The 114307-nt window shown below is 68.5% G+C and carries 102 protein-coding genes, 1 tRNA gene and 1 pseudogene (1 of these 104 running past the window's edge); 52 read left to right on the plus strand and 52 right to left on the minus strand.

The window, feature by feature from the left end; all coding sequences use genetic code 11:
* Positions 1-211: 211 nt before the first annotated feature.
* Positions 212-1534 carry a dicarboxylate/amino acid:cation symporter gene (locus ACIPR8_RS11365; protein ID WP_192286237.1) on the minus strand — a complete coding sequence of 441 codons (1323 nt, stop codon included), beginning with the start codon at positions 1532-1534 and terminating at the stop codon, positions 212-214.
* A gap of 151 nt (positions 1535-1685) precedes the next feature.
* On the opposite strand from ACIPR8_RS11365, the gene ACIPR8_RS11370 reads away from it, so the two are divergent.
* The 5 genes from ACIPR8_RS11370 to ACIPR8_RS11390 all read left to right on the plus strand — a co-directional run bounded on the left by ACIPR8_RS11370 (position 1686) and on the right by ACIPR8_RS11390 (position 6438).
* Positions 1686-3386: an alkaline phosphatase gene (locus ACIPR8_RS11370; RefSeq protein ID WP_313256194.1), complete on the plus strand. Its 1701-nt coding sequence runs from the start codon at positions 1686-1688 to the stop codon at positions 3384-3386.
* On the plus strand, positions 3383-3919 hold the full coding sequence (locus ACIPR8_RS11375; protein ID WP_446541115.1) for a WG repeat-containing protein: 537 nt from the start codon (positions 3383-3385) through the stop codon (positions 3917-3919). The genes ACIPR8_RS11370 and ACIPR8_RS11375 overlap by 4 nt, the downstream gene beginning before the upstream one ends.
* 61 nt (positions 3920-3980) lie before the next feature.
* On the plus strand, positions 3981-5279 hold the full coding sequence (gene tilS, locus ACIPR8_RS11380; protein WP_446541116.1) for a tRNA lysidine(34) synthetase TilS: 1299 nt from the start codon (positions 3981-3983) through the stop codon (positions 5277-5279).
* A gap of 30 nt (positions 5280-5309) precedes the next feature.
* Positions 5310-5570 (plus strand): exodeoxyribonuclease VII small subunit, encoded by a 261-nt coding sequence (locus tag ACIPR8_RS11385; RefSeq protein WP_132864408.1) that lies wholly within the window; start codon positions 5310-5312, stop codon positions 5568-5570.
* Complete coding sequence (locus ACIPR8_RS11390) at positions 5560-6438, plus strand: polyprenyl synthetase family protein (RefSeq protein WP_446541117.1); 879 nt, start codon at positions 5560-5562, stop codon at positions 6436-6438. The genes ACIPR8_RS11385 and ACIPR8_RS11390 overlap by 11 nt, the downstream gene beginning before the upstream one ends.
* A gap of 177 nt (positions 6439-6615) precedes the next feature.
* Here the strand turns inward: ACIPR8_RS11390 and ACIPR8_RS11395 are convergent, their stop codons facing one another.
* Together ACIPR8_RS11395 and pmbA are read right to left on the minus strand one after the other, a co-directional pair.
* Positions 6616-6990 (minus strand): DUF4870 domain-containing protein, encoded by a 375-nt coding sequence (locus ACIPR8_RS11395; protein ID WP_132864410.1) that lies wholly within the window; start codon positions 6988-6990, stop codon positions 6616-6618.
* 107 nt (positions 6991-7097) lie between these two features.
* Entirely contained in the window at positions 7098-8465 is a 1368-nt protein-coding gene (gene pmbA, locus ACIPR8_RS11400; protein WP_446541118.1) for a metalloprotease PmbA, read from the minus strand.
* A gap of 188 nt (positions 8466-8653) precedes the next feature.
* Between pmbA and yjgA the strand changes: the two genes are divergently transcribed.
* Complete coding sequence (gene yjgA, locus ACIPR8_RS11405; protein WP_192286242.1) at positions 8654-9241, plus strand: ribosome biogenesis factor YjgA; 588 nt, start codon at positions 8654-8656, stop codon at positions 9239-9241.
* 220 nt (positions 9242-9461) lie between these two features.
* On the opposite strand, the gene tldD is transcribed toward yjgA, so the two are convergent.
* From tldD to ACIPR8_RS11425, 4 genes are read right to left on the minus strand one after another with little or no spacing between them, the layout of a single operon-like run.
* The gene (tldD, locus tag ACIPR8_RS11410) at positions 9462-10907 is read right to left on the minus strand and encodes a metalloprotease TldD (protein WP_446541119.1); all 1446 of its coding nucleotides are present in this window, start codon (positions 10905-10907) and stop codon (positions 9462-9464) included.
* Positions 10908-10954: 47 nt separating this feature from the next.
* On the minus strand, positions 10955-14782 hold the full coding sequence (locus ACIPR8_RS11415) for a YhdP family protein (RefSeq protein WP_446541120.1): 3828 nt from the start codon (positions 14780-14782) through the stop codon (positions 10955-10957).
* A 39-nt stretch (positions 14783-14821) separates the two neighbouring features.
* Positions 14822-16312, minus strand: coding sequence for a ribonuclease G (gene rng / locus ACIPR8_RS11420; protein ID WP_132864416.1), 1491 nt, complete (start codon positions 16310-16312; stop codon positions 14822-14824).
* A gap of 5 nt (positions 16313-16317) precedes the next feature.
* Positions 16318-16914, minus strand: a complete 597-nt coding sequence (locus tag ACIPR8_RS11425; protein ID WP_323437874.1) for a Maf family nucleotide pyrophosphatase — start codon at positions 16912-16914, stop codon at positions 16318-16320.
* A gap of 131 nt (positions 16915-17045) precedes the next feature.
* Between ACIPR8_RS11425 and ACIPR8_RS11430 the strand changes: the two genes are divergently transcribed.
* From ACIPR8_RS11430 to ACIPR8_RS11440, 3 genes are all read left to right on the plus strand, one after another.
* Entirely contained in the window at positions 17046-17777 is a 732-nt protein-coding gene (locus ACIPR8_RS11430) for an SIMPL domain-containing protein (RefSeq protein WP_192286246.1), read from the plus strand.
* 302 nt (positions 17778-18079) lie between these two features.
* Positions 18080-18742, plus strand: coding sequence for an energy transducer TonB (locus ACIPR8_RS11435; protein WP_446541121.1), 663 nt, complete (start codon positions 18080-18082; stop codon positions 18740-18742).
* Positions 18743-18925: 183 nt separating this feature from the next.
* Positions 18926-21736 carry a TonB-dependent receptor gene (locus tag ACIPR8_RS11440; protein ID WP_446541122.1) on the plus strand — a complete coding sequence of 937 codons (2811 nt, stop codon included), beginning with the start codon at positions 18926-18928 and terminating at the stop codon, positions 21734-21736.
* Positions 21737-21823: 87 nt separating this feature from the next.
* On the opposite strand, the gene ACIPR8_RS11445 is transcribed toward ACIPR8_RS11440, so the two are convergent.
* The 11 genes from ACIPR8_RS11445 to ACIPR8_RS11495 form a co-directional block, all read right to left on the minus strand.
* Positions 21824-21900: transfer RNA gene (locus tag ACIPR8_RS11445), tRNA-Asn, on the minus strand.
* 25 nt (positions 21901-21925) lie between these two features.
* Positions 21926-22396, minus strand: coding sequence for a 23S rRNA (pseudouridine(1915)-N(3))-methyltransferase RlmH (rlmH, locus tag ACIPR8_RS11450; RefSeq protein ID WP_313256171.1), 471 nt, complete (start codon positions 22394-22396; stop codon positions 21926-21928).
* A gap of 75 nt (positions 22397-22471) precedes the next feature.
* Positions 22472-22882: a ribosome silencing factor gene (gene rsfS / locus ACIPR8_RS11455; protein ID WP_132864424.1), complete on the minus strand. Its 411-nt coding sequence runs from the start codon at positions 22880-22882 to the stop codon at positions 22472-22474.
* 58 nt (positions 22883-22940) lie between these two features.
* On the minus strand, positions 22941-23630 hold the full coding sequence (nadD, locus tag ACIPR8_RS11460) for a nicotinate-nucleotide adenylyltransferase (RefSeq protein ID WP_446541123.1): 690 nt from the start codon (positions 23628-23630) through the stop codon (positions 22941-22943).
* Between the two features lies 1 nt (position 23631).
* Entirely contained in the window at positions 23632-24672 is a 1041-nt protein-coding gene (gene holA / locus ACIPR8_RS11465) for a DNA polymerase III subunit delta (protein ID WP_323437870.1), read from the minus strand.
* A gap of 43 nt (positions 24673-24715) precedes the next feature.
* Positions 24716-25288, minus strand: a complete 573-nt coding sequence (locus ACIPR8_RS11470; RefSeq protein WP_446541124.1) for an LPS-assembly lipoprotein LptE — start codon at positions 25286-25288, stop codon at positions 24716-24718.
* 192 nt (positions 25289-25480) lie between these two features.
* Positions 25481-28123: a leucine--tRNA ligase gene (leuS, locus tag ACIPR8_RS11475; protein WP_446541125.1), complete on the minus strand. Its 2643-nt coding sequence runs from the start codon at positions 28121-28123 to the stop codon at positions 25481-25483.
* A 174-nt stretch (positions 28124-28297) separates the two neighbouring features.
* On the minus strand, positions 28298-28885 hold the full coding sequence (locus ACIPR8_RS11480) for a DUF998 domain-containing protein (protein WP_446541126.1): 588 nt from the start codon (positions 28883-28885) through the stop codon (positions 28298-28300).
* Positions 28886-29030: 145 nt separating this feature from the next.
* Entirely contained in the window at positions 29031-29813 is a 783-nt protein-coding gene (locus tag ACIPR8_RS11485) for an OmpA family protein (RefSeq protein ID WP_446541127.1), read from the minus strand.
* 66 nt (positions 29814-29879) lie between these two features.
* Positions 29880-35147 carry an ESPR-type extended signal peptide-containing protein gene (locus ACIPR8_RS11490; protein WP_446541128.1) on the minus strand — a complete coding sequence of 1756 codons (5268 nt, stop codon included), beginning with the start codon at positions 35145-35147 and terminating at the stop codon, positions 29880-29882.
* Between the two features lie 209 nt (positions 35148-35356).
* Positions 35357-36280, minus strand: coding sequence for an AraC family transcriptional regulator (locus ACIPR8_RS11495; RefSeq protein WP_225591575.1), 924 nt, complete (start codon positions 36278-36280; stop codon positions 35357-35359).
* Between the two features lie 517 nt (positions 36281-36797).
* Between ACIPR8_RS11495 and ACIPR8_RS11500 the strand changes: the two genes are divergently transcribed.
* The 21 genes from ACIPR8_RS11500 to gloA2 all read left to right on the plus strand — a co-directional run bounded on the left by ACIPR8_RS11500 (position 36798) and on the right by gloA2 (position 58532).
* Positions 36798-36968, plus strand: coding sequence for a Flp family type IVb pilin (locus ACIPR8_RS11500; RefSeq protein ID WP_132864433.1), 171 nt, complete (start codon positions 36798-36800; stop codon positions 36966-36968).
* Positions 36969-36987: 19 nt separating this feature from the next.
* Positions 36988-37518: an A24 family peptidase gene (locus tag ACIPR8_RS11505; protein ID WP_446541129.1), complete on the plus strand. Its 531-nt coding sequence runs from the start codon at positions 36988-36990 to the stop codon at positions 37516-37518.
* Positions 37511-37993 carry a TadE/TadG family type IV pilus assembly protein gene (locus ACIPR8_RS11510; RefSeq protein ID WP_192286256.1) on the plus strand — a complete coding sequence of 161 codons (483 nt, stop codon included), beginning with the start codon at positions 37511-37513 and terminating at the stop codon, positions 37991-37993. Before ACIPR8_RS11505 ends, ACIPR8_RS11510 begins: the two co-directional genes overlap by 8 nt.
* Positions 37994-38018: 25 nt before the next feature.
* Positions 38019-39071, plus strand: a complete 1053-nt coding sequence (cpaB, locus tag ACIPR8_RS11515; RefSeq protein ID WP_446541130.1) for a Flp pilus assembly protein CpaB — start codon at positions 38019-38021, stop codon at positions 39069-39071.
* Positions 39072-39118: 47 nt separating this feature from the next.
* Positions 39119-40408 carry a type II and III secretion system protein family protein gene (locus ACIPR8_RS11520; protein ID WP_192287253.1) on the plus strand — a complete coding sequence of 430 codons (1290 nt, stop codon included), beginning with the start codon at positions 39119-39121 and terminating at the stop codon, positions 40406-40408.
* Between the two features lie 10 nt (positions 40409-40418).
* Positions 40419-41690: an AAA family ATPase gene (locus tag ACIPR8_RS11525; protein ID WP_446541131.1), complete on the plus strand. Its 1272-nt coding sequence runs from the start codon at positions 40419-40421 to the stop codon at positions 41688-41690.
* 2 nt (positions 41691-41692) lie between these two features.
* A complete protein-coding gene (locus ACIPR8_RS11530) occupies positions 41693-43045 on the plus strand; it encodes a CpaF family protein (RefSeq protein ID WP_446541132.1) in 1353 nt (450 codons plus the stop codon).
* Complete coding sequence (locus ACIPR8_RS11535; RefSeq protein ID WP_313256147.1) at positions 43042-43956, plus strand: type II secretion system F family protein; 915 nt, start codon at positions 43042-43044, stop codon at positions 43954-43956. Before ACIPR8_RS11530 ends, ACIPR8_RS11535 begins: the two co-directional genes overlap by 4 nt.
* A 37-nt stretch (positions 43957-43993) precedes the next feature.
* Positions 43994-44926, plus strand: a complete 933-nt coding sequence (locus ACIPR8_RS11540; RefSeq protein WP_446541133.1) for a type II secretion system F family protein — start codon at positions 43994-43996, stop codon at positions 44924-44926.
* A complete protein-coding gene (locus ACIPR8_RS11545) occupies positions 44926-45786 on the plus strand; it encodes a Flp pilus assembly protein TadD (RefSeq protein WP_446541134.1) in 861 nt (286 codons plus the stop codon). The genes ACIPR8_RS11540 and ACIPR8_RS11545 overlap by 1 nt, the downstream gene beginning before the upstream one ends.
* Positions 45783-46172, plus strand: a complete 390-nt coding sequence (locus tag ACIPR8_RS11550; protein WP_446541135.1) for a DUF3613 domain-containing protein — start codon at positions 45783-45785, stop codon at positions 46170-46172. Before ACIPR8_RS11545 ends, ACIPR8_RS11550 begins: the two co-directional genes overlap by 4 nt.
* Positions 46173-46180: 8 nt before the next feature.
* Complete coding sequence (locus tag ACIPR8_RS11555; protein ID WP_446541136.1) at positions 46181-48313, plus strand: TadG family pilus assembly protein; 2133 nt, start codon at positions 46181-46183, stop codon at positions 48311-48313.
* A gap of 133 nt (positions 48314-48446) precedes the next feature.
* The gene (locus ACIPR8_RS11560) at positions 48447-49178 is read left to right on the plus strand and encodes a DUF2968 domain-containing protein (protein ID WP_132864444.1); all 732 of its coding nucleotides are present in this window, start codon (positions 48447-48449) and stop codon (positions 49176-49178) included.
* A gap of 120 nt (positions 49179-49298) precedes the next feature.
* Positions 49299-50156 (plus strand): thioredoxin, encoded by an 858-nt coding sequence (gene trxA, locus ACIPR8_RS11565; RefSeq protein ID WP_313255635.1) that lies wholly within the window; start codon positions 49299-49301, stop codon positions 50154-50156.
* A 224-nt stretch (positions 50157-50380) separates the two neighbouring features.
* Positions 50381-51979, plus strand: a complete 1599-nt coding sequence (locus tag ACIPR8_RS11570) for a FecR domain-containing protein (protein WP_446541137.1) — start codon at positions 50381-50383, stop codon at positions 51977-51979.
* Entirely contained in the window at positions 51976-53604 is a 1629-nt protein-coding gene (locus ACIPR8_RS11575; RefSeq protein WP_446541138.1) for a CHASE2 domain-containing protein, read from the plus strand. The genes ACIPR8_RS11570 and ACIPR8_RS11575 overlap by 4 nt, the downstream gene beginning before the upstream one ends.
* A 66-nt stretch (positions 53605-53670) precedes the next feature.
* Positions 53671-54132 carry a DUF4442 domain-containing protein gene (locus tag ACIPR8_RS11580; RefSeq protein ID WP_132864447.1) on the plus strand — a complete coding sequence of 154 codons (462 nt, stop codon included), beginning with the start codon at positions 53671-53673 and terminating at the stop codon, positions 54130-54132.
* A gap of 102 nt (positions 54133-54234) precedes the next feature.
* On the plus strand, positions 54235-54912 hold the full coding sequence (locus tag ACIPR8_RS11585) for a DUF502 domain-containing protein (RefSeq protein ID WP_132864448.1): 678 nt from the start codon (positions 54235-54237) through the stop codon (positions 54910-54912).
* A 230-nt stretch (positions 54913-55142) separates the two neighbouring features.
* The gene (locus ACIPR8_RS11590) at positions 55143-57050 is read left to right on the plus strand and encodes a DUF885 domain-containing protein (RefSeq protein ID WP_192286265.1); all 1908 of its coding nucleotides are present in this window, start codon (positions 55143-55145) and stop codon (positions 57048-57050) included.
* Positions 57051-57069: 19 nt separating this feature from the next.
* Positions 57070-58143, plus strand: a complete 1074-nt coding sequence (locus ACIPR8_RS11595; RefSeq protein WP_446541139.1) for a serine hydrolase domain-containing protein — start codon at positions 57070-57072, stop codon at positions 58141-58143.
* The gene (gene gloA2 / locus ACIPR8_RS11600) at positions 58140-58532 is read left to right on the plus strand and encodes an SMU1112c/YaeR family gloxylase I-like metalloprotein (RefSeq protein ID WP_446541140.1); all 393 of its coding nucleotides are present in this window, start codon (positions 58140-58142) and stop codon (positions 58530-58532) included. The genes ACIPR8_RS11595 and gloA2 overlap by 4 nt, the downstream gene beginning before the upstream one ends.
* Positions 58533-58608: 76 nt before the next feature.
* Here the strand turns inward: gloA2 and ACIPR8_RS11605 are convergent, their stop codons facing one another.
* The 4 genes from ACIPR8_RS11605 to thpR form a co-directional block, all read right to left on the minus strand.
* Entirely contained in the window at positions 58609-59949 is a 1341-nt protein-coding gene (locus tag ACIPR8_RS11605; protein ID WP_446541141.1) for a virulence factor family protein, read from the minus strand.
* A gap of 60 nt (positions 59950-60009) precedes the next feature.
* Positions 60010-60192 (minus strand): oxidoreductase-like domain-containing protein, encoded by a 183-nt coding sequence (locus ACIPR8_RS11610; protein WP_313255625.1) that lies wholly within the window; start codon positions 60190-60192, stop codon positions 60010-60012.
* Between the two features lie 58 nt (positions 60193-60250).
* On the minus strand, positions 60251-60850 hold the full coding sequence (locus tag ACIPR8_RS11615; protein WP_192286269.1) for an HD domain-containing protein: 600 nt from the start codon (positions 60848-60850) through the stop codon (positions 60251-60253).
* Between the two features lie 148 nt (positions 60851-60998).
* Entirely contained in the window at positions 60999-61586 is a 588-nt protein-coding gene (gene thpR, locus ACIPR8_RS11620; protein WP_132864454.1) for an RNA 2',3'-cyclic phosphodiesterase, read from the minus strand.
* A gap of 298 nt (positions 61587-61884) precedes the next feature.
* Between thpR and ACIPR8_RS11625 the strand changes: the two genes are divergently transcribed.
* A complete protein-coding gene (locus tag ACIPR8_RS11625) occupies positions 61885-63081 on the plus strand; it encodes a tetratricopeptide repeat protein (protein WP_446541142.1) in 1197 nt (398 codons plus the stop codon).
* A 1-nt stretch (position 63082) separates the two neighbouring features.
* Here ACIPR8_RS11625 and ACIPR8_RS11630 read toward each other — a convergent pair whose 3' ends face one another.
* On the minus strand, positions 63083-63415 hold the full coding sequence (locus ACIPR8_RS11630) for a zinc ribbon domain-containing protein YjdM (RefSeq protein ID WP_132864456.1): 333 nt from the start codon (positions 63413-63415) through the stop codon (positions 63083-63085).
* Positions 63416-63609: 194 nt separating this feature from the next.
* Here ACIPR8_RS11630 and ACIPR8_RS11635 point away from each other — a divergent pair, with 194 nt between their 5' ends.
* Positions 63610-64971: an Hsp70 family protein gene (locus ACIPR8_RS11635; protein WP_446541143.1), complete on the plus strand. Its 1362-nt coding sequence runs from the start codon at positions 63610-63612 to the stop codon at positions 64969-64971.
* A gap of 108 nt (positions 64972-65079) precedes the next feature.
* Here the strand turns inward: ACIPR8_RS11635 and ACIPR8_RS11640 are convergent, their stop codons facing one another.
* The 3 genes from ACIPR8_RS11640 to ACIPR8_RS11650 are packed head-to-tail and all read right to left on the minus strand — an operon-like array spanning position 65080 to position 67099.
* Positions 65080-65973: a DUF4097 family beta strand repeat-containing protein gene (locus tag ACIPR8_RS11640; protein WP_192286272.1), complete on the minus strand. Its 894-nt coding sequence runs from the start codon at positions 65971-65973 to the stop codon at positions 65080-65082.
* An 11-nt stretch (positions 65974-65984) separates the two neighbouring features.
* Positions 65985-66524, minus strand: coding sequence for a hypothetical protein (locus ACIPR8_RS11645; protein WP_446541144.1), 540 nt, complete (start codon positions 66522-66524; stop codon positions 65985-65987).
* Positions 66524-67099, minus strand: a complete 576-nt coding sequence (locus tag ACIPR8_RS11650; protein ID WP_313255611.1) for an RNA polymerase sigma factor — start codon at positions 67097-67099, stop codon at positions 66524-66526. The genes ACIPR8_RS11645 and ACIPR8_RS11650 overlap by 1 nt, the downstream gene beginning before the upstream one ends.
* A 125-nt stretch (positions 67100-67224) precedes the next feature.
* On the opposite strand from ACIPR8_RS11650, the gene ACIPR8_RS11655 reads away from it, so the two are divergent.
* From ACIPR8_RS11655 to ACIPR8_RS11670, 4 genes are all read left to right on the plus strand, one after another.
* Positions 67225-68490: an alkaline phosphatase family protein gene (locus ACIPR8_RS11655; RefSeq protein WP_446541145.1), complete on the plus strand. Its 1266-nt coding sequence runs from the start codon at positions 67225-67227 to the stop codon at positions 68488-68490.
* Between the two features lie 34 nt (positions 68491-68524).
* Positions 68525-69109, plus strand: coding sequence for a mechanosensitive ion channel family protein (locus tag ACIPR8_RS11660; protein WP_207911801.1), 585 nt, complete (start codon positions 68525-68527; stop codon positions 69107-69109).
* A gap of 187 nt (positions 69110-69296) precedes the next feature.
* A complete protein-coding gene (locus tag ACIPR8_RS11665; protein ID WP_446541146.1) occupies positions 69297-70553 on the plus strand; it encodes a sugar transporter in 1257 nt (418 codons plus the stop codon).
* A gap of 109 nt (positions 70554-70662) precedes the next feature.
* Positions 70663-71166, plus strand: coding sequence for a GNAT family N-acetyltransferase (locus ACIPR8_RS11670; protein ID WP_165931165.1), 504 nt, complete (start codon positions 70663-70665; stop codon positions 71164-71166).
* 21 nt (positions 71167-71187) lie between these two features.
* On the opposite strand, the gene ACIPR8_RS11675 is transcribed toward ACIPR8_RS11670, so the two are convergent.
* On the minus strand, positions 71188-71454 hold the full coding sequence (locus tag ACIPR8_RS11675) for a DksA/TraR family C4-type zinc finger protein (RefSeq protein ID WP_192286278.1): 267 nt from the start codon (positions 71452-71454) through the stop codon (positions 71188-71190).
* A gap of 75 nt (positions 71455-71529) precedes the next feature.
* A complete protein-coding gene (locus ACIPR8_RS11680; RefSeq protein WP_132864466.1) occupies positions 71530-72084 on the minus strand; it encodes a DUF2058 domain-containing protein in 555 nt (184 codons plus the stop codon).
* 75 nt (positions 72085-72159) lie between these two features.
* On the opposite strand from ACIPR8_RS11680, the gene ACIPR8_RS11685 reads away from it, so the two are divergent.
* Positions 72160-72657, plus strand: a complete 498-nt coding sequence (locus tag ACIPR8_RS11685) for a M48 metallopeptidase family protein (protein ID WP_446541147.1) — start codon at positions 72160-72162, stop codon at positions 72655-72657.
* Between the two features lie 64 nt (positions 72658-72721).
* Positions 72722-73432 carry an RNA pseudouridine synthase gene (locus tag ACIPR8_RS11690; RefSeq protein ID WP_446541148.1) on the plus strand — a complete coding sequence of 237 codons (711 nt, stop codon included), beginning with the start codon at positions 72722-72724 and terminating at the stop codon, positions 73430-73432.
* Between the two features lie 81 nt (positions 73433-73513).
* Here the strand turns inward: ACIPR8_RS11690 and ACIPR8_RS11695 are convergent, their stop codons facing one another.
* From ACIPR8_RS11695 to ACIPR8_RS11720, 6 genes are all read right to left on the minus strand, one after another.
* Positions 73514-73951, minus strand: coding sequence for a ClpXP protease specificity-enhancing factor (locus tag ACIPR8_RS11695; RefSeq protein ID WP_132864469.1), 438 nt, complete (start codon positions 73949-73951; stop codon positions 73514-73516).
* Between the two features lie 81 nt (positions 73952-74032).
* Positions 74033-74668 (minus strand): glutathione S-transferase N-terminal domain-containing protein, encoded by a 636-nt coding sequence (locus ACIPR8_RS11700; RefSeq protein ID WP_132864470.1) that lies wholly within the window; start codon positions 74666-74668, stop codon positions 74033-74035.
* Positions 74669-74803: 135 nt separating this feature from the next.
* On the minus strand, positions 74804-75547 hold the full coding sequence (locus ACIPR8_RS11705) for a cytochrome c1 (RefSeq protein WP_192286282.1): 744 nt from the start codon (positions 75545-75547) through the stop codon (positions 74804-74806).
* Entirely contained in the window at positions 75540-76799 is a 1260-nt protein-coding gene (locus ACIPR8_RS11710) for a cytochrome b (protein WP_446541149.1), read from the minus strand. The genes ACIPR8_RS11705 and ACIPR8_RS11710 overlap by 8 nt, the downstream gene beginning before the upstream one ends.
* Positions 76800-76801: 2 nt before the next feature.
* Entirely contained in the window at positions 76802-77422 is a 621-nt protein-coding gene (gene petA, locus ACIPR8_RS11715) for a ubiquinol-cytochrome c reductase iron-sulfur subunit (RefSeq protein WP_132864473.1), read from the minus strand.
* Positions 77423-77596: 174 nt separating this feature from the next.
* Positions 77597-78505, minus strand: coding sequence for a lytic transglycosylase domain-containing protein (locus ACIPR8_RS11720; RefSeq protein WP_446541150.1), 909 nt, complete (start codon positions 78503-78505; stop codon positions 77597-77599).
* A 145-nt stretch (positions 78506-78650) separates the two neighbouring features.
* Here ACIPR8_RS11720 and miaB point away from each other — a divergent pair, with 145 nt between their 5' ends.
* The gene (gene miaB / locus ACIPR8_RS11725) at positions 78651-80102 is read left to right on the plus strand and encodes a tRNA (N6-isopentenyl adenosine(37)-C2)-methylthiotransferase MiaB (RefSeq protein WP_446541151.1); all 1452 of its coding nucleotides are present in this window, start codon (positions 78651-78653) and stop codon (positions 80100-80102) included.
* Positions 80103-80553: 451 nt separating this feature from the next.
* On the opposite strand, the gene ACIPR8_RS11730 is transcribed toward miaB, so the two are convergent.
* Genes ACIPR8_RS11730 through ACIPR8_RS11745 form a run of 4 tightly spaced genes read right to left on the minus strand, consistent with a single transcriptional unit; the run spans position 80554 to position 84302 of the window.
* Positions 80554-81642, minus strand: coding sequence for an ABC transporter permease (locus tag ACIPR8_RS11730; RefSeq protein WP_192286286.1), 1089 nt, complete (start codon positions 81640-81642; stop codon positions 80554-80556).
* Positions 81639-82598 (minus strand): ABC transporter ATP-binding protein, encoded by a 960-nt coding sequence (locus ACIPR8_RS11735; protein ID WP_446541406.1) that lies wholly within the window; start codon positions 82596-82598, stop codon positions 81639-81641. The genes ACIPR8_RS11730 and ACIPR8_RS11735 overlap by 4 nt, the downstream gene beginning before the upstream one ends.
* 13 nt (positions 82599-82611) lie before the next feature.
* Positions 82612-83574 carry an HlyD family secretion protein gene (locus tag ACIPR8_RS11740; RefSeq protein WP_446541152.1) on the minus strand — a complete coding sequence of 321 codons (963 nt, stop codon included), beginning with the start codon at positions 83572-83574 and terminating at the stop codon, positions 82612-82614.
* A complete protein-coding gene (locus ACIPR8_RS11745) occupies positions 83571-84302 on the minus strand; it encodes a TetR/AcrR family transcriptional regulator (RefSeq protein WP_446541153.1) in 732 nt (243 codons plus the stop codon). Before ACIPR8_RS11745 ends, ACIPR8_RS11740 begins: the two co-directional genes overlap by 4 nt.
* Positions 84303-84457: 155 nt before the next feature.
* Between ACIPR8_RS11745 and ACIPR8_RS11750 the strand changes: the two genes are divergently transcribed.
* The 8 genes from ACIPR8_RS11750 to ACIPR8_RS11785 all read left to right on the plus strand — a co-directional run bounded on the left by ACIPR8_RS11750 (position 84458) and on the right by ACIPR8_RS11785 (position 92187).
* Positions 84458-85441: a PhoH family protein gene (locus tag ACIPR8_RS11750; RefSeq protein ID WP_446541154.1), complete on the plus strand. Its 984-nt coding sequence runs from the start codon at positions 84458-84460 to the stop codon at positions 85439-85441.
* A gap of 39 nt (positions 85442-85480) precedes the next feature.
* Positions 85481-86365 carry a hypothetical protein gene (locus tag ACIPR8_RS11755; RefSeq protein ID WP_446541155.1) on the plus strand — a complete coding sequence of 295 codons (885 nt, stop codon included), beginning with the start codon at positions 85481-85483 and terminating at the stop codon, positions 86363-86365.
* Between the two features lie 57 nt (positions 86366-86422).
* Positions 86423-86908: an rRNA maturation RNase YbeY gene (gene ybeY, locus ACIPR8_RS11760; RefSeq protein ID WP_192286291.1), complete on the plus strand. Its 486-nt coding sequence runs from the start codon at positions 86423-86425 to the stop codon at positions 86906-86908.
* A 123-nt stretch (positions 86909-87031) separates the two neighbouring features.
* A complete protein-coding gene (locus tag ACIPR8_RS11765) occupies positions 87032-87640 on the plus strand; it encodes a hypothetical protein (protein ID WP_446541156.1) in 609 nt (202 codons plus the stop codon).
* 73 nt (positions 87641-87713) lie between these two features.
* On the plus strand, positions 87714-88592 hold the full coding sequence (locus ACIPR8_RS11770) for an HlyC/CorC family transporter (protein ID WP_132864482.1): 879 nt from the start codon (positions 87714-87716) through the stop codon (positions 88590-88592).
* Entirely contained in the window at positions 88589-89821 is a 1233-nt protein-coding gene (locus tag ACIPR8_RS11775; RefSeq protein WP_446541157.1) for a lipoprotein N-acyltransferase Lnb domain-containing protein, read from the plus strand. Before ACIPR8_RS11770 ends, ACIPR8_RS11775 begins: the two co-directional genes overlap by 4 nt.
* Before the next feature lie 6 nt (positions 89822-89827).
* Positions 89828-90847, plus strand: coding sequence for a magnesium and cobalt transport protein CorA (locus tag ACIPR8_RS11780; protein ID WP_192286292.1), 1020 nt, complete (start codon positions 89828-89830; stop codon positions 90845-90847).
* A gap of 47 nt (positions 90848-90894) precedes the next feature.
* Complete coding sequence (locus ACIPR8_RS11785) at positions 90895-92187, plus strand: M24 family metallopeptidase (protein WP_446541158.1); 1293 nt, start codon at positions 90895-90897, stop codon at positions 92185-92187.
* A gap of 107 nt (positions 92188-92294) precedes the next feature.
* Here the strand turns inward: ACIPR8_RS11785 and ACIPR8_RS11790 are convergent, their stop codons facing one another.
* The 11 genes and pseudogenes from ACIPR8_RS11790 to sstT all read right to left on the minus strand — a co-directional run bounded on the left by ACIPR8_RS11790 (position 92295) and on the right by sstT (position 104845).
* Positions 92295-93662, minus strand: a complete 1368-nt coding sequence (locus ACIPR8_RS11790) for an NAD-dependent succinate-semialdehyde dehydrogenase (protein ID WP_446541159.1) — start codon at positions 93660-93662, stop codon at positions 92295-92297.
* A 153-nt stretch (positions 93663-93815) separates the two neighbouring features.
* Entirely contained in the window at positions 93816-94661 is an 846-nt protein-coding gene (locus ACIPR8_RS11795) for an ABC transporter permease subunit (RefSeq protein ID WP_132864485.1), read from the minus strand.
* Positions 94658-95584, minus strand: a complete 927-nt coding sequence (locus ACIPR8_RS11800; RefSeq protein WP_192286296.1) for an ABC transporter permease subunit — start codon at positions 95582-95584, stop codon at positions 94658-94660. The genes ACIPR8_RS11795 and ACIPR8_RS11800 overlap by 4 nt, the downstream gene beginning before the upstream one ends.
* Complete coding sequence (locus ACIPR8_RS11805; protein WP_192286297.1) at positions 95581-96723, minus strand: ABC transporter ATP-binding protein; 1143 nt, start codon at positions 96721-96723, stop codon at positions 95581-95583. Before ACIPR8_RS11805 ends, ACIPR8_RS11800 begins: the two co-directional genes overlap by 4 nt.
* A 194-nt stretch (positions 96724-96917) precedes the next feature.
* Positions 96918-98450 (minus strand): efflux transporter outer membrane subunit, encoded by a 1533-nt coding sequence (locus tag ACIPR8_RS11810; protein ID WP_446541160.1) that lies wholly within the window; start codon positions 98448-98450, stop codon positions 96918-96920.
* On the minus strand, positions 98450-99997 hold the full coding sequence (locus ACIPR8_RS11815) for an MDR family MFS transporter (protein ID WP_446541161.1): 1548 nt from the start codon (positions 99995-99997) through the stop codon (positions 98450-98452). The genes ACIPR8_RS11810 and ACIPR8_RS11815 overlap by 1 nt, the downstream gene beginning before the upstream one ends.
* A pseudogene (locus ACIPR8_RS11820) lies at positions 99994-101082 on the minus strand (HlyD family secretion protein); the annotation flags it as partial. The gene ACIPR8_RS11815 and the pseudogene ACIPR8_RS11820, both read right to left, overlap by 4 nt.
* A 286-nt stretch (positions 101083-101368) precedes the next feature.
* Positions 101369-102493, minus strand: coding sequence for a polyamine ABC transporter substrate-binding protein (locus tag ACIPR8_RS11825; protein WP_132864491.1), 1125 nt, complete (start codon positions 102491-102493; stop codon positions 101369-101371).
* 116 nt (positions 102494-102609) lie between these two features.
* Positions 102610-102912 (minus strand): AzlD domain-containing protein, encoded by a 303-nt coding sequence (locus ACIPR8_RS11830; RefSeq protein ID WP_132864492.1) that lies wholly within the window; start codon positions 102910-102912, stop codon positions 102610-102612.
* Positions 102909-103625, minus strand: a complete 717-nt coding sequence (locus tag ACIPR8_RS11835) for an AzlC family ABC transporter permease (RefSeq protein WP_446541162.1) — start codon at positions 103623-103625, stop codon at positions 102909-102911. Before ACIPR8_RS11835 ends, ACIPR8_RS11830 begins: the two co-directional genes overlap by 4 nt.
* Before the next feature lie 11 nt (positions 103626-103636).
* Positions 103637-104845: a serine/threonine transporter SstT gene (gene sstT, locus ACIPR8_RS11840; RefSeq protein WP_446541163.1), complete on the minus strand. Its 1209-nt coding sequence runs from the start codon at positions 104843-104845 to the stop codon at positions 103637-103639.
* Positions 104846-104968: 123 nt separating this feature from the next.
* Here sstT and ACIPR8_RS11845 point away from each other — a divergent pair, with 123 nt between their 5' ends.
* Positions 104969-106546: a phospholipase D family protein gene (locus ACIPR8_RS11845; protein ID WP_446541164.1), complete on the plus strand. Its 1578-nt coding sequence runs from the start codon at positions 104969-104971 to the stop codon at positions 106544-106546.
* Positions 106547-106574: 28 nt separating this feature from the next.
* Here the strand turns inward: ACIPR8_RS11845 and ACIPR8_RS11850 are convergent, their stop codons facing one another.
* Entirely contained in the window at positions 106575-107642 is a 1068-nt protein-coding gene (locus ACIPR8_RS11850; RefSeq protein WP_446541165.1) for an HDOD domain-containing protein, read from the minus strand.
* Positions 107643-107723: 81 nt separating this feature from the next.
* On the minus strand, positions 107724-108014 hold the full coding sequence (locus ACIPR8_RS11855) for a hypothetical protein (protein WP_132864497.1): 291 nt from the start codon (positions 108012-108014) through the stop codon (positions 107724-107726).
* Between the two features lie 137 nt (positions 108015-108151).
* On the opposite strand from ACIPR8_RS11855, the gene ACIPR8_RS11860 reads away from it, so the two are divergent.
* Both ACIPR8_RS11860 and ACIPR8_RS11865 read left to right on the plus strand, forming a co-directional pair.
* Positions 108152-108934, plus strand: a complete 783-nt coding sequence (locus tag ACIPR8_RS11860) for a carboxylesterase family protein (protein ID WP_446541407.1) — start codon at positions 108152-108154, stop codon at positions 108932-108934.
* 236 nt (positions 108935-109170) lie between these two features.
* The gene (locus ACIPR8_RS11865; protein WP_446541166.1) at positions 109171-111900 is read left to right on the plus strand and encodes a bifunctional diguanylate cyclase/phosphodiesterase; all 2730 of its coding nucleotides are present in this window, start codon (positions 109171-109173) and stop codon (positions 111898-111900) included.
* A 66-nt stretch (positions 111901-111966) separates the two neighbouring features.
* Here ACIPR8_RS11865 and ACIPR8_RS11870 read toward each other — a convergent pair whose 3' ends face one another.
* The gene (locus ACIPR8_RS11870; protein ID WP_132864499.1) at positions 111967-112602 is read right to left on the minus strand and encodes a LysE/ArgO family amino acid transporter; all 636 of its coding nucleotides are present in this window, start codon (positions 112600-112602) and stop codon (positions 111967-111969) included.
* 135 nt (positions 112603-112737) lie between these two features.
* Between ACIPR8_RS11870 and ACIPR8_RS11875 the strand changes: the two genes are divergently transcribed.
* Together ACIPR8_RS11875 and phaZ7 are read left to right on the plus strand one after the other, a co-directional pair.
* Positions 112738-113643, plus strand: a complete 906-nt coding sequence (locus ACIPR8_RS11875) for a LysR family transcriptional regulator ArgP (protein WP_132864500.1) — start codon at positions 112738-112740, stop codon at positions 113641-113643.
* Between the two features lie 110 nt (positions 113644-113753).
* Positions 113754-114307, plus strand: the 5' end (the start) of a protein-coding gene (gene phaZ7 / locus ACIPR8_RS11880) for an extracellular native short-chain-length polyhydroxyalkanoate depolymerase PhaZ7 (protein ID WP_446541167.1). It continues 583 nt past the right edge of the window; only the first 554 of its 1137 coding nucleotides appear in the window; the start codon lies at positions 113754-113756; its stop codon lies beyond the right edge, outside the window.

Raw genomic sequence — 114307 nt, forward strand, 5'->3', positions numbered from 1 at the left:
CGTAACAACGCCTGCTGTATCGCTGTCACACCGGCAGGCCGGGAGCCCGGCCGTAAGAGCCCTCCATTCAGTGGGGCTCGGGCCAGCCAATACGTGCCTTCCGAGGGGTGTATCGGCGGTGTTACAGCCCGCTGTTACAGCCTGCTACACCCCGAACACGCAAGGCCGGGTTGCCCCGGCCTTGGATGCGGACGAAAGCGATGTCGCGCCCTCAGCTGCGGGGGTCGCCCCCCGCCGTGATGGCGGTCCTCGACCCGTCGTAGACCTGCTGGTCGAGCAGCCCGGTTTCCTTGGCCACGATCACCGGCACCACCATCTGCCCGGTGACGTTGGTCATCGTGCGCATCATGTCCAGGATGCGGTCGATGGCGTACAGGTAACCGATGGCCTCCAGCGGCAGGTTGGCCGCGCTCAGCACCACCGTGGCCATGATCACCGCCGTGCCCGGCACGCCGGCGGTGCCGAAGCTGCCCAGCACCGAGGCGATCAGCACGATCAGGTACTGCTCCGGGGTCATCGGCACGCCGGTGTACTGGGTGATGAACACCGCGCACAGCGCCGGGTAGATCGCGCCGCAGCCGTCCATCTTGATGCTGGCGCCCAGCGGCACCGCGAACGAGGCGTAGTCCTTGTTGACGCCCAGGTTGTCGGTGATCGAACGCATCGCCACCGGCATCGCCGCGAAGCTCGAGGAGGCCACGAACGCCACCTGCATGCCCGGCGCGGCGCCACGGAAGAACTTCCACGGGTTCAGGCCATGGACCAGCAGCAGGCTGCTGTACACCACCACGATCTGCAGCGCGCAGGCCACGTACAGCGCCAACACGAAGTTGCCCAGCGGCAGCAATTTGTCGAACCCGTAGCTGCCGACCAGGCCGGCGATCAGGCCGAAGGTACCCAGCGGGGTCATCTCCAGCACGAAGCGGGTGACCTGGATCATGATCTCGCTCATCTGGCCGACCAGCTTGCGCGCCTCGCTGACCTTCTCGCCCAGCTTGACCATCGCAAAGCCGAGCAGCCCGGCGAAGAAGATCACCGGCAGGATCGAGCCGCGCCCGGCCGCCAGCACGGTCTCACCGGCGGCATTGACCTTGGTGCCGATGCCGGCCAGTGCGTAGAACACGTTGGACGGCACCACGTCCATCAGCACCTTGGTCACCGACGGCACGTCGCGCGGCGTGTAGGTGCCGTCCATGGCCAGCTTCAGGCCGCCGATGCCCGGTTGCATCACCGTACCCACCAGCAAGCCGATGCCCACCGCCAGCGCGGCGGTGATCACGAACCACAGGAAGGTCCGCCCGCTGAGCGCGGCCAGCGATTTCTGCCCGTGCAGCGAGCCGATCGCATTGACCACCGCGAAGAACACCAGCGGCACCGCGATCATCTTGATCAGGGTGACGTACAGCTCGCCCAGCGGACCGAAGAAGGTCTCGGCCGCCGGCCCCATCGCCCACCCCGCCAGCGCGCCGAGCACGAAGCCGCCGACCACGCGTAGCCAGAAGGGGATCCGCAGCCAGGCAGACACCACGTTCATAGAAGGAATCCATCAGAAAATCCAAGCTGGGCACGATAGCGCAAGCCTTGCCACAGCACGATCCCGGCAGGGAAAAGCTGCGTGTCATATGCATGCCTTCCGTGCTTGACCATAATGAACGCCTGACAACATGCCAGCGACACCTTTCCCGATGCACAAAGCCACATTCCTTTCCGCCGCCCTGACCTCCCTGCTGCTGGGCGCCTGCGCCAGCACCGCCCCGCAATCCAGCACCGCCGCCGCGGTCAGCGTGGACGTGCCGACGGTGGCCCATCCGGCCGGTGAAACCCCGCAATGGTGGTACCGCGACGGCGCCGCCCGCGCCGCCGGCAATGGCGCCATGGCGGGCAAGGCCAAGAATGTGATCCTGTTCCTGGGCGACGGCATGAGCCTGACCACCGTGGCCGCCGCGCGCATCCTGGAAGGCCAGCGCCACGGCAGCTCGGGCGAGGAGAACCTGCTGTCCTGGGAGCGCTTCCCGGCCACGGCGTTCAGCAAGACCTACAACACCGACTCGCAGACGCCCGACTCGGCCGGCACCATGACCGCCATCACCACCGGCGTGAAGACCCACATGGGCGCCATCGGCGTCAGCGCCGGCACCCGCAGCGATTGCGGCGACAGCCTGTCCAAGGGCCTGCTGACCTGGCTGCAGCTGGCCGACAGCGCCGGACTGGCCACCGGCATCGTCTCCACCGCCCGCCTCACCCATGCCACCCCGGCCGCCACGTACGCGCATTCGCCGGAACGCAACTGGGAGAACGACACCGACCTGCCGGAAGCAGCCAAGGCCGCCGGCTGCGTGGACATCGCCCAGCAGTTGCTGTCGACCTCGCGCTACGGCCAGGGCCCGCTGGTCGCACTGGGCGGCGGCCGCGGCCAGTTCACCACCGTCAACGAGGAAGACCCGGAGTACGCGGACAAGGTCGGCCTGCGCCTGGATGGCCGCAACCTGGTCGCCGAATGGCAGGCCGCCCACCCGCAGGGCGCCTACGTCTGGAATGCCGACCAGCTCAAGGCTGCGGCCAACGCCCCGGCACTGCTGGGCCTGTTCGAGCCGGACCACATGCAGTACGAGCAGGACCGTTCGAAGGACCGCGGCGGTGAGCCCTCGCTGGCCGAGCTGACCCGCGCCGCCATCGCCAACCTGTCCAAGCACCAGGACGGTTATGTGCTGATGGTCGAGGGCGCCCGCATCGACCACGCCAACCACAGCGGCAATGCCGCCCGTGCACTGGGCGACACCATCGCCATGTCCGACGCGGTCAAGGCCGCCGTGGAGGCCACCTCGGCCGACGACACGCTCATCATCGTCACCGCCGACCACTCGCACACGCTGAACTTCGTCGGCTACCCGGCACGCGGCAACCCGATCCTGGGCAAGGTCAAGGACAAGGGCGGCGAAGACGGCGCCGGCAAGCTGGACCTGGCCCGCGACGGCCTGGGCCTGCCCTACACCACGCTCAGCTACGCCAATGGACCGGGCTACACCGGCGCCAGCAACCAGCAGCCGGCCGGCCCGAAGAAGTTCCCGCACGGCCCGAGCAGCTTCGAGCCCGCCGTGGGCCGCCCGGACCTGACCCATGTCGACACCGAGCACCCGGACTACATGCAGGAAGCCCTGGTCCCGGCCAAGGCCGAATCGCACGGTGGCGAGGACGTGGGCATCTGGGCACGTGGCCCGGGCAGCAAGGCGGTGCGCGGCACGATGGAACAGAACACCATCTACCACCTGATCGTGCAGGCCACACCGCGCCTGCGTGCGCGCCTGTGCGAGCTGGGCACCTGCGATGCGCAGGGCGTGCCGGTGGAACTGCCGCAGCCCAGGCAGTTCGAACGCAAGGCGCCGTGAGCCGCGCGCGACGGTATCGGTTCGGCGCGGTGGCAGCCCTGCTGCCACTGCTCGCGCTGTCCTGCCTGGCGCATGCCGGGGAGGCCTGTTACCGCCGCGACACCGAACGTCCCGACGTGCTGCCCGGTTGCAAACAGACCGCACCGGGCACGCTCGTCATCAGCGCGGCCGCACTGGCCGCGCTGCAGTTCGACGAGAACGGGCTGGCCGCCCTGCAGGCCGGCCACCAGTACTACTACGTGCGCCGCGATGGCCGGCACCTGCTGGTCATCACCTACGACAATGGCCCGGACTATTTCCAGGAAGGCCTGACCCGCGCCCGCGTGGACGGCCGCATCGGCTACTACGATACCCAACTGCAGCCGGCCTTCGCCGAACGTTTCGACTGGGGCTTCCCGTTCGAGAACGGCAGCGCCGAGGTCTGCAATGGCTGCCACGAAGGCCCGCCGGACGCCGGCGGCCATACCGGCATCGTCGGTGGCACGCATTTCCGCATCGACCGGCAGGGCGCGCATCTGTCCACCGCGCGTTGAACCATCGGCGCCCTGCCCCGCATTGCGGCCGCCGCAACCGGCGCCGATACTCGGCACCGCCATGAACCTGCTTTCCCCTGCCCTGCTCGACGCGGCGTTCGTCCATCCGGTGATGGTCGGCTTCAGCGGCGGGCTGGATTCGACCGTGCTGCTGCACCTGCTTGCGCAGGCGCCGGGCCGCGCCGCCGGCAGCGTGCGCGCCGTGCATGTGCACCACGGCCTGCAGGCGCAGGCCGACGCCTGGGCCGAACACTGCCACCAGGTATGCGCGGGCTGGGGCATCGCCCTGCAGGTCATCCACGTGGACGTGCGCCGCGATGACGGCGACGGACTGGAAGCGGCGGCGCGCACCGCGCGCCATGCCGCTTTCCAGGCCTGCCTGCAGGCAGGCGAATGGCTGGCGCTGGCCCACCACCAGGACGACCAGGCCGAAACCTTCCTGCTGCGCGCCCTGCGCGGTTCCGGCGTGGACGGACTGGCCGCGATGCGGCCATTGCGCGCCTTTGGCCATGGCCAGCTGTGGCGACCACTGCTGGATGTGCCGCGTGCAGCGCTGGAAGCCCATGCGCGGCATCATCGGCTGCACTGGATCGAAGACCCCAGCAATCAGCACGATGAGGTCGACCGCAATTTCCTGCGCCTGCAGCTGATGCCCCTGCTGCGCCAACGCTGGCCACACGCCGCCACCGCACTCGCACGCAGCGCCGGCCTTGCCGCGCAGGCCAGCGACCTGCTGGCCTCGCAGGACGACGCCGCGTTGCAGTCCTGCACGGACGCCTCCGGCGCGCTGCGGATCGACGCTCTCGGCGCCCTGCCCGACACCGCGCAGGCACGCGTGCTGCGGCGCTGGGTACAGCAGCAGGGGTTGCCGCCATTGCCCGGCAACGGTGTGCGCGTCATCCAGCAGCAGCTGCTGTCCGCCGGGCATGACCAGCCAGCGGAATTCCGCTGGCAGCACGCCCGCATCCGGCGCTGGCGCGGGCAGTTGCATCTCGTGCCCGCGCTGTCGCCCTGGCCCGCCGGTTGGCAGCAGCCCTGGCAGGGCGATGTCCCTGCCCTGCTGCCGGACGGCGGCGTGCTGACGCTGCAGGGCGCGGACCGTCTGGACCGTCCACTGTTGCTGCGCCAGCGCAGGGGTGGGGAACGCATCCACCTGCCGCAGCGCGCGCACCGCCACGCGCTCAAGCAGTGCCTACAGCAATCCGAGGTTCCCCCCTGGCTGCGACCGCACCTGCCCCTGCTCTGCGACGGGGACGATGTCCTGGCCGCCGGCGACCGGATTGTTTCCGGCACGCTGCAGCACTGGCTGCAGGCACATGGCGCGCGCCTGCACTGGCAGCCGCCGCACCCGTCGAATTGACCCTTTCCCGCTGGCCGCTACACTGGCGCCATGCCCAAGAAGTCCCCCAATGAAGCCTCCCCGGTCGCCCACTTCGAGCAGTCGCTCGAGGAGCTGGAGCAACTGGTCGAGAAGATGGAAGCCGGCGACCTGAGCCTGGAGCAGTCACTGACCGCCTATGAGCGCGGCGTGGGCCTGTATCGCCAGTGCCAGCAGGCGCTGGAACAGGCCGAACTGCGCGTGCGCCTGCTCACCGATCCGGCCCAGCCCGAGAAATCCGAGCCTTTCAGCAGCACCGGCAATGACGACTGACGCCCTGTTCGCCGCTTGGCTGCAACGCACCGAACAGCACCTGCAGCACGTCCTTCCCGATCCCGAACGCGCCCCGCAGGGCTTGCACCAGGCCATGCGCTACGCCGCGCTGGGCGGCGGCAAGCGCATGCGTCCGCTGCTGGTGCATGCCGCCGGCCACCTGTTCGATGCCGCACCGGCGCGGCTGGATGCCGCCGCCGTCGCGGTCGAGCTGATCCACGCCTATTCGCTGGTGCATGACGACCTGCCGGCAATGGATGACGACGACCTGCGCCGTGGTCGCCCGACCACCCACATCGCCTTCGACGAAGCCACTGCCATCCTGGCCGGTGACGCCCTGCAGACCCGTGCCTTCGAAGTGCTGGCCGAGGCCGAGATGCCCGCCGAGCTGGCATTGGCCTGCCTGCGTACCCTGGCCACGGCCTCCGGTGCCGCCGGCATGTGCGGCGGCCAGGCGCTGGACATCGATGCCACCGGCAAGCAGCAGTCGCTGGCCGACCTCAAGCGCATGCATGCGCTCAAGACCGGCGCGCTGATCCGCGCGGCGGTACGCATGGGGGCACTGTGCGGCAATGCCGGCAGTGACGACCTGGCACGGCTGGATGCATTCGCCGACACACTGGGGCTGGCGTTCCAGGTGCGCGATGACATCCTCGATGTCGAAGCCAGTTCCGAGCAGTTGGGCAAGACCGCCGGCAAGGACCAGGCACAGGACAAGTCCACCTTCCCCTCGCTGCTGGGCATGGACGGTGCGAAGGCCACGCTCGAGGAGCTGGCCAAGGCCATGCAGGATGCATTGGCCCCGTTCGGCGCACGTGCCGGCGCGCTGGCCGCGCTGGCCGAACTGACCGTCCGCCGCAAGCACTGAGGCTGCCCGAGCGGCCTCGGCGGCGAAGAAGCCGGGACAGCTGGAACAACGGCATCTACAACGCCGGCGGCAGGCATCCCCCGTTCCACGGCCAAGGCCGCGCCCACCGCTCCCCTTCGCATCAGGAACAAAAAAGCCCGGGAAATCCCGGGCTTTTTCCTGCGACCAGCGCGCTGATTACTTGATCAGGCGGATGGTCATCGGATAGCGGTAGGTCTGGCCCTTGTTGGCAGCCAGGCCAGCGATGATGCTGAACACGATGCACGCAATCCATGCAGCGAAGTTGATCAGCGCGCCGATCAGGATGATCGTCAGGATCGTGCCGATGATGTAGACGCCGATCAGCGTGATCTGGAAGTTGAGCGCCTCCTTGGCGTTGTCGGACAGGAACTTCTTGTCCTGGTTGTCCTTGTTCACCAGCCAGATGATCAGCGGCACGATGAAGCTCAGGATGATGCCCGACAGGTGCACCAGCATGGCGATGGTGTTGTCATCCGAGCTCGAGTTTCCTGCCGGTGCCGGCGGAGGCGTGGTGTTCTGATAGTCGCTCATTGCTTCCCCTAGATCCTTGTTATGGGTTGAAAGATACGCCGACAGTGCCGGTGTAAGGATGGCTCCATGGCCATTATGAGAATAGTCCGACCTTTGACAAGGATCCGTCAATCATTACCCGCAATTGTCATCTTTCCGACCAAAATTGACCCCACCGACACGTGCGAACGCACGTCCACGTCGCTGCCGACCGCTTCAATGCCGGCAAACATCTGTTTGAGATTGCCCGCGATGGTGATGCCGTCGACCGGGTAGGCGACCTCCCCGTTCTCCACCCAGAAGCCTGCCGCACCGCGCGAATAGTCACCGGTCACGCCGTTCACGCCCTGCCCCATCAGCTCGGTGACCAGCAGGCCGGTCCCCATACCTGACAGCATGGACGCACGGTCGCCGGCATTGGCCGCCACGCGCAGGTTATGCACGCCGCCGGCATTGGCGGTGGTCTTCAGCCCCAGCCGCCGCGCCGAATAGCTGCCGAGGATGTACCGCTGCAACACGCCCGCCGACACCAGGGCCGAATCGCGCGTGGCCACGCCCTCGCCGTCGAACGCATTGGAGCGCAGGCCGCGCCGCAGCAACGGCAGCTCGTCGATGCCGAACCAATCCGGGAACAGCTGCGTCCCGGCACTGTCGAGCAGGAAGCTGGCACGCCGGTACAGCGCGCCGCCGGACACGGCCCCCAGCAGGTGGCCGATCAGCGAGCGCGCGGTTTCGGCAGCGAACAGCACCTGCACCTGCCCGGTCGGCAGAGAGCGCGGCTGCAGGCGCGCGACGGTGCGTTCGGCCGCGCGCAGGCCCACCGCCGCCGGGTCGTCCAGGTCTTCGCGGGCGATGGCGCTGGTGTACCAGCCATCGCGCTGCATGCCATCGCCGCTGCCGGCGATCAGCGCACAACCAATGGAATGGTGGCTGCTGCGCTCACGGCCGATGAAGCCGTGCGAGTTGGCATACACCGACAGGCTCTGCGCGGTGGCCGCCGAGGCCCCGTCGGAGTTGCTGATCCGGCCATCGGCGCCGCGACCGGCGGCCTCGCAGGCCAGCGCCAGGTCCACCGCCTGCTCGGCGCCCAGCGCCCAGGGGTGCCAGCCGTCCAGGTCGGGGAAATGGGTGGCCATCAGTTCGGCATCGGCCAGGCCCGCGGCCGGGTCGTCCTCGGTATGGCGGGCGATGGCGCAGGCCTGGGCGACGGTGGCCTCCAGGCTGCCCTCCTGCAGGTCGGCTGTGCTGGCACTGCCCTTGCGCTGGCCGAAATACACGGTCACGGCGATGCCACGGTCATGCGTGGACTCCACCGTTTCCACCTCCCCCAGGCGCACGTTCACGTCCAGCCCGCGCTCTTCGCTGCAGCTGACCTCGGCCTGGGTGGCCCCCATCGCGCGTGCTTTTTCCAGCAGCCGCTGGGAGATGTCGGCCAGCGTTTCCAGGCGTTGCAGGCTGTCGTCGTGGGTGGGGGTATCGGTGGTGATGACGTTCAATGCTTTATCCTTGTAGGGAGATTCCCTTCACATGTGCCCGGCCATCCTTGCCCGGGTGCTGGGTCGCGGGTGCCTCGCCACGCGGCTGTCCGGCCTAGACCGGACCTCATCCGCGACGGGCGGCCCGCCAAACCCCGGCCTCGATCGGCCGGCCTTTCAATGCTTGAAGTTTAGTGGGTAGCAGTGCAATGCGTGGACGTGACGAAGACACCGGTGAGTTTTTCAGTGAAAGCCGCAGCCAGAACCGGCGCGAGGCGCTGGAAGTGCTGGCCCTGGGTGAAAAGCTGGTGGACCTGACCCCGGCCCAGTTGGCACGCCTGCCGATCCCCGAAGGCCTGCTGGAGCACATCGAGTACACCAAGCGCATCACCTCGCACGGCGCGCGCAAGCGTCAGCTGGCCTTCCTGGCCAAGCAGATGCGGCGCGAGGAAGATGAAACCCTGGAAGCGATCCGCGACGCGATGGACGCCAACAGCGAAACCTCCCGTCGCGAAGTGGCCATCATGCACCGCATGGAGCGTTGGCGTGAGCGCCTGATGGCCGAGGGCGATGCCGCGCTGGCCGAACTGCTGGACGAGCACCCGGACGCCGACCGCCAGCAGCTGCGCACCCTGGTACGCAATGCGTTGGCGGAAAAGGCCAGGAACAAGCCGCCGCGCGCCTACCGCGAGATCTACCAAGTGCTGCGTGGGCTGATGTTGACGCCGCAGGCAACCGCAGGGCTGGAAGCCGAAGCGGACGACGAAGACGAAGCGCTGGACGACGACCAGGCATAAGGGCTTCGGCTCCTTGGTGGATTGGTGTTCTCGGCGGTTCGTACGGTAAAGCAGGAGCATTGCCCTCATCCGCCCCTTCGGGGCACCTTCTCCCGCAGGCGGGAGAAGGGTTATGACTTCCCGCACCGTGGCCGCTCAAGCCTCTCGCAGACCGCCCTTCTCCCGTGCGCGGGAGAAGGTGCCCCGAAGGGGCGGATGAGGGCGCTGACCGCCGCCAACCTCAGGCCTGCGTACCGCCCACCGTCAGGCCATCGATCAATAGCGACGGCTGGCCCACGCCAACCGGCACGCTCTGGCCATCCTTGCCGCAGATGCCCACGCCTTCGTCCAGCGCCAGGTCGTTGCCGATCATGCGCACCTTCTGCATGGTCTCCGGCCCGTTGCCGATCAGGGTCGCGCCCTTCACCGGCGCGGTGACCTTGCCATCCTCGATCAGGTAGGCCTCGGTGGCCGAGAACACGTACTTGCCGCTGGTGATGTCGACCTGGCCGCCGCCGAAGTTGACCGCGTACAGGCCCTTCTTCACCGAACGGATCATTTCCTGCGGATCGTGGTTGCCGGCACGCATGTAGGTGTTGGTCATGCGCGGCATGGTCATGTGCGCGAACGATTCACGACGGCCGTTGCCGGTCGGTGCCGCGCCCATCAGGCGCGCGTTGAGCGTGTCCTGCATGTAGCCGACCAGGATGCCGTCCTCGATCAGCGTGGTGCACTGGGTCGGGGTGCCTTCGTCGTCGATGTTGAGCGAGCCGCGACGGCCATCGAGCGTGCCGTCGTCGACGATGGTCACGCCCGGCGAGGCCACGCGCTCGCCGATGCGGCCGGCGTAGACGCTGGTGCCCTTGCGGTTGAAGTCGCCTTCCAGGCCGTGGCCCACCGCCTCGTGCAGCAGCACGCCCGGCCAGCCCGGGCCAAGCACCACCGGCATCACCCCGGCCGGGGCCGGGATCGCCTCCAGGTTCACCAGCGCCTGGCGCAGCGCCTCGCGGGCGAAACCTTCCGGGCGGTCGCCGGCGAACAGTTCCTCGTAGCTGTAACGTCCACCGCCGCCGGCGTAGCCGGACTCACGGCGCCCGTTCTGCTCGACGATCACCTGCACGTTCAGCCGCACCAGCGGGCGTACGTCGGCGGCGAGCACGCCATCGCTGCGCGCGATCAGCACGGTGTCCACACCGCCGGACAGGCTCACCATCACCTGCTGCACGCGTGGGTCGGCCGCGCGCAGGTAACGGTCCAGCCGTTTGAGCACCTCGACCTTGGCCTCGTTGCCCAGACTGTCCACCGGGTCCAGCGCCGGGTACAGCGCGCGGCCACTGCCACGCACCAGCGACCGCACGTTCTGTGCCCCGCCTTCGCGGGAGATGGCGCGCGCCGACTGCGCGGCCGCCAGCAACGCCGCCGGCTGGATGTCGTCGGAATAGGCGAAGCCGGTCTTCTCGCCGGCGATGGCGCGCACGCCCACGCCCTGCTCGATGGAATGGGCGCCGTCCTTGACGATGCCGTCCTCCACGCTCCAGCTCTCGCGCCGCGAATGCTGGAAATACAGGTCGCCGAAGTCCACCCCCGGCCCCAGCAGGGTGCCGAAGGTGCGTTCGAGGCGGTTGGCGTCCAGGCCGGCCGGCAGCAGCAGGCGGGTTTCGGCAAGCGTGAGGGCGTTATCGGTCATGACTATCCAGATGGGGGCGGGCCCGCGCGAGGCAAGCCGGCGGTGAATCAGGGGGTGCGGGCGGCGTCAGTGGCGGCAGGCGGCGGCGCGGCGCGGGTTTCGTCGCGGTCGATCACCTCCACCTTGGGATCCTTCCACGGGCCGGTCACCTTGTAGGTCTTGGCGCCAATGGTACCCAGCGGCTTGCCGAGCACGGCGTTGGCCGCCGCGCCCACCGCCGCCCCGACCGGGCCGCCGGCCACGGCACCGACCACGGCCAGCAGGTTGCCCGAGCGCGGGTTGACGTCGATGGTCTGGTCGAACTGCTGGCTGCGCAGGTCAGCCTGGCCACGGATGGTGATGTCGGCGGCCGGTGACTCGATGCCGATCCGGTCGGTACTGGCCAGGCCACCGGCGAAGCGCACATGCCCTTCGACGTGGTTGAAGGCCAGGCCCTTGGAAAACAGGTCGCGGAAATCGAACAGCAGCCGGCGCGGCAGCTGGGCCACGCTGAGCAGGCCCAGCACGCGGCCGGCGCCGGGTTCCACTTCCAGCAGCTGGCCATTGCGCACGCTCATGTCCAACCCGCCTTCCAGGCTGGCGGCGCTGAAGGCCATCGGTGAACCGCTCCAGCCGGCCTGCAGCTGCATGCGTCCCTCGCCGCCGCGCACCTGGCCGCCGTAGCCCAGCCGCTGCAGCAGGTCGCCCAGGTCTTCGGTCTGCACGTTGGCGCTCATCTGCGTGGCCGCACGTGTACCGACGCCGCGCCACGTGCCCTGCAGGTCGATGACCTGCCTGGGCGCGCGCACCTGCAGCTCCTGCACCTGCAGGCCGTCGGGCAAGGGCCGGGTCCGCAGGCGGGTCTGGCCCAGCTTGAGCGCACCGAACTCCAGGTCGCCGATGTCCAGCGCCAGCGGCGGGATGTTGGCCGGGTTCATCGGTGCGAGCGGGGTGTCCGAGGACTCCACCGTCGCCGCCTTGGCGGCCTGCCAATGCACCCGGTCCAGCTGGCCACTGACGGTTCCGCCATCGGCGGTGGGAATGTGCAGGCTGCCGGCCAGCGCCGGGCCATTGAGCTGCACCGCGACCGCATCGGCCCCGGGGCGCAGTTGCAGACGGGTCTGTTCGAAGCGCCCGCCGATCAGCAACAACTGGTCGGCCAGCACGTCCACCTGCTTCAGCGCCAACCCGCCCGGGTCGCTGGAATCGCCGCCCTTGGCCAGGCTGATCCACTCCAGCGCATCCAGCGACGGGGTGCGGCCATTGACCATCAGGCCATCGGCCGGCGGCTCGTGGTCGACCCGGTCGCTGCCCATCGTCACCTGCACGCCGGTCTTGCCATTCTGGCTGCGCGCGGCCAAGGCCATCAGCTTGCCGAAGGCGACGTCGATGCGGCCGGCGCCCATCGGCAGCGCCGCCTGCACGTGCGTGGGCAGTGCGTCGGCCGCAGGTTTGTTGAGCGGCGCCGGCAACTGCAGGCGGGTGCCCTGCAGGTTCGAATCCAGGGTCAGCAGGGTCGGTGCCGCGGTGCGTGCACCCGCTGCGGTCGCCGGCAGGGTGACGCCCACGGTCCAGTCCGAGGTGCCATGGATGTATGGTTTCAACCAGCCCAGTTCCGGCGCGCGGTCGAGCAGCTTGCCCGCGTCCAGGGCAGCGGTCAGCTCGGCCTCGAAGGCATGCGAGGCATCCTTCACCGGCGTGCCGGCGCGCAGGGCCAGCACGCCATCCCGCTCCTGGTGGCGCACCTGCAGCGCCGGTGCCTCGAAGCCACCGCCGCTGTAGTTGATCTTGCCGCGCACGTTGTCGAACTGCAGGTCCCAGCGCTTGTCGGCCATCTGCACGCCGCGCAGGTCCACGTCGCCCTGCAGCACGCCGGGGCCCTCATCGCGGTGCAGCGGCAGCATCAGGTCGAAGTTGACTGCCGCCGGGCCGCGCAGGGCCAGGTTGTCCAGCGTGTCGCCGTAGCTGGCCTGCAGCGGGCTCTGCCGCAGCATCGCCAGCAGGCGGTTGCTGTCGTCGGCGGTGGTCGCCTTGACCTGCAACCGCGACTGCCCCCAGTCGGCGATGCCGGCCTGGATCTGGTCGACCTTCACGCCGGCCAGTTCGCCCTTGCCGTGCACGTCGAAGCCGGCACCGATGAAGGTGATGTCCGCATCCATCCGGCGCATCACCGGCCAGTCCTGGTGGAAACGGATGCTGCCATCGACGATGTGCCCACCGGCCTCGAACCGCCCGTTGTTGCCCTTGAACGGCCAATCATCCAAGTCGCCCACCGCCAGGCCGGTGGCGCCGCGCAGGGTGCCGTCGACCAGCGCCGCGTCCAACCAGTCCACCGCGGCCTTGCTCATGCTCGAACGTACCCAGAACCCCTTCGCGGCGGTCAGCGGCACGTCGTCGATCTTGGCCGCCAGGTTGATCCACGGCCGCGTGCCGTCGCCCTGGAACCACAGGCCGCCGCGCACGTCGGCGGCGTAATCCTTGCCCTGCACGCGCAGGGCCGGCGTACCCACCTGCCAGCCGGCACCTTCGCGCCAGCCGATCACCTGCCCGGACAACTGCAGCTCATGCAGCACGCCGAAACCGGTGGGCCAATCGAAGCGCACGACGTGGTCGGGGCGCAGGTCCAGCGACACCGCCTGCCCGTCGCCTTCGAAATGTCCGCGCAGGCCACTGACGCCCGGGCTGTTGCCGACGGTGCGGAAACTGGCATCGAGGAGTTCACCCTCGGCACGCACCGGGCCATCCGCGCTGCCGGCGATACGCACGTCACCGAAACGCATGCTCGGCCGCGACTGGTACAGCCAGCGACGCAGGCCAGGCTCGACCCGGTCGCTCAATGCCGCCACCTGCAGCAGCGGCGCCACGTCCAACTGTTGTCCCTGCAGCGCGAAATGCTTGCCGCCGGCCAGCAGCAGGCCGTCTAGCACCTGCGACCCCGCGCTGGTACCGTCGTTGATGCGCAGGCGCGGTGCGTCCACCCGCCAGCCGCCATCCAGCGCGGTCCAGCGCGCGCGCAGCTGCAGGTTGCGGAAGCTCACGCCCGGCGCCGCGGTCGCGCTCTGCAGCGGCGCGCCGGACAGCTGCACCTGCTCCAGTTCGCCTTCGGCAGTCACCGCGACCACGCGGTGGTCGTGCAACTGCACCCAGGCATTCAACTCGCCGCTGCCCTGGCGTACCTGCACGCCGGCCACCTGCAGCAACGGCGACCACGCGGCCAGGTCGGCCGGCTCGGCCGCGAACCAGGCCTGGCCATCGCCCTGCCTGCGCTGGAAATCCAGCACCGCCGTCAGTGGCGGCGCCTGGGTGTTGATCCAGCCCCGCGCGCCGACGCGCAGGCGCTGGCCATCCACGCGCAGGCGTACGTCCACGCGTGGAATCCGGGTCTGGATGCCGATCGACGGTGCCATCACCTGCAGTTGCCCGCCGATGACCTGCAGTTCGCCCAGGCGGCGCAGGGCCTCCAGCGGGTCGCCGCCGCTTTCGCTGCTGGGCAGACCACGCACCGACCAGCGCCCGTCATCGGCGCGCTCCAGGGTCAGCGCCAACCCGCGCAGGCGCAGTTCGGTCAGCGGCTCGCCCGGCAGCAGGCCCGAGTACATCGCCACCAGCACCTCGGCCTGCCCCACCCGCACGCCATTGCCCTGACCGATGCGCAGCCCGTCGAGCTGCAGCAGCGGGCCACGCCGCGTCCAGCGCGTGTCCAGCCGGTCGAACGCCACCGGCAGGCCGGCGCGTTCACTCAACCACGCGGCGACCTTGTCCGGGTGCGACTCCACCATCGGCAGCAGTTGGCTGATCGTCCCGACCAGCAACGCCACGGCCACGAGCACGACCGCCAGTGCGATGAGCACATGACGGCGGAGGTGACGCAGCCGATAGCGCAACAGCGTGGTCATCGGACCACGCCGTCCTCCCTGACGGGGGTATGGCTGCGGTCAGAGCAGCACGACATCGAACTGTTCCTGCAGGTACTGGTCATCGGCCTGGAAGCGGATGCTCTTGCCGAGGAATTCCTCCAGCTCGGCCACCGCCGCGGACTCCTCGTCGGTGATCCGCGCCACCACCTTGGTCGAGGCGATCACCAGCAGGCGCGCGGCGTCGAACTGGCGCACCGCGCGGGTGATCTCGCGGAAGATCTCGTAGGTCACCGTCTCGGCGGTCTTGATGCTGCCGCGACCGCTGCACTGCGGGCAGGTCTCGGACAACTGCCGCTCCAGGCTCTCCACGGTGCGCTTGCGGGTCATCTCCACCAGGCCCAGCGGCGAGAAGTCGTAGACGGTGGTCTTGGCATGGTCGCGGGTGAGCGCCTTCTCCAGCGTGCGCAGCACCTGGCGACGGTGCTCCGGATCATCCATGTCGATGAAGTCGATGATGATGATCCCGCCCAGGTTGCGCAGCCGCAGCTGCCGGGCCACCGTCTGCGCCGCCTCCAGGTTGGTGCGGAATACGGTTTCCTCCAGGTTGCGCTGGCCAACGAAGGAACCGGTGTTGACGTCGATGGTGGTCATCGCCTCGGTCTGGTCGATGACCAGGTAGCCGCCGGACTTGAGCGGCACCTGCTTGTTCAACGCGCGGACGATCTCGTCCTCCACGCCGAACATGTCGAAGATCGGGCGGTCGCCGGTGTACAGCTCCAGCTTCTCGTCCAGCACCGGCATGTACTTGGCGACGAAGGCCTTGAGCTGGTTGAAGGTTTCCTTGGAGTCCACCTTGACCTTGTCCACGTCCTTGCGGATCAGGTCGCGCACCGAGCGCAGCGGCAGGCTCAGGTCCTCGTAGATGATGCTGGCCGGCGGCGCCTCGCGGCCACGCCGCTCGACCACGTTCCAGACCCGCGACAGGTAGGAGATGTCCTCGGCCAACGCCTCGGCCGGCTGGCCTTCGGCGTTGGTGCGCACGATGTAGCCATAACCGCCGTGCTGGGCGGAGATCTCGGTGACCAGCGCCTTGAGCCGGGCCCGCTCGGCCTCGTCCTCGATCCGCGCCGACACACCGACCATCTTGGACTGTGGCAGCAGCACCAGGTAGCGCGAGGGAATGCTGATCTGCGTGGTCAGGCGCGCGCCCTTGGTCCCGATCGGGTCCTTGACCACCTGCACCACCACGTCCTGGCCGTCGCGCAGCAGCTCCACGATCGGCACCGAGGAGGGCAGCGGCAGGCTGGGCGCGGTTTCCTCGGTGTCGGCCGCCACCGGTGCCGGGCGCACCACGTCGTTGGCGTGCAGGAACGCCGCGCGCTCCAGGCCGACCTCGACGAAGGCGGCCTGCATGCCCGGCATCACCCGCTGCACCTTGCCCTTGTAGATGTTGCCGACCACGCCACGGCGCCAGCCGCGCTCGATGTGCAGCTCCTGCAGCATGCCGTTCTCGATCACCGCCACGCGGGTTTCGCGCGGGGTGACATTCACCAGGATCTCTTCGGACACGTCCCTTACTCCCCCTTGTCCATGGAATCGTCTGCCGCCACGGCACCGAAGGCCGCCAGCAGCGTGGCCGTCTGTTGCAGCGGCAGGCCCATCACCCCCGAATAGCTGCCCGACAGATGGCGGATATGGCGTTCGGCCCCGCCCTGGATGGCATAGGCGCCGGCCTTGCCCATCGGCTCACCGGTGGCCACGTAGGCGGCAATCTGCGCCGCGCTCATCGGCGCGAAGCTGACCTCGGAGGTGACCACCTCCAGCGCGTGCCGCCCCGCCGCGGCCAGGGCCACCGCCGTGATCACCTGATGGGTACGCCCGGCCAGCGAGGCCAGCATGGCCGCCGCATCGGCCGCATCGACGGGCTTGCCGTAGACACGGTCCCCGAGCACGACCTCGGTGTCCGAGCCCAGCACCACCGCCTGCGGGTCGTCGGCCACCCGCGCCAGCCCGGCCAACGCCTTGTCCAGCGCCACCCGTCGCACGTACGCTTCGGCCGACTCCGCAGCGCCACGTACTTCGGGGACTTCCAGGTCCAGGGCGCGGAACGGCACGCCAAGGCGCGTCAGCAGTTCATTTCGGCGGGGCGAGCGGGAGGCGAGATAAAGCATCGCGGAAGGATAACCTGAGGGGACTGCCTGAATGATTGGCAAAGATGCCAAAGTGGTGACAACCCCGGGCCGGCTCACCACCCGTTCATCGCCCTGACTTCACTTTCACGATCCATCCAAGGAGGACCACCATGCGCCATCTCACCCTCGCCCCGCTGCTGCTGTCCCTGTCACTCGTCCTGGGAGCCCCGATGACCGCCCATGCCCAAACCGTCCCCACCGCCGTGGCCAGTGACGCCACCCTGCTGAACATCTCCGCCCAGGCCGAAGCCAAGCGGGTGCCGGACGTGGCGACCCTGTCGGCCGGCGTGGTCACCCAGGCCGTGGACGGCAACACCGCCATGCGCGAGAACGCGGTGCAGATGGACAAGGTGATGGCCGCGATCAAGGCCGCCGGCATCGCCGAGCGCGACATCCAGACCAGCGGCATCAACCTCAACCCGCAGTACCGCTACGCCGAGAACGAAGCGCCGAAGATCACCGGCTACCAGGCCACCAACACGGTCAGCCTGAAGGTGCGTGACATCACCAAGCTCGGCCGGGTGCTGGACAGCCTGGCCGCGCAGGGCGCCAACCAGATCAATGGCCCCAGCTTCGAGATCGACCAGCCCGAGCCGGTCTACGACGAAGCCCGCCTGGCCGCGCTGAAGAAGGCCCAGGCCCGTGCGGAGACCTATGCCAAGTCGCTGGGCCTGCGCGTGCGCCGCATCGTCAGCATCTCCGAAGGCAGCCAGGGCGGCTTCCGCCCGATGCCGATGATGGCCATGGCCCGCTCGGCCAAGGCCGAGATGGACACCTCGGTGTCGCCGGGCGAAAGCAGCGTCTCGGTCAACCTGGACGTGGTGTTCGAACTGGGTCGCTGAGCCCGGGTCATGCTCGACGACAACGGCGCCCTCAGGCGCCGTTGTCGTTTCAAGGCTCCAGGCACCCACGCCACTGCCACACCTAAGCCTCCCGATCGTGCTCCGCCTGCCACCGCCGGGCATGGGACCGGGCTGGGCCCCGCCGCGCTCCGTTGCTGTCTGGCAGATAACCGGAAACCGGACCCCTGCTTGTCGGCACGCGCGATTGCAGGCGCTATGGCCTTACGCGGGCCGGAACCTGCAACCCCGTCCTGTGTCACCGCGCGTTGTTCCTTGTACACGCCCACGCATGGAGGTGGTTTATGGTCCGCACGCAGCATCGTGTCCCCTCGCTCCACATCGAACCGTCCCGCATCTTCGCCTACAGCACGGCGCTGGCCCTGCATGTACTGGCCGCCGGACTGCTGTTGATCCCCTTGTCCCAGGTCCCGGTGCGCAGCGATGCGGTGCGTGAACCCCGTTGGCAGGTTCCGGACACCAAACCCATCGAACCACCGCCGCCGATTCCCCCGACCATCCCGGTCAGCAAGACCCCGGCACCACCGAAGCAACCGGCGCTGCCGGCGCCGGTGGAAACCGCCCCGATGCCGGTGTTCCCCACCGAAGCGGTGATCACCGCGCCGGTCGACGTGGCCCCGGTCGCCGACCCCGCCCCTGCCATCGACTCCATCGCACCGGCCACGCCGCTGCAGGGCGTGCAACTGCGCTATGAGCGGGCCCCGGCCCCCACCTACCCGATCGATGCGCTGCGCGCCGGCATCGAAGGCACGGTGCTGCTGCGGGTGCTGGTCGGCCAGGACGGCAAGCCACTGGAAGTCAGCATCGAACGCAGCAGCGGCAACCGCAGCCTGGACAACGCCGCACGCACCCAGGTGCTGCGTCGCTGGCAGTTCCAGCCGGCCACCGACGGCGGACACGCCGTGCAGGCCTACGGGATCATCCCGATCGACTTCAAGGTCGGCTGAGTTGCTGAATGGCCCGCAAGGAGGGGCTTGCTGAACCCTTCCTTGCGGGCAAGCTGAAAACCGCCCCTGTTAATCGATTTTTCACCTCTCCGTCATCTCCAGCGAACCTAGATTCGCGGCCGTCGATGTTCTTCGGCCGCGCCTTCTGGCGGCCATTTCCGCAGTTCCACTGGAGAGATGACTGTGAAACATCCGACTCGCCGGCATTCCGCCTGCCGCACCACCCGACTTTGCAGTTCCCTTTCACGCCTGCTGCTGGTACCCACCGCCCTGCTCGCCACCGCCCCCCTGGCCATGGCCCAGGATGAAAAGGCCACCACCCTGGACCGGATAACCGTCACCGGTTCCAACATTCCCCGCGCCACCACCGAAACCGCGTCGCCGGTGCAGATCATCACCCGCCAGGAGATCGACCGCACCGGCAAGGCCACCATCGCCGAGTACCTGCAGACCCTGACCAGCGACGGCGCCGGCTCCATCCCCAAGAGCTTCGGCACCGGCTTTGCCGGCGGCGGCTCGGGCATCTCGCTGCGCGGCCTGGGTGCCGCGTCGACCCTGGTGCTGCTCAATGGCCGGCGCATGGCCCCGTACGGCCTGGCCGACGACGGGCAGAAGGTGTTCACCGACCTGAGCGTCATCCCGATGGATGCGGTCGAACGGGTCGAAGTGCTCAAGGACGGCGCCTCGGCCATCTACGGTTCGGACGCCATCGCCGGCGTGGTCAACATCATCCTGCGCCGCGACTTCACCGGCGCCATGCTCAAGGCGTCGTATGGCACGTCCGGCGACAGCGACGGCGATGCGCGCAAGGCATCGCTGACCGCCGGCGTCGGCAACCTCGATGAGGACGGCTTCAACGCCTTCGTCAGCATCGACGTCAGCAAGACCGACGGCATCCGCATCTCCGACCGCCGCGACCGCAAGTGGATCGGCAACGGCGACCTGAGCCGCTACGGCTTTGATCGGGTCGCCGGCGGCCAGTTCTTCCCGCTCAACGGCGCGATCACCGCCGGCGGCACGGTGGCCGGCAACTCGCCGGTGGGCAGCATCCGCGACCCCGCCACCGGCCTGTACCAATCGCTGCCCGGGTGCGCGCAGTTCTCCCGCATCACGCCGGTGGACCCCGGTGGCGGCTGCCTGTGGGAAACGCAGGACTTCCGCAGCCTCACCCCCAGCGAGGAGTTCGGCAACCTGTTCGCGCGCGGCACCTTCGCGCTGTCGGACAACTTCGAGATGTACGGCGAGTTCGGCTACTCGAAGAAGAAGACCGAGTTCTACAACACGCCCAACGGCGTGTCCGGCTCGTGGGGCTACCCGGGAGGCCCGGTGAACGCCAGCAGCGGCAGCGGCGCCACCGTGCTGGGCGCCGCCCATCCGGACAACCCGCTCGGCGTGGACGCGCGCCTGCGCTATGCCGCGTTCGACGTGGGCCCGCGCGTGACCACCAACACCAACGAGTTCACCCGCTTCCTGGTCGGGGTGAAGGGCACCGCGGGCGCCTGGGACATCGACACCGCCTACCTGCACTCGGCCACGCAGCTGGTCAACGAGCGCCGGGGGTTCCTGCGCTACAGCCATGTACGTACCGCACTGACCGACCCCAACAGCCCGGTCGGCTGGTGGCGCATCGGTGCCAGCGCCGGTCAGAACACGCAGGCGCTGTATGACTACATCTCGCCGACCATCCATGCCGACGCATCGACCACGCTGGACATGATCGACTTCAAGGCCAGCCGCAGCATCGCCGACCTTGCCGGCGGCCCGCTCGGCCTGGCCTTCGGTGCGGAATACCGGCGGCAGAAGGCCAACCTCGACCCGCAGAGCTACACCGACCTGGGCGACATCATCGGCCTGGGCTATTCGGCCTACAAGGGCACCCAGGAAGTGGCCGTGGCATATGCGGAAATGGTGGCCCCGGTGCTCGAGTCTCTGGAGCTCTCCGGCGCGCTGCGCGTGGACAAGTACAAGGGCGGCGATACCGCCACCACGCCGAAGGTCGGCATCAAGTGGACGCCGGCCGACTGGATCGCGGTGCGCGCCACCTATGCCGAGGGCTTCCGCGCGCCAGGGCCGGCCGAAGCCGGTGACGGTGGCCTGGCGGCCTTCAGCACCGCCCGCGACCCGGTCCGTTGCCCCGGCGGCACGCCTGCACCGGGCGCCACCGCGGCCGATTGCGCGGTCAACCTCGCCATCATCACCTCGGCCAATCCCAACCTGAAGCCGGAGGAATCCAAGAGCTACACCGTCGGCCTGGTGCTGGACCCGACGCCCACCACCACGCTGACCCTGGACGCCTGGCAGATCAAGCGCACCAACGAGATCAACCAGGGCGACACCGACCTGGCATTGGCCGCCGGGCGCGGCATCCGCAGCGACAACGACCTGCCGGGCGTTCCCAACAGCGGCAGCCTGCTGGCGGTCAGCGTGGACTACATCAACTCCGCTTCCACCACCATCCGCGGCTTCGACTTCGACATCCGCCAGCGCGTGGAAATGGGCGCCTACGGCAAGCTGCTGATGGACCTGCAGTGGACCCGGATCAACTCCTTCGAGCGCGACGATGGCACCGGCACCAAGTTCCAGTACGCCGGTACGCATGGCAACTGCGACGTCACCAACTGCATCGGCACGCCGAAGGACCGCTTCAACCTGGGCGTGACCTGGGACATGGACCGTTTCAGCGTGAGCGCGATCGGCAACTACATCGGCAGCATGGACAACGTCGCCTTCGAAGGTGACAGCTGCGCCAACCACTACGCCGATGGCAGTGATGCGCCGCGTGGCTGCGAACTGCGTTCGTTCTACACCATCGACCTGTCCGGCCGCTGGCGTGCGACCGACGCGCTGGAGATCTTCGGTTCGGTCCAGAACGTCACCGACCGCATTGCGCCGCTGGATCCGTTGACCTATGGCGCGGTCAACTACAACCCGCTGCATTTCAGTGGTGCGGTGGGCCGCTACTTCACGCTCGGTGCCAAGTACACCTTCAACTGAGCCAGACGGCTGCCGCGGCCCGACGGCCGCGGCAGCACGCGACGCACACAAAGAAAAAGCCGCGATTGCTCGCGGCTTTTTCGAATCTGGCGCCCGAAGTTGGACTCGAACCAACGACCCCCTGATTAACAGTCAAGTGCTCTAACCGGCTGAGCTATTCGGGCGGGGGAGGCGCATTCTATACGCTAATCACGCGCGATGGTAGGGGTGGTTGGCCAACATCGCCGCCGCGCGATACAACTGCTCGGCCACCACCAGCCGCACCAGCATGTGCGGCAAGGTCAACGGACCGATCGACCACTTTTCATCGGCCACCGCCGTTACCTCGGCCGCATGTCCTTCCGGGCCGCCGATCAGGAATGCCAGGTCGCGCCCCTGCGAACGCCAATGCTCCAGGCGTTGCGCCAGCTGCTCGGAACTGAGCTGCCGGCCCGGCACGTCCAGCGCGACCACATAGGGATTCTTCGGCAACGCCGCCAACACGCGCTTGCCCTCGTCCTCGATCGCGCGCTTCGGGTCCCTGCCCTTGCCACGCAGGCCCGGCTCGATCTCGACCAGCTCCAGCGGCAACCAGTGCGACAGGCGCTTCTGGTATTCGGCGAAGCCCTGCGCGACCCAGGACGGCGCACGTTCGCCGGTGGCAATCAACTTGGCTTTCATCGGCACGCTCCGGCGCGGCGGGGTCAAATGGAAACGGCGCCCTGCGGCGCCGTCGTGGCTGCTACGGCGGGGCGATCAGCCCTGCTGCGCGTCCTCGTCGTCCGACGGCGGCTGGTCACCCACCGTCCACAGGCGCTCCAGCGCATAGAACTCGCGCACGCGCGGCAGCATCACGTGGACGATGACGTCGCCCAGGTCCACCAGCACCCATTCCGCTTCGCGCTCGCCTTCCACGCCCAGCGGCATCACGCCCAGTTCCTTGGCAAAACGCACCACTTCGTCACCGATGGACTTGACGTGGCGGGTCGAGGTGCCCGAAGCGATCACCAGGTAATCGGCGACGCTGGACTTGCCGCGCACGTCGATCTCCACCGCATCCTTGGCCTTGATCTCTTCCAGTGCGGCGTGAACGGACGCCAGCAGGGCCGGGACGGACGGCGGCGGGCTGGGCAGTTGGGTCTTGATGACTTGGGCTTCGGTGCTCAAAGCGGCATAACTCGATGAATAAGGGGACGATTATAGAGAACCCGGCCGCTGCCGGCATTCACTGCGTGGAGGGACAGCCATACAGGCCCCGTGCCTGGATGTAGGCGGCCACCGCTGCGGGCACCAGGGGCCGCCAGTTCCCGCCGCTGGCGATCAGCGCGCGCACGGCGGTGGCGGACTCGCCCTGCAGCGGTTGGCGCAGCCGCCAGACCCGCCCGGCAGGCAAGGCGGCCAGTATCTCCGGGCCGCTGGCCCAGGCCTGGCGCAGGTGGCTGGCCAGCGGCTCGGGCAGCCCATCCTCCAGTGCGCTGCCCGGACGGTCGGCCACCACGATGTGGGCCAGTGGCAGCAGGGATTCCCATTCATGCCAGGTGGGCAGGCCCAGCAGGCTGTCCGCGCCCATCAGCAGCGCCAGCGGCCGTTGCGGTCCCTGTTCGGCCCGCAGTTCGCGCAGCGTATCCACCGTCCACGACGGCACGCCGGGCAGGCGCCGGGCCCGCTCCAGCTCACGCCGGTCCACGCACAGCGCCGGATCATCGGCGACCGCCCGCTCCAGCATGGCCGCACGGGTCTGCGCATCGGCGCCCGGTGGCGCGCGGTGCGGCGGATCGGCCGCCGGCATCAGCCGCACCGGCACCTGCAGCTCCTGCGCGGCACACCGGGCGATGGCCAGGTGGCCGTTGTGGATCGGGTCGAACGTGCCGCCGTAGAACACCAGCAGCCCGCCTTCACGGCCGGCGTGCCGCATCTCAGCGCACCCGTGCCAGCAGGCGCACCGCGCGTGCTTCGGACACGGCCACCAGCAGGCGCTCCAGCGCCAGCCACGGATCACCTTCGGCACGCCCCTTGGCCATGCGGTCAACCAGCGAGGCCTCGGCGACGAAGCGCTCCCAGCGCTTGGGGTCCGGGTGGCGCTGCAGGGCCCGCTTGAACGGCGCCTGGCGCGACTCCCAGATGCCCTTGGCCTTCATCTCGCCGGCCAGGTTGCCGCCGCTGGCCTGCACCCGGGCAAGGCCTGCGGTGAGCAGCAGTTCACGGATCAGGATCGGCATCAGCGCGGCCACGGCCTCGCCTTCGCCACGCAGGCCGGCGAGCATGCGCAGCACGGCCTGCGGCTGCCCGGCGAAGGTAGCCTCGCTGAGCCTGAATACGTCGTAGCGAGCGGCATCGGCCACCAGCGATTCCATCTTCGCCACGTCCAGCGCCTGCCCTTCGGCGAGCAGCGCCAGCTTGTCGATTTCCTGCGCGGCAGCCAGCAGATTGCCTTCCACCCGCTCGCTCAACCGCTGCACGGCGGCCGGGTCGGCGCGCAGGCCCTTGGCCCGCAGGCGGCGCTCGATCCAGTCCCCCAGTTCATGTGGCTTGATCGCCCAGGCCACCGAGAGCACACCGATGCGGCTGACCGCTTCGGTCCATTTGCCCTGGTGCGCCTTGCTCCACTCACCGGCGGTGATCAGCAGCACCACATCCGGCGGCGGCTGTGCGCAGAAATCACTGATGACCTCGGCGCCTTCCTTGCCCGGCTTGCCGCTGGGCAGGCGCAGTTCGACCAAGCGGCGCGCACTGAACAAGCTGGGCGCGTTGAAGCTGGAAGACAGCTGCCCCCAGTCGAAATCGCGGCCGTCGGCATCGAACACCTCGCGTTCGCCGATGCCCTCGGCGCGGGCGCGGGCGCGCACCGCGTCGGCGGCTTCGATCACGCGCAGCAGCTCGGGGCCGGCGATCAGGTAGACCGGGGCCAGCGGTTGACCACCGATCTGCCCGGCAAGCTGTTCAGGACGCAGTTCCACGGCTCAGCCCCGCCACGCCCGCAGCGCAGTCATTCCGGGGCGCTCAATGGGCATCGCCCTTGCCGTCCGCCGGGGGAGCCGGGGGAGCTGCCTTGAGTTTCTCGGCATCGGCGCGGACGACGCTGTCGATGCGGCGCAGGATCGAGGCCGACATCTCGCGGCGGAGCTCGTCGGCCAGGATTTCACGCTCGGTGGTGGTACCGGTGACATCGGTCGGCTGGGACACGTAGTCGCGCGAAAGCTCGATCACCTGCTCCGGCACGATGGTCGAGCCATCCGGGCGGTAGAAGCCGAACACCACCGCATAACGCAGGCTGTACTCCTGCGAGCGACCCTGCGCGTCGATGGCGATCGGCAGGTCGCCCCAGCGCTCGGAACGCACCTGCAGGCGGGCGAACTGGTCGCTCTTGCGCGGCGGCGAACCGTCGCTCTGGATCACGGTGGCACCGGATGCATGCAGGCCCCGGTTGAGCAGCTTCACCAGCTCGCTGTAGCGCACGCTCGAATCGACGCGGACCGCAGGCGTGTCCGCCGGCAGGGTCAACGTGTTGCGCAGATGGAAACCACAGCCGGTCAGGCCGGTGGCGAGGATCAGGGCAATCAGGGTTCGGGTCATGGGCACAGTCTGGCGGAGCCGGCCGGGAGCGGCAATAGAAAGCGGCCCGCATCATCGCGCATCGCGCGTGAGCGCCAATGAAACCACGCCCGCTGCCGGCCAGCGCTGCCGGGGTGAAGCCTTCCCCCTGCCCCGTCCACGGGAACACCGGTACCCGCGGCATCACCACGGGTACCGGGCCATCACGGCCGCTCAGGCCGCGACGATGTTGACGATCTTGCCCGGAACGATGATCACCTTGCGGATGGCCAGGCCTTCCAGGAACTTGGCCGTGTTCGGCTCTTCCTTGGCCACGGCCTCGATCAGCTCGCGCGGGGCATCGGCGGCCACTTCGATCGTGCCACGCAGCTTGCCATTGACCTGCACGGCCAGGGTCAGCGCGTCCTTGACCAGTGCCGCGGCGTCGACCTGCGGGAACGGCTGGTCTTCCAGCAGGGTCTGCGCGTTGCCCAGCAGCTGCCACATCGCGTGGCAGGCATGCGGGGTGATCGGGTTCAGCAGCAGCACGGTGGCCTGCAGGGCCTCCTGGCGCACCGCGCGGCCCTGCGCGCTGGCATCGTCGAACTTGGCCAGCGCGTTGAGCAGTTCCATCACCGCGGCGATGGCGGTGTTGAAGGCGTGGCGGCGACCATAGTCGTCACCGACCTTGCCGATCGTCTCGTGGGTCTTGCGGCGGATCGCCTTCTGCTCGGCGTTCAGCGCCGCAACGTCCAGTGCCGGCGCGCTGCCGTCGACGGCATGCTTCTGCACCATCGTCCACAGGCGGCGCAGGAAGCGGGACATGCCGTCCACGCCGGCCTCGTTCCACTCCAGCGATTGCTCCGGCGGCGCGGCGAACATCGAGAACAGGCGCACGGTGTCGGCACCGTACTTGGCCACCATCGCCTGCGGGTCGACGCCGTTGTTCTTGGACTTGGACATCTTCTCGGTGCCGCCGATCACCACCGGCTGGCCATCGCCACGCAGGGTGGCACCGGTGATGCGGCCGCGCTCGTCGCGCACCACGTCCACGTCGGCCGGGTTGAACCAGTCCTTGGAACCGTCGCTGTTCTGGCGGTAGAAGGTTTCGGCGATGACCATGCCCTGGCACAACAGGTTCTGCGCCGGCTCGTTGCTCTCCACCATGCGTGCATCGCGCAGCAGCTTGTGGAAGAAGCGGAAATACATCAGGTGCAGGATGGCGTGCTCGATGCCACCGATGTACTGGTCCACCGGCAGCCAGTAGTTGCCGCGCTTGTCCACGGCCTCGCGTGCACCCGGCGAGGTGTAGCGGGCGTAGTACCAGCTCGACTCCATGAAGGTGTCGAAGGTGTCGGTCTCGCGCTCGGCCGCGCCGCCACATTCCGGGCAGGTGGTCTTGCGCCATTCCAGGTCGGCCTTGAGCGGCGAACCGGTACCGTTGAGGGTGACGTCTTCCGGCAGCAGCACCGGCAGCTGGTCTTCCGGCACCGGCACCGCGCCGCAGGTGTTGCAGTAGATCACCGGGATCGGGCAACCCCAGTAGCGCTGGCGGCTCACGCCCCAGTCGCGCAGGCGGTAGTTGACGCGGCGCTGGCCCTGGGCCTTGCGCTCGAAGCGCTCGGCCAGCGCCTCGAAGGCGCCCTGGAAATCCAGCCCGTCGAACTCGGCGGAATTGACCAGCTCGGTTTCGCGGGTCTTGTCGGTGTACCAGTCCTGCCAACGGTTGGCGTCGTAGGTGCGCTCGTCGTCGTTCTTCGGATGCTTCAGCGCGATGACCTGCTTCTTGGGCAGGTTGTACTTGGTGGCGAACTCGAAATCGCGCTGGTCGTGTCCCGGCACCGCCATCACCGCGCCGGTGCCGTAGCCCATCAGCACGAAGTTGGCGACCCAGATCGGCACCTGTTCGCCGCTAACCGGATGGATGGCCTTCAGGCCGGTGTCCTTGCCACGCTTTTCCTGGGTTTCCAGTTCAGCCTCGGACACGCCGCCCTGCTTCAGCTCGGCCAGCATCGCGGCCAGCGCCGGGTTGCTCTTGGCGGCGTGCAGGGCCAGCGGGTGCTCGCCGGCGATGGAGACGAAGCTCACGCCCATCACCGTGTCCGGGCGGGTGGTGAACACGCGCAGCGGGTCCAGCGCGGCGCCATCCACGTCACGCACGTCGAACTGGATTTCCAGGCCTTCGGAGCGGCCGATCCAGTTGCGCTGCATGGTCTTGACCGAATCCGGCCAGCCCGGCAGTTCGTCCAGGCCGTCCAGCAGTTCCTGGGCGTAGTCGGTGATGCGCAGGAACCACTGCGGGATCTCGCGCTTCTCGACCAGGGCGCCAGAGCGCCAGCCACGGCCGTCGATGACCTGCTCGTTGGCCAGCACGGTGTTGTCGACCGGGTCCCAGTTCACCACCGAGTTGCGGCGGTAGGCCAGGCCCTTGCGCATCAGGCGGGTGAACATGCGCTGCTCGTGGACGTAGTAGTCCGGCGTGCAGGTGGCGAACTCGCGCGACCAGTCGATCGCATAACCCATCGCCTTGAACTGGCCACGCATGTGGTCGATGTTGGCGTAGGTCCACTTGGCCGGCGCGGTCTTGTTCTTGATCGCGGCATTCTCGGCCGGCAGGCCGAACGCGTCCCAGCCCATCGGCTGCAGCACGTTGTGGCCGGTCATGCGCTTGTAGCGGCTGATGACGTCGCCGATGGTGTAGTTGCGCACGTGGCCCATGTGCAGCGCACCGGACGGGTACGGGAGCATCGACAGGCAGTAGTACTTGGGCTTGTCCGAGGTCTCGCTGACCTCGAAGGCACGCGTGTCCTCCCAGAATTTCTGGGCGGCGGATTCAACCTGCTGGGGATCGTACATAGTGGGTTCGACGCTGGACATGGCAACGCTGGGCAACGGCAAAGCCGCAAAGGGTACCGCAGTGCATCATGGCACTCCAATCCAGTCCCCTCCGCTGTCCGCGGGACAAACGCAGGTCATTGATATCGCAATGGTTTCAATAAACCTGCGATGTACGCCCCACGGCCTGCTGGCCGGTTTCCGCGTCAGCCGGGCTCAACCACGCGCTGGCGCCAGGCGTGCCGCGCCCAGCAGCCAGACCAGCCAGCCCAGGAAGGCCAGGCGCTGGGCCATGGCGACCGGCAGGGCGATCTCGAACAGGAACGCGCTGCACAGGCTCCACAGCGCACACCCCACCGCGAGGTTGGCCAGCGGCCGCCAGGCCGCGTCCCGGGCACCGCCAAGGCGCAATGCGAGCGCACCAGCACTAAAGCCCACCAGCCACAGCAGCCAGGCGCTGGCGTGGTACTGGCTGGCGCGGTTCTCGATGTCTTCCACGTCCAGCGGCAACAGGCCCATCGCGGCGAACGCCACCGCGGCCAGCAGCAGCATCTGCCCGCCCACCCGCAATGCGCGCGGGGCGGTCACCGGCATGCGCAGCGCCAGATCAAGCGCAGCCGCGGCGGCAAGGATACCGGGCAGCACGAAACCCAGCATGCTGAAGGCGGTGCCGCCGGGGACGCCATGCGCGCCCAGCAGCGACACCGGATGCCGCAGCTGGTCGTACCCTTCCAGGCGCATGCCGAAGCCGAACACGGCCAGCAGCCACACCACCGCCGCGACCGGACCGGCCCAGCTCCACATCAGTTTCCTGCTTGACGCCACCACGCACCCTGCCTGACCCGGGTCACCCGCGGAACGCGGCGACCATCGGCGTCATTGTGAAGGCAGCGGCCGGCAATCGCACGGATTGCCGGCCGTTCCTTCCCCCCGTTCCAGCCCTGCCCCGTCAGTTGCCGATGCCGGCGATCTCCACGCGGCGGTTCGGTGCCAGGCAGGCCACCAACGCCGCCCGGCCGCCATCGTTGCACTGGACCAGCGGCTCGGCGCTGCCGCGCCCTTCGGCACGGATCGACCCGGCCGGGATGCCCTGTTCGACCAGGTAGCCGCGCACCGCCGCGGCGCGGCGCTGTGACAGGTCCCTGTTGTAGGCATCGCTGCCGATGCGATCGGTGTAGCCGATCACGGTCAGGTCCATGCCTGCGCCCTGCCCGCGCACGGTGCCGGCCACCTCTGCCAACCGTGCTTTGCCGGCATCCGAAAGCTTGGCGCTGTCGAAGGCGAACAGGGCATCGGCGGCGATCCGCAACGGCGCCGGCGCAACCGGTGGCGGCGGTGGTGCGGGTGGGGGTGGTGCGGGAGCGGGTTCGAGCAGGGCGGCGCAGCTTTCAGGCTGCCACGCGTGGCCCACCGCCACGCCGTCGTGGTCGAACGTTACCTGGAACTGGCATTGCACCGGCGTGGCCCCTACCGCCCGCCGGAAGTTGAACAGGTAGTTCCACTCCCGCACCCCCCATAGGCCTTCGTTGAAATGCGGCGTGCCCAGCAGCGTCTGCACCTGGTGCTTGTTCATGCCCGTCGCGTATTGGCGCAGGTTGTCCAGGTTCACGTAGGTGCCGCCGGCCGGGTACGCCCGTGCGGGATCCGGGAACCCCCGCTCGCGCACCTCACCCTTGCTGCTGCAGGCCGCCAGTGCCACCACCAGCGCCAGTACCGACCATTTGCTGTTCATGACTTCCCCCGCGCCCAGGCGCTGTTGTCCGGAAGCCGGTGCCAGGCACCGGCAGGTTGCATGCCATCACCACTGGAAGCCGGCGCCGACGGTCACGCCGCCATCGCCGCGGGTATTGGCCGAGCCGCTGAGCTTGTAGATCCAGCGCCCGCCATCGGAGACCCCGGACACGCCCACCGCCATGCTGGATTCGCCATGGAAGGTGCTGGCCGCGAACGAAGCCATGCGCTTGCCTGCCTCCGAAGGCTGCGGCAGGCCGGCCATCGCCATCGCCGAGGCGATGCCGGCCGAGGCGCGGTCATCCACGCGCTTGATGTCGCGCGAGATGCTGTTGAAGCGCTGATCGGTGTAGTTCCTGGACCAGTCCATCACGTCCCCCATGCCCTTGTTGAGTTGTGCGACGTTCACCGCATCGGTGGGTGCCACGCCGGTGGCCACGTTGTGGATCACCGTGGAGGTTCCGGCCTTGCCCATGGTCACGCTGGCGTAGTTGGTGCTGCCGTCGGTGTTCTTGTCGTAGCGCACCGTGCCTTCCTGCGATGCCTGCAGCTGGCGCAGGTTGACCGCATCGGTGGCCTGGCTGCCGTCGGCGACATGGGTGACCTGGCGTTCGGCCCCGGTCGCGCCCACCGAGACGGTGTTGGCACGGTCGGCCACCGAGCCTGCGCCCAGCGCCACGCTGTTGGCTGCCGACGCGTTGGCGCCGTTGCCGATCGCCACCGCCTGGGTACCGCTGGCGGTGGCCTGCGGGCCGGCGGCGACGGCATCCTGGCCGGTGGCCGAGGCCGCCGCCTTGGTCGAGTTCACCGAGAAGTAGGCATTGCCCGCGCCACCGTTCTGGATGTTGTCGATGCGCTTGTTGACGTTGACGATGGAGCCGTCCATCACTGCCAATGCATCGGTCACGTTGTCCAGCACCTGCTGGTTGGTCCCGCCACTGGCATTGATCGAATTGACGGTGAAGCTCGCCGAGGACCATTGGCCGGTGGTGCTGTTGTACTGCAGGGTGCCGCCAATGGCCGAGGCGAGCGCCTCGTTGGTGGTGGCCAGCTGGCCGCCGTTGATCGCATCGCGGCTGCCGGCCACGACGCTGCCCTCGGCCACGTTGCGCACCGCCACCGCCGCACCGCTGCCATCCCCCTTCAGCGCGACCACGTTGGTCGGGTTGCCGGCGCCATCGGGGGTGTATTCCACCGCCAGCGGATTGCTGCCGGGGTTGGGGTTGGTACCGGTGGCCAGGTTGGCCAGCGACTGGCTGATCGAGCTGAACGCTGCGCCGATGTTGCCGAAGGTGGCCGAGGTCAGCTGCCAGTTCGCGCCGATTTCATTCAGCACGTAGGACGGCGCGGACAGCACCCCCGCCACGCTGAAGGTGGCGCCGCCGCCCAGGTAGCTCGCCATCGACTGGCCGATGCCGAACAGCTGTGCACCGTTCACCGCCTCGGTGCTGGTGGCGCTGAGCTGGCCCGCGGCCAGGTTCGAGACAACCGTGCCGTTCGGCGCATTGCCACCGCCCAGGGTCACATGGCCGTAGTCGGCCACGTCATTGGCATCGGTGTCGTACAGCACCGCGTTCTGCTCGATCGTGTTGATCTGCGACAGCGCGCCCTGCAGCTGGGCGAGGTTGACCGCGTCGGTGGCTTGGCTACCGGCCGCGACGTGGGTGATCTGCCGCTCGCGGCCGGCCGAGCCGACCGCCACTTCGCCGATCGAGGTCTGCGCCGCGGTGAGGCCGAATGCGCTGTAGTTGTCCAGTCCACCGCGGTCGGCATTGGACTTGTAGCCCATCGCCACGCTGTTGGCCTTGTTGGACGTTGCACCGGCACCGAGCAGGGTCTGTGCGTTGGCCGTACCCAGCGCACTGTCACCGATCACCACCGACTGGCCCTGGCGCGCGTCGTAATCGGCGGTGGGCACGCCGGTCATCACGCCATTGGCGTCGACGAAGACCTGGTTGGCGTTCTGCTGCGCCAGCTCGTGCCGCGCATTGGTGCCGATCACCACCTCCTTGGAGCCGTTGGCGTAGGCACCGTCGCCGATCAGCACCTGGTAGTCCTGCGCGGCCGGCACGGCCCAGCACTTGTCCTTGATGATCCCCACCAGGTTCAGGCAGTCCGACGCCCAGTCCGGCGCGCTGTCGGGAAGCAGCAGGCCCAGCAGGCCACTGGCCGCGCCGTTGTTGATGTTGGTGATGTAGCTGTCGGAGGTCACGCCACCGATCAGGGTCAGGTGCGAATTGCCGCCGGTGATGGCGCTGCCCGCGCCGTCGAGCAGTTCCCCCACCGGGCTGAGATTGACCACCGGCAGCCCTGCGACCTCGACGGTCGAATAGGCCTGCGCGAAGTTGACGTTGTTGATCGTCAGGCTGCCGTTCTGGGTGTAGCCACTGCCGCCGAACAGCGAGGTGGCAGTCGGCCCGATCAGCTGCCCGACCGTTCCCACCAGGCCACCGTTGCCGACCACCAGGCCGCTCGGGCCCGCCGGTGGCGGCGCATTCGAGGTGGGCGCCGGATTGCCGGTGAGCTGGCCGACGACATTGGACAACCCACCGGTCACGCCGCCGGTCACGCCCGTCAGCAGATTGGTCAGGCCATTGACCCCGGATGCCGAACCGGTGATCCCGCCCAGCGTGCTTCCGACCGCACCCAGCAGGGTGCCGGCCGTGGTGTTGACGGTTCCCAACGCGCTCTGCACGGTCCCGGTCAGGTCGCCCTGGGCGAGCGCGCCGGTCGTGTTCTGCAGGCCACCGGTCAGTGCGCCGACCGTGCCGCTGACGCCGTTGCCCAGTGAGGTTGACCCGGTGAGGCCGCCGACCAGTCCTCCCACTGCCGCGCCCGCCCCGTTGACCACCGGTGCGGCCCCATCCACCACGCCGTCCACCACACCCCCCACGCCGGTCTGCGCCACCAAGCCACCGGTGAGATCGACCACACCGCCAATCCCGTCGGTCACCGCCTGGCCCGGTGAAGTGGGCGTCGTGCCGCCGCTACCACCGCCCAGTTGGCCCAGCAGACCCGTCACCGCGCCGGTCAGTCCACCGACGACGTTGCCCAGACCGCCAAGTCCCGCCCCGGCGCCGCCATTCCCGTTGCCGCCGGCCGCACCACCCACCGCACCCAGCAGGGTCGAGACGGTACCGCCCACCGTCCCCACCAGGTGCTGCACGGTTTCCTGCACGTCACCTTGTGCCAATGCACCGGTGGTGTTCTGCAGCCCGCCGGTCAGCGTACCGACCGTGGCGGTCACGCCGGTTCCCAACCCGGCCGAACCGGTCACGCCGCCCACGACATGGCCCAGCGCGCCGCCCGCGCCATTGAGCACCGGCGCGACGCCATCGACCACGCCATCCACCGGCGTGCCGACTGCCGCGATCAGGCCATGGCCTGCGCCCTCGCCTGCACCACCGCCCGTCAGGCCACCCGTCAGGCCACCCGTCAAACCGCCGATCACGCCGGTCAACCCACCCAGACCGCCACCGCTGCCGCTGCCGCCGGCATCGCCGACCGCACCCACCAGCGTGGAGACCGTGCCCTGTACCGTGCCGGCCAGATGCTGCACCGTGCCCTGCACATTGCCTTGTGCCAACGCACCGGTGGTGTTCTGCAGGCCGCCGGTCAGCGTACCCACCGTGGCGGTCACGCCAGTTCCCAACCCGGCCGAACCGGTCACGCCGCCCACGACATGGCCCAGCGCGCCGCCCGCGCCATTGAGCATCGGCGCGACGCCATCGACCACGCCATCCACTGGCGTGCCGACCGCCGCGATCAGGCCATGGCCTGCGCCGCCGCCCAGGCCGCCGGTCAGGCCACCGATCACACCGGTCAACCCACCCAGACCGCCACCGCCACCGCTGCCGCCGGCATCGCCGACCGCGCCCAGCAGCGTGGAGACGGTGCCCTGTACCGTGCCGGCCAGGTGCTGCACCGTGCCCTGCACATTGCCTTGTGCCAATGCACCGGTGGTGTTCTGCAGGCCGCCGGTCAGCGTACCCACCGTGGCGGTCACGCCGCCCACGACATGGCCCAGCGCGCCACCCGCGCCATTGAGCACCGGCGCGACGCCATCGACCACGCCATCCACCGGCGTGCCGACTGCCGCGATCAGGCCATGGCCTGCACCGCCGCCCTGGCCGCCGGTCAGGCCACCGATCACGCCGGTCAACCCACCCAGGCCCGCGCCCTCGCCTGCACCACCGCCGGTCAAGCCGCCCGTCAAACCACCGATCACACCGGTCAGCCCGCCAAGACCGGCGGAGCCACCACCCGACGCGCCATTCCCCAGGCTGCTGACCACATGCGACACGCCACCGATCACCCCGTGGGTGACGTGGCCGGCCGCGCCGGTGAGCCCGGCGACGCCGGATGCCGACCCGGTGATGCCGCCCAGCGCGCTGCCAGTACCGTGCAAGGCCGCGGCGATGGTGCCGTCAACCGTCGCCAGTGCATGGTTGACGGTGCCGGCCACATGGCCCTGCGCCAGCGCGCCACTCGTGTTTTCAAGGCCGCTGGTGAGTGCGTCGACGGTGTGATCCACGCCCGCACCCAGCGCACCGGAGCCCGTCACTCCGGCCAGCACGCCTGCCGCCGTATGGCCGGTGCTGTTTGCCACCGGCGTCGCGCCGTTGACCACGCCGTCCACCAGCGCACCGATGCCGGCCCCCTGCAACAGGCCGCCGGTCAGTTCCTCGACCGCGCTGACCGTGGCGCCGGTCACCGCGCGTACCGGGTTGCCACCTTCTTCCTTGCCCGGCAACAGCACGTTGCCCAGCCCCAGCAGTCCGCCATGGCCCGGTGCCCCGGACGTCGGCGACGACACCTGCAGCAGGGCCGTGCCGCCCACGCCGGTCTTGATCGCGCCGGCCGCCGACGCCACCGTGGCCAGTGCCGCGGTTGTCGCCGATACCGATGGGGTCGCATGGCCATGCGTGGCGCGCGCGCCGACCGACAGTCCCGCGCCAATGCGGGTCGGTGCAACCTGCAACCGTGCCTGCACCGGCACCTGCACGACCACCGGCGCCGGCAGCTGCACCGCTACCGTCGCGTTGACGCGCGCCTGTACGCCGCCGACCGGTAGGGCGCTGGCGACGATGCTGTGCGCGTCGGTCTGGCTGTACTTGGCGACCAGCGACTGCAGGTCATCCAACCGCGCGTCGGTGGCGTGTGCCGCGCCGGCGAGCCCCAGGGCCAGCAAGCCACCGGCGCCCACCATGGCCACCGACCAGGGGGGCAACAGGCAGTTCGCGCCGCTGCGCTTGCCATGCGCCGCGGTCAGCTCCGAGCCGACCACGTAGGCGTTGAGGGTGCGGTTCCAGATCAATCGATAGATGCGATTCATGGCAGGGGCCTCTGGTAGGAACCGTCCCGGGCTTGGACGATCCGTTTGCGTGAGGCCAGTACAGCGCTGAAACACAACGTCCCTTACCCGCATCCGGCACATCCATGCCGGCAATTGGCAAAGCGTTGCGCGTTACCGGCAGTGCAATGCACCTATTCGGCAACGTCCCGCCAAGTTTGATGGACCGCACATTCCGGACGAACGTGCGCTCAGCTGTTCGAATAAGTGCCGCGCATGAGTGTTTCGCTGGGCAGTTCGCCGAACACGCGGCGATAGTTGTCGGCGAAGCGCGACAGGTCCCACAGGCCGCAGCTGAGCGCGATCGACTTGACCGACTTTCGCCCCGCGTCGGCATTGGACAGGCTGCGGCAGGCTTCGCACAGGCGCAGCATGGACAGGTAGCGCACCGGCGAGATGCCGACCAGCTCCTCGAAGGCATAGCGCAGCGCCCGCTCGCTCACCCCGGCCGCGTCGCACAGCTCCTGCATGTAGATGTGCCGGCGCAGGTTGGCGTACATCATGTCCTCGGCACGGCGGAAGATCAGGTAGCGCGCGCGCCGGCTGCGGCTGCACGAGACCCGTTCGGGCGAACCGTTGGCGACGATCTCGCGCACGTGCGCCTCGAGCATCGCGTCGATCTCGTCGCCGGATATCTCGCCTTCGCAGATGCGTTCGTGCAGCCCTTCGTAGTACGCCTGCAGCGGCACGTGCGTGCGCCCGCTGACCAACGGCACGTTGCCGCCTTCACCCAGTCCACCCAGGCGCGCGGCGGTGGCACGCTCCTCGAAGCGCTTGAGCGGCACCAGCACGAAAGTGACCTTGCTGCCCGCCCCCAACGCGAACTCGGTGACGCCTTCGGGCATGACCGAGATGATGTTGCCGGAGGTCAACGGCACCCCATGGCACCAACTGGCCTCGGCGTCGACGCTCTGCAGGCAGCCGAGCAGGCACCAGTCCAGCGGCAGCACGAAGCGCCCGCGTGCGCGCGCACCGATCTGGAAGGTGCACAGCAAGGCCTGGTCGTGCACGAACGAGGTCACCGCGGCCGTGGGGGGCTGGTCGTCCAGCAGCACCAACTCCACGTGACAGACGCGCAGGGTGCTGCCCAACGCCGCCAGGTCGAACGATTTCAATCCGTTCCCGTCCGCAATCGCATCCATGTCCACGCCTTTGCGGGATCCCTCTGGGATCCGCTCCAGAAGTCCGATTCCCCGTCTGCGGCCTGGCACCTCCGGCCGCAACCCCGTCACGCACGATCTGAAACCAGCAACAAAGCGTAATTCGCGTTTCCAGAGCATCCGCGTTGCGCGGCGCTTGAAGCGGATACTGACAAAAAAAAACGGCACGCTCCGTAAGAGCTTTATGTGAAATGGCGATTGACGTCACACATATGGAAAACATTTTGTTCTTGCCGAATATGCGCATGCATCGCGATGCGCGATTGCAATGATGCTCCCGGGCATGCCATGCGTGCCGACAGGGGAAAACAGCGGAAATAGGGGCTCGTAGGAGTTTTCCTTACACCCCCACGACCATCGACACTCCCGTCGGTGTCAGGCAGATCCCAATGACCTTCATCGGGCAGCGATGCCCATCTTTGCCCGGCTGCAGTCGGTGCAACACCGACACCGGGTCATCAGGGAGAACGCTATGAACGCTATCCGCAAGTTCCTCAAGCAGGAAGACGGTGTCACCGCCCTGGAATATGGCCTGCTGGCCGCCGTCATCGCCGGCATCATCATCTTCTTCGCGCGCGACGGCCTGACCGCGATCTTCACCACCGTGTTGGCGCGACTGGAAGACGTGGTGGCAGGCACCTGAGCCGGGAGGGCATCGCACCATGACCGCCGTCGGGCTGCTGGCACTGCTGCTGGGGTTGCAGGTCACGATCAGTGACCTGGCCGCCCGGCGCGTCTCCAATGGCGTGCTGGCCGTCACGTTGGCCCTGGTGTTGTCACTCCAGCTCAGCCACAACGCCGCACCGGTGGGGCTGGCAAGCTGCCTGGCCGGCGGCGTGCTGGGCCTGCTCGTGCTGCTGCCCTTCCATGTCATCGGCTGGATGGGTGCCGGCGACGTGAAACTCTTCGCCACCATCGGCTTCCTGCTCGGCACCAAGGCACTGCTTCCCATCTGGGTGATCGCCAGCCTGGCCGCCGGTGTCCACGCGCTCCTCGTCGTCGCGTGGCCCCTGCTGTCCAGCTCGGCACCCGGCATGCAGCGCAGGGTCGCCGGCTGGGGCAACACCGGCTGGATCCGGGATTGGCGGATGGACCTGCGTTCGACACGGCAAGGACGCCGTGGCATCCCGTACGCGGCCTACCTTGGCCTGGCGATGATCGGCTACGTACTGCAAGGAGCCAGCCATGGCTGATCGAGGACGACTGAAGCACCGGGGGCAGCGCGGCGTGGTGACGCTCGAGTTCGCCTTCATGCTGATGTTCGGCGTGCTGCCGCTGCTGCTGGTGACCTTCACCGGGGTGATGGTGTTCGCCGCCAAGCAATCACTGACGCTGGCCGCCGGCGAAGGCGCACGTGCCGCCCTGCGATACGGCGATACCGCACAACGTCGCAGCAATGCATGCCAGGCCGCCGCGCATTCGATGCAGTGGCTGCTGAACTTCTCCCGCGCCAGCGCTTCATGCAGCAATCCCAGCGCGGCGCCCATCAACGTGTCGCAACCGTTCGCCTGCACCTCCGATGCCACCGTGAAGTGCATCCGGGTCACCGCGTCCTACGACTACGACAGCCATCCGTTCATGCCCGGCACCGGCCCGCTGCTGGGCTGGACCCTGGGCCAGACCCTGCGCAGCACCGCAACCGTACAACTGGACCTCGGCGGCAACTGACCCACGCTCAACCGGAGCTTCAACGATGCCAAAGGCAATCCGCATTGCGGCCATCCTCCTGCTGGTGCTCGCCGGCATCCTGGCTGTACTGGCCTTTGGCCTTGGGCGACGCCCGCCGCCGGCCGAGGCAGGCACGCAGGCCAGCAGCGCGCCGGGCATCCCGCGCCGGGCGGTGGTGGTCGCCACCCGTGCCCTGCCCGCCGGCCAGGCCATCAGCGCCGCCGACCTGTCCACCACCGAGTTGCCGGTGCCCGCCGGCGAAGGCTTCGCCAACGTCGGTGACGTCACCGGGCGGATCCCCGCCGTGGCCATCGCCGCGGGCGCCATGCTGGTGCCCGGGCAACTGCTGCAGGGCATCGCCGCCGGCATCAAGCCCGGCGAGCGGGCGGTATCGGTGCCGGTCGACGAACTGGCCGGCGTCAGCAACCGCATCACCCCGGGCGACTACGTGGATGTCTTCATGAGCCTGCAGGCACCGTCCGAGGCCGGCGCCGGCCGCAATGACAACCCGCAGGCGCGCTTGCTGCTGTCACGGCTGCGGGTGCTGGGCTACGGCGATGACGACGTCGGCAAGCCGCACCCGGCCACGACGGCCAGCAGCGGCGACGGCGCCGCACCCGAACCCGGCAGCCGCGCCGAGACCATCGCCTCGCGCTCCGGCAGTTCCTCCTCCAGCGGCAGCAACGCCACCCAGGCACGCAGCGCGATCCTGGCCGTACCGGTGGAAGACGCCGGCCGCCTGCTGCTGGCCGCGCACAGCGGCAAGTTGTTCCTGGCCCTGCGCAACCCCGGCGATACCGCCTTGGCCGATGCCTCGATCTTCGTCGCACCGGCGCCGGTACTGGCCCTGCGCCGCGATCTCGACGCCGCGACGGCCAGCGCCGCCGAGCGTCCGGAGAACCAGGCCTACGCCGGCATCGACCTGCAGGCGCTGGCCGGCGACAGCCCGGCCAGGCCCGCGGTCACCGCCAACGCCACCCGCGCACCGGCGCGCAGCCGTGCACCGCGTGCCGCGGCCCGGCCGGGCATCGAAATCATCCGCGGGACAACACCGTCCAACCGCCTGTCTTCGCCTTGATCGGGGGATCCGCCTTGCTCCAGCGTCCGTACAACACCGCATCACTCATCGCTGTCCTGGCCCTGTCCAGCGTCGCATCGCTGGCGCTGGCGCCCCTGCAGCCGGCGCATGCCCAGCAGCTGCCGGCCGCCTCCAGCGTGTTGCTGGAGCTCAACGAGCAACGCCCCTGGAACCTGCCGGCCGGCGTGGAGCGCATCGCCATCGCCGACCCCTCCATCGCCGACATCACCCGGCTGGGACGCAACAACGACGCCCTGCTGGTCGGCAAGTCGCCCGGCAGCACCACGCTGCTGCTGTGGATGCGCAACCAGCCGGTGCCCTCGCGGATCCGCGTGGAAGTGCGCAATGCCATCCAGGGAGGCCTGCTCGGCGAGGGCGGCACCCAGGTCACCGTGCAGGGCGGCCAGGCGCTGCTGTCCGGCAGTTCCCCATCGCTGCTCGAACACGAGGCCAGCCGCAAGGCGGCGGCCTCGGCGGTCGGTGAAAAGGGCGCTATCAACGATGCCGCCACCATCGCCAGCACCGGCGTGGTGCAGGTCGAGGTGAAAGTGGTCGAGTTCAACAAGACCGTGCTGCGCCAGGTCGGCATCAGCTTCAAGAACACCAATGGCGGCTTCACCTACGGCATCAGCTCGCCCACCGGCAGCGGTGGCAGCAGCGCGTTGTCCTCGGCCTTCAACCTGGTGGCCAGTTCCATCCCCGGCGCGTGGAACGCCAACATCGACCTGCTGCAGAGCAACGGCATGGCGCGCGTGCTGGCCGAGCCCACGCTGGTCGCCCTGTCCGGCCAGAGCGCCAGCTTCCTGGCCGGTGGCGAGCTGCCGATCCTCGAACCTCAGGGCCTGGGCACCACCACGGTCACCTTCAAGCCGTTCGGCATCGGCCTGACCGTTACCCCGACCGTGCTGTCCGCCGATCGCATCGCGCTGAAGGTCGCGCCCGAAGCCAGCGACCTGGACTACAGCCGCGGCATCAGCCTGGACGGCACCCAGATCCCGGCCATCTCCACCCGCCGTGCCGACACCACCATCGAGCTGGGCGACGGCGAGAGCTTCGTGATCGGCGGGCTGGTCAGCAGCCAGCTGTCCTCGATGGTGGACAAGGTGCCGTTCCTGGGCGACCTGCCGATCATCGGTTCGTTCTTCCGCAACCTCAATTACAAACGCGAAGACAAGGAACTGGTGATCGTGGTGACGCCGCGCCTGGTGCGCCCGCTGGCGCGCGGCACCCAGTTCGCCCTGCCCGGCGAACGCGAAGCCCAACCCAACCTGCCGGTCTGGGGCTCCTGGCTGCTGCACCCGGCCAGCCCTGACCAGCTCCCCGGATTCTCACGCTGAAGCACTCCTCATGTCCTCGGTGATGCCGTTGCCGCAAAATCAGAGCAATACCGAACGCAAGCTGCTGCTGTATGCGCCGGACAACCGGCACATGGCCCGGCTGGGTGCCGTGCTGTCCGGCCACGTGGAGCTGCGCTGGGTCGACAGCCGAGACGTCAGCCCGCGTGAGCTGCTCGACACCGCACCGCCCTCGGCGGTGGTGCTGCTGGACTACTGCGGCGGCAACGCCTCCTATTCCACCGACATCGCCCGCCAGCTGAGTCACCTGGCCTCGTTGCCGGTGCTGATCGGCATCGGCACCACCGGCCCGGAACAGGCCACGCACCTGCTGGCGGCAATGCGCGCCGGGGTGCGCGACTTCATCGACGTCGACAACACCAGCGCGCAGATGCTGGAAGTATTCGACCACGCCTGCGCCACCCAGACACCGGCCCGCGCCAGCGTCGCCGCGCCGCCGGAACCGCAGCCCACCGGGCGCCTGATCGTGCTGCTGGGCGTGCGCGCCGGCGTCGGCACCAGCACCCTGACGACCCACCTGGGCGTCACCCTGGCCGAGCAGAATCCGCCCGCGCTGGACAACGGCCAGCCGCAGGGATGGCTGCTGTTGCTGGACCTGGGCCAGCCCTCGGCCGATGCAGCCCTCTACCTCGGCACCGAGAGCCACTTCAGCTACGAGGAAGCCCTGCGCAACGTCGAACGCATGGACCCGACCTTCGCGGCCAGCGCCTTCGCCCACCACCCCAGCGGCCTGGCCCTGCTCGGCACCACCAGCGGCACGCTGCTGAAGAAGCACGAACCCACCGCGCTGCTGGACCGGCTGCGCAGCGTGTTCCCGCTGACCCTGTGCGATACCGGCGGACTGCCGATCCAGCTGATGCCTACCTCGCTGCTGAAGAACGCCAGCGAGATCTGGCTGGTCACCGACCAGGCGATCGGCTCGCTGGTATCGCTGGACCAGACCATGCGCGAGCTGGAGCAACGCGGCGTGCGCGATGCCCGCCTGCAGCTGGTCGTCAACCGCTACGACCCCAATGGCGGCCTGGCCGACACCCAGATCGCGCAGCGCTTCAACCTGCCCCTGCTGGCGACACTGCCCGACCGCTCGCGCGTGCTGCGCTCCTGTGCCGGGCTCGGGCGCCTGCTCACCGATGCGGCCCCTCGCGACCCGTACCTCAAGGCGCTGCTTCCCCTGCTGCAACGCATCGACCGCCGACGCGCGGGGCCCGCCGCCCCGACGCCCACTTCCCCGCTGGCGCGCCTGGCCAGCCTGCTCGGTAAATAAGCATGGAAGACAAAGTCACCCCGCTCTCCCCGCGCATCGCGGCAACGGCCCTGGCCGCCGAACCCGCCGCGCAGGTGCCGTTCGAGCAGACCGAGCAATTCCAGAGCGTGCTGTCGGCCGCGCACGAGTACCTGCTCAACCACGTCGAGGACCAGCGCGTGGACATCGACGCATGGTCGCCGGAGACGGTCGGCAAGTACGTGCAGGCGCAGACCGCGGCCTTCGTCAAGGAATGGAAGATCCCGGTCAACGCGCAGGAGATGGAAGCCGTCGCCAATGCCCTGCAGAAGGAGCTGACCGGCTTCGGCCCGCTCGATGACCTGCTGCATGACCCGGAGATCGAGGACATCCTGATCAATGGCTACAAGGACGTGCATGTCTCCAGCGGTGGCCAGCTCAAGCGCTCCACCCAGCGCTTCAGCGACGACCGCCACCTGTTGCGCATCCTGCGCCGCATCATCGCCCCGCTCGGCCGCCGCCTGGACGACTCCAACCCGATGGTCGATGCACGCCTGCCCAACGGCGGCCGCCTCAACGCGATCATCTCCCCGCTCGCGGTGGATGGGCCGATGGTGTCCATCCGCAAGTTCCGCAAGGACCCGTTCACGCCGGACGAACTGCTCGGTCGCGGCGCGTTCGACAAGCCCATGTACGCCCTGCTCAACGCCATGGTGCGCGGCCGCTGCAACATCCTGATCTCCGGTGGCACCAGCTCCGGCAAGACCTCGCTGCTCAATGCGCTGGCCACGTTCATCCCGCACAACGAGCGCGTCATCACGGTCGAGGACACCGCCGAGCTGGCCCTGAACCACCCGCACGTGGTGCGCCTGGAAAGCCGCATGGGCGGCTTCGACGGCGCCGGCGCGGTCAGCATCCGCGATCTGGTGCGCAACAGCCTGCGCATGCGCCCGGACCGCATCGTGGTCGGCGAAGTGCGTGGCGCCGAAGTGCTGGAGATGCTGCAGGCGATGAACACCGGCCATGACGGCTCGATGGCCACCATCCACGCCAATTCGCCGCGCGACTGCCTGTACCGCATGGAGATGCTCGCCGGCTTTGCCGGTTTCCAAGGCAGCGAGGAAAGCCTGCGCCGGCAGATCGCCAGCGCCATCGACTTCATCGTGCAGATCTCGCGGCTGGGCAGTGGCCGTCGCGTGATCCTCTCCATCACCGAGATCACCGGCGTCAGCGACACCGTCATCACCAGCCAGGAGCTGTTCAAGCACGAGGCCTGGTTCGACCAGGACAACCGCGAACGCGACCGTTGGCACGGGCTGGGCTTCCACCCGCATTGCTACAAGCTCGAACCGTTCCGGCAGGAACTGCGCGAGGCCAACTTCGGGAGCCAGTCATGACCGCGGCGCTGCTGCTGGCCAGCACCGCACTGCTGCTGGTGGCCGCGGCGATGGGCCTGTGGTGGGGCCTGGCCACGCGCGTGCAGCAGCGTGCCGCCGCCGAACATGCCGAAAGCCGCCTCTCGCATCCGGAGGCAGCGCGCAGCCACGAAGCGCCACGCGCGCCGCGCCCGCCCACCCGTCGCTGGGCCGACCTGCTGCGCCGCGCCGGCCTGAGCGAGTCACCGCGGACGCTGGTGCTGCTGCTCGTGCCCGGCGTGGTGCTGGCCTTCGGCGCGGGCATGCGCCTGGGCGCGGCGGTGTTCGGCGTGTTCGTGTTCGCGCTGTACCTGCTGGCACTGGGGCTGTGGCTGTTCCGGCGAATGGAGAAGATGCAGCAACGGCTGGTCGCGCAGATGCCGGACTTCCTGGAGAACATGGTGCGCATCGCCGGCATCGGCAACAGCCTGTCGATGGCGTTCCAGAACGCCACCCAGAACGTCGAGCCCCCGTTGCGCCCCATCCTCGACAGTGCGCTGGCCTACACCCGCGCGGGCATGGACCTGGACCGTGCCCTGCAGCAGGCCGCGCAGGCCTACCGCCTGCGGCCGCTGGAAATGCTGGCGGTCATCCTGGGCACCAGCATCCGCATCGGCGGCCGCAGCGACCAGATCCTGCAGCGCATGAGCGACTTCATGCGTGACCTGGAGGAAGTGCAGCGCGAACTGCAGGCCACCACCTCCGAAACGCGAATGTCGGCCTGGGTGCTGGGCCTGCTGCCGATCGGCGCGGCGGTGTTCATGGCCCTGCTGAGCCCGGACTTCTTCCAGCCCATGTTCCATGATCCGCTGGGCAAGAAGATCCTCGTGGCCGCGCTGCTGCTGGAGCTCGGTGGCGGCTTCCTGCTCTACCGCCTGGCCAAGTCGCTATGAGTGCCCCCCTCGCTCCCCACCCGCATCGGAGCCGGCCATGAACACCCTGTTGTTCTTCGCCATGATCCTGGTCGTGCTGGCCCTGCTGCTGGCGGCGGGCGGCCTGCTGTACCACGGCCACCGCAGCCAGCGCGCCACCGCCGCGTTGCAGACCGCGCTGGACCACAACCACCACGTCGCCGACGAGGCGGCACCGAAACAGGGCTGGTGGCGGCAGCGCCTGGCCGACCTGTCGGCCATCGGCCAGCAATTCGAGGGCAGCCGCATCCAGAAGGCGTTGCTGGCGCCGGAGGACAAGCTGCTGCTCGAGCAGGTCGGCTGGAACCACACCACCGGCACGGCCAGCTTCCTGGCGCTGCGCCTGCTGCTGGCGCTGCTGCTGCCGGTGCTGGGCCTGCTGCTGGTGCGGCCACAGGGTTCGCAGGCCTTCATCGTGCTGCTGATCGGTTTCGCGCTGGGCATCCTGCTGCCCAAGCTGGTCCTGCGCAGCTGGGCCGGACGCCTGCGCCGCAAGGTCGATGAGGAGTTGCCGCTGCTGATCGACCTGCTGCGCCTGCTGCAGGGCGTGGGCTTCAGCATCGACCAGAGCCTGCAGATGATCGGCGACAAGCTGCACATCGCCGTGCCGGTACTGGGCAAGGAACTGCAGGCCGCCAACCTCAGCTACACGCGTGGCCGCAGCCGCGCGCAGTCGCTGCGCCGCCTGTCCGAATCGTTCGACAACGACGACCTGCGCAGCCTGATGCAGATGGTGCTGCAGGTGCACCAGCATGGCGGCGCCGTGCAGGAACCTCTCAAGCAGTTCGGCATGCGCCTGCGCGAGCAGCGAAGGATGAAGATGAAGGAAAAGGTGGGCAAGCTCTCGGTCAAGATGACCGTCGTGATGATGGCGACCCTGCTGCCGGCGCTGATGCTGGTGCTGGCGGGGCCGGCCATCATTTCCCTGGCCAGCGCGATGCGGGGGCTGTGATGCACGGCCCCCGCCCCTTGCTCGCGTTGCTGGTCCCCCTGCTGCTCGTCGGCTGTGGCGGGAAGCAGGCCGCCTACAGGCAGCCGCCGGTGGAACCGGCACTGGTGGAGTCACCGCAGGATGATCGCGGCATGTACCTGGACCTGATCCGCAAGATGCAGGCACAGGGCGCCCACTTCGCTTCGCTCGCGCACATCGACGCCTTCCGCGCCAGCTTCGGCGACAGCCCGGAACTGCGCATCCTGCAAGCCGACGCCCTGCGCGAAACCGGCGACGCCGACGCGGCCGAACCGATCTACCGCAGCCTGACCAAGGGACCACAGGCCGCCCCGGCATGGCACGGCCTCGGGCTGATCGCGGCCAACCAGCATGACGCCGGCAACGCCAACCTGGCGTTCGCCAACGCCGTGCGCACGGATCCCTTGAACGCGACCTACCTGGGCGACCAGGGCTTTGCGTTGCTGCAGTCCGGCGATTTCGGCCAGGCACGTGCACCCTTGGCCAAGGCCGCCGAGTTGGCTCCGGGCAATCTGCGCGCCATCTCCAACCTGGCGCTGTGGGCGCTGCTGTCCGGCCAACCCGGCACCGCGCAGGACATGATGCAGCGCGCGAACCTGCCCGAAGCCACGCGCCTGGAGATCTACCGCCTGTCGCAATCACTGCGCCGCGCACCGGTGGCCGATGCCGCCCCTCCGATGCGCCCGGAACCCGCCAGCGAGGCGCCTGCCCCGCGCGGCACCGCCACCGCGCTGGTCGCACAACCGCAACCGGCCGGCACCGTGCTGCGGCCGCAACCGCCCGGTTCGATGCTGGACCGCTTCAGCCCGACCACCGCCAAGCCGCAGGAGATCACGCAATGAGCCGGTTCCTCGTCACCTCCGCGTTGCTGGCCGCCGTGCTGTGCGCGCCGCTGCCGGTCCAGGCGCAACACGCCCCGCTGATCGAACGCATGGCCGACACCCCTGCCGCGCCGGCGAGCGCGCCACCGGCCGGCGAGGCCAGCCTGCCCATCGCCACGGCCGCACCCTACGACAACGCGCCGGCCCCGCGCGCGCAGATCGGCGATGCCACCCGTGCACTGCTGCACCTGCAGGCCGATGGCGGCAGCGCCGGCAAGCCGCTGCCGATGCTCGGGGAAGCCGCCAGCCGCAGCTACCAGCGCTATCTCACCAGCTTCGATCACCCGATCCCGGAATACTTCGAAACCACCGTGCCGAATTCCTCCAATGGCGGTAACAGCCGCTGAGGTGTTCCATGAAACGCCTGCCCGCGCGCCCCCGCCGGTCCCGGACCGGCACCCCGCCCTCGCCGCCGCGCGGCGGTGCGGCCGTGATGATGATGCTGCTGTTGCTGGGGCTGGTCGTCATCCTCGGCCTGGTCGAGGTCGGCTACCTGTACTGGGTCAAGCGTGACGTGCAGAAAACCGCCGACCTGGCCGCGCTGGCCGGCGCGCAGCGCCTTGAGCAATGCACCACCGACTACACCGACAACTTCGCCGCGCGCCGCAACGCCGTGACCGACAACGGCTTCGGCGGCACGCTTGACGTGCGCTGCGGCTATTGGGGCGCCGAACTGCCGGCCGATGCGCGCTTCGTGGTGGTCACGCCGGAGCGCCCGCTCAACGCCGTGCGGGTGACCGCGTCGCGGCAGGCGATCCCGTTCTTCCACCAGCTGGCGTCCATGCCGCAGATCAACGCCACCGCCGTGGCTTGGCATACCCCGCCGCAAGCGGCGTTCACCGTGGGGTCGCGCCTGCTCAACGTCAACAGCAACGCACCGCTGCAGGGCCTGCTGCGGCTGGTCGGCATCGACCTCAACCAGACCCAGATCGCCAGCTACCAGGGGCTGGCCAACGTCAAGATCACCCCGCGCGGACTGCTGCAGGCGCTGGGCGTGGACGTGGCCGCGGACATCAATGCCGGGGAACTGGAAAGCCTGCTGGCCGCCAACAAGGTCAGCGTCGGCCAACTGCTCGACATCATGGCCAACCTCGCCAACCAACAGGGCGTGCTGGGCGTCAGCGTCAATGCGCTGAAGCAGGAACTGGCACGCGTCGGCCTGCGCGACGTGCTGGTGCAACTCGGCTCCGACGCCGCCAGCAATGGCCTGTTCGCGCGCATCACCGGCGGCAGCGCCGCCAGCAGCGGCGCGCTGGACGTGGACCTGAGCGCGCTGGACCTGATCGGCACCAGTATCTCCATCGCCAACGCCAACCATGCCGTCGCGATCCCGCAGTTGAACCTGCTGGGCCTGGTCGAGGCCAAGGCCAGCATCGTCGAGCCGGCCTCGATCGGCATCGGCCCGGTCGGCACCACCGCCTACAACAGCCAGGTGCGCCTGTTCCTGGACATCGACTCGCAGCGCATCCCGGCGCTGGGCGCGGTGCTGGGCTGGCTGGGCACGCGCATCAAGCTGCCCACCTACATCGACGTGATCGACGGCTTCGGCCGGCTCAGCGCGATCGACTGCAATGCACAGCCGGCCACCGCCACCGTCGACGTCACCAGCGCGGTGGCCAATGTCTGCGTCGGCAAGGCGACCACGCCGTGGGACTCCACGCGCGAACTGTGCCGCACCGGCCTGGGCAACGAGGACATGGTCAGCCTGTTCGGCAAGACCGTGCTCAACCATCGCATCACGCTCGAAGCGCTGTCCGCGCGGCAGTCCCTGACCCTCAGCGCCGGACAGACCGGCACCGTGGCACCCAATCCCCTGGCCGTGGGCGACCTGGTCTCGCGGCTGGTCGATGCCCTGCTCGGCACCGTGCAGGCCTTGTTCAGTCCCTCCGGCACCAGCTCGGACGCCGCGCAGGACATCGCCCGCCAGTACCTGGAAGCCTCCAAGAAGGATGGTTTCTACCAGCCCGAGGCCGTCGTCGCGCTGCTGCGCGACGGCAATGCCAACCTGCCCGCGCTGGGCAACTGGAACACCCAGATCCCGACCTGCGACTACTGGCTGCTCGGCTGCACGCCGAAGAAGGTCGAGGGCAACGTGTGGACGGGGTTCCTCTACGAAACCAACGTCAGCGACCCGAGCATCATCGGCGGCCTGCTCGACGTGCTCGGCATCACCTCGTGCAAGGGCCTGCTGGCCGGATTGCTGGCCTACAACAGCTGCGTGCAGAACGCGCTGGCCAAGTACCTGCAGACCAAGCCCGGCGGCCTCAGCGGGACCGGCAGCTACAACCCGGCCACCGGCAATGGCAGCTGCAGCAGCGTGCTGTGCCTGCTGCTCAAGCCGGTCGTCGATGGCGTGCTGCGCCCGTTGTTGAACGCGGTCGGCCAGCTGTTGTCAGCGGTGCTGTCCGATGTGCTCGGCCTGCAGTTGGGCCGCACCGACGTGCACATGCAATCCATCCAGTGCGGTCGCACGCAACTGGTGGAATGAGCGCTTGCGCCACGCCACGGCAGCCGTTGCAGGACGTGCGTTCCGGCGCATTTGGCCGTGCTATGCTCGCCGCCATCCCGTGCGCATTCACAAATGCGACGGCCATCGCAGTTCGGGGGAATTACGAGGAATTATGACAAGCATCGAGACACTGCCTGCCCGGTTGTGCTGGGCGTTGCTGATTGCCAGCTGCCTCGTAGCGGCCCCCCAGGCCATGGCCGGGCGCTGGCAGCGCGGTGAAGCCGAGCCGCCGGCCGCGCCCGCCAACAGCGAAGACACCACCGTGGGCAACACCGTCAGCGAGCTGCAGCGGCTGATGGCCAACCACGAGTTGACCGAACTGCGCACCACCTACAACGGCAACTACGGCGCCAGCCTGCTGTTCCATGCCGACTCGTTGAACTACTACGTCGCCCTGTTCCATGAAAAGGAATTCTGGCGCGTGATCCGCACCGAGGCCTCCGACAACGCCGAGTCGCTGTATGTCACCTTCGCCGACCAGACACGGCAGCTGGCGCAGGTCTACCTGGACACCATCCGCCTGCAGGCCGGCAAGGCCTACAGCGAGAAGCTGGTGACCCTGAACGAGCGTCGCCTGCGTGGCCTGCAGCAGGAAGCCGAGCAGCAGCGCCAGCAGTCGCTGCAGGTCAGCAACGCCCTGCAGGAGCGCAAGCAGCAGGCCGTGGCGCTGAGCTCGGACCTGCGCGCCACCAACTCCCAGCTCGAAGCGCTGGACAAGCAGATCAAGGCGCTGCAGGCGCAGCAGGTCAACCCCGAGTTGAGCCTGCCGGCCACGCCCAACGTCGCCCCGGCGCAGGCCCAGCAGGCACCGGCACAGGCGCAGGAACTACCGACGCAGCACTGAGCCCCTCACGGCTCCTGGTCTTCCGACAGCCCGCCCCCGGCGGGCTGTCGTGCATCCGGCGGTTGAGAAGCGCCGCCACCGCCACCATGAAGGGGGTTCCTGTCCGCAATGAAACCAGCCATGAGCGATCTTCCCCACGTATTCGAAGCCACCACCGAGACCTTCGAAGCCGACGTCCTGCAGAAGTCGTTGCAGACGCCGGTACTGGTCGATTTCTGGGCGACCTGGTGCGGCCCGTGCAAGTCGCTCGGCCCGATCCTGGAAAAGCTCGCCGGCGAGTACAACGGCGCCTTCGAGCTGGCCAAGGTCGACGTGGACAAGGAACAGCAGATTGCCGCGGCCTTCCAGATCCGCTCGGTGCCGACCGTGTTCCTGATCAAGGACGGCCAGATCGTCGACGGCTTCCCCGGTGCCATGCCGGAGGGCCAGCTGCGTGAGTTCCTGACCCAGCATGGCGTGATGCCGGCCGAGGCCAGCACCGACGCCGAGCCGGAAGCGCTGCCACTGGATCCGCAGGCCGAAGTGGCCGCACTGCGCCAGGCCATCGTCGCCGAGCCGGACAAGGCCGAGCTCAAGCTCGACCTGGCCCTGGCGCTGCTCAAGACCGGTGCCGCCGAGGAAGCCGGCCAGCTGCTCGACGCCCTGCCCGCCAACCTGTCCACCGACGACCGTGCCGTACGTGCCCGCGCCCGCCTGGATTTCGGCAACGCGCTCAAGGATGCCCCCGCCGCGGCCACGCTGGCCCAGCGCGTGCAGGCCGACGGCAATGACCTGGAAGCCCGCTACCAGCTCGGCGTGCATCACCTGCTCGGCGGCGAGGATGAAGCCGCGTTGGAGCAGTTCATCGAAATGCTGCGCATCGACCGCGGCTTCCGCGACAGCCTGCCGAAGAAGACCCTGATCGACGCCTTCCGCGTGATTGAGGACGAGGATCTGGTGGGCCGTTATCGCCGCAGGATGTCCTCGCTGCTGTTCTGAAGCCAGCCAAGGTTCAGGATCGTGAAATGGAAACTGGTGGACAATGTGATGGCGATCAAGTCCTGATCGCCTCGCGGCACTCACCGCGATAACAGGGGGAGAGGGGGAGCACGGCATCATTACCGGGCACCGCTTCCCCTTTGCCCAGGATTCCAGCGTCCGTGACACGTGTTCAACAGCGTCTGTCGTGCCTCCGCTTCATGCTGCCCCGGCTTGCCCTGGCCATGACCCTGTTCCTGCCCTGTCTGGCCGCAGCGGCACAGGACTGGACCTACCGCGTGCGTCCCGGCGATACGCTGTGGGACCTGGGCGGGCGCTACCTCAAGCCCAGCATCAGCTGGCACCAGTTGCAGGCACACAACACGGTCGGTGACCCGTACCAGCTGCCACCGGGCCGTGTCCTCAAGTTCCCGATTGCCTGGCTGCGCGTGGAGCCGGCGCCGGCCCGCGTCCTGGCGGTGCGGGGTGAAGTCCAGGTCAGTGGCCCGTCCAGCACCCATCGCACGGTGAGCACGGGCATGCAACTGCCGATCGGCAGCCAGATCAGCACCGGTGCCGATGCCAGCGTGACGCTGGCCTTTGCCGATGATTCGCACCTGTTGTTGCGCGAGAACTCGCAGCTGCTGCTGGACCAGCTCAGCACCTACGGGGCCACCGGCATGGTGGATACCCGCCTGCGCCTGCAGCGTGGCCGCAGCAGCAACCGCGTCACCCCGGCGCGCGGGCCGGCCTCGCGCTACATCATCACCGCCCCCACCGCGACCAGCAGCGTGCGCGGCACGGTGTTCCGGGTCAGTGCCGGTGGCGGGCAGTCCGTGGCCAGCACCGAGGTGGTCGAAGGCCGCGTGCAGGTGGACAACCGCGGTGGCCGGCAGATGGTCGACCCGGGCCGCGCCACCCTGAGCCGCAGCGCGGAACTCGCCCCCAGCCCCAGCCAGGCGCTGCTGCCGGCGCCGGCCTTCGACGAAGCACGTACCCGCATCGCGGCACTGCCGCTGCTCGCCGGCTGGCAGCCGGTGGCTGGCGCGGCGGGCTATCGCGTGGAAGTGGTGCGCGCCGATGCCCCTGACGTGCTGCTGTTCGCCCGTGATCTGGCCGATACCCGGGTGGTGATCGACGCCCTGCCGGCGGGCGCATTGCGCCTGCTGGTCCGGGCCGTCGATGCCGATGGCGTCGAGGGCTTGGACGGCAACCGTGACTTCCTGCTCCCCGATGGCCCCGAGCCGCCGCTGACACTGTCGCCGCAGCACGGGCAGACACTGCACCAGCTGCGCCCGCGGTTCGAGTGGGCGCAGGTGGCGCAGGCCGATGGCAGCGTGGTCCAGGTCGCCAGCGAGCCCCTGTTCCTGCAACCATTGGTGGAACAGTCGACCCGGAGCACCCATCTGCGCACCGCCGATTCCCTGCCCGCCGGTGACTATTTCTGGCGCGTCGCCTCCGTCGATGCGCAGGGCACGCGTGGCCGCTTCGGCCAGGCGCTGCCGCTGTCGCTCAGTGACGCGCCGGTCGATCCGCAACTGCAGCCGGCGCCGGAAGGTCGCCAGCTCACCCTGCGCTGGCAGGCCGCCGCCGAAGCCAGCCGCTACCGCGTGCAGGTGAGCCGCAACGCCGACTTCGAACGCCTGCTGCTCGATGCCGAGGTGGATGCACCCGAAGCCTCGCTCAAGCGACCACTGCGCGGCGGCACCCTGTACGTCCGCGTGCAGACCATCGCCGGGGACGGCTATACCGGTCCGTTCTCGGCCCCGCAGCAGGTCAAGCTGCCTTGCCCGCTCTGCTATGGCGCCGGCGCGGGTGCCCTGCTGTTGCTGCTGGCTTTATGAGGCCATTGCGGCTGCCGTGGCACCAACGCCTGCTGCTCGCCGTCACGCTCGGCGCGCTGACCGGCCTTTCCTGCCACTTCCGCCTGTTCTGGCAGCCGGACGAAAGCATCTACGACAACCTCGTCGGCCAATGGGACTACCCCGCCGACCCGCGCCTGGCCATCGTCGCCATCGATGACCGCAGCCTGCAGCAGCTCGGCCAATGGCCGTGGCCGCGCAGCACCCATGCACAGCTGATCGACCGCCTGCAGGACGCGGGCGTCCGGCGCATTGCACTGGACCTGATGTTCCCCGAACCCGACCGCAAGGACAGCCGCCAGGATGCGCAGCTGGCCGCGGCGATCGCGCGCAGCGGCAACGTGATCCTGCCGGTGCTGGCCTCGGCCGGCAGCGACGAGGCGGTGCCGGAGGAACTGCTGCCGGTGCCGCAGATCGCCAGCGTTGCCGCGGCGCTGGCGCATACCGACATCGAGATCGACGGCGACGGCGTGGCCCGCGGCATCTACCTCAAGGCCGGCATGGACTCCCCGCACTGGCCGGCGCTCGGCGTCGCGCTGGCCGGGAGCCCACCGCCGTTGCCGGGCCTGCGTGGCCCGGCGAACGGGGATGCCAGCCCGTACCAATGGCGGCGCGACAACTACGTCCGCGTGCACTACGCCGGCCCGCCGGGCAGCTTCCCGCAGGTGTCCTACATCGACGTGCTCGAAGGACGCGTCCCCGCCAGCCTGCTGCATGACCGCCTGGTCATCGTCGGCATGACCGCCAGCGGCATGGCGCCGCGCCTGCTCACCCCGACCTCGCGCGAGGCATGGATGAGCGGCAGCGAGTACCAGGCCAACGTTGCCTCCATGCTGCTCACCGACCGGGCGATCGTGCCGCTGTCACCGCTGCAGCAGATGCTGGCCAGCGTGGCATTGGTGCTGCTCACGACCCTGGCCGTCACCGCGCCCACCTCACGGCGCTGGCTGATCGCCTGCCTGCTGCTGCCGTTGCCGCTGCTGTCCAGCCTCGTGCTGCTGCGCGGCTTCCACGTCTGGTACGCGCCGGTCTGCGCGCTCAGCGCCGGCCTCGTGCTGCTGCTGGCCTGGGGGCTGTGGCAGGCACGCTACTGGCGCCGCCAGGCCAACCACGACCCGCTCACCGGCCTGGCCAACCGCATGCGCTTCGAGGGCATCCTGCGCCTGGAGACCGATGCCGCGCGCCGCAGTGGCAAGCCGCTGACGCTGATGCTGATCGACGTGGACCACTTCAAGGCCTACAACGACACCCACGGCCACCACCTGGGCGACCAGATGCTGCGCCAGGTTGCCCAGGCCATCGGCGACATCGCCCGGCGTCCACGCGACGTCGCCGCCCGTTTCGGTGGCGACGAGTTCGCCCTGATCCTCCCCGACACCCCGCAGGAAGGCGCGCTCGCGCTGGTGCAGCAACTGATCACCACGGTGCGGCACATGTCCCTGCCGATCGGCAAGGGCAGGACCGCCCACACCAGCGTCACGGTCGGCATCTACAGCGTGGTGCCCGGCATCCACGACACCGCCTCGGCGCTGTACCAGGCTGCCGACGCCGCCCTGTACACGGCCAAGGAAGCCGGTCGCGACGGCTACCACGCCGCCACGCCGTGACCACGGCGCCGGCACCATACGCCTGCGAATGCTAGACTCCAGACCCCTGCCCGCCGCTGTTCCGCGATGAAAGCCAGCCTGTTCCGCCATGGCATCAACCTGTGGCCGCCGTTCCTGTTCGCCGGCATCCACGTCACCGCCATCAGCGCCGACTACCGCCATGTGCGGGTCGAGCTGCGCCAGCGGCCGTGGAACGTCAACTACGTGCGCACCCATTTCGGTGGCAGCCTGTTCGCCATGACCGACCCGTTCTGGATGCTGTGCCTGCTGCAGAACCTGGGCGGCCGCTACTTCGTGTGGGACAAGAGCGGCAGCATCGACTTCATCAAGCCGGGCCGCGGCGTGGTCTGGACCGAGTTCCGCCTGGACGATGCCACCCTGGACGAGGTGCGCGCGGCCACCGCGGACGGCGGCAAGTACCTGCACTGGTTCGAGAACGACCTCCTCGATGAACAGGGCGAGGTGGTCGCGCGCGTACGCAAGCAGGTCTACGTGCGGCTCAAGCCCGAGGCACGCGCCACGGCGTGAACCGCTGGCACCCGCCTGCCTCAACACAGCGTTCCCCGGCTGCGGTGGTTTCGCCGGACACCAACGGCATCGGTACCCCGTGGGTACCGCTACAATTCGCCGATGTCGCCCGAAGTCCCCGCCCCCGCCTCCCGTCCCTCCCTGCAACGTCTGTTCCTGACCGGCCTGCTCACGCTGTTGCCGATCTGGTTGACCTGGGTGGTCGTCAAGTTCGTTTTCGTCCTGCTTTCGGGCATCAGCAGCCCGCTGGTCATTCCGCTGTCCGAGCGCATCGCCGCCTCGTTCCCGCACTACCTTGGCTGGGTCAAGGCGGTCTGGATGCAGGACATCATCGCCCTGCTGGCGACGATGCTGGTGATCCTGGCGGTGGGCCTGCTCAGCCGGCGCGTCGTCGGCCAACAGCTGCTGCGCTGGTTCGGTGCGGTGATCCGCCGCATTCCGTTGGCCAGCGTCATCTACGACAGCGCCAAGAAGCTGCTGGACATCCTGCAGACCCAACCGGGCAGCACCCAGCGCGTGGTGTTGATCGACTTCCCGCACCGTGACATGAAGTCGGTGGGCCTGGTGACGCGCGTGATCCGCGAGCACGGCACCGGCCGCGAGCTGGCGGCCGTCTACGTGCCAACCACGCCCAACCCGACCTCCGGCTACCTGGAAATCGTGCCGGTGGAATTGCTGACGCCTACCGACTGGACCGTCGACCAGGCGATGAGCTTCATCATCTCCGGTGGCGCGGTGGCGCCGGAGACCGTTCCGTTCACCCGCGCCGGCGAACGTTGAGCGCGGCACAGCCACGTCTCCTCACCGGCGTGGCAATCACCCCAGCACGACGCTGGCGTCGCGGTACCTGCCCGGATGATCCCCGCAGCGCCCTGCACTGCCGCATCAGCCGCATTTAACGGCTTCATAACCGGCTGCATCACGACCTCCCGCATTCAAGCGCCACGCGGCTGGTCGTGGCCGTCGTTATCGGGCAATCTCCCGGACTTGTGTGTTTTTCGGAATACCCGATGTCCTCCAGCCCGCTGCGCCTCCTGGCGCTTGCCATTGCCTCGATCATGACCCTGTCCGCTGCGGCACCGGCCGAAGCGGCCAGGAAAAGGAGCCAGCGTCCCGCTGCCACGCAGAGCCGTGGCGCGACCAAGGCCAAGCCGCGTACGGCCCCCGCCCGTCCCGCACCGCGTCGTGCCACGCCCGCACCGCTGCCGATCCGCCAGGACAAGGCCACCCAGCTCAACCGCATCTACGATGAATACTGGGATGCCTCGATGCGGCTCAATCCGCTGCAGGCCACGTTCCAGGGCGATGCGCGCTTCAACGACCAGCTGCCCAACTTCCTGTCGGCCGCTTCGCGCCAGCAATCCCACGAGTTCATGGTCGAATGGCTGGGCAAGGTCGAGAAGCTCGGCGCCGAAGGCCTGCAGGGCCAGGACCTGCTCAGCTACGAAATCTTCGTGCGCGATGCGCAGGTGTCGCTGGCCGGTGAGCAGTACCCGACCTGGATGCTGCCGATCAACCAGTACTACAACCTCTCCAGCATCATCGCCGTGCTCGGCTCCGGTGCCGGCGCGCAGCCGTTCAACACGGTCAAGGACTACGAGAACTGGTCCAAGCGCTCGCTGGGCATCCAGCCGTTGTTCGACCAGGCCATCGTCAACATGCGCGAGGGCAAGGCCGCCGGCGTGGTGCAGCCCCGCGCGTTGATGGAGAAGGTGCTGCCGCAGCTGGACGCGGTGATCAAGCCCACTGCCGAGGAGAGCATCTTCTGGGGGCCGATCCGCAACATGCCCGACAGCTTCCCGGCCGAGGACAAGGCGCGCCTGAGCGCCGAGTACAAGCGCATGATCGAGTACCGCATCATGCCGGCCTACCGCGCACTGCGCGGCTTCATCGCCACCGAGTACATGCCGGCCACGCGCACCACCGACGGCATGGGCGGCCTGCCCAACGGCCAGGCCTGGTACGCATACAACGTCTCCAGCTCCACCACGCCGGCGCGCACGCCGGCCGAGATTCATTCGCTGGGGCTGAAGGAAGTGCAGGACCTGCAGGCCCGCATCGCCACCCAGATGAAGGAGGCCAGGATCCGCGGCTCGGTGCAGAAGGTCTTCAACAACATGCGCAGCGACCGGCAGTTCATGTTCCGCGACCCGGATGCGCTGCTGGCGCGTTACCGCGAGGTCGGCCAACGCGTGGATGCCGCATTGCCGGCGCTGTTCAACCAGCGCCCCAAGGCCGCGCTGGAGATCAAGCCGGTGGAGGCCGAACGCGCACTCACCGCCAGCGCCGCCAGCTACCAGCCGGGCAGCGGCGACGGCCAGCAACCGGGCGTGCTCTACGTCAACACCAACGACCTGCCCTCGCGCAAACGCTGGTCGGTGACCATGCAGTACCTGCACGAAGGCATGCCGGGCCACCACTTCCAGCTGGGCGCCCAGCAGGAGCTGGCCGGCCTGCCGCGCTTCCGCCGGCACGGCGGCGACGTGGCCTTCGTCGAAGGCTGGGGCCTGTACGCCGAGTCGCTGGGCGAGGAGATGGGCCTGTACAACGACCCCTACGATCACCTCGGTTACCTGCAGACCACCTTGCTGCGCACCGTGCGCCTGGTCGCCGACACCGGCCTGAACGCCGCCGGCTGGACCCGCCAGCAGGCCGTCACCTACATGGTCGACAACGCCGACATCTCCGCGGCCGATGCCGCCGCGGAAGTGGAGCGTTTCATGGCCCTGCCGGGGCAGACGCTGGCCTACCGGGTCGGCGAGATCAAGATCCGGCTGCTGCGCGAGAAGGCGCAGTCCGAGCTCGGGCAGCGTTTCGACCCGCGCGAGTTCCACCAGGAGATCCTCAAGGACGGCTCGATGCCACTGGATATCCTCGAAGCCAAGATCGATCGCTGGATCGCCAGCAAGAAAGCCTGATTGCCACCAAGGAGCCGCCATGACCCGCTGGATGTACCGACTCGCCCCGCTGTGCCTGTCCGCGTTGTCCAGCCTGGCCATGGCCGCCCCGCCGGTGACGCCGCCGGACCCGGGCATCGACGCGCTGCTGCAACGCTACGACGGGCAGGTTCCCGGTGCCGCGGTGCTGGTGCTGAAGGACGGACAGCCGGTGTTCCGGCGCGGCTACGGCCTGGCGGTGGTCGAGGACGGTACGCCGGTTTCGCCGGCCAGCAACTTCCGCCTGGCCTCGGTCAGCAAGCAGTTCACCGCCGCGGCGATCCTGCTGCTGGCCGAGGACGGCACGCTCACCCTGGACGACCCGGTGAAGAAGTGGCTGCCCGGCCTGCCGGCGGTCGCCGACACGATCACCCTGCGCCACCTGCTCATCCACGCCAGCGGGCTGATCGACTACGAAGACCTGATGGACCCGGCCGACACCCGCCAGGTGCATGACATCGACGTGCTGCACCTGCTGGAAAAGGAAAACCGCACCTACTTCGCGCCCGGCAACGGCTACCGCTACAGCAACGGCGGCTACGCGCTGCTGGCGCTGGTGGTGGGCAAGGCCTCGGGCAGCGACTTCGCCAGCTTCCTGCGCCAACGCATCTTCCTGCCGCTGGGCATGACCCACACCCTTGCCCACCAGGACGGCGTCGACGACGTGCCCAACCGCGCCTACGGCTACAGCGAGATCGACGGCCGCTGGGAACGTACCGACCAGAGCACCACCAGCGCGGTGCTCGGCGACGGCGGCATCTATTCGTCCATCGACGACCTGGCCAAGTGGGATGCCGCGCTCTACGACGAGCGCCTGTTGCGCCGCAGCTCGCTGCAGCAGGCCTTCAGCCCGGCCAACAGGACCGACGACCCGGGCGTGCCGTACTACGGCTTCGGCTGGCGCATCAACGGCCAGGCGCTGTGGCACAGCGGCGAGAGCATCGGCTTCCGCAACGTCATCGTGCGCTACCCCGCGCAGAAGCTGACGGTGATCATGCTCACCAACCGCAACGCACCGGAGCCCTACGCCATGGCCATCGACATCGCCTGCCGCTGGCTGGATGCCGCGCGATGACGCTGCTGGCCGGCATCCACCACGTCGCGGTCATCGCCTCGGACTACGCACGCTCGCGTGACTTCTACACGCGCATCCTGGGCCTGCAGGTGATCGCCGAGAACTACCGCCCGCAGCGGGATTCCTGGAAGCTGGACCTGCGCCTGCCCGACGGCAGCCAGCTGGAGCTGTTCTCCTTCCCCGACCCGCCGGCGCGCCCCAGCCGCCCCGAAGCCCGCGGCCTGCGCCACCTGGCGTTCCGTGTGGATGCCCTGGATGCGGTGGTCGCCCACCTGCAGTCCGAAGGCGTGGCCTGCGAGCCGATCCGCGTGGACGAATACACCGGCCGCCGTTTCACCTTTTTCGCCGACCCGGACGAGCTGCCGCTGGAGTTGTACGAAACCGCGTAAGCGCGGCCAGGACATCGGCTTCGCGCCTGAAGGCGCTGCTACCGTAGGAGCGGCCTTGGCCGCGAAGCCGAAAGCGTCACCGCCCGTCCTGCAACCGCTGCAGGATCACCTTCGCCAACGTGGCGTAGTCCCCGTCAAAATGGTGATCGCCCGGCAGCTTGACCACCTGCGCGGTGCCGGCCGGCAGCTTGGGGCACAACGCATCGTCGTCGTCCTCTCCGTATACGCACAGGGTACGGGCCGCCGGCAGCTTGCGCAGTTCCGGCGCGATCGGCAGGCCGTCGTCATCGCCGCTTCCGATCCAGTTGCTGACATGGAATTCATAGTCAGCGCGTTCGCCGACCGACAGCAACGCCGTCATTCGCATGGTCTGCGCGGTGCTGGCCGGTAACAGGTTGATCGCTGCGGGAAGCACGTCCGCGCCCTGCGAGAAACCAATGAACACCACGTTCGGACGCTGCCATTGAGCCGCGTAGTGGCGAACGATGCGGTCCAGGTCCACGGCGAACCCGGCCGGCGTGCGCTCGCTCCAGAAGTAGCGCAGCGAATCCACGCCAACCACCGGGACATTGGCCGCGGCCAAGGCGCCGGCCACGTCCTTGTCCAGCCCCGCCCAGCCACCATCACCGGAGACGAAAACCGCAAAGGTGTCGCCCGTGCCGGCAGCCGGCACCTCGACCAAGGGCAGCCCATCCAGATCGTGCGGCACCGGCGGCAGGCCCACACCATGCTGCGCGCCCAGCACCCGCACCACCGCGCGCTCGCCCGGCAAGGCGCTGCCTGCCCGGGTGCGTTGGAAGCTGCGCGCCCACGGAACCTCCTTGAGGAAACCGTCCACCGCGGCCACCGTGCAGGCCTTGCCCGCACCGCTGGCGGCCAGCCACGGGAACCGCAACGGCTGCGGCTGAAGGTCACGGCCGTGGATCGCATCGCCGCAGGTCATCGTGGCGTTGCGCAACTGCGGGCAGAAGTCTTCGGTGAGCAGGCCAGCGAATACCTGCGGCTCGGCCTGGGTGGCCACCGCGTACGCCAACGCCGCACCGTCGCCATCACCGCCCAGGACCGGCAGGCGGTAGGTCGGCACATGCAGGTAGGCCTGCACGTAGCGCGAGAAATTCTCGACGTCGCCGGCCGAGAAGCCGCAGCTGCCGCCCTCCCTGGCCAGCACCTGGTAGAGGTGGGCGGTGTCGATGTCCACCACCATCGCGCCGTCGGCACGCAACGCCTGCAGGCGTGCCTGCCGCCCCACCGGGTCATCCTGGCCGGCGAACCACAGCACCACGCGCTGTGGCGCACCTTCCGGCAGATACACCGGCACCTGCTCGAACCGGCCATGACTGACACGCTCCAACGCCGACGCCGGCAACGCACACAACGCCAGCGCAAGGGCTGCCACACCCACCCGTGCACGCACCATCAATGTTCACTCCCCATGGGACCGCGACAGCCTACGCCTGTCCGCGTCGGAAACCTGTGCCTATTCGGTGGCGTCCGGGTGCCGCTGCTTCCAGGCCTCCAGCCGCTGCCGGTACTGGGCCAGCTCGTCGGCATACAGGTCCAGCACGCACAGCGGGCAGCCACTGCCGCAGCATTCATTGGGGCCAGGGGCTTCGGGCGGCTGCGGCCGCGGATCGGGGTCGGGAAGTACGTCGGGGCTCATCACATCGGCCGCCAGCGGCGGCGATCAAACGGTGGCCATAGTCTAGCCAATCGCCGGATCAGGCCGTGGCCCGGCGCAGGTTGGCACGCGCCGCCGCGTCATAGCGTTCATGGAAGAAGTCGCTGAAGAAGATCCGCGGCTGGGCCAGCACGCCCTTGAGGAACCGGCGCCGGTTGAGCCGGAACAGGAAGCCCGGCACCTTGCCCGCGTACTCCTCGGCGATGCCCCGGTCATAGGCATCGAACACCGCCGGCGGTGCCCCCAGGATCGCCATGTCGCTGTCCAGGAACAGGGCCGCATCGGCGTCCAGGTCCTCTGCCCGCAACTTGCCGTGGCGTGCGGTCAGCGCGATCAGCTCGGCCACGCGGTCACCATCGATGCCCGCATCCGGCAGCCAGCGTTCTATCGCATCCACCGCCAGCTGCGCAGAGCGCTGCTCGTTGTCGCCGCGCCCGGCTTCATAGATGGCATCGTGGTAGAGCACGGCCAGCGCCACCTCGGCCGGCTGCTGCCAGCCCGGTCCAATCGCGACGTCGTGATAGTGCTGCAACAACGCCTGCACATGGCCGAAGTTGTGATACGCCCGCGGCGGCCGCGCGTAGGCGGCTTCAAGCTCGGCCCATTGCCGGGGAGGCACGGTCAGCGGCAGAGTGTCCATGCGCGCATCCTGCCCGAGTACACCCGATCCGTGAAGCGTGCCCGCACGTTGCCGGCCAGACCCGGGCGCCACGATGACGGCCGGGATTCCGGTACGGCGGCGGTCTCCACGATGGCGGGCAGGCCGGCGCCAGGTGTCGCTGCCGCGATCACCCCAACTGCCAGCGGCCTTCCAACTGGTAGCGGCTCTGGCCCAGGAAACTGCGGATCAGCACGAATTCGCGCACGAACCAGCGCAGCGGCTGCACCGGCTGCACCGGCATGCGACGCCGGTCATACAGCAGGGTCATGTGCGGGGTGAAGCGCGGGTTGGCCTTGGCCCCCACGCTCTGCAGGCAGCGCGCCAACTCGGCGTGCAGGTCACCCAACAGCTCGGCGCCGTATTCGCTCTGCAGCACGAACGGGTTCTGGTGGTTGCCGGCGAAGCTGCCCACCTGGTCGAAGCAGACCTCGAATTCCGGGGCCTGCACCCGGCTGGCGGCCTGGCGTACCCGGGCCAGCAGGCTCGGTGGCAGGCCCGCATAGTCGCCGATGTGGTGCAGGGTGACGTGCAGCCGTTCGGTGTCCAGCGGGCGTCCTTCCAGCCCGTGCTCGTCACGCAGCCCTTCGGCCAGCTCGGAGATCCGCTCGGCGGTGAGCGGATCCGGCAGCACCGCGAAGAACAGGCGCTCGGTCGGGATGTCACTGCCAATGCCCAGCGAAAGCTGTGCCTGGTCAGAGGGAAGGAACTTCTTCATGGATTCGCGCTGGAAGCCGCCGGCCGGAGCCGTCTGTGGCGGAGGCCGATACTGACTGGGGCCGCGGATACTAGCAGACCCCGCCGGTCGCCGGGACCGCCGCGCGCCTCCACTGCGCGGTGCGATGGACAAAAACTCGCCACCGTCGCCAGACCCCCGTCCCACGGGGGCTGCCGCGGTTTATCCACATGTTTGCCCGGCGCTGGTCCACATGCGCTGTGGATCACGCCAAATACACTTCCACCCTGCCTCCAGAGGCATACACTGGAGTGGCCGCAGCAACCTCCAGGTGGTCGCCATGATCGGTTGGAACGCTTTGACCCTGCTCGCCGCCACAACCCTGGCCCCGCCGCCGCAGGCCCCGGTCCTGCCCGCGCAGGAGATCCCCACGCCCGCCCAGATCATGGAAATCCCGCCGGACGTGAAGGCGGTGCTCCAGGAACAGGTGATCCGCGCCAGCAACTCGCCGGAACGGCGCCTGCAGCGGCTGGTCGAACTGGTATTCCAGCCGACCGAACTCGGGCTGGAATACGACACCGAGGCCACCCTCACCGTGGCCGAGACCTGGCGGCTGCGACGTGCCAACTGCCTGTCCTTCACCCTGCTGTTCGTCGCCATGGCCCGCGAGATCGGGCTGGAAGCACGCATGCAGGAGGTTGGCCAGGTGATGACCTGGTACGAGAACCAGGGGCTGATCTTCAATGCCGGGCACGTCAACGTCGGGCTGCGCGTGGATGGGCGCATGGCCACGCTGGACCTGGACCGCAACGTGCTCTACGACGCGCATGGCCCACAGCCGATCTCCGACGCGCGTGCGCTGGCGCACTTCTACAACAACCGCGGTGCCGAGCAGCTGGCGGCACATGACTACACCACCGCACGCCGCTACTTCGAAGCGGCCCTGGCGATGGACCCCCGCTTCGTCTCGGCGATGAACAACCTCGGCGTGCTGGAAACACGCAGCAACAACGACCAGGCCGCCGCCCGCGACTTCGATGCCGCCCTGGCCATCAACCGCATGCACCCGGCCGCGCTGCACAACGCCGCCTACCTCTACCAACGCGTGGGCGACACCCGGCACGCCGCACTGCTGCGCGAGCGCCTGGAGCGCTCGCGCAAGCGCGACCCGTTCTACCAGTTCATGCAGGGCGTGCTTGCCGAGCGTGCCGGCAACTACCCGCAGGCCTCCCATTTCTACCGTGCCGCGATCGACCTGTACCCGCGGGCGCACCAGTTCCATTTCGGGCTGGCACGCACCTATTTCCTGACCGGCAACAACCGCCAGGCCGAGAGCGAGATGACGCGCGCACGCGCATTGGGCGGGACCAACGAAGTGCGCGCGATCTACCAGGCCAAGCTGGACAGCCTGCGACGGCTGGACCCCCGCCACGCCGTGCGCGACAGCCGGCCAAACGGCCTACCGCCCTTGCCGGCGCCGGCAATCATCCAGCAGCACCTGCGCGGCGAACCGACGGGTAGCCGCGACTGGCGTTGAATCAGGCCTTGCGCAGGAAGCAGGTCTTCAGCACCAGTCCCTTGATCTTGTCCGAGTTGCCTTCGATGTGCTCGGCGTCGTCCTCGACCAGGCGGATGTTCCGGATCACCGTGCCCTGCTTGAGCGGGATCGACGAGCCCTTGACCTTGAGGTCCTTGATCACGGTGACGGTGTCACCGGCCAGCAGCACGTTGCCGTTGCTGTCGCGGACCACCACCGCATCGGCCTGCGCTTCGCCGGGCGTCCACTCATGGCCGCAATCGGCGCAGATCCACAGGGCGCCGTCCGGATAGACGTTCGGCTGCGAACACTGGGGGCAGGAAGAAACGGGCATGGTGGCTCCAGCAATGCGTAAAAGACCGCCTATTGTAGCCTTTCGCACCTGCCCGCCCGGCCTGGCGCGGGAACGCCTGCATGACCGCACTGGCGCGTGAACGTCGGCCGCCCGGGGCCGCACCGTGAAATCTGCGGTGCCGGCGGGCGTAGTACAGTGCGCGGCCGATTCAACCGCACGCCCCCGGACGCTCCATGAAACTCGGCATCGACTTCGGCACCAGCAACTCGGCGGCCGCCGCCCATATCGACGGCAAGGTGGTCCCGGTCCACTTTGGCGACGCCCTGCAGTTCCGCACCACGGTGTACTTCCCCGAGGTGATGCGCGACCCCAACGATTTCGAACTCACCCCGGCGCTGGAACAGCAGCTCGAAGCCCTGGTCGAGTCCGGCCGCCGCGATGCCCGCAGCGCCGGCATCGACCGCAGCCCCGCGCAACTGCGTGCGGATGCGCTGCGCGTGGTGCGCCGGCAGTGGATGGAAGAACGCATCCGCGAACCGCAGAGCTCCACCACCCTGCTGCAGAACGCGGTCTACGGTGACGACGCGCTGGAAGCCTACTTCGAGGAGAACGAAGGCAACCTGGTGCAGAGCCCGAAATCGATGCTCGGCTACAACCTGCACCCGCGCGCCAGGCAGACCATCACCGGCATTGCCACGCACATCCTCGAGCACATCCGCCTGACCGCGTCCCGGCAGCTCGGCCAGAACGTGCGCAGCGCCCTGCTCGGCCGCCCGGTGCAGTTCCGCAGCTCGATCGGCGAGGCCGGCAACGACCAGGCGCTGGAGATCCTGCGCAGCGCGGCCCTGGCCGCCGGGTTCGACGAGGTGGACTTCCTCGAGGAGCCGGCCGCTGCGGCAATGCACTACCACGCCGTCAGCGATCAACGCCATGAGGCGGTGATCGTCGACGTCGGCGGCGGCACCACCGACATCGCCCATGCCAGCGTCGGCGGCGACACGCCGCCACGGATCCACCGCGCCTGGGGCATCGCGCGCGGCGGCACCGACATCGACCTTGCGCTGAGCCTGGCCGCCTACATGCCACTGTTCGGCCGCGGCATCACCCGCGTGCCGACCCATCACTACGTGGAAGCGGCGATGGTGCAGGACACGCCGCGCCAACGTGAGTTCCGCCAGCACAACTACGATGCGGTCGATGCCCCCTACGGGCCGCGTCTGCAGGCATTGCAGGACACCGGCAACACCGCGCGCCTGTACCGCGCGGTGGAGCAATGCAAGATCGCGCTGAGCAGCACCGACTCGCACGCCAGCGCGTTGTCCTTCATCGAAGCCGGTTTATCGGTGGAGACCGATGCGCCCCATCTGGGCAATGCCGCCGGCGGTTATCTGGGTGAACTGGAAGCGCTGCTGGCGCAGGTCCGGCAGGACATCGGCCACGAGCCGGCGGCGGTGTTCCTGACCGGCGGCATGTCACGCGCCGGCTACATCCAGCGCGCGGCCGCAGCGGCCTTCCCGAATTCCACGCTGGTCCACGGCGACCCGTCGTTCGGCGTGGTGCAGGGCCTGGCGTTGGCGGCCACCGGCGCCCCGTAGGAGCGCCCTCCGGCGCGAAGCCGGTGCTCGACACCACCCGCATGAACCGCGGTGATGCACCGGCTCCGTGCCGCGGTTTCGCGGTCCGGACTGTTCCCGCCCGGACCGTCAGCGGTCGCCCAGCTTCACCCGCACGCTGCCCGAGTGCGAGCTGATGCTGATGTCACCATCACCGCCGCCCAGGCGGGTTTCCAGGCTGCGCCCCGGGCCGTACTGCGGGCGCTCCACCGTGCCGACGTCGGACTGGATGCTGCCGCTGAAGCTGTTCGCCTTCAGCTGCGCCGAGGTGCGTGCCGGCAAGGTCAGCGAAACCCCGCCGCTGACCGTCTGCAGGTTGATCCGGCCACCCGGTGCTAGGCCGGCGCTGCGCACGCCCAGGCTGCCGGAGACGGTTTCGGCAGTGAGCCGCTGTACCGCACTCAGGTTCAGGTCGATCGCACCGGACACGCTGTTGGCGCTGACCTCGCCGCCGCTGGAACCGGCCACGTTGATCTGCCCGCTGACCGTCTGCAGGTCCAGCCGGGGGGTCCGCAGCTGCGAGCGGATCGCGCCACTGACCGTGTTCAGGTCGGTTTCGCCGGCCTGGCCTTCGGCGGTGATCGAGCCGCTGACCGAAGTGGCCTGCAGGCGGCGCAGGTCGACCTGGCCGACATCGATGCTGGCGCTGACCGTGCTGGCCTGCAGTTGCGCCGAACGCGGCACCCGCAGCTCCAGCACCGCGCCACGGGTGTTGCGGCTGTTCTGCGGGTAGACCACCTTGAACTGCACGCGGTTGGCGCTGTTCTCCACGTCCAGCCGCTGGCCGTCGCCGAGGGTGCCGGTCAACTGCACTTCGTTGCGGTCCCAGCCACGCACGGTGACCGAACCGGCGACGTTGCCCAGTTCGACCCGGCCACCACTGGACAGCGGCAGGCGTTGGTTGACCGTGCTCTGGGCGAACACGGAAGCGATCGGCGCCAGCAGCAGCGTGGCGGCCAGCAGGTTGCGCAGGGAGGCATTCATGAGGGGCTCCTTCAGGTGGATAGTCCGGTGGCCGCGAGGCCCTGCCGGGTGAGTTCAAGGCGCAGCGCGTAGGTGCGCCGCAGTTGGCCGAGCAGGAACCCGGCATGCGGGCTCTGGTCGATGGCGGTGCGGATGCTGCCGGCGCTGGCATCCAGTTCGTCCAGCGCCGGCCGCAGTTCGGCCGGCACGGTCTCGGCCGGGATGGTGGCGATGGCCTGGCGGTACTCGTGGGTGATCACGTTGGCCTGCCGCTGCAGTGGCGTGTCCGTCATCGCCACCGTCGCCGGCCGACCGGGTTGCCACAGTGCGAATGTCCCCACGAATGCCAGCACGGCCGCCGCGGCCCCGGCCAGCCACGGCCAGCGTCGCACCGCACGCCGTGGGCGCGGGAGTTGCGCCGGCACCGGCAGCGGCGTCGGGCCGATACGCGGCGCCGGCGGCGCCTGTTCCAGCTGTGCCGCGATGCGCTGCCACACCGCCGCCGAAGGCAGGCGCTCGCGCGGCAAGGCCGCCAGCTGCCGGGTCAGGTCGTCGTTGTCGTTCTCTTCCATCATGCGTCTCCAAGCCGTGCGCGCAGCAGGCCGCGCGCGCGGTGCAACTGGGCCTTGGAACTGCCTACCGCCATCTGCAGTTCCTCGGCGATCTCGTGGTGTTTCCAACCTTCGATGTCATGCAGCACCAGCACGGCCCGTGCACGCGGCGGCAGCGTCTGCAGCGCGCGTTCCAGGTCCAGCCCGGTGGCATGGCAGCGCGTGACATCGGCCATGCCGGTCAGCACCTCCATCCCGCTTTCACCGATATCCAGCGACTCGAAGGCGGCACTGGCACGCAGTTCCATCAGCGCGGTGTTGACCGCCATGCGGTGCAACCAGGTGCCCAGCGCGCTTTCGAAGCGGAACTGCGGCAACTTGCGCCAGGCCAGGATGAAGGTTTCCTGCAGCACGTCCTCGGCACGCGCGGCGTTGCCGCCGCACAACCGCCAGAGCAGGGCGTTCAAGCGCGGGGCATGCCGGCGATACAGGCGCTCGAAGGCATGCACGTCGCCGCCGGCGGCGGCACGGGCCAGCGCGGTGTCGTCCACGGCGGGCGGGGAAAGGCTGGCGAGGGTCACGGTGGCGTCGAGCATATCCATTGGATGCAGGGCCCGCGCAAAAGGTTTAAAGCCCATCGCGATCGGTGGCAGCCGTGCTGGCGCTGGCAGCCCCCGCGCGCTTGGCCGACAATCCAGCCTCGCCTCCCTGTAGCTGTTCCATGCTCCGATCCAGCGCCCTGCTGTGCGCCGCCCTCGCCCTGGCCGGCTGTGCCAGCACCCCACCCGCCGCCGTCCGGGCACCCGCCGATGCGCCGCGCCTGCCGCTTCACGCGCAGGCACCGGTGATCCTGGTGTCCATCGATGGCTTCCGCAACGACTACCTGCAGCGTGGATTGACCCCGAACCTGTCACGCATGGCCGCCGGTGGCGCGCGTGCCGAGTACATGCGGCCGTCCTATCCCTCCATCACCTTCCCCAACCACTACACGCTGGTGACCGGGCTACGCCCGGACCACCACGGCGTGATCGCCAACTTCATGACCGACCCGGCCATCCCCGGCGTGCGCTTCAGCATGTTCGACCCGGCCACGGTGGGCGACGAGCGCTGGTGGGACGATGGCAAGCCGCTGTGGACCAGCGTGCGCGAACAGGGCGGTCGCGCCGCGGCCATGTTCTGGGTCGGCTCCGAAGCGCCGGTGCACGGCGCCCGGCCAGAGTTCTGGCGGCCGTTCGACATCGAGGTGACCTCGCAGCAGCGCGTGCAGACCGTGCTGGAATGGCTGGCACTGCCCGCCGCTGAACGCCCGCATTTCGTCACCCTGTACTTCGATCGGGTCGACACGGTGGGCCACCTGCATGGCCCGGATTCACCGCAGTTGAACCAGGCCCTGGCCGAGGTCGACCAGGCCATCGGCCAGTTGCTGCAGGGCATCCGCGCACAGGGGCTGGAAGAGCGCACCAACATCGTGGTCGCCTCCGACCACGGCATGGCCGCCACCTCGCCCGAGCAGGAGCTGTACCTGGACGACCTGGTTGACGTGAGCCGGCTGGATTTCGGCTGGACCGGCGCCTACGCCTCGTTCGACGCCCTGCCCGGTGGCGAGGCGGCCGCCCGGCAGCTGCTGGCCGGCACTTACCCGCACTTCCGCTGCATGACCCGCGAACAGATTCCGGCACGGTTCGAGTACGGCCACCATCGCCGCGTGCCGGCCTTCATCTGCATGGCCGACGTCGGCTGGCAGGTGACCACCCACCAGGCGCAGCAACGCAAGGGCCATCGCCTCAACGGCGAGCACGGCTACGACAACACGCTGCCGGAGATGCGGGCACCGTTCATCGGCCATGGCCCTGCCTTCCAGCCCGGCGTGGTGATCGCGCCGATCGACAACGTGGACCTCTATCCGCTGCTGGCGCGCCTGCTCGGCATCACGCCGGCCGCCAATGATGGCCAACCCGCACATACCGCCGCGGCATTGAAGCAATGAAGGCGCGCGCAGCCATGCGCCTGCAAGGAGATTGATGATGAAGCAGTTCCTGCCACCGACCCTGCACGAATGGGTTGCACCGCTCAACACCACCCTGATGATCGTCCTGATCCTGTGCGTGGCCGCCCTGCTGCGGATGCTGGTGCGGCGCCTGTTGTCGCGGCTGGGCCGGCATTACACGCTGCCACAGCCGATCGAACTGGCGATCCGGCGGCTGTCCAACTTCATCATCTGGACCGCCACGCTGTTGACCGTGCTCAACCAGGTGGGGGTGGCCCCGTCGGTGCTGTGGACCGCGTTCACCGGCTTTGCGGCGGTCGGCGCGGTGGCATTCTTCGCGGCCTGGAGCGTGCTCTCCAACATCTTCTGCACCTTCCTGATCTTCACCACCCGCCCGTTCCGCCTGGGCGACCAGATCGAGTTGCTGGAGAACGGCGAGAAGCCCGGCCTGAAGGGCCTGGTGGTCGACATCAACCTGATCTACACCACCCTGCATGAAATCGGCGGTCCTGCCGAGGGCACCCTGATGCAGATCCCCAACAGCCTGTTCTTCCAGCGCGGCCTGCGCCGCTGGCGCACTGGCGAAACGGCGCCGACGACGATCGCCGGCGACGGCTGAGGCCCAGGCGGCGGGGTGGCCCCTTCGCCATCCCGCGTCGCGGGCAGCCGACGCGCCACCGGGGCCGGCACCAAAACTGAACCCTCGACAGCATGCGCCCGCTGCACCACAGTTTTTCGTTCATGCCGCACTGCAGCATGCGAAAATTGGCGCCATTCCCGGCCCCGCCGCTGCTGCGCCCCGCCCGATGTCCTCCCTGAACACCTCCTGCCCTGCCTCCCCGGCGGATACCCCGTCGCCCGCCGCCGCGATTCCCGCCCCGCGCAGCGACCGCCAACGCTGGGCCAGCGTCATCGCGCTGGCGCTGGCCGCGTTCGTGTTCAACACCAGCGAGTTCGTCCCGGTGGGCCTGCTCAGCGACATCGGCGGCAGCTTCGGCATGCCCATCGAGCACGTCGGGCTGATGCTGACCATCTATGCCTGGGTGGTGGCGCTGACCTCGCTGCCGTGCATGCTGCTGACCCGCAACCTGGACCGCCGCCGCCTGTTGCTGGGCGTGTTCGCGCTGTTCGTCGCCAGCCACGTGGTGTCGGGCATCGCCTGGAGCTATCCGGTGCTGATGGCCAGCCGCATCGGCATCGCGCTGGCGCATGCGGTGTTCTGGTCGATCACCGCCTCGCTCGCGGTGCGGGTGGCCCCCGAGGACAAGCGCCCGCAGGCGCTGGGCCTGCTGGCCACCGGCACCTCGGTGGCGATGGTGCTGGGCATTCCACTGGGCCGGATCGTCGGCGAATGGCTGGGCTGGCGCATCACCTTCTTCGCCATTGGCGGCGTGGCGCTGCTGGTGATGGTGGTACTGGCGCGGCTGCTGCCGGCCCTGCCCAGCCAGAACAGCGGTTCGGCCAGCAGCCTGCCGGTGCTGTTGCGGCGCCCGGCGCTGGTCGCCCTGTACGTGCTGGTGATGGTGGTGGTGTCGGCGCAGTTCACCGGCTACAGCTACATCGAACCGTTTGTGCAGACCATCGGCGGCTTCGATGCCCACGTCACCACGTTGGTCCTGCTGCTGTTCGGCGGCATGGGTTTCCTCGGCAGCGTGCTGTTCTCGCGCTACGGCCTGCGCTGGCCGCGTGGCTTCCTGCTGGCGGCCATCGGCACCCTGGCCACCTGCCTGTTGTTGCTGCGTACCGGCCTGGCCAACGCAACGCTGCTGTACGTGCTGGTTTCGGTGTGGGGCGTGGCGATGATCTGCTTCGCGCTGTCGATGCAGTCCAAGGTGCTGCACCTGGCCGCCGATGCCACCGACGTGGCGATGGCACTGTTCTCGGGCATCTTCAACATCGGCATCGGTGCCGGTGCCTTGATCGGCAGCCAGGTCAGCCTGCACCTGGGCATGCAGCACATCGGCCTGGTCGGCGGGCTGCTGGCCAGCGCGGGCTGGTTGTGGTGCCTGTTCGCACTGCTGCGCTGGGGGCGCAGTTTCCGCCTGCCCGCCGCCGCGCCCTGAGCGCGCCGGCCTGCACGTTTCCTGCGCACCGGCTGCAGGTATGCTGGCGCCCAACCGCCCCTGCTTCCGGGGGCGTGGCATCGGGGGAGAAGTGGACCAGGACATCATCTTGCGCGACGGAACGGTCGCCGACGCCGCCGCGCTCAGTGCGCTGGTCACGCCGTTGGCCCGCCATCTGCTCGACGCCGACACCGGCGCCACCGCCCACGCCTTCCTCGCCTCGCTGGCCCCGGCCAGCTTCGCCGAACGGCTGGCATCGAAGGCGTTCGCGCATTACGTGGTGGAAGACGGCAGCGGCCTGTGCGGCATGATCGCCATCCGCGAAGACAGCCATATCCACCACCTGTTTGTCAGCCGCGGTACCCGTCGGCGCGGCATCGCCCGGCAGCTGTGGGAACACGCGCTGCGCGTCCACGGCCGCCGCGAGTACACGGTCAATTCATCGGAAGTGGCGGTGCCGGTCTACGAGCGCTTCGGCTTCGTCGCCAAGGCCGCGCCGCAGACGGTCAAGGGCGTGCGCTTCGTGTTGATGGAGCGTCCGCGGCTGGTCAAGCCTGTCATCCACAAGCAGTACCTCAACGCCGCGCTGTCGGACTCCCGCTCCGGGCAGTAAGCCCTCCGCCGTGCGGTGGCTTCAGCGCAGCTGGCTGTCCTTGCTGCCGCGCCGGTTGTAACCGCTGTGCGCGGCTTCCTCGGCATCCAGCGCCTGCTGGCAGTTGACGCACAACCGCACGCCGGGCACGGCCTTGCGCCGCGCCTCGGGAATCGGCGCCTCGCATTCCTCGCAATGGGTCAGCCCCGGGCCGCTGGGCAGGCGGCTGCGCGCACGCTTGATCGCGTCGTCGACGGTGGCATCGATCTGGTCCTGAACGGCGGTATCGCCCGCCCAACCGGTCGCCATGGCTGTTGCTCCTCGTTCGCCAACCCCTAGCGTAGCGCGGCTGGCCAAATGCCAGCACAACCGCGCCGGTTCAGCTCACCACATCAGGTCGTCGGGCACCTGGAACTGGGCGTAGTACGCGTCGTCCTCGGCATTGCCGGTGGAGATCGGGGTATCGGCGCTCTGCCCGTGGTCGAGCACGATCAGCTCGGCGGCGCGCAGGCGCACCTGCTCGGCGGCCACGCGCGGCAGCAGCTCGAAGCCCTCGCCATGGCGCACGATCACCAGCGCGCCGGATGCCAGCTGCTTGCGCAGCGCCTCGCTGACCAGCAGGGTGCGGATCACCTCGCCATCGCTGAAGCGGTACTCCAGCTCACCACCGCGCGCCACCTTGCGGTCACCGATGATCTGCCGGGCCTGGGCACGCAGTTCGTCGGCGCGGCGCTGCGCGTTGCGCTCGGCGGCCAGCTGGCGGTCCTTCTCGGCCTTCTCGGCGCGGGCGCGGTCGGCCTCGCGCTGGCTCTCGGTCGGTGCCGCCGGGCCCTTGCCATGGCGAGCCTTGACCTGCTCGCGCGCCACCTGGGACACCTGGGATTTCTTGACCAGCCCTGCCTTGAGCAGCTGTTCCTGCAGCGGATTTGCCTTTGCCATCGTCGTGTTCGGTGTTCTGTTGCCAATGCCTGCCATGATAGCGGGCCTCCCGCCCGCAAGCCCGCACCACCGTCGATGCAACCGCTGAAGTACCTGAACGGCTACCCCGAACACCTCCAGCAGAGCGCCCGCGACCTGCTCGCGCAGGGCCGCCTGGGCGAAGTCGTCCGGCGTCGCCACGACCAGCCGCATGACGTGCGCAGCGACCGCCAGCTCTACGACTACGTGCAGGCCCTGAAGGAACGCCACCTGCGCCAGTCGGTGCCACTGGGCAAGGTGCTGTACGACGGCAAGCTGCAGGTGATCAAGCACGCGCTGGGCCTGCATACCGCCATCTCGCGCAACCATGGCGGCAAGCTCAAGGCCAGCCGCGAAATCCGCATCGCCAGCGTGTTCCGCGAGGCGCCGGCGCCGTTCCTGCGGATGATCGTGGTGCACGAACTGGCCCACCTGAAGGAGGCCGAGCACAACAAGGCCTTCTATCAGCTGTGCCAGCACATGGAACCGGACTACCACCAGCTGGAGTTCGACCTGCGCCTGTACCTGACCGCGCTGGAGCATGAAGGCGGCTGAACCCGGCATCGCCGCCTGCCGCCGCGGGCGCTACACTCCCCGCCCGCCGTAGAGCCTTCCGCCCATGACCACGCCCATCCGCCTCGACAAACGCCTCGCCGCGCAGCTGCAGTGCTCACGCGCCCAGGCCCAGCAGTACATCGAGGGCGGCTGGGTCAGCGTGAACGGCGTGGTGGTGGAAACCCCGCAGACCTTGGTCGCCGATGAGCAGGTCAGCCTGGCCGCCGATGCCAGCACCGGGGCCGCCGAGCCGGCTACCCTGCTGTTCAACAAGCCGGCCGGCACCGACGCCACACAGGTGTTCGCCCTGCTGCAGGAAGCCAACCGCAGCGCCGACGATGCAAGCGGCATCCGCCTGCTGCGCCGCCATTTCCTGCGGCTGGAAGCCCCGATGCCACTGGGCGATGCCGACAATGGCCTGCTGGTACTGACCCAGGACTGGCGCGTACGCCGGCACCTGCTCGAAGCCGGCCCGTCGCTGGAGCAGGAGTTCATGGTCGATGTGGAAGGCAGCACCAGCCCGTGGACGCTGTCCCGCTTGACCCACGGCCTGCGCTACGAGGGCCGTGCCCTGCCCAGCTGCAAGGTCAGCTGGCAGAGCGAGCAACGCCTGCGCTTTGCGATCAAGGACGTGCGCCCGGGCCAGTTGCAGCACATGTGCGCGGAAGTCGGCCTGCAGGCCACCCAGGTCCGCCGGCTGCGCATCGGCCGCATCGGCCTGAGCAGGATGCCCGAGGGACAATGGCGCTACCTGGGCGCGGGCCAGCGGTTCTGACCCCACTGCTGCCGGGCCGCGCGGCAATGCAAGTCACCGGTGGGCCCGACGAAAACCGCCGCCTTGCGGCGGCGGGGAGGATTACTTGACCACGCGCAGGTGCGGGCGCTTGCCCGCCGGCGGTGGCGATGGCGCGTCCGGCGGCGTGGTCGGGGGCAGGTCCTCGTCCGCGGCCGGCTCGGTGCCGGGAATGTCGTCCGGCAGCGCCATGCCCTGCCCGGTCTCGCGGGCATAGACGGCCAGGATCGCCGGAATCGGCACGTACACCGGGAAGCTCACCCCGGAAAAACGCGCGGTGAAACTGACCGCATCATTGTCGATGTGCAGGCCCATCACCGCGCGCTCGGCGATGTTGAGCACCACGCGCTCTTCCTTGATCGCACTGGAGGGCACCTGCACGCCCGGCACGCCGGCATCGACCATCACGTGCGGGGTCATGCCGTTGTCGTTGATCCATTCCACCAGCGCCCGCAACAGGTACGGACGGTGGCTGCTCATGCGGAAAGTTTCTTCAGTCATCGGACAAGTGTACGCGGCATTGATGCACGATCACCGCCCGCAGGCGGTGATCGATAAGTCGGCATACAGCCGCGGCAGGCCTCAGACCGGCAGTTCGCGCAGCTTCTTTTCCTGGTCGGTCAGGCTGCGGATGAAACCCGGGTTGCGGAAGATCCGGTTGCCGTAGTCCTCGATCGCCTTGCCATCCTTGGGCAACGCCACGCCCAGCGATTCCAGCCGCCAGATGATCGGCGCCATGGCGCAGTCGGCCAGGCTCATTTCCGGGTTGAGGAAGAACTTGCTGGCCTTGAACAGCGGCACCGACTGCGCCACCAGTTCCTTCAGGCGCTTGCGGCCGGCCTCGGCCTGGGTCTTGTTGCCCAGCTGGATGGCCTGCACCTGCGGCACCCAGTCATGCTCGATGCGCAGCATCGCCAGGCGCAGTCGCGCGCGCGACAGCGGGTCCACCGGCATCAACGGCGGATGCGGGTAGCGCTCGTCCAGGTACTCGCTGACCACCGAAGCGGCGTACAGCACCAGCTCGCGCTCGACCAGGGTCGGCACCGAGTGATAGGGGTTCAGGTCGATCAGGTCCTCCGGCGGGTTCTGCGGATCCACCGGCACCAGATCGTAGGTGACACCCTTGGCTGCAAGCACCAGCCGTACCCGGTGGCAAAGCACGTCATCGGTCGCCGAAAACAGGGTCAAGGTATTTCGCATACGCACACTCGCCGCCATCAAAAGGCTCTCCAACGGCCGGAATCCGCCGACCTTACGGCCCCGCTGGCCCAGTGCCAGCGGTCGCCACGGTTACCCGAGTGTGCCAACGCACCTGCTCGATTGCCAAGGCCCTCCAGTGGGGCGGCCGCCGGGTCAGTGCACGTCTTTCCAGTACTCGGTCTTCACCAGATAAGCCAGGAACGTCAACAGCGCAAGGAACAGGACCACCCAGACACCCAGGCTCTGCCGCTTCAGGGCGGCCGGCTCGCCGGCGTACTCCAGGAAGTTGGTGATGTCACGCACGGTCTGGTCGTACTCGCGGGCGTCCACCTTGCCCGGCTGGGCGATCTTCAGCCCGACCACCGGCGGGTCCAGCCCCGGCTGCTCGGGCTTGCCGTGCTCGGCGTGCTGGATGCCCTGCAGCTCCCACAGCGGGTTGGGCATGGAGGCGTTCGGGAACACGGTGTTGTTCCAGCCCAGCGGCCGCGACGGATCCACGTAGAACGACTTGAGGTAGGTGTAGATCCAGTCGGTGCCGCGCACGCGGGCGATCAGGCTCAGGTCCGGCGGCATCTTGCCGAACCACTTGGTGGCCTCATCGTGCGGCATGGCGACCTGGATCTGCTCGCCGAACGCGGCCCCGGTGAAGTTGAGGTTGTCCATCACCTGCGCCTCGGTCAGGCCCAGGTCCTCGGCCATGCGCGAATAACGCAGGTACTTGAGCGAATGACAGCCGGAGCAGTAGCTCATGTAGGCCTGGGCACCGCGTTGCAGCGAGGCCTTGTCGCCCAGGTCGTTGCCGGCCTGCTGCAGCTTGCCCCCCTCGGCGGCATTGGCCGACACGCAGAACACCATCGCGGCGGCCATGGCCAGCCGCACCATCCATTTGTCAGTCATGCGTCGTCACCCGTTCCGGTACCGGCTTGGTGCTGTCGAGCTTGGTCCAAACCGGCATGGTGATGAAGAAGGCGAAGTACAGGAAGGTCAGCACGCGCCCCACCCAGGTCTCCCAGATCGCGGTGCCCGGGCCGGAACCGATCACGCCCAGCCACACGAAGCACACCGCCAGGATACCCAGCATCACCTTGGAAATCGGGCCGCGGTAGCGGATCGACTTGACCTTGGCCTTGTCCAGCCACGGCACCAAGAACAGGATGGCGATGGCCGAGAACATCACGATCACGCCGCCGAGCTTGTTCGGTACCACACGCAACATCGCGTAGTACGGGGTGTAGTACCACACCGGCTTGATGTGCTCCGGCGTCACCAGGCGGTTGGCCTCGGTGAAGTTGTCGTGCTCCAGGAACAGCCCGCCGAAGCCTGGCGCGAAGAAGATGATGAACGCCGCCAGCACCAGCAGGAAGCCGACGCCCACCATGTCCTTGACAGTGTAGTACGGGTGGAACGGGATGCCGTCCGTCGGCGCGGTCGACGACCAGCGGTTGCCCTTGGGCCCCTTCTTGATCTCCACGCCGTCGGGGTTGTTCGAGCCCACCTCGTGCAGCGCCCCCAGGTGCAGCACCACCAGCAGCAGCAGCACCAGCGGCAGCGCGATCACGTGCAGGGCGAAGAAGCGGTTGAGGGTGGCATCGCCGGGCAGGTAGTCGCCCATGATCCACTCGGTCAGGCCGTTGCCGATCACCGGGATGGCGCCGAACAGCGAGATGATGACCTTCGCGCCCCAGAACGACATCTGGCCCCAGGGCAGCACGTAGCCCATGAAGGCTTCGGCCATCAGCACCAGGTAGATCAGCATGCCCAGGATCCACACCAGCTCGCGCGGCTTCTTGTAACTGCCGTACATCAGGCCGCGGAACATGTGCAGGTAGACCACGATGAAGAACAGCGAGGCCCCGGTGGAGTGCATGTAGCGGATCAGCCAGCCCCACTCCACGTCGCGCATGATGTATTCAATCGATGCGAACGCCTCGGCTGCACTGGTCTTGTAGTGCATGGTGAGGAAGATGCCGGTGAGGATCTGGTTGACCAGGATCACCAGCGCCAGCGAGCCGAAGTAGTACCAGAAGTTGAAGTTCTTCGGCGCGTAGTACTCGCTGACGTGCTTGCGGTACACCGGCATCAGGCCCGGGGCACGCTCGTTGACCCAGTTGGCCACGCCGGTGGCGGTACGGACGAGGATGTTGGCCATGGTCAGGCTGCCCCCTGCGGATCGACACCGATGACGATGGTGTTGTCATCGGTGTAGTGATGCGGCGGCACCAGCAGGTTGATCGGTGCCGGCACGTCCTGGAACACGCGCCCGGACATGTCGAAGCGCGACTTGTGGCAGGGGCAGAAGTAGCCCCCCTTCCACTGCGCGTCATACGGCTCGGGGCGGATCTCGGCGACCATCTCCGGCGAGCAGCCCAGGTGCGTGCACAGGCCGACCAGCACGGAGATCTCCGGCTTGATCGAGCGGAATTCGGCATTGCCCTTGAGCACGTAGTCCGGCTGCTGGTCCTTGTTGCCGGACTCGGGGTCCTTCAACCGGCCATCAAGGCTGGGCAGTGCCTCGAGGATGGCCTTGGACCGCTTGACGATCCAGATCGGCTGGCCGCGCCATTCCAGGATCAGCCGCTGGCCTTCCTGCAGGGCGCTGATGTCGGCGGTCACCGGGGCACCGGCCAACTTGGCCCGCGCACTGGGATTCCACGATTTGATGAAAGGTACAGCTGCGAAACCTACGCCAACTGCTCCGACCACCGCGGTGGTCGTTGTCAAGAACCGGCGACGCCCGGTATTGACTGGATCGTTTACCCCATCGTTGGCCATCCGGCTCTCCGACTATTGATTAGGTAGCTTGAGGCTGCCAGCAGTCTGGGTGGGGACCAGCCTGCTCTGAAACGAATCGCACGCGAGTGTAACGGAACGCTTAACGCCCGCACAACGCGATCAAACACCAGTCCGCGGGATTTGTCACGACCCGCCGCAACACGTGGCCGAAGCTTACAGGCTGGAGGTACGTTCGCCCCGATAGCGCTCGGCCAACTGGGCCACGCGCTGGACGTAATACTGGGTCTCGCTGTAGGGCGGCACGCCACCATGACGGTCCACCGCACCTTCGCCGGCGTTGTACCCCGCCGCAGCCAGGGTCAGGTTGCCGTTGAAGCGACGCAGCAGCCAGGACAGGTACTGCACCCCGCCACGGATGTTCTGGTTGGCGTCGTACGAATCGGTCACGCCGAAGCGACGCGCGGTGGCCGGCATCAGCTGCATCAGCCCCTGCGCGCCGGCGCGGCTGAGCGCGGTGGGATTGAACGCCGACTCGGCATGGATCACCGCCCGCACCACCGCCTCCTCGACCCCGAACTCGCGCGCGGCGGCGGCGATCTCGGCGCTGTAGGCCTGCGTATTCAGGCGTACCGTGCCGAAGTTGACCCGGGAGGTCACCCCGCAGGCATAGCAGCGTTCGATGTAGCTGTACTGGATGGTGCGGACCGGGCCGATGCTGGCGACCTGGCTCGGCCGGGTGCTGGAGTAATGCCGCACCCCGTCCTTCATATAGGAGTAGACCTGCCCGCTGACCACGCGCTGGGCACGACCAACCGTGGCCGGTGCCGTCGCCGGGGCGGGATTGCTGGCCGCGACCGGCACCGGCTGGGCGGCGACCGCGTTGCCCCGGCCTTCGCCGGTGATGGTCGGGACCGACGGCGCGATGGCTGGCGCAGGCGCGCGCGCGGGTTCACGCGCAGGGCGGTAACTGCTCACCACGCTGCAGCTGGCCCCGCTGATGCGGCGGTTCACGTAGTTCGGGATGCCGTCGTTGCCGACGCACTTGTACAGCGTGCCGGCACTGGCCGGCAAGGCGGCCAGTGCGGCGAGCAGAATGCCGGTGATCCCCAAAATCCCCTTCATGGCGGGGGAGTCTCCCAGCTTCGGCGAGGCTTGCCAAGTATTTGACGCGGCGTGTTCTCACCCAGCCGGCCGGGGCCGATACAATAGCCCGCTTCGAATGCGGCCCCCGGGCCGCCTGCCCGCCCACCCGTCTGGAATAAGCGCCATGCCCGGGACGCCAGCCACTCCCTCGCCGATCACGGCCGGCCCTGCCGTGCCGCCTGCTGAAATGACCACTCCTGAATTGATTCCCCTGCCCGGCGCCAAGCCGAAGGTTGCCGGCGGTGCGCGCGGCAAGCTCTACATCAAGACCCACGGTTGCCAGATGAACGAGTACGACTCGGCCAAGATGGCCGACGTGCTGGCCGAGTCCGAAGGCCTGGAGCTGACCGACAACCCCGAAGAGGCCGACGTGGTGCTGGTCAACACCTGCTCCATCCGCGAGAAGGCACAGGAGAAGGTGTTCAGCCAGCTCGGCCGCTGGAAGGCGCTCAAGGCCGGCGGCCGCGACGTCATCATCGGCGTGGGCGGCTGCGTGGCCTCGCAGGAAGGCGAAGCCATCGTCAAGCGCGCGCCCTACGTGGACCTGGTGTTCGGCCCGCAGACCCTGCACCGCCTGCCGGAGCTTATCCGTGCCCGCCGCGAGCAGAACAAGCCGCAGGTGGACATCAGCTTCCCGGAGATCGAGAAGTTCGACCGCATGCCCGAGCCGCGCGCCGAAGGTGCCTCGGCCTTCGTCTCGATCATGGAAGGCTGCTCCAAGTACTGCTCGTTCTGCGTGGTGCCGTACACCCGCGGCACCGAGGTCAGCCGCCCGTTCGAGGACGTGGTGGTCGAATGCGCGCAACTTGCCGCGCAGGGCGTGCGCGAGATCAACCTGCTCGGCCAGAACGTCAATGCCTACCGCGGCCCCTACGGCGACGGCGAGATCGCCGATCTGGGCCTGCTGATCCGCACCCTGGCCGAGATCGACGGCATCGGCCGCATCCGCTTCACCACCTCGCACCCGCTGGAATTCAGCGACTCGCTGATCGACGCCTACCGCGACGTGCCCAAGCTGGCCAACTACCTGCACCTGCCGGTGCAGGCCGGCAGCGACCGCATCCTCAGCGCCATGAAGCGTGGCTACACCGCGCTGGAGTTCAAGGCCAAGATCCGCAAGCTGCGCGCGGTGCGCCCGGACATCTCGATCAGCTCGGACTTCATCGTCGGCTTCCCCGGCGAGACCGACGCCGACTTCGAGAAGACCATGAAACTGATCGAGGACGTGGGCTTCGACCAGAGCTTCTCCTTCATCTACTCGCGTCGCCCGGGCACCCCGGCCGCCGACCTGGAGGATACGATCAGCGACGCCGAGAAGCATGCGCGCCTGTCGCGCCTGCAGGCCCACATCAACGCGCATGCCGCCACCATTTCCAATGCGATGGTGGGGACGGTGCAGTCGGTACTGGTCGACGGCCCTTCGCGCAAGGACCCGAACGAACTGACCGGCAAGACCGAGAACATGCGTTCGGTGAACTTCCCGGGCAATCCGCGCCTGGTGGGCCAGTTCGTCGATGTGGTCATCACCGAGGCGCTGAGCAACTCGCTGCGCGGCCGGGTTGCCACGCAGGAATAAGGTCTCCCCATCCCGGGTGAGCAGTGCTTGCCCGGGAAGCACCTTGCGTTCCTACCTGTTGGAACTGCATCCCAGGACCGTAACGTAGGAGCGCCCTTGGGCGCGAAGCTGGCTCTGTCCCCGATGCCGTGGGCAACCGTGCCCATCCCAAAAGCGCCCGCCTTCCAGATCATCAGCTTCGCGCCCAAGGGCGCTCCTACGGATCGGGGCCGGTCATTTTTTCGCCATGCCACTGAAAGGCCCGCCGTTGCTGGGCTGCGCACGGTTATCCACATGTTCGTGCAGATTCGATCCACATCCGATGTGGACAACCTACCCCGCCGATGGCAGTTTTTTGACCAGCCAGTCAAAAGCCTTGCAACGCAAGGGCTGGGGCGGGATATCCACAGGTTCGTCGCGTCCGCATCCACATGGGCTGTGGAGAACCCAGCCCCGTATCAACGGGCCGCACTCAATCCAGCCGCTTGCGGAAACGCAGGATCGCCCCGGCCATCATCACCGTGCTGAAGGCCAGCAGCGCGACCACGCCGGGCCACAGCTCCCACAGGCTCGCCCCACGCAGCATCACGCCCCGGATCAGGCGCAGGAAGTGGGTCAGCGGCAGCACTTCGGCCAGCCACTGCACCGAGCGCGGCATGCCGGCGAACGGGAACATGAAGCCGGACAGCAGGATCGACGGCAGGAAGATGAAGAAGGTCATCTGCATCGCCTGGAACTGCGACTGCGCACGCGTGGAGATCAGCAGCCCCAGTGCCAGGTTGGCCACGATCAACAGGCCGGCGGCGATGAACACGTCGAGCAGGCTGCCGCCGATGGGCACGTGGAACAACCAGGTGCCCAGCGCCAGCACCATGCCGGTCTGCAGCAGGCCGATGATCACGTAGGGGATGACCTTGCCGATCATCAGCTCGGCGCTGGTCACCGGCGTGGCGATCAGCAGTTCCATGTTGCCACGCTCGCGCTCGCGCACGATGGCCACCGCGGTGAACAGCACCATGGTCATGGTCAGGATCACCCCGACCAGGCCGGGGACGATGTTGACCGCCGAACTGCGCTGCGGGTTGTAGAAGCCCACCACGCTGATCGCGGTGGGCGCCAGCGGCTTGAAGCCGGCCCCATCGAACGGCATCCGCGCCAGTTGCGCGGCCGCGCTCTGCACCGCGTTGTCGCTGCCGTCAACCAGGATCTGCAGCGCCTCGCGGCCTTCGGCCCGTCGCCGTTCGTAATCCATGGGGATGACGATGCCGATGCTGATCTGGCCACGCCGCATCGCCTCCACCAGTTGCTGCGGGGTTTCCGCCTCCAGTACCGGCGCGACCACGCCGGTGGCGACGATGTCCCGTGCCAGCATGCGCGAGGCAGAGGTGCGCGCCTGGTCGGCGAAACCGGCCGACAGGTCGCGCAGGTTGGTGTTGATCGCGTAGCCGAACAGCAGCAGCTGCATCACCGGGATACCGATGATCATGGCCAGGGTGATGCGGTCGCGGCGCATCTGCCGAAGCTCCTTGACCATCACGCCGAGCAGTCGTCGCAGTTTCATGCGTCCTCCGCCGTATCCACGGCCCTGCCCCGGGTCGCGGCAACGAACACATCCTCCAGGCTCGCCGCCTGCGGATGCACCTGCGCGGTGATGCCCGCCGCCTCCAGTGCCCAGGTCAATGCCTCGCCGCCCTCGTCGTCGGCCCGCAGCACGCGCAGGCTGTTGCCGATCTGCGCGACGCTGATCACGCCCGGGCAGTCGGACAGCACGCGCGCGGCCTGCCGCGGCTGTGCCGCCTCGACCACCAGCGTGCGCCCGGCCAGGCGGGCGGTGAGTTCGGCCGGGGTGCCGTCGGCGACCAGCGCGCCATGGTCGAGGATGGCGATGCGATGACAGCGCTCGGCCTCGTCCATGTAATGCGTGGACACCAGCAAGGTCGTGCCTGCATCGGCCAGTTCGAACAGTTTCTCCCAGAAATCGCGGCGCGATTCCGGGTCCACCGCGCTGGTCGGCTCGTCCAGGAACAGCAGCTCCGGCTCGTGCAGCACCGCGGCAGCCAAGGCCAGGCGCTGCTTCTGGCCGCCGCTCATGGTGCCGGCCAACTGCTTCTGGCGGTCCTGGAACCGGTACTGCTCGAGCAACACCTCGATGCGCTGGCGCGCCCGCGCGCGCGGCAAGTCGTACACGGCGGCCAGGAACTCCAGGTTCTCGCGCACGCTCAGGTCCTCGAACAACGAGAACTTCTGGGTCATGTAGCCGATGCGGCTGCGCAATGCCTCGGCCTGCTCGGGGATCTGCAACCCCAGCACCTCGATCTGGCCGGCACTGGGGGTCAACAAGCCGCACAGCATGCGGATGGTGGTGGACTTGCCCGAGCCATTGGGTCCCAGGAAGCCGTAGACCTGCCTGCGCGGCACATCCAGGTGAATGTCATCCACGGCCTTCAGCGCACCGAACAGCCGGCTCACGCCGCGCGCGCGGATCGCGATGTCATCCGACGGAGCGACGACGCGCATCGGCGCGGCCAGTTCAACGCCGGCCATCGTCCAGCACCTTCAGCGGCGCCCCGACCGGGAGCGTGGCGGCCTCCTTGCCCAGGCTGATCTCGGCGAGGTAGCTCAGGCGCTCGGCGTCCTGGCCGGTCAAGGCAAAGTACGGCGTGAACACCGGTTCGCTGCGGATCATGCGTATCCGGCCCGGGTAGACCTGCGTGGCCGCATCGCCCTGCAATTGCACCTGCAGGGCATCCCCGACCTGGAGCCGGTTGCGCAGCGCCTGCGGCAGGTAGACGCGTGCATACGGCGCCTCGCCCACCAGCAGCACCGCCAGCGGCGCGCCCTGCGCGGGCTGGTCGCCCAGCTTGTAGGGGAGGCTGTCCACGCGCCCCGCGCGTGGCGCGACCAGCGCGAGCTTGCCGAGCAGCACCGCCTGCGCGCTCACGTTGGCCTGCGCCGATGCCAGCGCCGCTTCGCCCTGCGCCACCTGTTCGATCCGGCTGCCATGCAGCAGTTCGGCCAGCGCCGCGTCGGCGCGGCCGGCGTCGGCCTGCGCGCTCTGCGCCGCCGCCCGCGCGCGGTCCAGTTCGGAGGCGGCAACCAGCTGTCGCGTCCCCAGTGGCTGCAGCCGGGCGTAGTAGGCCTGCGCTTGGCGTGCCTGTGCCTGTGCGGCCACCAGTGCGGCACGCGCCTGCGCGATGTCTTCGCTGCGGGGCCCGTTGTGCAGTTCGGACAACGCCGCCGTGCTTTGTGCCGCCTGCCCCTGCAAGGCGGCCAGCTGCGACTGTGCGTAGGTCAGCTCCAACTGCATCAGCGGCGCGCCCGCCGCCACCTGCTGCCCCTCGCGCACGTCGATCCGCACGATTCGTTCCGACGCCGGTGCCGGCAGCGTCACCCGGTCCCATTCCAGCGTCCCCAGCGCCTGCGGCGCCTGCCCGCGACAGGCCGCCAGCGACAACAGCATCCCGATGACAAGGAACCCACGCCGCTTGTTCATGCCTTCAGCTCCAGTCCGTGCGTCAGCAGCGCCAATGCATGGCGTTGCACCTCTTCGGCGCCCAGATCCTGGGCGCCGGACAACGACTGCCAGATGGGGGCACTGGCCAGCGGGAACATGGTCAGCCCCATCAACGAGACCACCATCAGACGCGGATCCAGCTGCGGGTTCAACTGGCCATCGCGTTGCGCCGCGGCGAAACGCTCGACCAGCATCCGCGGCAACACCGGGCCAACGCGTTCGATCATCAATTCGCGCAGCGCCCCCCCTTCACAGAGGATCTCGCGCACCCACAACGTCGGTAGCCACGGGTGCTCGGCCACCGCCCGCACCACGCCCTCCACGAAGGCCGCGACCAACCCCGCCACGCCTTGGCCCACCTCCTGCACCCCGGCATGCACCTGCGCCATCACCGGCCACAGGCGTTCTTCCACCACGGCCTGTTGCAGCCGCGGCTTGTCACCGAAGTAGTAGTGGACCAGTGCCGGCGTCACGCCCGCATGCTGCGCGATGTCCCGCAGTGATGTCGCGGCGATGCCCTTTGCGACGAAGCATGCCAGCGCGGCATCCAGCAACTGGACGCGCAGGTCCGCCGCATCCTGCGTGGGGCGACGCCCGGGGGTGCGCTTGCGGGGCTTGCGGGACGACGCTGCCGGGACACCCGGCGCGACCGCTGGGGCCTGCGCTGCGGGGGCATCCACGGAGGGCTTGGCGGGCTTTCGATTCATTCCTTCATTTAATTCAACGATTAATTAAATTTCAAGTCCCCCCGCTCTCCCGGCACCCTGGCGATTGCCGGCCCGCCCGGACTGCGGCTCAGGACCGCCCGCCGCGTCCCCTGCGGCGGCCTTGATGTCCCCGCCATCGCCACCATCTATCGCCCATGACTGCCATCACCCATCGCGACTTCACCCTGGACCCCATCGACAACGAACGACTGGCCAACCTGTCCGGTCCGTTCGACGAGCACCTGCGCCAGATCGAGCTCAAGCTCGGCGTGCAGATCGCCAACCGCGGCCATGTGTTCCGGGTCAGCGGCCCCGGCAAGACCGCCGCCGAGGCCGAGAAGCTGGTCAACGCCCTCTACGCCGAGGCTGCCGACACCGTGTTCGACAGCCACGCCATCCACCTGCGGCTGAACCAGGCCAACGTCGAGCAGGTGGTCGATCAGGCCTACGAAGCCCAGGAAGTGGCGATCAAGGTCAAGCGCGGCACCGTGCGCGGCCGCGGTGCCAACCAGGCCAAGTACCTGCACCAGATCACCACCCACGACATCAACTTCGGCATCGGCCCGGCCGGTACCGGCAAGACCTTCCTGGCCGTGGCGATGGCGGTGGAAGCCTTGAACGAATCGCGCGTGCAGCGCCTGATCCTGGTGCGCCCGGCGGTGGAGGCTGGCGAGAAGCTGGGCTTCCTGCCCGGCGACCTGACCCAGAAGGTCGATCCCTACCTGCGCCCGCTCTATGACGCCCTGTACGAAATGCTCGGCGTGGAGAAGGTGGCCAAGCTGCTGGAGAAGAACGTCATCGAGATCGCGCCGCTGGCCTACATGCGCGGGCGCACGCTCAACGATGCGTTCGTGATCCTGGACGAGGCGCAGAACACCACCATCGAGCAGATGAAGATGTTCCTGACCCGCCTGGGCTTCGGCTCGACCGCGGTGGTCACCGGCGACCTGACCCAGACCGACCTGCCCAAGCACATGAAGTCCGGCCTGCGCGATGCGATCGAGGTACTGCGCGACGTGGACGGCGTCAGCTTCACCTTCTTCGAGGCCCGCGACGTGGTCCGCCATCCGCTGGTGGCGCGCATCGTCAACGCCTACGACCGGCGCGACCTGCAGCAGGTCAAACCCGGCGCCGAGTAAGCCTTACACTCCGGGCATCACCTGCACAAAGGAAGTGTGATGCCCAACGTGTATCGCCTCTTGTCCGCCTGCACGCTGCTGGTCGTGATCTGCATGCCTGGCACGGCCATCGGCAAGAAGAAGGATGCCCCGGCCGATGCCCGCCCCTACGTTGAAACCAGCTACCTGATCGCCCCCAAACAGGTTGGCGACTTCGAATTGCAGGGCAGCAGCTTCGACCCCGGCCAGAAGTTCGATGGCGCGGGCTTTCGTTACGCGCTGAAGGACCACCAGGAAACCCGGGTGGACATCTACGTCTACCCGGCCGGGCGCATGAGCCCAGCCGAGGCGATCGACAGCGGCATCAGGGACTTCCGCGCCAGCATGAAGTACGCCGCCGAGCACGGCACCTATTCGCGGCTGCAGGAACTGCGCGACGATCCCTTCCCGCTGGACGCAGCCGGTACCCGCAGCAGCGAGACCCCGGCCAACGATCTCGATGCGCAGGTGATCCAGGCCATCGCCCAGGCCGAGCAGGTCAGCGGCCGCAGGTTGCAGATGCAGTTGAACCTGATGCCGCAGGACTGGCCGATGTATTCCAATGGCTACCTGTTCTACAAGCAGCTGTACTACTTCAAGCTGCGTGCCTCCGCGGCGCAGGAGCGCATCAGCCAGGAACAGTTCGATGCCCTGACGGACCAGGCCGCGCGCACCCTGATCCCGGCGTTGCAGGTGGCCAACGTCGGCGGCTGCAAGGACGCCACGATCTACCTGGATCCCGACGCCAGCCCGGAACAGGGCGCACTGGCGCTGGCTACCCAGGTCAGCCTGCACAAGGGCTACAACTGCCATGGCTCGGCCGAGGAAGCCGACATACCGGCGCGCCGTGCGGACAGTGCGGTCGTGGAGATTCCGTTCACTGCCGCGGAATGGAAGTCGCGATGAAACCTCCAGCGCGCGATACTGTGCCCCTCTGTACTGCCTGAATTGCCGGAACCTGCCATGACCAAGGGCCCTACCCGCCTTGATGTAGCCATCAGCTACGCCCTCCCCCGCGCCGGACTGCCGGCCGCGGTCAGCTTTCGCAAATGGGTGGCGGCCGCATTGAAGGGGCGCATCCGCGAAGCCGACCTGGCCATCCGCGTGGTCGATGCCAAGGAAGGCAAGTCGTTGAACCGCCACTACCGCGGCAAGGACTACGCCACCAACGTGCTGAGCTTCCCCGCCGAGGTGCCCGAAGGGCTGCCCAAGGGCGTGAAGTTCCCGCTGCTGGGTGACCTGGTGATCTGCGCGCCGGTGGTGGCACGCGAGGCCAAGGAACAGGGCAAGGCGCTCAATGCCCACTACGCCCACCTCACCGTGCACGGCGTGCTGCACCTGCTCGGCTGGGACCACGAGGACGACAAGGAAGCCGAGGCCATGGAACAGCTCGAGCGCGAGATCCTGGCCGAACTGGGCATCGAAGACCCCTACGCCGGCGAACATTGAGCGGCCCACGAGGCCGCTGACATCGCCAACTTCGCGGCCAGGCTGCGGGTGACCCCATGGCCGGGCTGCACCGGAACGGACATGCGTGGCTATCATTGACAGCCCCCGTCCTGCGGAACACCCGTGCGCCTGACTCCGTTGCTGCCCCTGCTGCTCGCCTTCGCTGGCACCGCCCGGGCCCAAGGGCCGATCGACCTGGCCGCGCTGATCGAGTGCCGGCAGAGCGTCAGCGAGTTCGCCGCGCTGGCACCGATCGTCAACGACCCGCTCAAGGCCGTGGCACTGGGCTGGCGACCGCTGCCGCAGGGCAACCTGTTCATGGCCGAGTACATGCTGAACACGCCGATCCGCGTGTTTGGCCACCAAGTCGACCATGTCGCCATGGCCGGCGGCACCGTCCTGGCCATCCTCGACCTGCCCGAACCCCGCGACCTGGCCAGGACGCTGGACCTGGAAACCGGCTATGACGCCCCGGACAAGTTCATGGCCGGCCGCGAACTGGTCAGCCGCGACGTCATCGATGCCCGCTCCGGCGAGGCGCTGATCGAGTCGGTGGTGCTGGGCGTGTCCAACGTCAAGTCGCACCCGGGCAAGACCCTGGTCAGCTGCACCTACAGCCTGGACCACCCGGCCGAAGGCGAGGCCCCGGGCGTGCCGGCACCGGCCGACCCGGCGCCGTCCAAGCCCGCCGAACCCGATGTCCACGCACCGGGCCAACCCCCGGCCGGCTGAGCCGGGAGCGATAAACATCCTCTGCTAGACTTGCCGGCACCGCCCGGCGAGCCGGGTGCCGTCAAACCAAGAGATGTCTGAAGACGACAGTAGTACCAGCCCTGAACCGGGCGAGAAAAAACGCAGTTGGCTTGAGCGCCTGAGCTCGGCCTTCTCCAGCGAACCCCACACCCGCGACGAGCTGGTGACGATCCTGCAGACCGCACAGCAGGACGGCCTGATCGCCGCAGACACCCTGCGCATGATGGAAGGCGCCATCTCGGTGGCCGAGCTGACCGTGGGCGATGTGATGGTGCCGCGCTCGCACATGGTGTCCCTGCCGGTGGATTCACCCTTCATCGAACTGATGAAGCAGGTGGTCGAATCCGGACATTCGCGCTTCCCCGTGCACGGCGAGAACAAGGACGACATCCTTGGCATCCTGCTGGCCAAGGACCTGCTGCGCGGCGTGGTCGCCGACAACAGCCATTCCACCATCCGCGAGCTGCTGCGCCCGGCGGTGCTGATCCCCGAGGCCAAGAAGCTCAACGTACTGCTCAAGGAGTTCCGGCTCTCGCGCAACCACATGGCCATCGTGGTCGACGAGTACGGCGGCGTGGCCGGCGTGGTCACCATCGAGGACGTGCTGGAACAGATCGTCGGCCAGATCGACGACGAGCATGACGAGACCGAGGACCACACCGCGCAGATCGCCATCCTCGCCGATGGCCGCTACGTGGTGGACGCGCTGACCACCATCGGCGATTTCAACGAGCGCTTCGGCGCCGACTTCTCCGACGACGATTACGACACCATCGGCGGCCTGGTCACCGAAGCCATCGGCCACCTGCCGGAAACCGGCGACGAGCTGACCTTGGAGCGTTTCGTGTTCCGCGTGGCACGTGCCGATGCGCGCCGCGTGCAGGCCTTCCACGTCACCATCCTGCCCCCCGAAGACCAGGACGACGCTTGATCACCTTCCGGTTGCCGCGGCGGTTGTCGGCCGCATTCGCATTGCTGTTCCTGCTGCTGTTCGCCGGCGCTGCCGGCGCACAGGCCAGCACCGCCGCAGCGGAGCCGCCGCCGGTGCCCCGCATCGGCGTGGTGACCATGCAACCGGGCGAGATCTTCTTCGAGCGCTTCGGCCACGACGCACTGGTGGTGGCCGACCCGGTCACCGGCCAGGCCACCTCGTACAACTTCGGCTACTTCGACCCGGGCGAGGCGGACTTCGTCGGCAACTTCGTGCGCGGCCACATGATGTATTACCTGGTGGCACTGCCGCTGGAAGAAGACCTGTCGCAGTACCAGCAGGTCGGTCGCGGCGCCAGCATCCAGTGGCTGGACCTGCCAGCGGACCAGGCCCGCGCGCTGGCGGCCGGCCTGGTCGAGCGCGCCAGGCCCGAGAACGCGCGCTACCGCTACGACTACTACACCGCCAACTGCGCCACGATGGTCCGCGACACCCTGGACCAGGCCATGAACGGCGGCTTGAAATCACAGCTGGCCGGACGTTCGCGCGGCAACACCTACCGCAGCGAGTCGGTGCGGCTGGCCTCGCCGGCGCCGTGGATGTGGCTGGGCTTCGACCTGGGCCTGGGCCCGAGCGCGGACGTGCCGCTGTCGCGCTGGGAGGAAGCGTTCGTGCCGATGCGCCTGGCCGACAGCCTGCGCGAGGCCCGCAACAGCGAAGGCCGCCCGCTGGTGCTGGAGGAACACGCGCTGTTTCCGCAGCGCCTGGCCGCCGAACCCAAGGAGCAGGTTCGCCGCTGGTGGCCGTGGCTGCTGACCGGGCTGGCAGTGGCGACGCTGCTCCTGGCCACGCGTCGCCGCCCGCGCCTGGTGGCCGGCTTCGCGCTGCCGTTCTGGCTGTTCTGCGCCGTCGCCGGCGGATTGCTGACCTACCTGTGGGGCTTCAGCGAGCACCATGCCGCGTGGGCCAACCGCAACCTGTTCCTGCTCAACCCGCTGGCGCTGGCGCTGCTTCCCGGCGCCTGGATGCTGCTGCGCGGACGTCGCCCGGGGCGCGGGTTCACCCTGCTGCTGTGGCTGGTGGCCGGCATCGCCGCGCTCGCCCTGCCGGTGCACTGGCTGTCGCTGCAGGCGCAGTACAACGTGCAGTGGATCGTGTTGCTGCTGCCGGTGCACCTGGCGTTGGCTTGGGTGTTGCGTCCACAACGCTTGGCGGCCCCGGCGCGCTGAGGCACGATGGCCGGCATGGAACCGGTCATCACATCTCCGGCACCGGCCAATCCGGCCTGTGTCATCAACTGCACCTGGTATGGCGAAGATGGCGCGTTGCGCGCCATCGACCTGGACAGCATCAGCGACGTCCTCCAGGAGGACAGCAAGGGCTTCGTCTGGGTGGGCCTGTACGAGCCCAGCGATGCCGTGCTGGACAAGGTGCAGGAGGAATTCAACTTGCACCCGCTGGCCATCGAGGACACGCGCAAGGCGCACCAGCGGCCCAAGATCGAAACCTATGGCAACTCGCTGTTCGTGGTGGTCCACACCGCGCAGGTGGTGGACGAGCGCATCCGCTACGGCGAGACCCATGCCTTCCTCGGGCCGCGCTTCCTGCTGACCGTGCGCCATGGCGCCTCGCTGTCGTATGCACCGGTGCGGGCGCGGCTGGAGCGCGAACGCGGGCTGCTGTCGATGGGCCCGTCCTTCTGCCTGTACGCGGTGCTGGATGCGGTGGTGGACAACTACCTGCCGATCACCGACAGCTTCCGCGACACCCTGGACACGCTTGAGAAGGACATCTTCGCCGAGACCTACAAGCGGCGCACGGTGATCCGCCTGTACGAGCTCAAGCGCGAACTCAACAAGATGCGGCTGGCGGTGGCACCGCTGCAGGACGCGCTGGCGCAGCTGCAGCGCAACCAGGCGCAACTGGTCAACGAGGAAGTGCGGCTGTACCTGCGCGATGTGCAGGACCACGCCGCGCGCGTCAACGACGCCATCGACACCCTGCGCGAGATGCTGGGCACGGCGTTGAGCGTGAACCTGTCGCTGGTCACGCTGGCACAGGGCGAGACCGTCAAACAGCTGGGTGCCTGGGCGGCCCTGCTGGCCGCGCCCACGCTGGTCACCAGCTGGTACGGCATGAACTTCACCCACATGCCCGAGCTCGCCGGCCGCTTCGCCTATCCGCTGCTGATGATCGGCGTGGGCGCGGTGTGCGTGGTGCTGTATCGCCTGTTCAAGCGCTCCGGCTGGCTTTGACGCCGTCGGTCGCGCGCTTCCTGCATCCGGACTTCGAGGGGAACTCCATGGCAAACCCATCCGCCTTCAACGGCACGCGCCGTCATTTCCTGCGCAACTCACTGGCCGTCGGCGCGGCGGCGTTGCCGCTGTCTCAGATGGCGCAGGCCGCGCCTGCGGCCGGTGACGGCGACCTGCCCGCGTCGATCCGCGCCCTGAAGCCGGTCGCCGCGCAGGTGGTGCCGATCGGCAATGACGAGCGCATGGCGCGCGTGGCGCGCGCCCAGCAACTGATGGGACAGCACGGCATCGACGTGCTGTTCATCGGTGCCGGCAGCTCGCTGACCTACTTCACCGGCATGCATTGGTGGAACAGCGAACGGCTGACCGGCGTGCTGCTGCCGCGCTCGGGCGAGCTGGTCTACGTCACGCCCGAGTTCGAGCGCGGCCGCACGCTGGAGCAGATCAAGCTCGGCAACGACGTGCGCGGCTGGCAGGAAGACGAAGACCCGTATGCGCTGGTCGCCAGGGTGGTCCGCGACATGGGCCACGCCACCGGCGTCATCGGCATGGAGGAGACGGTCCCGTTTTTCCGCGCCAAGGGCATCATGGACGCGCTGCCGCAGGCGCGGGTGGTCGACGCCTGGCCGGTCAGCGCCGGCTGCCGCCGGGTCAAGAGCCCGGCCGAACTGGCACTGATGAAGCTGGCCAACGCCAACACGCTGGCCGTGTACGAGGCGGTATGGAAGGCCCTGCAGCCCGGCATGACCGAGCAGGACATCAGCGGCCTGGTGGCGATGGCCTATGCCCGCACCGGGTTGAGGGGCGATGCCGACGTGAACATCGGCAAGTACACCGCCTCGCCGCACGGCTCGGACAAGCCGCAGCACCTGGTCGAAGGCACGCCCATCATCTTCGACGGAGGCTGCCGTGCCGATGGCTACACCAGCGACATGACCCGCACCGTGGTGCTGGGCCAGCCCAGCGACGAGATCCGCCGCATCTTCGACATCGTGCTGCAGGCGCAGACCGCCGCGCTGAAGGTGGCGCGCCCGGGGGTGACCATGTCGGCGGTGGACGGCGCCGCGCGCAAGGTGATCAGCGATGCCGGCTATGGACCGGACTTCCGCTACTTCAGCCATCGCCTTGGCCATGGCATCGGCCTGGACATGCATGAGTGGGATTACCTGGTGCGCGGCAACCAGCACGTGCTGGAGCCGGGCATGACCTTCAGCGACGAACCCGGCATCTACCTCCCCGACCAGTTCGGCGTGCGCCTGGAGGACATCCTGTACGTCACCGAGGACGGTGCCGCCCTGATGACGCCGCAGAGCCCGTCGATCGATCAACCGTTCGGCTGAGCGCGCAGGCGCGGCTCCAGTCGTGACGGGGCGGCCTTGCGCCGGGGCGAAGGTCACCCCTCCCCGGCCCTCCCCTTTGCCTACGGCCAAAGGGGGGCCGAAGCAGGTCAGGCCACGTAGACCGTCTTGATGTTCATGAACTCATGGATGCCGTGGTCGGCCAGCTCGCGGCCAAAGCCCGAGCGCTTGGTACCGCCGAAGGGAAGCCGCGCGTCGCTCTTCACGACCGAATTGACGAATGCCGCACCGCATTGCAGCTGCAAGGCAACCTGCTCGCCGCGCGCCACGTCGCGCGTCCACACACTGCCCCCCAACCCGAAACAGGTGTCATTGGCCACGCGCACCGCTTCGGCTTCATCCTTGACCCTCAGGATCGCCGCCACCGGACCGAACAGCTCCTGCGTGTAGGCCGGCATGCCCGGGCCGACGTTGTCCAGGATCGACGCGGCATACCCTGCGCAGCTGCCGGCAATCGGTTCGCCGCCCAGCCGCAACGTCGCACCCAGCGCCACCGACTCCTGCACCTGCCGATGCAGTTCATCGCGCAGGTCGGCCCGCGCCATCGGCGCCAGCGTGGTGGCCTCGTCCTGCGGGTCGCCATACACGCGTGCCCTGGCCGCCTCGACGAAACGCTGCACGAATGCATCGGCGATCGCGTCCACCAGCACGAAGCGCTTGGCGGCGATGCAGGTCTGGCCGGCGTTGTCGAAGCGCGACTTCACCGCCGCGGCGACGGCCACGTCCAGATCCGCGTCCTCGAGCACCACGAAGGCATCGCTGCCGCCCAGCTCCATCACGCATTTCTTCAACTGGTCGCCGGCGTTGGCGGCAATCGAGCGCCCCGCCCGCTCGCTGCCGGTCAAGGTGACCGCTTTCACCCGGCGGTCGCGCAGGACGTCGGCAGCCTGGTCGTTGTCGATGTGCAGCACGTCGAACACGCCGTCCGGGATGCCGGCGGCAGCCACCACGCCACGCAGCGCATCGGCGCAACCGGGAACATTGCTGGCGTGCTTGAGCAGGGCCACGTTGCCCGCCATCAGGGCCGGCGCCAGGAAACGGATCACCTGCCAGATCGGGAAGTTCCACGGCATCACCGCCAGCACGCAGCCGATCGGCTGGTAGGTGACATAGCTGCGCCGGGCCTCGGTGGTGATCGCCTGCGGCGTGAGGTAGTCGGCGGCGTGGTCGGCGTAGTACTCGCAGGCAGCCGCGCTCTTCTCGATCTCGGCCAGCGCCTCGCGCCGCAGCTTGCCCATTTCCGCGCTCATGGTGCGCTGGATGTCCTCCCGTTGCGCACGCAAGCCCGCGGCGACGTTGCGCAGGTACGCACCGCGCTGCGCCAGCGTCAGTGCGGACCAGGCCGGGAACGCGGCATCGGCGGCCGCGAGGCGTTGCTCGATGGCCGCGGCGGCCATCAGTTCGATCGTACGTTCGGCGCGGCCGTTGAAGGGGTTCACGGTTTGATACGAAGCCATGGCGTCACACCTGCATCCAACGAATGCAGCAAGGGTAACGCCGCAGGTGTTGCCGGCAGGTAAAGCACGAACCGGCGGCGCGGTGCCGTGCTCGAGCGGGGTTTCAGCGGTGAAGCCCGCCGGGCGTGGCCCGGCGTTGCCGCTGCCTGGCGATCAACCGTTCTCCTGCAGCGCCAGCTGCCGGTCGCGCTGGCGCCGCTTCTCGGCGCGGGCGGAGATCCACCAGCCGATGAAGGCCACCGTCGACACCGCCAGCACCATCACCGTGGCCAGTGCGTTGATCTTCGGGCTCACGCCCATGCGCACCGAGGAGAACACCTTCATCGGCAAGGTGGTCGAACTCGGGCCGGCCATGAAGCTGGCGATCACCACGTCATCCAGCGACAGCGTGAAGGCCAGCAGCCAGCCGGACAGCAAGGCCGGGGCGATGATCGGCAAGGTGATCAGGAAGAACACCTTCACCCGGTTCGCGCCCAGGTCCATCGCCGCTTCTTCCAGCGAGCGGTCCATCTCCTGCAGGCGCGAGGAGACCACCACCGTCACGAACGACAGGGTGAAGGTGACATGCGCGATCCAGATCGCCACCTGGCCCTTCGACGGCAAGCCGAACAGCCCCCCCATCGACACCAGCATCAGCAGGATCGACAGGCCGATGATCACCTCCGGCATCACCAGCGGCGCGGTGACCAGCGCCCCGAACACCGTCTTGGTCGGGAAGCGCTTGAAGCGGGTCATCGCCATCGCCGCCATCGTGCCGACCACCATGGACGCGGTGGCGGTCCAGAAGGCGATCTTCAGGCTCAACCACGCCGCGTCGAGCAGCTGCCGGTCGTTGAACAGCTGGCTGTAGGCGCTGAAGGAGAAACTCACCCACACCGTCGCCAGGCGCGAGGAATTGAACGAGTAGATGATCACCAGCAGGATCGGCAGGTACAGGAAGCCAAAGCCGAACAGCAGCGCCAGCCAGCCCCACCAGGAATTGCGCCGCGCCATGCTCATGCCAGCTTCCCTTCCAGCTCACGCTGCTGGGAACGGTTGAAGATCAGGATCGGGATCAGCAGCAGCACCAGCATCACCACCGCCACCGCCGAGGCCAGCGGCCAGTCACGGTTGGTGAAGAACTCGCTCCACAACACGCGGCCGATCATCAGCGTGCCCGGGCCGCCGAGCATTTCCGGGATCACGAACTCGCCCACCGCCGGGATCATCACCAGCATGAAGCCGGCGACGATGCCGTTGCGCGACAGCGGCAGGGTGATCTTCAGGAAGGCCTGCCATGGCTTGGCGCCGAGGTCGTAGGCAGCCTCCAGCAGGCGGTGGTCGAGCTTGACCAGGTTGGTGTACAGCGGCAGCACCATGAACGGCAGGTAGCAGTAGACGATGCCGATGTAGGCGGCCAGCGGCGTGTTGAGGATCTGCAACGGGGTGTCGATCAGCCCGGCCGCCATCAGCCAGCGGTTGAGGATGCCGTTGCTGTCGAGGATGCCGATCCAGGCATAGACGCGGATCAGGAACGAAGTCCACGACGGCAACACCACCAGCATCATCGCGATGTTGCGCGCCGACGGCGACATCCGCGAGATCACGTAGGCCATCGGGTAACCGATCAGCAGCGTCAGCACGGTGGAGATCAGCGCGATCTTGATCGAGCTCAGGTAGGCCAGCACGTACTGGCTGTCGGTGAACAGCGCCGTGTAGTTGCCCAGGTTGAGGTTGACGTTGAACGCGTTGTCCACGTACTCGACGATCGCCGTGTAGGGTGGCATCGCCACGGCCATCTTCGAGAACGAGATCTTCAGCACGATCAGGAACGGGATCGCGAAGAACAGCAACAGCCACAGGTACGGCACGCCGATCACGCTGGCGCGCACGCCAGGCACCCAGCGCCGCCAACCGGCCGCGTTCTTGTCCGTCTGGCTCATGAGGTCAGCACCACGCCGTCGTTGTCGTCCCAGGACACCCAGACTTCATCGTTCCAGGTGATGCCGTCGCTGTCCCAGCGCTTCATGTTGGCGAAGTTGGAGAGGATCTTGGCGCCGCTGGGCAGGCGCACGTGGTAGACCGAGTGGCTGCCGAAATAGGCGATGTCCTCGACCACCCCGAACGCCTTGTTGGTCTCGCCCTCGGGTTCGTCCTTGGCGATGTGCACCTTCTCCGGGCGCAGCGCGAAGGCGACCGGCTGGCCTTCATACCCGGTGATGCCATGGCCGACGTAGATTGGCGCCGGGAAATCGGCCGTGCGCACGGTGACGTACTCGGGCAGGTCCTCGTCGATGACGCCTTCGAACAGGTTCACCGAGCCGATGAAGCTGGCCACGAAGCGGTTGGCCGGCTGCTCGTAGATGTCGTCGGGCTTGCCGATCTGCTGGATCCAGCCCTGGTCCATCACCGCGATGCGGGTGGCCATGGTCATCGCTTCTTCCTGGTCATGGGTGACCATCACGCAGGTCACGCCCAGCTGCTCGATGATGTTGACCAGCTCCAGCTGCATCTTCGAGCGCAGCTTCTTGTCCAGCGCGCCCATCGGCTCGTCCAGCAGCAGCAGCTTGGGCCCCTTGGCCAGCGAACGGGCCAGCGCCACGCGTTGCTGCTGGCCGCCGGAGAGCTGGTGCGGCTTGCGCTTGCCGAGCTTTTCCAGCTGCACGAGCTCCAGCATCTCGCCGACGCGGCGGGTGATCGCGTCCTTGGCCATGCCGTCCTGCTTCAGGCCGAAGGCGATGTTCTGCTCCACCGTCATGTGCGGGAACAGCGCATAGGACTGGAACATCATGTTGATCGGCCGCTCGTACGGCGGCAGCGCGGTGATCGGCTGGCCGTCGAGCAGGATGCTGCCCTTGGTCGGGGTCTCGAAGCCGGCCAGGCAGCGCAACAAGGTCGACTTGCCACTGCCCGAGCCCCCCAGCAACGCGAAGATCTCGCCCTTGCGCACGTCCAGGTTGACGTCATCGACGGCGACGAAGCCATCGAATTCCTTGCGCAGGTCGCGGATGGACAGGTAGCCGGGCTCGCTGTTCAGGGCGATGGCATCGTTCCTGATGTCGGGCTTGGCATCAACGGGCATGTAGGGCTCCGGGAGCGGGCAGGTGGAAAACGCGCGTAGTGTAGCCCCCGGGTTTTGCAGGCGACACCGCCGGGTGTGGCGATTGGCGCCGGGCGGACCTTACCGGTCGCCACCCGGGCCAGGCGAGCGCTCCGCGCGCCGGGAGGGCGTTGCAACGGGGCCTTGCGCGGGCATTGCGCTTCAAAGGCTCCCCCTCAGCTGCGCGGCTCGGGGGCCTGCTCCCATCCCAGGCCCAGGCTCTTCTGCAGCGCCACGTAGCGCACCAGCAGCTGCAACTGGGCCTGGGCCAGGCCGTCCTGCGCGCTCAACTGCTGGCGCTGCACGTCGAGCAGGTCGATCTGCGAGGAGGCGCCGGCCTGGCGGCGCTGGGCCATCAACGCCGCCGAGCGGGTGGCCGAGGCCTCGGCGTTGCGGGCCTTGAGCAGTTGCTCGCGGGCCGCGCCGAAACGGGTCAAGGCGCTGTTGGCATCCTGCAGGGCCGCCAGCACCGTACCCTCGTAGGCGGCCAGGCGGGCCTGGTGACCGGCACGGGCCTGTGCCACGCGGGCCTTGTTCACGCCGAAATCGAACACCGACCAGCGCAGGAACGGCATCACCACGCTCGCGGCCGAGTCACTGTTGAAATCCGACAGCGATGACGCCCCCATGCCGATCGTGCCCAGCAGGTTCACCTGCGGGAAGTACGCCGACAGGGCCTGGCCGATCTGCGCCGAAGATGCCGCCAGCTCGCCTTCGGCCTTGCGGATGTCCGGCCGGCGCCGGATCAGCGCCGCCGCATCGTCCACCTTCACCTCCGCCGGCAACGACGGCATCGGCCGATCCTCGGCCAGCGTGGCGTCCAGCGCGCCCGGCTCACGGCCGGTCATCAATGCCAACTGGTCGCGCGCTTCGGTGGCCTGCGCACGCAGTGGCGCCAGCTGGGCCTGCTGCTGCTCCAACTGCACGCTGGCACGCTCCACGTGCAGGTCCGAATCCACGCCGCGCGCGCGGCGCTGCCGGGTCAGGGCCAGTGCGTCGGCCGCCGCCGTGGCGTTGTGCTCGGCCAGCGCGATGCGCTGGCGGCTGCCGCGGTAGCCCAGGTAGACCTGGGCCACTTCCGCGGCCAGCTGCACCTGCGCATCGGCCAGCGCCGCGGCGTCGGCATCGGCCCTGGCCGCCGCTTCCTGCGCGGCACGGCGCTTGCGGCCGAACAGGTCCAGCTCCCAGCTCGCATCGACGCCAGCGATGTACAGGCTGGTATCCAGGTCGATCTTCGAGAACTCATCGCGCAGCTGCGCCGCCTCCTGGGGACGGCCATTGCTCTCGGCCACGCGCGCGGCGGATTCACCAACCTGGCGCACGTCGTCCACCAGCACGTCGGGCGGGTTGATGCGGGTGTAGCCGGCCACCGCGCCGACGCTGGGCAGCTGTTCGGCCCGGCGCTGCCGTTGCAGGCCACGCGAAGCCAGCAGCCTGGCCTGCGCCGCACGCAGGTTCGGACTGTTGCGCAGGGCATCGTCGATCAACTGGTCCAGCAACGGGTCGTCGAGCTGCCGCCACCATTGGCTGGGGGGCGTGGCCGGCATCACCCCGGCATCGGCAGCGCGCGGCAGGGCCGGCTGGGCGACGGCGCCCCGGGCGACCTCGGGGCGCACATGGTCGGGGCCGAGCATGCAGCCGGCCAGCGTCAGCGGCAGGGCCAGGCCGAGGGAGATCGGCAACAGGGAACGGGAAACGTGTCGTGCCATCAGTGCATCGCCAGAGGAACGCCCTTGGGCAGGGGCTTGAGCAGGAACACCAGCGGCAGCGTCGCCACCACGATGATGCCGAAGATCCAGAACAGGTCGTTGTAGGCCATCACCAGCGCCTGCTGCTGCACCTGTTGTACCAGCAGCGCGGCGGCCTGCGTCGCATCGCCCGTCTGTCCGCCCAGGGCCTGCAGGTAGTCCTGCGCCAGCGGCGAGTTGGCCGTGGTGGCGCTGCCGATGGCATCGATATGGAAACTGACGCGCCGCTCCTGGAAGGTGGAGATGATGGCCAGGCCGATCGAGCCGCCCAGGTTGCGCGCCGCGTTGAACAAGCCCGAGGCATCGGAGGCCAGCGCGCGCGGCACCGAGGTGATCGCGGCCTGGTTCAGCGCCATCATCGCCAGCGCCAGCCCACAGCCCTGCAGCAGCTGGCCTATGACGAAATGCATGCCCACGCTGTCCGGGGTCAACCCGAGGTTGATGAAGCATGCCGCGGCGAAGCACAGCATGCCGCCCATCACCATCACCCGCACATCGATGGTCTCCAGCATCTTCGGCATGAATGGCATCAGCAGCACCGTCGGCACGCCGCCCAGCAACAGCACGTAGCCGGCCTGCTCGGTGTTGTAGCCGGCGATCACCGCCAGGAACTGCGGGATCATGTACATCACCCCGAACAGGATCATGCCGACCGCGCCGACCATCACGAACACCGCGCCGAAGCTGCGCTGGAACAGGATCCGCAGGCGGATCACCGGCTCGTCGCTGAGGAACTGCGACAACGCCAGCAGCGCGAAGCCCACCAGCGAGACCAGGCTCAGGATCAGGATGAACTCCGATTCGAACCATCGCTCGCGCTGGCCGTCCTCCAGCACCACGGTCAACGCGCCCAGGCCGGCGGTCATGCCGAGGATGCCCAGCCAGTCCGCGCGCAGCAGGCCACCCCAGTTCGACGTCTCGTGCGGCAGGCCGAGCAGCAGCAGCGCGATCAGTCCGGCGCAGATCGGCACGTTGATGAAGAAGGCGTAATGCCAGCTGACGTTCTCGGTCAGCCAGCCGCCCAGCAACGGGCCGATGATCGGCCCCAGGATCACGGTCATGCCGAACAGTGCCGTGCCCAGCGTCTGCTGTGCCGGTGGCAGCCGCGTGGCCACGATGGTCAAGGCGGTGGGAATCAGCGCGCCGCCATTGAAGCCCTGGCCGATGCGGCCGAGGATCATCATGTCCAGCGTGCTCGACAGGCCGCACATCACCGAGAACGCGGTGAACAGCGAGGCGCAGATCAGCAGGAAGGTGCGCAGGCCCAGCGTGCGCACGAACCAGCCGGTCAGCGGGATCATCACGATCTCCGAGACCAGGAACGAGGTCGAGATCCACGTGCCCTCGGTGCCGCTGGCGCCGACCTCGCCCTGGATGGTCGGCAGCGCGGCGTTGACGATGGAGATGTCCAGCGTCGCCATGAACGAGCCGATGGTGCCGGCGGCCACCGCCAGCCAGGCGCTGGCATCGGCCTTCTGTGGCACCGCGCTGGCGGCGGCGGTGCTCATCGCGCGGCAGCGTCCCCGGACGGCGTGTTGGCGCTGTCCTCACGCGTGTCCACGGTGACCTCCACCGACATGCCGGGCACCAGGATCGTGCGGGTCCGTGCATCGGCCTCGATCCGGATCCGCACCGGGATGCGTTGCACCACCTTGGTGAAGTTGCCGGTGGCGTTCTGCGGCGGCAGCAGCGCGAACTGCGAGCCGGTGCCCGGCGAGATGCTCTCCACGGTGCCGTGCAGCGTCGTGCCCGGCAGCGCGTCCACCTCGATCCGCGCCGGCTGGCCCGGTCGCATCCGCCCTAGCTGGGTTTCCTTGAAGTTGGCCGACAGGTACAGCGACTGCAGCGGCACCACCGTCATCAACCGCGTACCGGCACCGACGAACTGGCCCACCTGCGCGGTCTTGTTGCCGATCCGCCCGTCGATGCGCGCGCTCAGCACGGTGTCCTCGAAGGCCACCTCGGCCTGCGCGGCATCGGCCTGGGCCTGCTTCAGCCCCGCGCGCGCCTGGGCCAACTGCGCCTGGCCGGCCTGCAGCTGGCTCTCGGCCCCGCTGATCTGCGCGCGCGCCGCGTCGTACTGGGCCTGCGCCCGTTCCAGGTCGTGCTTGACGCTCTCCAGGTGCTCATGGGTGTCGGCGCCGGACGCCGCCAGCGGGCCGAAGCGCGCCACTTCGGCGCGTGCGAAGCGCAGCGTGGCCTCGGCGGCGCGCAGCTGGGTGCGTGCCTGCAGCAGTTGCGACCGGTTGCCTTCCACCCCGGCGCTGGCGGCGGCGATGTCGGCCTCGCGCACGGCGATCACGGCTTCGGCCTGGTCCAGCGTGGCGCGGTAGGTGCGCGGGTCGATCTTCACCAGCGGCGCACCGGCCTTCACCCATTGGTTGTCCTGCACCAGCACTTCGGTGACGTAGCCGTTGATGCGCGGCGCGACCGCCACCGCATCGGCCTGCAGGTAGGCGTTGTTGGTCTGCTGCAGGTACCTGCCGGTGGTCAGGTAGTACGCCAGCCATGCGAGCAATGCGACCAGCACCAGCAGGCCGATGCCGGTCAACGTCCAGCGTACCTTGGGGTTCTTCAAGGGCGAGGGTTTGTCCTGCGCTTGCGGTGCGTCGTTCGAGGACGCGGAGGGGGCTTGGGGCTCTTCGCTCATGGTCTCGTCGCGGCTGTCATCCGATAGGCCGGATCGCATTCAGGCGATCACGTACGTGACAGTACGGGAGCGGTGCGGGACGTCAAGTGAAATCCTGCGGAAAACCCATGAAAAAAGCCTCCCCGGCATCGCCGGGAAGGCTTTGGTCCAGATCCGGGGCATCGGCATCGATGCCTTCAGCGCGTCCCCGCCGTCGATGCCGGGGACGGCCGCGCTGCCTCCGGATGCATCAACGACCGGTTTTGATCTCGGTCCACAGACGGGTGTACAGCTTGTCCGTGTCCGGCGTGTTGATCGCGTAGGTGAACATCTTGGCCGCCACGTCTTCCGGCGGGTAGATGGTCTTGTCGTCACGGATGGCCGGATCCACCAGCGGCGTGGCCGACTTCACCGGGTTGGCGTAGTGGGTCACGTTGGTGTTGTTGGCGGCCACCTGCGGCTCGAGCAGGTAGTTGATGAAGGCGTAGGCGTTTTCCGGGTGCTGGGCGTCCTTCGGGATGGCCAGCATGTCGAACCACTGCGGGGCACCTTCCTTCGGGATCGAGTAGGCCACCTCCACGCCGTTCTTGGCTTCCTCGGCGCGGTCGCGGGCCTGGATGATGTCACCGGACCAGCCCACCACCAGGCAGGTGCTGCCATTGGCCAGCGCACCGACCAGCTGCGAGGAATGGAAGTTCTGCACGTACGGGCGGATCGACTTGAGCAGGTCGGCGGCCTTCTGGATCACCGCCGGGTCGGCGCTGTGCGGGTCTTCGCCCAGGTAATGCAGCGCGATCGGGATCAGGTCGGCCGGCGTGTCCAGCAGCGTCACGCCGCAGTCCTTCATCTTGGAGATGTTCTCCGGCTTGAAGATCAGGTCCCAGCTGTTGGCCACGTCGGTGCTGCCACCGAAGCGTTCCTTGAGCTTGGCCACGTTGTAGCCGATGCCGGTGGTGCCCATCATGTACGGCACGCCGAACTTGTTCTCCGGGTCCTGGCCGGCGATGCGCTGCATCACCGCCGGGTCGAGGTTGGCCAGGTTCGGGATCTTGCTCTTGTCCAGCGGCAGGAACACGCCGGCCTGGATCTGGCGACCAAAGAAGTTCAGGGTCGGCACCACGATGTCGTAACCGCTGTTGCCGGTCAGCAACTTGGTCTCGACCATCTCATCGCTGTCGAACACGTCGTAGGTGACCTTCACGCCGGTCGCCTTCTCGAAGTTCGGGATGGTGTCCTCGGCGATGTAGTCGGAGTAGTTATAGACGTTGAGGACCTTGGCCTCGCCGCCTTCCGGCGTCTTGGCGCCCTCTTGCTTGCCACCGCAGGCGGCGAGCAGGGAGATGGCGACACCAACGGTCAGGATGCGCAGATTCATGGATTCTCCAGTGGTGATCCGGGAGCGGGGGGAACCGGCGTTGCCGGCGCGTGGCGCATTGTCCCACTTGCGGACGGCATCGCGCATCTGTCGGGCCGCCAAGGCCCTGGACGGCCTCAGAACAACCGGATCAGCGCGGCGGCGGCCGCACCCAGCACCACCACCGCCAGGAAAGGCAGCCGCAACGCCAACGCCACCGCGGCCACCAGCAGCGCCCCCAGGCGTGCGTCCAGGGCGATGCCCTGCCCGCTGGAGACGGCGTTCATCGCGGTGAGCGAGGCCAGCAGGCCGATGGTCAAGGTGCCCGCCACGCGATTCATGCGCGGCGATTCCAGCCAGCGCACCGGCACCAGGTAACCGGCGAACTTGGTCGCCCAGGCCACCCCGCACCCCAGCAGCAGCCATCCCCACAGGCTCATCGTGGCGCCTCCCCGCTAGACGGCGGTGCCACGTCCGGCTCCAGCCCCTCCTCCGCCGGCCCTTGGCCGAACCAGCCCCAGATGGCCGCGACCGCCGCGGCCAGCAGGATCGGCACGCCGGGCGGCAGCCACGGCAGCGCCAATACCGTCACCAGCGCGCATGCCACCGCGATGGCGACCGGCTCACGCGAGCGCAGCCGCGGCCACAGCAGGCCCAGGAACGCCGCCACCGCGGCACCATCCAGGCCCCAGCGACGCGGGTCGCCCATTGCATCGCCGAGCAGTGCGCCCACCAGGGTGAACAGGTTCCACAGCACGTAGACGCCAAGGCCGGCCACCCAGAACCCGCGCCGTTGCTCGGCCGGGTCCTGCTGGCTGGCCGCGGTCGCGGCCGATTCGTCGATGGTCAGCTGTGCGGCCAGCGGCCGCCACCATCGGCGTGGCCGCAGCAGGCGGTTGATCTGCGCGCCATACACGGCATTGCGGACACCGAGCAGGCTCGATGCACCGAACGCCGCTGCCCCCGTGCCGCCCGCGCCGACCACGCCGATGAAGGCGAACTGCGAGCCGCCGGTGAACATCAGCAGGCTCAGCAACGCGGTCTGCAGCACGCTGAACCCCGAGGCCACTGCCAGCGCCCCGAAGGAGATGCCATACAGGCCGGTGGCCAGCGCGATCGACAGGCCAATGCGCACCGCGGGCGTGAAACGCACCGGCCGCGTCCTCAGCCGCGCGCCCGCGCGTGTTCGGCGGCGGCCACGAACACCACGTCGGTGGACGAGTTGAGCGCGGTTTCGGCCGAGTCCTGCACCACGCCGACCACGAAGCCCACGCCCACGACCTGCATCGCCACGTCATTGGGGATGTTGAACAGGCTGCACGCCAGCGGGATCAGCAGCAACGAGCCACCCGGCACGCCCGATGCACCGCAGGCACCGACGGCGGCAATCACGCACAGCAGCAGCGCGGTCGGCAGATCCACCGGGATCCCCTGCGTATGCACCGCCGCCAGCGTCAGCACCGAGATCGTGATCGCCGCGCCGGCCATGTTGATGGTCGCGCCCAGCGGAATGGCCACCGAATAAGTCTCCTCATGCAGGCCCAGCTTGCGGCACAACTCCATGTTGACCGGGATGTTGGCCGCCGAGGAACGGGTGAAGAACGCCGTGACGCCGCTTTCGCGCAGGCAGCGCAGCACCAGCGGATACGGATTGCGGCGCATCACCACCGCCGCGATCAGCGGGTTGCCGACGAAGGCCATGAACAGCATCGCGCCGACCAGCACGCACAGCAGGTGGATGTACTCCTTCAGCGCGTCCAGGCCGGACTCGGCCAGGACCGAAGCCACGATGCCGAACACGCCCAGCGGCGCCAGCCGGATGACCATGCGCACCAGCCAGGTGATCGCCGCGGACAGGTCGCTGACCACGCCGCGGGTGGCGGGACTGGCATGGCGCAGCGCCAGGCCCAGGCCGACCGCCCACGCCAGCAGCCCGATGTAGTTGGCGTGCAACAGGGCATTGACCGGGTTGTCGACGACCTGCATCAGCAAGGCATGCAGCACCTCGCCGATGCCGCTCGGCGCGCTGCCGCCGGCCGCGGCGACATCCTTGAGCGTCAGCTGGCTGGGGAACAGGAAGCTGGCCCCCACGCCCACCAGCGCGGCCACCAGGGTGCCGACGACGTAGAGCATCAGGATCGCGCGCAGGTGGGTCTTCTGGCCGTGCTGGTGGTTGGCGATGGAAGCGGCGACCAGCACCAGCACCAGCACCGGCGCCACCGCCTTCAGCGCGGAGATGAACACCGTGCCGAGCAGGCCCACTGCCTTGCCCGCTTCCGGCCAGGCCAGCGCCAGCGCGATGCCCAGCAGCAGGCCGATGAAGATCTGCAGCACCAGGCTGGGCGCGCGGGACGGAAAAGCAGGTGCGGTCATTGCAGGACTCAACGGCGAGGTAAACGCCGATTCTGACCCAAGCGGGCCATCGCCGGCACCGGCGGAACGTCATGGATGCCGCCTTGCACTGACCCCACACCCCGATCCGGCTAGGATTCGCGCATGGAATCCAAGACCCCTCCCCGCCGCTGGCGGCTGCTGCGCCTGCTGGGCATTGTCCTGACGGCGCTGCTGGTGTTGTTCATCAGTGGCCTGCTGCTGGGCGACCGCCTGACTCCCAAGGCCATCGGCGCGCCCTCGCATACCCTGCCGCTGCAGGAGCAGCAGACCCTGATCGACCGCGCACTGGTGCCGGTGCTGGCCGAACATCCGGGCCAGAGCGGTGCGATCTACCTGTCCGAGGGGCTGGAGGCCTACGCCGCGCGGTCGATCATCACCCGCCAGGCCGGGCGCAGCCTCGACCTGCAGTACTACATGTGGCACGACGACATGGTCGGCCACCTGCTTGCCCACGATGTGTACCAGGCCGCCGAGCGCGGCGTGCGGGTCCGCCTGCTGCTGGACGACATGAACACCCAGGGCCTGGACCCGCAGATGATGGCGCTGGACAAGCACCCCAACATCGAGATCCGCCTGTACAACCCGTTCCGCAACCGCGATGGCCTGTGGCGCCTGCTGGAAATGGTGCAACGCGCCTTCAGCATCAACCACCGCATGCACAACAAGGCCTGGATCGCCGATGGCCGGGTCGCCATCGTCGGTGGCCGCAACATCGGCGAGGAATATTTCGACGCGCGGCCGGACGTGAACTTCCGTGACCTGGACCTGCTGCTGGCCGGCCCGGTGGCGGCCGACGCCAGTACTGTGTTCGACCAGTTCTGGAACAGTGACGCGGTGGTGCCGATCGCCGCGCTGCAGTTCAGCACCGACCAGCAGCTGGGCAACTTCATCACCCAGGCCGAACGGGATGCCCGTCAGCAGGAGGCCCTGCCCTACCTGCAGCGCGTCCGCGCGCGCTTCGACGACGCCTACCTGAGCGAACGCCTCGCCCTGCACTGGACCGCGGACATCCATGTCCATTCCGATCCGCCACGCAAGCGTGGCAACGCCGATCGCTCCGACTGGCTGGTGACGCGGCTGGCCGAGGTGCTGCTCGGCGCACGCCACAAGTCATTGCTGATATCGCCCTATTTCGTGCCCGGCGCGGCGGGCACCAAGGCGCTGGTACGCCAGGTCCAGGACGGCGTGCAGGTCGGCGTGGTCACCAACTCGCTGGCCGCCAACGACGTGGCCGCCGTCCACAGCGGCTACATGCATTACCGGCGGCCGCTGGTCGCCGGCGGCGTGCAGCTGCATGAACTCAAGTCGCACGGCCACCCGGAGAAGGCCAGCACCTTCGGCAGCAGCGGCGCCAGCCTGCACACCAAGGCCTTCGTGGTCGACGACCGGCGCGGCTTCGTCGGCTCGTTCAACCTGGACCCACGCTCGGCCTACCTCAACACCGAGATGGGCGTCCTGTTCGACGACCCGGTGCTGGCCGCGCGCCTGCGCCAGGAATACCTGCGCCTGGCGGGCCCGGAGCTGAGCTACTGGGTCTACCTCGACCGCGACCATGAACTGCGCTGGCTCGACCGCAGCCACGCCCCGGCCATCGCCCTGCGCACCGAACCGGATACCACCTGGATGCAGCGCGCGACCACCCGGGTGATCAGCTGGTTGCCGCTGGAATCACAGCTCTGACTGCCGCCGGCCGGGATGCGCCTGGGCCTCAGCCCAGCTCGGGCTCTTCACGGCTGACCCGCTTCCACAGCCAGCTCGCCACGTGCCCGGGCAGCTGCGTGGACAGGGTCGCGACTGCCTCGTCCTCGCTCATCCGCCCACCGGCATGCAGCATCGCCGCGCTGGCGGCCAGCTGCCCGGTCTGCAGCGAACGCGCCAGCCCCTGCGGCGCCTCGGCATCGACCTCCTGCAAGGCCCTGATGATGGGATCGGCCAGCTTCCAGTGACGGGCAATACGCACCGCGGTCGGCGCGGTGCAGCGCTCCAGCAGGGCCATCAACGTACCCGGCTCACGGGACCGCAGCGGGGGCTGCAACAGCACGTCGGCCGCAGCCTGCATCACCATCGACGCGCTCAGGCCCAGCAGCAGGCCGGCCAACTGCGCGGCAAAGCCGTCCTCGCGCTCGACGCTGCGTGCGTGGTCGGCCGCGGCCAGCGACAGCCGCAACGTGTATTCCCACAACTGCTGCGCGAACAGCGCATCCACGCCGCGCGCCGACTCCATCACCGGCTGCACCAGCGCGGCGGAGATGATCTGGCGGATGCCATCGTTGCCGATCAGCGTCACCGCCCGCTCGATGCTCTGCACGTCCTGTTGCTGCAGGCGGTACAGCGGGCTGTTGGCGATGCGCAGCAGGGTGGCGGCCAGCACCGCGTCACTGCCAATGATGCGCGCGATCGAACGCGACGAGGCGGCGCTGTCGTTGACGCTCTGGATCAGCTGCGGCAGCAGGTTGGGACGGCGCGGCGTGTAGCGCGAGGACAGGTCCGCGCGGGTCAGTGCCGCGGCCACGTCATCGATCACCGAACGCTGCACGCGCAGCGCATCGGCCGATGCGTCCGTCACCGCCAGCGCATGCAGCAGGAAGCGCCGCTGCAGGTCGCCGGAGGCCACCTGCGGCATGACGTCCACCGGTTCTTCGTCGGCCGGCATGCGTGGCGGCGAAGGCATCTGTGGCGAACGCCTGGCCACCTGCGGCCCGGCGTGGCCGTGCTGCCAGAACCAGGCGATGGCCCCGACCACGAGGGCGGCAAGCAGTGCAGAAAGGATCGCCATGGATGCAGGCAGCGGACTCGAACGGAGGACTGCCTGCTACATCGGCGGCAGGCGTTGCATCTTTAGTCGTGCCGGCACCGCTCAGTCCTCGACCTTCGCCAGTCGCATGCCCATCGGCCCCTGCAACGAACCGTCCGCGTTGACGACCAACTCCAGCGTTGCATCCGGCTGCCCGGGCACCGTGATCCTGAGGGTGTCCTTGTCGCGGACGTAAGTGGTTTCCTGCGACTGGCCCATGACCTTGATGGCAACCTTGCCGTCGCGGCCGAAGGTGTAGGTGGCCATGCCCAACGCGTCGGCATAGGTGCCATCCAGGCCCGCGCCGCAGGCCGACAGCAGCAATACCAGCACCAGGCCCCAGGCTTTCTTCATCACAGGTCCGCTCCCGTTGGATGACCGCCGGTTGACGACCATGAACAGCGATTCTGACACACTGCCTGTCGCCCCCCGCGGCGCGCCGCCCGCGCCGCCCGTGTCCAACGGAGGACCGTCCCGTGCGTCGTTTCCTGATGATCGCCTCATTGCTGTCGATGCTCGCCGGCTGCAGCGGCCAGCCCGTGGCCAGCGCGCCCGACCACGGCCATTTCGTCGACCGCCAGCTGCAGTTCGAAGGCCGCACGTTCCGCTATCAGGTGTTCGTTCCCGCCCGCGCGGCCAGCCCTGGCAAACGCCCCCTGGTGCTGTTCCTGCATGGCTCCGGCGAGCGCGGCGATGACGGCGTCAAGCCGACCCTGGCCGGGCTCGGGCCATGGCTGAAGGAAAACCGCGACAGCTTCCCCGCGTTGGCGGTGTTCCCGCAGGTTCCCGAGGGCGAGGAATGGCGTGACCGCAACGCACGCATGGCGCTGGCGGTGCTGGATGCGGCCGGCAACGAGTTCCAGGCCGATCCGCGCCGCATCTACCTGACCGGCATGTCGATGGGGGGCTATGGCAGCTGGGAGCTGGCCTTGACCCGGCCCACCCACTTCGCCGCCGTGGTGCCGATCTGTGGCGCGCTGCGTGCACCGCGCCAGGCGCGCCCGGGCCTGCTGGTCGACCAGGTCGCCGCTGAAGCCGATCCCTACGTCGCCACCGTGACCCGCCTGCGTGGCGTGCCGGTCTGGAGTTTCCATGGCGCACGCGATGACCTGGTCCCCACCCACGACGACCGCGCCATCCACGCCGCCAGCGAGCAGTTGGGTGCGGGCTTCCGTTACACCGAGTATCCGGACACCAACCACAACGCCTGGGATCCCACCTACCGCAACCCGGCGATGTGGCAATGGCTGTTTGCCCAACAGCGCACCGAATAGCGGCCGCCCCCAATAACGTGATGTACTTCACTGTGAATAGTGGCTGCCACGCACAAGTCACATCGCTGACCCGATCATTCCCCACGCTTCACCGCCCCGCGCACCCTGAAGCACCTTCCGCGCGTACCCCCTTCGTGCCATAACAGCCACGCAAGGGGCCGCTTGCCCACTGCCAACGGGATACGACACCCGGCGGCGGTGCGTACCCATGAAAGGAATCCGGAGACACAGGTTTGGTGACCCGCCCGTCCACCGTTCAATCCCCGCCGCCGCGCACGCGCAGCCTGTACTCGCGGCTGCACTGGCTGATCGCGGCGGCGCTGCTGCCACTGCTGGTGATCGGCGTCATCGCCATCGTCCTGACCGCCCGCGACTACCGGCGCAATTCCGAGCAACGCCTGCAGGAAACAGCCGTCGCCTTGGCACGCGGCGTGGACCAGGGCATCCGCGAGAACATCAACCAGCTGCACCTGCTTGCCGTGCTTGCACCGCACGGCGACCCGGCCAGCTCCGGGCTGCAGGCCTGGTCCGGCAACAACGCCGAGGTCCGGCTGGTGCGCGACGGCAGTGACGAAGCGCAGTCCCTGCCGACGCCGGTGCTGCGCGATGCGCGCCGGACCGGCCAGGCACAAGTTTCCAACCTGTTCTCCGACACCACCGGCGCGCCGCCGGAAGTGGCCATCGCCCTGCCCTTCACCGACAGCACCGGGCAACCGCAGGTGATCGCGCTGGTGCAGCCCTCCAACCGCCTGATCAACACGATCCTGCATTCGGCCGACGAGGCCAGCCTGCTGGTGGCGGTGGTGGACAGCAACGGCATGATCGCCGCGCGCTCGCGCAACCCCGAGCGCTTCATCGGCCAACCGGCGCCGGACTGGTACAAGCTGCAGCTCAACGGCGGCAACGCCGGAGTGTTCGAGGCCACCACCAAGGAAGGCAAGGGCACCGTGCTGGCCTTCCACAAGCTGCATGCCGCGCCGGGCTGGGCCCTGGTGGTCGGCGAGCCGCAGAGCAGCTTCCAGGCCCGCTGGCAGCGCCCCCTGCTGGGCGTCATCCTCGGCGGCCTGCTGGCGGCGATCATCGCGCTGTTCTCGGCGCGCGCCATTGCGCGCAGCATCCTGTTGCCGATCCGCGCCCTGGCCCAGCGCGGGCGCAACATCGCCTCCAGCGAGGGCACCCCGGCCGATCCCCCCACCTCGCGCATCACCGAAGTGCAAAGCCTGCAGACCAGCCTCAATGACAGCGTGGATGCGCTCAAGCGCAGCGCCGACGAGGCCCGTGCGCTTGCACGTGACCTGAAGGTCAGCGAGCAACGCTACCGCGCCGTCGCCGAGGCTGGCGCCCTGGTGCTGTGGGAATCGGACCGCAACGGCCAGGTCCGTTCGGTCACCGGTTGGCGCGAGCTCACAGGCCTGCCGGAGCAGGACGCCCTGGGCAAGGGCTGGCTGCGCCGGGTCAACGAGGAGGACCTGGCCCCGATCGAGATCGCGCTGGAGCAGAGCTTCACCGCCGGCACCCCGCTGGACGTGGAGTTCCGCGTGCTCGACCTGTATGGCAAGTGGCGCTGGCTGCGCGCCCGCGGCGCACGGGTCGGACCGGAGCAGTCCGGCTGGGCCGGCGTGCTGGAGGATGTGGACGCCCGCCGCCAGGCGCAGGCCCGCATCGCCTACCTGGCCCAGCACGACCCGCTGACCTCCCTGCCCAACCGCACGGTGCTGTTCGAAAAGCTCGAACACGCGCTGGCCGATGCGCGCCGCGGTCGCCACAGCGCCCTGCTGCTGCTCGACCTGGACCGTTTCAAGGAGGTCAACGACACCCTGGGCCATCCCACCGGCGACCGCCTGCTGCAGGAAGTCGCCCATCGCCTGCTCGGTTGCGCGCGCAGCAACGACGTCGTCGCCCGCCTCGGCGGCGACGAGTTCGCGATCCTGATGGCACCGGAAAGCCGGCCGCCGGAAGCAGCCGCGTCACTGGCCACGCGCGTGGTGGAGGCCCTGGGCCGCCCGTTCGAGCTGGAGGGACATCCCATCGCCATCAGCGCCAGCATCGGCATCGTGCTGATCGACAACCTTGCCGGCAGTTCGGAAAAACTGATGCGCAACGCGGACCTGGCGCTGTACCGCGCCAAGGAGGAAGGCCGTGGTTGCTACCGCTTCTTCGAGGCGGAGATGGACACCCGCATGCAGCTGCGGCGGCAGCTGGAGACCGAGCTGCGGGCCGGCCTGGAGCAGCAGCAGTTCGTGCTGCACTACCAACCGCTGGTGGACCTGCAGCAGCGCCGCGTCACCGGCTTCGAGGCACTGCTGCGCTGGAACCACCCGCAACGCGGGTTGCTGGACCCGGGCCAGTTCCTGGCCCTGGCCGAGGACATCGGGCTGATGATCCCGCTGGGCGACTGGGTGCTGCGCCAGGCCACGCGCGACGCCGCGCACTGGCCGGACGAGATGAAGGTGGCGGTCAACCTCTCGGTGTCGCAGCTGGCCCAGCCGGACCTGGCCGATACCGTGGAAAAGGCATTGGCCGACGCCGGCCTGGCCGCGGCGCGGCTGGAGCTGGAGATCACCGAGAACGCACTGATCGCGAACATCCAGGCGGCCTCGTCGCACCTGCTGCGGTTGAAGGTCGCCGGCGTCTCCATCGTCATGGACGACTTCGGCACCGGCTACTCCTCGCTGGGCTACCTGCGCGCGTTCCCGTTCGACAAGGTCAAGATCGACAAGTCCTTCATCCGCGACCTGGGCGAACACAGCCAGGGCAGCGCCATCATCAGCGCGGTCTCGCACCTGTGCGGCAAGCTCGGCATCACCGCCACCATCGAAGGCGTGGAAACCCACTCCCAGCTGTCACAGCTGAAGGACGAGCACTGTGCCGAGGGCCAGGGCTATGTATTCGGACGGCCCATGCCGGTCGAACAGATCCGCGCCTTCATGCGCGAATGGCCCCAGCGCTGGCAGGCCACCGGCTGAGCCCAGGACGCAGTGACCCCCGCGCCAGAGCACGGGGGCCGCTGCATGTGATCGGGACCGCGCGGCTCAGTTGACGCCGCGGATGGCCAGGGTCAGGGCCAGCACGCTCAGGATCACCGCGATGGTGCCGTCCAGCACCCGCCAGGTCGACGGCTTGGTGAACAGCGGTGCCAGCAGGCGGGCGCCCAGGCCCTGCGCGGTCAGCCACACGCCGCTGGCGGTGACCACGCCGGCGGCGAAGGCCATGCGCGACTCGCCGAAGTTGTCGGCGATGGAGCCGATCACCATCATGTCCAGCCAGAAGTGCGGGTTGATGATCGAAAAGCCGGCCGCGGCGAGCAATGCCGTGCGCAGCGACTGCTCGGCATTGTCGTCCAGCTGCATGCCGCCACCGCCGGAGAACGCCCGGCGCGCCGACTGCAACGCATACCAGCCCAGGAACGCCACGCCGCCCCACAGCAGCACCGTGGTCAACCACGGCATCTGCTCGGTCAGGCGACGCAGGCCGACCACGCTGGCCATGATGAACACCGCATCGATCGCGAAACAGGTCGCGATGATCGGAATGACGTGCTGGCGCATGATGCCCTGGCGCAGGATGAACGCACTCTGCGCGCCGACGATGGCGAACAGGCCGATGCCGATGCCGGCACCGCTGAACCAGGCACTGCCTGCGGCTTGGGCGGAAATGACGGAAAACATGGGGGACTGCCTTTCTTCTGGGGGATTGCCACGGCGGGAGGAACCCACGCACCGCGGCTGACGGGTGCAATTGTCGCAGCGCAGCATTGAAAAGTAGAGCTAAACTTCGTTAACCATCTTTAGCAGAACTTAATCATGCGGATCGACCACTCCCAATTGCGCGCCCTGGCCGCGGTGATCCGCGAAGGCAGCTTCGAGCGCGCAGCGTTGTCACTGAACGTGACCGCCTCGGCCATCTCCCAGCGGATCAAGGCACTGGAGGACCGCGTCGGCAAACTCCTGGTCAAGCGCAGCATCCCCACCGAGGCCACGCTGGAAGGCCAGGTGCTGGTGCAGCTGGCCGAACAGACCGCGCTGCTGGAGCGTGACGCGTTCGAGCGCATCGGCATCTCCGACGCCGAACTGCCGCGCGCCAGCATCCCGGTGGCGGTCAACCACGACAGCATGGAGACCTGGTTCCCGGAGGCGGTGCAGGCCTTCTCGCAAACCACCACGACCACCCTGGACCTGCATACCGAGGACCAGGACCACACCGTGGCCCTGTTGCGCCAGGGCGCGGTGCTGGGCGCGGTGACCACCCTGTCCGAGCCGGTGCAGGGCTGCCAGATCCACGAGCTGGGCAGCATCCGCTACGCGGCCACCTGCACGCCCGAGTTCCATGCCCGCTACTTCGCCAAGGGCGTCAATGCCCAATCGCTGGCGCTGGCCCCGGTGCTGGTGTTCAACCGCAAGGATGACCTGCAGGCGCGCTACGCGCGCCGCCTGGCGGGCATCGCGCAGCCGTTGAACGCACCGACCTGGTGGATCCCCTCCACCCGCGCCTTCGTCCACGCCAACCTCGGCGGGCTCGGCTGGACCATGAACCCGCTGCCGCTGGTGCGCCGCCACCTGGAAAGCGGGCGCCTGGTCTACGTCAAGGCCCGCGCCTGGGAGGACGTGCCGCTGTACTGGCAGCACTGGAAGGGCGAGGTCAGGACCATGGCCCTGCTGACCCGCGCCATCCTGCAGGCTTCGGCGATGCTGGTGCGGCGGCGGCGCTGATCCCGTCGGGGCGATGCTGCGCTGCAAGTTTCCCCAAAGGACACTGCCCGCCCGCCGGGCAGGGGCGGAAGCTGCACGGATCGTCAGGTCCACCCGCCCGGAGCCGCCGCATGTCGACCATCCGCATCGCCCCTGTCCTCGCCTCCTGTTTCCTCGGCACCCTTGGCCTGCCCCTGGCAGGCGCCCTCGCCCTGCTGCCCGGCACGGCCCACGCACTGGATTGCGGCGGCAACAACGGCTACACCTGCACCGGCAGCGCCAACCAGTACGCCGGCGGCTTCAACCCCGGCGTCGGCCAGGGCGGCTTTGGTGGTGGCAGCTGCACCGTCACCCGCACCCCGGTGGTGTTCATCCCCGGCAACGGTGACAGCGCGATCAGCTTCGACATGCCGGCCGGCGCGGTCAGCGGCTACACCACCCCGCCGCGCTCGATCTACGCCGAGCTCAAGGCCGCCGGCTACAACGACTGCGAGCTGTTCGGCCTGACCTACCTCAGTGCCAGCGAACGCGCCGCGCCGCAGTACAACTACCACTCGCCGGCCACCTACCAGGTCATCAAGACCTTCATCGACAAGGTCAAGGCGTACACCGGCAAGAGCCAGGTCGACGTGGTCACCCATTCGCTCGGCGCCACGATGATGCTGGCCACCATCAAGTACCACGG

This window comes from Stenotrophomonas sp. LARHCG68 (assembly GCF_052871705.1).

Coding starts and splice junctions, on each gene's coding strand:
- ACIPR8_RS11365 (WP_192286237.1), bottom strand. CDS start 1,534: ATGAACGTGGTGTCTGCCTGGCTGCGGATCCCCTTCTGGCTACGCGTG.
- ACIPR8_RS11370 (WP_313256194.1), top strand. CDS start 1,686: ATGCACAAAGCCACATTCCTTTCCGCCGCCCTGACCTCCCTGCTGCTG.
- tilS (WP_446541116.1), top strand. CDS start 3,981: ATGAACCTGCTTTCCCCTGCCCTGCTCGACGCGGCGTTCGTCCATCCG.
- ACIPR8_RS11385 (WP_132864408.1), top strand. CDS start 5,310: ATGCCCAAGAAGTCCCCCAATGAAGCCTCCCCGGTCGCCCACTTCGAG.
- ACIPR8_RS11390 (WP_446541117.1), top strand. CDS start 5,560: ATGACGACTGACGCCCTGTTCGCCGCTTGGCTGCAACGCACCGAACAG.
- ACIPR8_RS11395 (WP_132864410.1), bottom strand. CDS start 6,990: ATGAGCGACTATCAGAACACCACGCCTCCGCCGGCACCGGCAGGAAAC.
- yjgA (WP_192286242.1), top strand. CDS start 8,654: ATGCGTGGACGTGACGAAGACACCGGTGAGTTTTTCAGTGAAAGCCGC.
- tldD (WP_446541119.1), bottom strand. CDS start 10,907: ATGACCGATAACGCCCTCACGCTTGCCGAAACCCGCCTGCTGCTGCCG.
- ACIPR8_RS11415 (WP_446541120.1), bottom strand. CDS start 14,782: ATGACCACGCTGTTGCGCTATCGGCTGCGTCACCTCCGCCGTCATGTG.
- ACIPR8_RS11425 (WP_323437874.1), bottom strand. CDS start 16,914: ATGCTTTATCTCGCCTCCCGCTCGCCCCGCCGAAATGAACTGCTGACG.
- ACIPR8_RS11430 (WP_192286246.1), top strand. CDS start 17,046: ATGCGCCATCTCACCCTCGCCCCGCTGCTGCTGTCCCTGTCACTCGTC.
- ACIPR8_RS11435 (WP_446541121.1), top strand. CDS start 18,080: ATGGTCCGCACGCAGCATCGTGTCCCCTCGCTCCACATCGAACCGTCC.
- rlmH (WP_313256171.1), bottom strand. CDS start 22,396: ATGAAAGCCAAGTTGATTGCCACCGGCGAACGTGCGCCGTCCTGGGTC.
- nadD (WP_446541123.1), bottom strand. CDS start 23,630: ATGCGGCACGCCGGCCGTGAAGGCGGGCTGCTGGTGTTCTACGGCGGC.
- ACIPR8_RS11470 (WP_446541124.1), bottom strand. CDS start 25,288: ATGACCCGAACCCTGATTGCCCTGATCCTCGCCACCGGCCTGACCGGC.
- leuS (WP_446541125.1), bottom strand. CDS start 28,123: ATGTCCAGCGTCGAACCCACTATGTACGATCCCCAGCAGGTTGAATCC.
- ACIPR8_RS11480 (WP_446541126.1), bottom strand. CDS start 28,885: ATGTGGAGCTGGGCCGGTCCGGTCGCGGCGGTGGTGTGGCTGCTGGCC.
- ACIPR8_RS11485 (WP_446541127.1), bottom strand. CDS start 29,813: ATGAACAGCAAATGGTCGGTACTGGCGCTGGTGGTGGCACTGGCGGCC.
- ACIPR8_RS11490 (WP_446541128.1), bottom strand. CDS start 35,147: ATGAATCGCATCTATCGATTGATCTGGAACCGCACCCTCAACGCCTAC.
- ACIPR8_RS11500 (WP_132864433.1), top strand. CDS start 36,798: ATGAACGCTATCCGCAAGTTCCTCAAGCAGGAAGACGGTGTCACCGCC.
- ACIPR8_RS11505 (WP_446541129.1), top strand. CDS start 36,988: ATGACCGCCGTCGGGCTGCTGGCACTGCTGCTGGGGTTGCAGGTCACG.
- ACIPR8_RS11510 (WP_192286256.1), top strand. CDS start 37,511: ATGGCTGATCGAGGACGACTGAAGCACCGGGGGCAGCGCGGCGTGGTG.
- cpaB (WP_446541130.1), top strand. CDS start 38,019: ATGCCAAAGGCAATCCGCATTGCGGCCATCCTCCTGCTGGTGCTCGCC.
- ACIPR8_RS11525 (WP_446541131.1), top strand. CDS start 40,419: ATGTCCTCGGTGATGCCGTTGCCGCAAAATCAGAGCAATACCGAACGC.
- ACIPR8_RS11530 (WP_446541132.1), top strand. CDS start 41,693: ATGGAAGACAAAGTCACCCCGCTCTCCCCGCGCATCGCGGCAACGGCC.
- ACIPR8_RS11535 (WP_313256147.1), top strand. CDS start 43,042: ATGACCGCGGCGCTGCTGCTGGCCAGCACCGCACTGCTGCTGGTGGCC.
- ACIPR8_RS11540 (WP_446541133.1), top strand. CDS start 43,994: ATGAACACCCTGTTGTTCTTCGCCATGATCCTGGTCGTGCTGGCCCTG.
- ACIPR8_RS11545 (WP_446541134.1), top strand. CDS start 44,926: ATGCACGGCCCCCGCCCCTTGCTCGCGTTGCTGGTCCCCCTGCTGCTC.
- ACIPR8_RS11550 (WP_446541135.1), top strand. CDS start 45,783: ATGAGCCGGTTCCTCGTCACCTCCGCGTTGCTGGCCGCCGTGCTGTGC.
- ACIPR8_RS11555 (WP_446541136.1), top strand. CDS start 46,181: ATGAAACGCCTGCCCGCGCGCCCCCGCCGGTCCCGGACCGGCACCCCG.
- ACIPR8_RS11560 (WP_132864444.1), top strand. CDS start 48,447: ATGACAAGCATCGAGACACTGCCTGCCCGGTTGTGCTGGGCGTTGCTG.
- trxA (WP_313255635.1), top strand. CDS start 49,299: ATGAGCGATCTTCCCCACGTATTCGAAGCCACCACCGAGACCTTCGAA.
- ACIPR8_RS11570 (WP_446541137.1), top strand. CDS start 50,381: ATGACCCTGTTCCTGCCCTGTCTGGCCGCAGCGGCACAGGACTGGACC.
- ACIPR8_RS11575 (WP_446541138.1), top strand. CDS start 51,976: ATGAGGCCATTGCGGCTGCCGTGGCACCAACGCCTGCTGCTCGCCGTC.
- ACIPR8_RS11580 (WP_132864447.1), top strand. CDS start 53,671: ATGAAAGCCAGCCTGTTCCGCCATGGCATCAACCTGTGGCCGCCGTTC.
- ACIPR8_RS11585 (WP_132864448.1), top strand. CDS start 54,235: ATGTCGCCCGAAGTCCCCGCCCCCGCCTCCCGTCCCTCCCTGCAACGT.
- ACIPR8_RS11590 (WP_192286265.1), top strand. CDS start 55,143: ATGTCCTCCAGCCCGCTGCGCCTCCTGGCGCTTGCCATTGCCTCGATC.
- ACIPR8_RS11595 (WP_446541139.1), top strand. CDS start 57,070: ATGACCCGCTGGATGTACCGACTCGCCCCGCTGTGCCTGTCCGCGTTG.
- gloA2 (WP_446541140.1), top strand. CDS start 58,140: ATGACGCTGCTGGCCGGCATCCACCACGTCGCGGTCATCGCCTCGGAC.
- ACIPR8_RS11605 (WP_446541141.1), bottom strand. CDS start 59,949: ATGGTGCGTGCACGGGTGGGTGTGGCAGCCCTTGCGCTGGCGTTGTGT.
- ACIPR8_RS11610 (WP_313255625.1), bottom strand. CDS start 60,192: ATGAGCCCCGACGTACTTCCCGACCCCGATCCGCGGCCGCAGCCGCCC.
- ACIPR8_RS11615 (WP_192286269.1), bottom strand. CDS start 60,850: ATGGACACTCTGCCGCTGACCGTGCCTCCCCGGCAATGGGCCGAGCTT.
- thpR (WP_132864454.1), bottom strand. CDS start 61,586: ATGAAGAAGTTCCTTCCCTCTGACCAGGCACAGCTTTCGCTGGGCATT.
- ACIPR8_RS11625 (WP_446541142.1), top strand. CDS start 61,885: ATGATCGGTTGGAACGCTTTGACCCTGCTCGCCGCCACAACCCTGGCC.
- ACIPR8_RS11630 (WP_132864456.1), bottom strand. CDS start 63,415: ATGCCCGTTTCTTCCTGCCCCCAGTGTTCGCAGCCGAACGTCTATCCG.
- ACIPR8_RS11635 (WP_446541143.1), top strand. CDS start 63,610: ATGAAACTCGGCATCGACTTCGGCACCAGCAACTCGGCGGCCGCCGCC.
- ACIPR8_RS11640 (WP_192286272.1), bottom strand. CDS start 65,973: ATGAATGCCTCCCTGCGCAACCTGCTGGCCGCCACGCTGCTGCTGGCG.
- ACIPR8_RS11645 (WP_446541144.1), bottom strand. CDS start 66,524: ATGGAAGAGAACGACAACGACGACCTGACCCGGCAGCTGGCGGCCTTG.
- ACIPR8_RS11650 (WP_313255611.1), bottom strand. CDS start 67,099: ATGCTCGACGCCACCGTGACCCTCGCCAGCCTTTCCCCGCCCGCCGTG.
- ACIPR8_RS11655 (WP_446541145.1), top strand. CDS start 67,225: ATGCTCCGATCCAGCGCCCTGCTGTGCGCCGCCCTCGCCCTGGCCGGC.
- ACIPR8_RS11660 (WP_207911801.1), top strand. CDS start 68,525: ATGATGAAGCAGTTCCTGCCACCGACCCTGCACGAATGGGTTGCACCG.
- ACIPR8_RS11665 (WP_446541146.1), top strand. CDS start 69,297: ATGTCCTCCCTGAACACCTCCTGCCCTGCCTCCCCGGCGGATACCCCG.
- ACIPR8_RS11675 (WP_192286278.1), bottom strand. CDS start 71,454: ATGGCGACCGGTTGGGCGGGCGATACCGCCGTTCAGGACCAGATCGAT.
- ACIPR8_RS11680 (WP_132864466.1), bottom strand. CDS start 72,084: ATGGCAAAGGCAAATCCGCTGCAGGAACAGCTGCTCAAGGCAGGGCTG.
- ACIPR8_RS11685 (WP_446541147.1), top strand. CDS start 72,160: ATGCAACCGCTGAAGTACCTGAACGGCTACCCCGAACACCTCCAGCAG.
- ACIPR8_RS11690 (WP_446541148.1), top strand. CDS start 72,722: ATGACCACGCCCATCCGCCTCGACAAACGCCTCGCCGCGCAGCTGCAG.
- ACIPR8_RS11695 (WP_132864469.1), bottom strand. CDS start 73,951: ATGACTGAAGAAACTTTCCGCATGAGCAGCCACCGTCCGTACCTGTTG.
- ACIPR8_RS11700 (WP_132864470.1), bottom strand. CDS start 74,668: ATGGCGGCGAGTGTGCGTATGCGAAATACCTTGACCCTGTTTTCGGCG.
- ACIPR8_RS11705 (WP_192286282.1), bottom strand. CDS start 75,547: ATGACTGACAAATGGATGGTGCGGCTGGCCATGGCCGCCGCGATGGTG.
- ACIPR8_RS11710 (WP_446541149.1), bottom strand. CDS start 76,799: ATGGCCAACATCCTCGTCCGTACCGCCACCGGCGTGGCCAACTGGGTC.
- petA (WP_132864473.1), bottom strand. CDS start 77,422: ATGGCCAACGATGGGGTAAACGATCCAGTCAATACCGGGCGTCGCCGG.
- ACIPR8_RS11720 (WP_446541150.1), bottom strand. CDS start 78,505: ATGAAGGGGATTTTGGGGATCACCGGCATTCTGCTCGCCGCACTGGCC.
- miaB (WP_446541151.1), top strand. CDS start 78,651: ATGCCCGGGACGCCAGCCACTCCCTCGCCGATCACGGCCGGCCCTGCC.
- ACIPR8_RS11730 (WP_192286286.1), bottom strand. CDS start 81,642: ATGAAACTGCGACGACTGCTCGGCGTGATGGTCAAGGAGCTTCGGCAG.
- ACIPR8_RS11735 (WP_446541406.1), bottom strand. CDS start 82,598: ATGCGCGTCGTCGCTCCGTCGGATGACATCGCGATCCGCGCGCGCGGC.
- ACIPR8_RS11740 (WP_446541152.1), bottom strand. CDS start 83,574: ATGAACAAGCGGCGTGGGTTCCTTGTCATCGGGATGCTGTTGTCGCTG.
- ACIPR8_RS11745 (WP_446541153.1), bottom strand. CDS start 84,302: ATGAATCGAAAGCCCGCCAAGCCCTCCGTGGATGCCCCCGCAGCGCAG.
- ACIPR8_RS11750 (WP_446541154.1), top strand. CDS start 84,458: ATGACTGCCATCACCCATCGCGACTTCACCCTGGACCCCATCGACAAC.
- ACIPR8_RS11755 (WP_446541155.1), top strand. CDS start 85,481: ATGCCCAACGTGTATCGCCTCTTGTCCGCCTGCACGCTGCTGGTCGTG.
- ybeY (WP_192286291.1), top strand. CDS start 86,423: ATGACCAAGGGCCCTACCCGCCTTGATGTAGCCATCAGCTACGCCCTC.
- ACIPR8_RS11770 (WP_132864482.1), top strand. CDS start 87,714: ATGTCTGAAGACGACAGTAGTACCAGCCCTGAACCGGGCGAGAAAAAA.
- ACIPR8_RS11780 (WP_192286292.1), top strand. CDS start 89,828: ATGGCCGGCATGGAACCGGTCATCACATCTCCGGCACCGGCCAATCCG.
- ACIPR8_RS11785 (WP_446541158.1), top strand. CDS start 90,895: ATGGCAAACCCATCCGCCTTCAACGGCACGCGCCGTCATTTCCTGCGC.
- ACIPR8_RS11790 (WP_446541159.1), bottom strand. CDS start 93,662: ATGGCTTCGTATCAAACCGTGAACCCCTTCAACGGCCGCGCCGAACGT.
- ACIPR8_RS11795 (WP_132864485.1), bottom strand. CDS start 94,661: ATGAGCATGGCGCGGCGCAATTCCTGGTGGGGCTGGCTGGCGCTGCTG.
- ACIPR8_RS11800 (WP_192286296.1), bottom strand. CDS start 95,584: ATGAGCCAGACGGACAAGAACGCGGCCGGTTGGCGGCGCTGGGTGCCT.
- ACIPR8_RS11805 (WP_192286297.1), bottom strand. CDS start 96,723: ATGCCCGTTGATGCCAAGCCCGACATCAGGAACGATGCCATCGCCCTG.
- ACIPR8_RS11810 (WP_446541160.1), bottom strand. CDS start 98,450: ATGGCACGACACGTTTCCCGTTCCCTGTTGCCGATCTCCCTCGGCCTG.
- ACIPR8_RS11815 (WP_446541161.1), bottom strand. CDS start 99,997: ATGAGCACCGCCGCCGCCAGCGCGGTGCCACAGAAGGCCGATGCCAGC.
- ACIPR8_RS11825 (WP_132864491.1), bottom strand. CDS start 102,493: ATGAATCTGCGCATCCTGACCGTTGGTGTCGCCATCTCCCTGCTCGCC.
- ACIPR8_RS11830 (WP_132864492.1), bottom strand. CDS start 102,912: ATGAGCCTGTGGGGATGGCTGCTGCTGGGGTGCGGGGTGGCCTGGGCG.
- sstT (WP_446541163.1), bottom strand. CDS start 104,845: ATGACCGCACCTGCTTTTCCGTCCCGCGCGCCCAGCCTGGTGCTGCAG.
- ACIPR8_RS11845 (WP_446541164.1), top strand. CDS start 104,969: ATGGAATCCAAGACCCCTCCCCGCCGCTGGCGGCTGCTGCGCCTGCTG.
- ACIPR8_RS11850 (WP_446541165.1), bottom strand. CDS start 107,642: ATGGCGATCCTTTCTGCACTGCTTGCCGCCCTCGTGGTCGGGGCCATC.
- ACIPR8_RS11855 (WP_132864497.1), bottom strand. CDS start 108,014: ATGAAGAAAGCCTGGGGCCTGGTGCTGGTATTGCTGCTGTCGGCCTGC.
- ACIPR8_RS11860 (WP_446541407.1), top strand. CDS start 108,152: ATGATCGCCTCATTGCTGTCGATGCTCGCCGGCTGCAGCGGCCAGCCC.
- ACIPR8_RS11870 (WP_132864499.1), bottom strand. CDS start 112,602: ATGTTTTCCGTCATTTCCGCCCAAGCCGCAGGCAGTGCCTGGTTCAGC.
- ACIPR8_RS11875 (WP_132864500.1), top strand. CDS start 112,738: ATGCGGATCGACCACTCCCAATTGCGCGCCCTGGCCGCGGTGATCCGC.